We start from the raw sequence: 115343 nt of genomic DNA on the forward strand, positions 1-115343 counted from the left end.
ATGTGAAATTATCACCGGAGTGGATGAAAATCGACGATGGCTGGTATTATTTTGATGAAAATGGAAGAACCTTTACAGATGAGAGCGTACACGAAATTGACGGGAAACCGTACTGCTTTGATGCAAAAGGAGCGGTTGAAAAAGAGAATCGATGGGTAAAGGTCAACGGAAAGTGGAAATACTGGCTTGTAACAGGAGAATTTCAAAAAGACAGCTGGTTAAAGCTGAATGATGTCTCTTACTATTTAGATGAACAGGGAAATGTGGTAATCGGTTGGAAACAAATAGATGATAGCTGGTACTATTTTAATGAAGATGGAACTATGGCAACAGACAGTTGGATAGGAGAGGATTATGTAGATGTGTCCGGTGCATGGAAACCTGAAATATTAAAAGAAAAATGGATGTCCTCAGGAGGAAAGTGGTGGTATCGCCATAGTGACGGAAGCTATACAACATCAAATTGGGAATGGATTAACGGAAAATGGTATTACTTTGATGCTTCGGGCTGGATGATGACAGGCTGGCAGAAAGTAGGAAATGAGTGGTATTATCTGTACAGTAACGGAGTTATGGCAGCGGACAGTTGGATTGGGGAGAATTATGTAGATGCAACCGGTATATGGAGACCGGAAATATTAAAAGAAAAATGGATATCCTCAGGAGAAAAATGGTGGTATCGCCATAGTGACGGAAGCTATACAGCGTTAAATTGGAAAAAGATAGATGGGAAATGGTATTACTTTGATGCTTCAGGCTGGATGGTGACAGGCTGGCAGAAAGTAGGAGATAACTGGTATTATCTGTACGATGATGGCGTTATGGCATCTGACACTTGGGTTGGAAATTATTATTTAAAATCTGATGGAACAATGGCTGTGTCGGAATGGGTTCAGGACGGCAAATATTATGTAGATGAAAATGGGCTTTGGGTAGCTTAAAACAGAGCTCATGAAAATAGAAGAGGCTGTCGCTTTAAGCATTATCCTCAAATGTATAAATATTCGGGATGTGACTTAATGCGATAGCCCTTTTTATTTGTGTAAAGACTATGCTCTCAACTGTTCGAGAATTTCATAAGGAATTTTTAAATTACCTTTTCCGCATCCCAAATCAATGTGAGGTTTGTTGTTTCCATGAAAATCACTGCCTCCGGATTGCTTTAGTCCATAACGTTTTGCTAGCTGTTTTGTAAATAATTCATCCGCCGGAGTATAAGAAACATATAGAGTTTCTATGCCGTCTAAGCCATTTTGGGATAATTCATTTACCAGACTTTCCAATCGGTCTTTTGACAATCTGGTAAGGATAGGATGGGCAAAAATTGCCTTTCCTCCGCCTTCATGAATGAGATGAATTGCCTGAAAAGGGGTGACCTTTTCTCTTGGGACATAACATTTGGCATGATTTCCCAGATAACGGTCAAAAGCTTCCTTCATAGAACCTACATAGTTGTGATCAAAAAGAAAACGAGCGAAATGAGCACGTGTCCAAACACTGTTTGGAAAATCCTCTTCCATAAGCTTGACCGTTATAGGAATTCCTTCTTTTTGAAGACGTGCTATCATTTTTTCGTTACGCAGCTCTCTTGAAGCTTGAAATTCAGAAAGAGTTTTTCTAAAATATGTATTTTTCCAGTCAATATCCAGACCTACAATATGAACATCCGTAGAATTCCATGTAGTAGACAGCTCAATGCCGGGAATTATTTCTAAATTACTTCCGTAAGCAGCTTTAAAAGCTTCTTCTAAACCGTCTGTTGTATCATGGTCTGTGAGAGCAAAAGCAGATAAGTTTTTTTCTATGGCATAATGTACTAATTCAGAGGGGGTAAAAGTTCCGTCAGAGACAGTAGAATGAACATGTAAATCAATGTATTTTTTCATAAGGTTCTCCTTTTTTGCAAGAATAGCAGAGTTGTATCGGAATTATTTTACAAAACAGATTGTCTTATAAAAAATAAAAAAAGAAATACCACATAGTATTTCTTTTGCAAAGCAGTTCGTACGGGAATCGAACCCGTGTTTCCGCCGTGAGAGGGCGGCGTCTTAACCGCTTGACCAACGAACCGTACTTACACATAATACCCTGTTAAATGGGAAATGTCAATAGTTTTTTTGAAAAAATATTAAAATAAATACTATTGACAATAGAACTTATGTTCGATAAAATATAGAAAAAGAAAAATTATTTGAAAATATCTTTAAAATGGGATATGATATAGAAGATTTTGCGTTAAAATAAAACAAGAGAGGAAATGTGTATGGAGTGGGAATTTGCAATTTTAGACATGCTGCAAAACATTCAAAATCCGGTGCTTACCAAAATCATGGCATTTATTACCATGTTAGGCGAAGCCGGATGGTTTTGGATTGTATTAGGAATTGTTTTGCTATGTACGAAGAAATATCGAAAATGCGGAGTGGCGGTTCTTTTCGCATTGATTTTAGACCTTATATTGGCGAATATAATTTTGAAACCTTTGGTAGCCAGACCGAGGCCATGTTGGATACGGGAAGATATTGAGCTTTTGGTGCGTGTGCCAAAGGATTATTCTTTTCCTTCCGGTCATACGATGGCATCTTTTGCTTCTGCGGGAGCATTGCTGCTTACAGAGAAAAAGTTTGGAATAGCAGCTTGTGTACTGGCGGCACTTATGGGGATTTCCAGATTGTACTTTTATGTACATTTTCCCACAGATGTTTTGGCAGGGACTGTTTTAGGAATTTTATGCGGAATTGCCGGTGTTTATTTGATGAAACGTATGCAGAATACAAGATTGGGAAGATTTTATTCCGATGGAAAATAAAATGGAAAATTGATGTAAGTTTAGTTAAGAGAGGTTTGTAGAAATGGCAAAGAAAAATACGTATGATGCCAGTAGCATTACGGTACTGGAAGGTCTGGAGGCAGTTCGGAAGCGTCCGGGTATGTATATAGGAAGTGTTTCAAGAAAAGGTTTAAATCATCTCATATATGAAATTGTGGATAATGCAGTAGATGAACATTTAGCAGGATATTGTAAAAATATTCGGGTTACATTGGAAAAGGACGGTTCTGCTACCATCGAAGATGATGGGAGAGGAATACCGGTAGGAATGCACGAAAAGGGAATGTCAGCAGAGCGCCTTGTTTTTACTACTTTGCATGCCGGAGGTAAGTTTGATGACTCTGTATATAAGACTAGCGGTGGACTTCATGGAGTAGGTTCTTCTGTTGTAAATGCTCTATCAGCGTTTTTGGACATAAAAGTCAGCACAGGCGGATATATTCACCATGACCATTACGAAAGAGGTATTCCGACTATTCCGTTGGAGGATGGACTCTTGCCCAAGCTGGGACGTACAAAGACCACAGGAACTTGTATCAATTTTTTGCCGGATGATGAAATTTTTGAGAAAACCCGATTTTCTTCCACGGAAGTAAAAAGCCGTCTGCATGAAACAGCATACTTAAATCCGGAGCTGACTATTCTTTTTCAGGATAACAGGGGCACAGAACCGGAAGAAATTGTTTTTCATGAACCGGATGGAATTGTAGGATTTATTAAGGATTTGAATAAAAAAAGTGAGTGTATCCATGAGCCTGTTTATTTTAAAGGCGAGAGCGACGGAATTACGGTAGAAGTGGCATTTCAGTATGTAAATGAGTTTCGGGAAAATGTACTGGGATTTTGCAATAATATTTATAACTCAGAAGGCGGAACGCATCTTACAGGCTTTAAAACTACCTTTACATCTGTTATGAATACTTATGCCAGAGAGCTTGGTATTTTAAAAGAGAAAGACAGTAATTTTACCGGAGCAGACGTGCGCAACGGCATGACTGCCGTAGTGTCCATTAAGCATCCGGCGCCCAGATTTGAGGGACAGACGAAAACAAAACTAGATAATCAGGACGCATCAAAGGCAACGGGTAAAGTTACAGGCGAGGAAATTGTATTATACTTTGACAGAAATCTGGATGTGTTGAAAAGTGTTCTTGCCTGTGCAGAGAAATCAGCTAAAATTCGCAAAACAGAAGAAAAGGCAAAGACAAACTTATTAACAAAGCAGAAATATTCCTTTGACTCCAATGGAAAGCTGTCAAATTGTGAAAAAAGAGATCCTTCTTTATGTGAGATTTTTATTGTGGAAGGAGACTCTGCGGGAGGAAGTGCGAAGAGTGCCAGAGACAGAAGCTTTCAGGCAATTCTTCCAATCAGAGGAAAAATTTTAAATGTGGAGAAAGCCACCATTGATAAGGTTCTTGCCAATGCAGAAATCAAAACAATGATTAATGCTTTTGGCTGTGGCTTTTCAGAAGGCTACGGAAATGATTTTGATATTACAAAGCTTCGTTATAACAAGATTATTATTATGGCAGATGCGGACGTGGACGGGGCACATATCTCCACCTTGCTTCTTACTTTGTTTTATCGGTTTATGCCGGAGTTGATTTATGAGGGACATGTATATATTGCCATGCCTCCATTGTATAAAGCAATGCCGACAAAAGGAAAAGAAGAATATCTTTATGATGATAAGGCGCTGGAAAAATACAGAAGAACTCATAAAGGTTCGTTTACTCTGCAAAGATATAAAGGTCTGGGTGAAATGGATGCACAGCAGCTTTGGGAAACAACGTTAAACCCTGAGACAAGAATGCTGCGTCTGGTAGAAATTGAAGATGCGAGAATGGCGTCAGAGGTAACGGAAATTCTTATGGGTACAGAAGTTCCGCCAAGAAAAGCGTTTATTTATGAGCATGCCAGAGATGCCCAATTAGATATATAGGAGGTTACAAATGGCTGACATACAGGAAAATATTATCAGAACCGAATATTCAGAAATTATGCAGAAGTCATATATTGATTATGCCATGAGTGTTATCATTGCCAGAGCGCTTCCTGATGTACGTGACGGATTAAAACCGGTACAGAGAAGAACGCTGTATGATATGTATGAATTGGGTATTCGATATGACAGACCTTATCGAAAATGTGCCCGTATTGTGGGAGATACCATGGGTAAATACCATCCCCATGGAGATAGCTCGATATATGAGGCGCTTGTGGTAATGGCGCAGGAATTTAAAAAAGGACTTCCTTTGGTAGACGGTCACGGGAATTTTGGTTCTATTGAGGGGGATGGGGCAGCTGCTATGCGATATACAGAAGCCCGTCTTCAGAAAATTACACAGGAAGTTTACTTGAGCGACATGGATAAACAGGTGGTGGATTTTCTGCCTAATTTTGATGAGACAGAAAAAGAACCGGAAGTTTTACCGGTAAAAATCCCAAATCTTCTTGTTAATGGGGCAGACGGAATTGCCGTAGGTATGGCAACCAGTATTCCTCCCCATAATTTGGGAGAAGTCATTGATGCAGTAATTGCATATATGAAAAATAATGAGATTACTGTTCGGGAATTAATGGAATATATCAAAGGACCGGACTTTCCAACAGGCGGCATTGTTGTCAATAAAGACGATTTACTTTCTATTTATGAAACAGGAACAGGTAAAATTAAAATCCGTGGAAAAGTAGAAGTAGAAAAAGGAAAAAACGGGAAATCGTTGTTGGTTATTACAGAAATTCCTTATACTATGATAGGGGCGAATATCGGAAAGTTTTTAAATGACGTAGCAGCTTTAAGCGAAAGCAAGAAAACAACGGATATTGTAGATATTGCAAATCAGTCCTCAAAAGAAGGTATCCGTATTGTTATTGAATTGAAAAAGGGAGCTGATGTAGAAAATCTGAAAAATATGCTCTACAAAAAGACACGTTTGGAAGATACGTTCGGTGTAAATATGCTGGCAGTGGCAGACGGTAAGCCGGAGACATTGAGCTTAAAGCAGATTATTGAGCATCATGTAGATTTTCAGTTTGATATTGCTACAAGAAAATATACCAGTCTTTTAGCAAAAGAAAGGGAAAATCAGGAAGTACAGGAAGGTCTTATAAAAGCCTGTGATGTTATAGATTTGATTATTGAAATCTTACGGGGAAGTAAAAGCAGAGAACAGGTGAAAAAATGTCTGATTTACGGTGAGACAGAAGGTATTCATTTCAAGACAAAAACCAGTGAACGTCAGGCGAAAAAGCTTCATTTTACAGAACGTCAGGCAACAGCAATTTTAGATATGCGTCTTTATAAGCTGATTGGATTGGAAATTGAAACACTTATGGCAGAGCATGAAGAAACCATGAAAAAAATTGCTTTGTATGAAGATATTTTGAATAATTATTCTTCTATGTCTAAGGTAATTATAAAAGAACTGCAAAAGGTAAAAAAAGAATACAGCAGAGTACGTCGTACAGTAGTAGAAAATGCTGCGGAAGCTGTTTATGAAGAAAAGAAAATAGAGGAAATGGAAGTTGTCTTTTTGATGGACCGTTTTGGCTATGCCAGAACAATAGACAAATCCACTTATGAGAGAAATAAAGAAACTGCTGACAGTGAGAATAAATATGTTCTTACTTGTATGAATACAGGTAAAATCTGCTTGTTTACAGATGCGGGAAGAATGTATACCATTAAGGTGCAGGAGCTGCCATTTGGAAAGTTCAGAGATAAAGGAATACCGGTAGATAATGTCAGCAATTATGACAGTGCAGCAGAGCAGATTGTTTTTGTGGGAAGTATGGCAGATATTATTCATACAACCCTTTGCTTTGTTACGGCAAAAGGTATGGTAAAATTAGTAGAAGGTAAAGAATTTGATGTTGCCAAAAGAACCATTTCTTCCACAAAGCTTGCAGAGGAAGACAGTATTGTTATGGTGCAGAATGCGGAAGCCATGGAACATTTGGTTTTACAGACAAAAGAAGGATATTTCCTGAAATTTTTGAAGGCAGAAATTCCATATAAGAAGAAAACAGCGCTGGGTGTTCGGGGAATAAAAATGAATGAGAGTGACTGTGTAGAGCATGCTTATATGCTGGAAAACCGTACCGAATATCCGATTTCTTATAAAGAGAAAACCTTGGTATTAAATAAATTAAAACTTGGAAAGCGTGACACAAAGGGGACAAAGACACGGGTATAAAACAGGAAAGAGGTGAATTATTGAAGAAAACAAGAAAAGCAAGAGTCTTTTTTCTGATATGTTGTTTACTTCTAAGCTTGTCCGGATGCTTGCCAAAAGCTGAAAAAGAAAGCGGTATAACGCAAAAACTGCCGGAAAGGCAGATTGCGGTCTCAGAAGAAGCGCTTTACTATGGATATCAAAGTTTGTCAAAAGAGGAACAAGAAGTTTACAGACAGATTGCAGAGGGCTTGGAGCAGCAGGAAGCAGAAATTAAAATTACATCTCTTTCGCAGGACAGACTTATAACCGTTTTTAATATGGTGATGATTGACCATCCCGAATACTTTTGGATAGAAGGTGAATTCCAATATACCACGGTAGAGGATTTGACTGAAAATACGAAAACTGTCACGCAGATTATGCCGGTATACACAGTAGAAAAAGAGCAGACAGAAGAACTGAAACAGGAGATTGAAAAGCAGGCAGAGGAATGGATTGCTGCAATCGATGTTTCCGCAGATACATATGAAAAAATAAAAAGCGTGTACGAGCTTTTAATTCGAGAAGTAGAATATGATGAGTCCAGCTCTTATAATCAGACAATTCAAAGTGTGTTTCTGGAAAAGAAAACCGTGTGCATGGGATATGCAAAAGCAACTCAATATTTATTAAATAAAATGGGTATTTTTTGCACATTGGTAACAGGCAATATCTTAGATGAAACTTCTTCCAGTCACGCATGGAATTTAGTTCAAATTGGTGAAAACTACTATTATGTAGATACTACTTGGGGGTCTCCCGGATATAATGCCAAAGGAGACAGAGAAGATGCCATTTCTTACAGTTATTTATGTTGCAGTGATAAGACCATTAGCGCTACACATAAAGCAAATGAAGATATCTTACTGCCATCCTGTACAGATGAAAGCTATCATTATTATAAAAGAAAAGGCTGCTGGTATGAGATTTATGACAAGGAGCGTATCTGCGAAGTCTTAAAAAGAGATATTGAAGCAAACAGTCAGAAGACAGAATTGTGCTTTCAGGAAGAAGCGGGATATCAGCAGGCTGTACAGGACATTGTGGAAGGAGATTTAATACAGGAAGTTATTCAAACGACCACGGTATTTTCTCCGGGAGAGCAAATTTCATGGCAAATTTCCTATGGGGGAAAGGATAATCTTCTGGTAATCCTGTGGAATTGAAAAAAGAACTTGCAAGTTTCTGGGAATAGTGTTATCCTAATAAAGAACTAGATAGTTATCAAAGCATAAGAGTGGACCAACGGTCCACTCTTATCGTTTGTATACCTAAGGAACGCAGGGAGAAGGTGAGAACATGAGTAAAAAAGAAATTTATGAGCAGAAAGCAGAAGCATTATTAGAGCCTATTGTAGCAGAACATGATTTTGAACTGGTAGATGTGGAATATGTAAAGGAAGGCAGCAATTTTTACCTGAGAGCTTATATTGACAAGCCGGAAGGAATTACCGTGGATGACTGCGAAGTTGTCAGCCGGACATTTTCTCAGAAGCTGGATGAAGAAGACTTTATTGATGAAGCTTATATTATGGAAGTAAGCTCTCCCGGTCTTGGAAGACCTTTAAAGAAAGAAAAGGATTATAAAAGGAGCATGGGTAAGGAACTGGAAATCAGAACTTATCGTGCAATCAATAAAGAGAAGGAATTTTACGGTATTTTAAAGGAATATAATGAACGCAGTGTGACGATTGACTGCGAGGGGACAGAAATGACTTTTCAGAAATCAGACATCGCCCTTATTCGTCTTGCATTTGATTTTTAATTTTAGGAGGAAAGTAAAAAATGAACACAGAATTATTGGAGGCACTCAACATTCTGGAGAAAGAGAAATCTATCAGTAAAGATACTTTGTTAGAGGCTATTGAGCAGTCTTTAATTCAGGCATGTAAAAACCATTTCGGAAAAGCAGATAATATTAAAGTGAATATTAATCCCGAAACATGCGATTTTGGTGTGCTTGCAGAAAAAACTGTCGTAGAGGAAGTGTATGATCCGGTTACAGAGATTAGTCTGGCAGACGCAAAAATGATGAATTCTCAGTATGGACTGGGTGATATTGTAAATGTGGAAATTAAATCAAAGGAATTTGGACGTATTGCCACACAGAATGCTAAAAACGTTATTTTACAAAAAATCCGTGAAGAAGAAAGAAAAGTGATTTTTGACCAGTATTACGGAAAAGAAAAAGATGTAGTGACAGGTATTGTACAGCGCAGTCTGGGAAGAAATTACAGTATTAACTTAGGAAAAGCAGATGCGATTTTAACAGAAAATGAGCAGGTTAAGACAGAAGTATTTAAACCTACGGAAAGAATTAAAGTATATATTCTGGAAGTGAAGGATGCACCAAAAGGACCAAAGATTATGGTTTCCAGAACACATCCTGAATTAGTAAAACGCCTTTTTGAGGCAGAGGTTACAGAGATTAAAGACGGAACTGTGGAAGTAAAGAGTATTGCAAGAGAAGCAGGCTCCCGTACAAAGATTGCCGTTTGGAGCAATGACCCGGACGTAGATCCGGTAGGCGCATGTGTTGGTATTAACGGTGCAAGAGTAAATTCTGTTGTAGAAGAGTTAAGAGGAGAAAAGATTGACATTATTAACTGGAGTGACAATCCTGCTCTGTTGATTGAAAACGCATTAAGTCCTGCAAAGGTTATTTCTGTTACTGCTGATCCGGAAGAGAAAAGTGCAACAGTAATTGTTCCGGACTTCCAGCTTTCTCTGGCAATCGGTAAAGAAGGACAGAATGCAAGACTGGCAGCAAGACTGACAGGCTTTAAAATTGACATTAAGAGCGAAACACAGGCAAGAGAAGCCGGTGAACTGGGCGAATTAGAAATTTATGAGGAAGAATATGAGGAAACACCTGCTGAGGAAAGCGCAGAAGCTGCTTACGAAGAGGAAGTAAGCGCTGAAGAAACAGCAGAAGAATAAGGTGAGCGTATGAGTACAGAAAAGAAAGTCCCTATGCGAAAATGCGTGGGCTGCGGTGAAATGAAAAGCAAAAAGGAAATGATGCGTGTATTAAAAACAGCAGAAAACGAAATTGTTTTGGATACTACCGGACGTAAAAACGGAAGAGGCGCTTATTTATGCTTTTGTAAAGAATGTTTGCAAAATGCCGCAAAAAACAGGGGACTGGAACGTTCTTTAAAAATGGCTATACCAAAAGAGGTTTACGAAAGCCTTGAAAGGGAGTTTGAGAATATTGAGCAGAAATAAAGAACTGGCTTTTTTAGGTCTGGCGGCAAAGGCGGGAAGAATTGTAAGCGGCGAGTTTGCTACTGAAAAAGGAGTAAAATCCGGTCAGGTTTTTTTAGTCCTTACAGCGCAGGACGCATCAGAAAATACGAAGAAAAAGTTTAAAGATATGTGCACATATTATGAAGTGCCTTTATATAACGTGGGAACAAAGGAGGAATTGGGAAGCGCCATCGGAAAAGATTATCGTGCATCTCTTGGAGTGACAGATGAAAATTTTGCTGTGGCAATGATTAAAAAATTGGAAAAAATGGGTTATTAACATGAGAAGGAGGGCAATATATGTCAACAATAAGAGTTTACGAACTAGCAAAGGAAGTAAACAAAACAAATAAAGAGGTTTTAGATTTTTTAAAATCAAAAAATATAGAATTAACCAGTCACATGAGCAATGTAGACGAAACACATGCCAACATGGTGAGAGATACTTATAAAAAAGGAAACAAAACTGCTCAAGAAGGAATTTCTCCTGCAAAACAGGAAGATGGTGAAAAACCTAAGAAAAAGATTATTCAGGTATTCCGCCCTCAGAATGCCAGCCATACATCGGAGAAGAAACAAAAACCGCAGGAGCATAGAAGCGAAGAAAACAGAGGTACACAGGATTTGAAACAGGAAAATAGAAATAACAACCGACCAAATAACAATCGTTATAAAGAAAACGGAGAGAACCGTCAGGGTAATCGCAATAACAACGGAGGGGAAAACCGACCAAACAACCGTTTTAATAAAAATAACGGGGAAAGCCGTCCAAACAACAGGGGCGGAAACGGAGAGAACCGCCAGAACCGACCAAATAACCGTTTTAACGGAAATGGGGAAGGCCGTCCAAACAATCGCAGCAATGGAGAAGGCCGACCAAATAATAATCGCTATAATGGAAATAATAATCAGGAAGGCCGCTCAAATAACCGTTTTAACGGAAACGGAGAAAATCGTCAGGGCAATCGTTTCAATAATAACAATGGAAACGGAGAACGCTCCGGAAACCGTTTTGGAAATAATCAGGGAGAACGTGGAAACGGACGTTTTGGCGGCAGAAACGATGGAAGAGGAAATGACAGCAGACGTGAACAGTCCTCTAAATTTGATGCTCCAAAGCTGGAGTTTGTAGAAAAAGACAGCCGTAAGGCAAACAGAGAAAACAAGAAAAAAGACAACCGCAGAGATGAATATCAAAATCAGGGAAAACGTCCAAATCAGGGCGGACGCCGTCAGGCACAGAAAATTCCGAAAGCAATGCAGCTTCAGAAGCCGGTATCTCATCCTAAGGAAGAAAAGAAGGAAGAAGTGAAGGAAATTACACTTCCGGAAAAAATGACAATCCGTGAGCTGGCTGAAAAAATGAAAATGCAGCCGTCTGTAATTGTGAAAAAGCTTTTCTTAGAAGGTGTTATGGTTACGGTAAACCATGAAATTGATTTTGAAAAGGCACAAGAAATTGCTTTAGATTACGATATTATTGCAGAACAGGAAGAAAAAGTCGATGTAATCGAGGAGCTTTTAAAAGAAGAAGAAGAGGATGCGGCTACTTTGGTTTCCAGACCGCCGGTTGTATGTGTTATGGGACACGTTGACCATGGTAAAACTTCTCTTTTGGACTGCATCAGAAAAACTCATGTGACTGACCGTGAAGCAGGCGGTATTACACAGCATATCGGCGCTTATATGGTAAGCGTAGACGGCGAAAAGATTACCTTCTTAGATACACCGGGACATGAGGCGTTTACTGCAATGCGTATGCGTGGTGCAAATGCGACAGATATTGCAATCTTGGTAGTAGCAGCCGATGACGGTGTTATGCCACAGACAGTAGAAGCAATTAACCATGCAAAAGCTGCGGGCGTAGAAATCATTGTTGCAATCAACAAAATTGATAAACCAAGTGCAAATATCGAAAGAGTAAAACAGGAGTTATCCGAATATGAGTTAATTCCGGAGGATTGGGGCGGAAGTACAATCTTTGTGCCTGTTTCTGCTCACACAGGAGAAGGAATTGACAATCTGTTGGAAATGATACTTTTAACTGCCGAAGTTGCAGAGCTGAAAGCAAACCCGAACAGAAGAGCAAGAGGTCTTGTAATCGAAGCGGAGCTGGATAAAGGAAAAGGTCCTGTGGCAACTATTTTAGTACAGAAGGGAACACTGCGTGTAGGCGACTTTATTGCGGCAGGAGCATGCTCAGGTAAAGTTCGTGCAATGATTGACGATAAGGGAAGAAAAGTAAAAGAAGCAGGTCCTTCCACACCGGTTGAAATTTTGGGATTAAGCGATGTACCAAATGCAGGAGAAATTCTGGTTGTTACAGAAAACGATAAAGAAGCAAAGAACTTTGCGGCGACCTTTGTCTCTGAAAATAAAAACCGTCTTCTGGAAGAAACAAAGGCAAAAATGTCTCTGGATGACTTATTCAGTCAAATTCAGGCAGGTAATCTGAAAGAATTGCCATTGATTGTCAAAGCTGATGTACAGGGCTCGGTAGAAGCGGTAAAACAGAGTCTTGTAAAACTTTCCAATGAAGAAGTTGTTGTAAAAGTAATCCACGGCGGTGTTGGTGCAATCAACGAGTCTGACGTTACACTGGCAAGCGCTTCCAATGCAATTATTATCGGATTTAACGTAAGACCGGATGCAACTGCAAAATCTGTTGCAGAGCAGGAAGGCGTTGACTTACGTCTTTATCGTGTTATTTATCAGGCAATCGAAGATGTGGAAGCTGCTATGAAAGGTATGCTGGATCCTGTATTCGAAGAAAAAGTTATCGGTCATGCAGAAGTACGTCAGATTTTCAAGGCATCAGGTGTTGGAAATATTGCCGGTTCTTACGTTCTGGACGGTATTTTCCAGAGAAATTGTAAAGTACGTATCAGCAGAGAAGGCGAGCAGATTTTTGAAGGCGAGCTGGCTTCTCTGAAACGTTTTAAAGATGACGTAAAAGAAGTAAAAGCAGGATATGAATGTGGTCTTGTATTTGAAGATTTCAACGACATCAAGGAAGAAGACAGAGTAGAAGCATATATTATGGTGGAAGTTCCAAGATAGAGCTTTTAGAAAGCGGAAAGGAAATCATGAGAAAAAACAGTATTAAAAATACCCGTGTAAATGTAGAAGTTCAGCATGAACTGGCGAATTTAATTCGGGAAGGGATTAAAGACCCGAGAATTCATCCCATGACATCAGTAACAGCGGTGGAAGTTGCTCCGGATTTAAAAACATGCAGAGCCTATATCAGTGTTATGGGAAATGAAGAGGCAAAAAATAATACCATTGTAGGCTTGAAAAGTGCAGAAGGCTATATTCGCAGACAGCTTGCAAAAAATATCAATCTTAGAAATACTCCGGAAATTCGTTTTATTTTAGACGAGTCTATTGAGTACGGTGTTGCCATGTCAAAATTGATTGATGAAGTCACCGGAAAAGAGGAGGTGCAGGAAGATGGAGAAAATAACCAGTGAATTAGCAGGAGTGAAAACAGCGGCCATTGCCGGTCACGTAAGACCGGATGGTGACTGTGTAGGCTCTTGTATGGGCTTATATCTGTATCTGAAGGAAAATTATCCGGAAATTGAAGCGGATGTATATCTGGAGGAAGTGAAGGAGGGATTTTCCTTCCTGAACTCCATCCATGAGGTAAAAAAAGAGCTGGATGAGAATAAGATATATGATGTGCTGTTTATTCTGGACACCAGTGTGAAAGATAGAGTCGGTGTAGTGGGAGCTGCTTTGGATACTGCCAAGAAGACCATTTGTGTTGACCATCATGTGAGCAACAAAGGCTTTGCAGATATTGACCTAATCCGTCCGACTGCAAGCTCTGCATCAGAGCTTTTGTATACACTTTTGGAAGAGGAAAAAGTAACGAAAAGCTGTGCGGAAGCTATTTATACAGGAATTGTCAATGATACCGGCGTGTTCCAATATTCCTGTACAACACCTCAGACCATGCAAATTGCAGCAAAGCTTATGGAGACAGGGATTAATTTCTCAAAAATTGTAGATCAGGCTTTTTACGAAAAGACTTATGTGCAAAATCAGATTTTGGGAAGATGTCTGATGGAAAGCATTCTGGTTCTTGACGGAAAGTGTATTATCGGAAGTCTTCGCCAAAAAGACATGGAATTTTACCATGTCACACCAAAAGATTTAGACGGAATTGTGCAGCAGTTACGGGTAACAAAAGGAGTGGAGGTTGCTATTTTCCTCTATGAGATAAAGTCACAGGAGTTTAAAGTAAGTCTGCGCTCAAACGGCAGGATAGATGTAAATGAGGTGGCGTCTTATTTTGGTGGCGGCGGACACGTTCTTGCAGCCGGATGTACCTTGTGCGGTTCTGTTTATGATGCCATGAATAATCTGCTGCGTGCTATTGAAAAACAATTGTTGAAAGATGCGAATTAGAAATGAAAAACGGAATTATTAATGTTTATAAAGAAAAGGGCTATACCTCTCATGATGTGGTTGCAAAGCTTCGTGGAATTTTGAAACAGAAAAAAATCGGACATACAGGGACGTTAGACCCTGATGCGGAAGGTGTTCTTCCGGTCTGTCTGGGAAAAGGTACAAAGCTATGTTCTTTATTGACAGATAAGCGAAAAACTTATGAAGCGGTTCTTCATTTAGGAATAGAGACGGATACACAGGATATTTCCGGCAAGATTTTAAAAGAATGTCCGGTAGAAGTTACTCCATCTGAAGTGGAAGCCTGTATGGCAGGTTTTTTAGGTGAGCAGCAGCAAATTCCTCCCATGTATTCTGCTTTAAAGGTACAGGGAAAGAAGCTGTATGAGCTTGCCAGAGAGGGCATTGAAATTGAGCGTCAGCCGAGACCGGTTACTTTTTATGAGATAAAAATTTTGTCAATGGAGCTGCCTTTTGTGCGCTTTTCCGTAACCTGCTCAAAAGGCACTTATATTCGTACGCTTTGTCACGACATCGGAGAAAAATTGGGCTGTATGGGCTGTATGGAGAGCTTGTTAAGAACACAGGTGGAGCGTTTTTCCATTGAAGACAGTTTAAAATTATCTCAAATAGAAGCGCTTGTACAGGAAGAGAAAATAGATGAAAAAATTGTTTCCGTGGAAGAAATGTTTTCTTCCTATCCGGCTTATTTGGCACAGCCGCAGTTTGATAAAATGCTGCAAAACGGAAATCCTGTTCCTTGTAAGCAAAATACTCTCCAAGAAAGAGTGCGTATGTATACCAGCAGCGGTATTTTTATCGGAATTTATGAATGGAACGCTTCCAAACAGCAGTACAAGCCGCTGACAATATTTTGTACCCCTCAGGATTTTCAATGAGGCAAAGGAGAAGCTATGATTTATACAACAGAAGTCCCTCATTTGAATTCCGGTATACGGAGTGCGGTTACGTTGGGAAAGTTTGATGGATTTCACAGAGGACATCAAAAGCTGGTGGAATGTATCAAACAAAAATCCGGCGAAAACTGTCGTACCATAATTTTTACTTTTGATTTGCCCTACAAGGCTTATCAGCAGAAATGTATGCCAAAGCTGCTTTTAACTTATGAAGAAAAACGAGAGGTGGCGGAGGCGCTTCATGCAGATATTTTGGCAGAATGTCCCTTTACAGAAGAGCTGATGAATATGGAGCCGGAAGTTTTTGTCAAAGAGTATCTGGTAGACAGGCTTCATGCAGAATATGTGGCAATCGGTTCTGATTTTCATTTTGGACATAACCGCAGCGGAAATCCCGAAGTTCTTTCTGCATTGGGAGAGAAATATGGATTTACAGTAGAAATTATTGAAAAAGAGAGAGACGGCGAAAGGGAAATCAGCAGCACGTACATTCGGGAAGAATTAGAACAGGGACGAATGGAAAAGGTGCAAAAGCTGCTGGGTTATCCTTATTTTATCAAAGGGGAAATTGTTCATGGCAGGCAGCTTGGAAGAACCATAGGTGTGCCTACTGCAAATTTAATTCCCCCGCCAATGAAAAAACTGCCTCCAAACGGCGTGTATGTGACACAGTCTTCTGTGGGAGGAAAAGTTTATTCCGGAATTACAAATGTAGGCTATAAACCTACGGTGAAGGAAAATTTTATCGGAGTGGAAACCTATCTTTTTCACTGCAATGAAGATTTGTATGGGCAGGAGGCAGAAGTGCGGTTCTACAAATATTTGCGTCCTGAGAAAAAGTTCGACTCTTTGTCAGAATTAAAGACACAATTAGATATAGATGTAGAAACAGCTCGAGCTTTTTTTGAAAAAGAATATGGACAAGCATTAGAACTTCGATTATCATAAAATAAAGGTTTTGAAAAGAAATCTTTTTTACGAAGGAGAGAAAAATGAATATAGAAAACCTATTGTCGCTGATTGGCGGTCTTGGTCTGTTTTTATACGGCATGACCGTAATGGGGGAAAGCATTGAAAAAGCGGCAGGAGCAAAGATGAGAAGCTTCCTTGACTTCTTTACCAAAAATCGTTTTATCGGTATGCTGTTTGGTATGCTTTTTTGTGCAATTGTACAGTCATCAAGCGCAACAACGGTTATGGTAGTCAGCTTTGTCAATGCAGGACTGATGAATTTGGTGCAGGCAGCAGGGGTGATTATGGGTGCCAATGTAGGTACTACCATTACTTCACAGTTGGTCGCATTTAATCTGTCTCAGGCAGCACCGGTATTTTTAATGCTGGGTGTGATTGCTACCATGTTCTGCAAAAATAACAAGGTGAAGCAGATTGGCGAAGTGATATTGGGATTTGGCGTTTTATTTATGGGCTTATCTCTGATGTCAGGCAGCATGGAGGGAATGAAAGAGTCTTCGTTTGTTGTGGAGCTTCTTCATGGTATTAACAATCCGTTTTTGGGAATTCTCATCGGATTTGTTATTACAGCAATTATTCAGAGCTCCTCTGTTACAGTCAGTATTGTGCTTTTAATGGCGCAGCAGGGACTTCTGCCTCTGTGGATATGCTTTTACATTATTTTAGGCTGTAATATCGGCTCTTGTACCACAGCGCTGTTGGCAAGTATCAGCGGCAACAAAGATGCAAAGCGTGCGGCAATGATACATTTTCTGTTTAACGTAATGGGAACGATTGTAATCGCAGCTATTCTGCTTCTGGGAGAAAGCTGGGTAGAAGCCGGAATACGCAGAATTTCCGGTGACAATATCGGAAGATGTGTGGCGAATGCCCATACCTTCTTTAAAGTTTTTCAGGTAATTATCCTGTTCCCGTTTGCAAAATGGATTGTAAAACTTACATACCTGTTTGTGCCGGATAAGGCAGTCAGGGAAAAACAAGAAGGTTTTCAGCTGGAATATATAGGTCCGGCCAGTGTATTTTCACCGAATACCGCAGTGGTAGAGGTGACAAAGGAGCTGGAGCGTATGGGACATATTGCAGTAGAGAACTTGACAGATGCCGTAAATGTTTTGATGAAGCCGGAGGATAAGGGAATACAGAAGGTTTATGAAACAGAGAAACAGATTAATTACATGAACCATGCCATTACCGACTATCTGGTGAAAATCAGTCAAAGCACGCTTCCTATGGATGATATGAAAAATATAGGCGGTCTGTTCCATGTGGTAAATGATATTGAACGAATTGGTGACCACGCAGAAAATGCTGCTGACTCAGCAGTGCTGCGAAAAGAAAAAAACATTTCCTTCAGCAAAGAAGCAGAAGCAGAGCTTTTGGAAATGCTTCATCGGGTTATTAAAATCACCAATTATTCCATTGATATGTTTTCTAATAACAGTAAGGAGCATTTGCAGGAAATTCTGGATTTGGAAAACGGTATCGACCAAATGGAACGGGATTTGCAGGAAGCCCATGTAGAAAGACTGAAAAAAGGAAAATGTAAGCAGGAAGCGGGAATGATTTTCTCGGATATTATTTCCGGCTTGGAAAGAGTGGCAGACCATGCGACCAATATTGCATTTTCTATTTTAGACGAAGAACCGGAAGAATAAAAAACGTATAATATACAAAAGATAAGCCTGAGGGAACGTACCCTTGGGCTTTTATCATTTCATATTTGGCGAAAAGCCTCGGGAAAGGGATATATTATGCGAAATAAACAGAAATTTAAACTTTGGATGACGGTAACGGGAATTGTTTTGACAGGAATGTTTTTGGGAGAAGGAGATGTATGGGCAGCGCCTGAAAAACAAACGGAAAGAAACGGCGCTTATGCAGATGTAAATACATGCTTAAATATCCGAGAAGGAGCAGGAACTCAGCATCCGGTTTTGGCACAGCTTCCTAAGAACGGATATTGCGAGGTTGAACGCCGGGAGGGAGACTGGTGTTACATTACTTCAGACGAAATTTCAGGATATGTTTTTTGCGATTATTTGGAAACAGGATTTACAAAAGAAGAATATTTAACGGTTACAAATCAAAAAGAAATGAAATATGCTTATTCCTTGCAGCAAAAGGAAAATGTAGCCGCAGTTGCATCCATAGGAGGAAAACGGCAGGAAATAGTAGACTTTGCTCTGCAATTTGTGGGAAATCCTTACGTATGGGGAGGAACAAGCCTGACAAACGGAGCAGATTGCTCCGGATTTGTGCAGAGCATTTATAAGCAGTTTGGTATTTCTCTGCCAAGAGTTGCAGCAGATCAGGCAAACGCAGGAACCAGAATTTCTGTGGAGGAGGCTTTGCCCGGTGATTTGATTTTTTATGCGGAAAACGGTTCTGTTTATCATGTGGTGATGTATATCGGAAACGGAAAAGTAGTACATGCCAGCAGCTCGGCTTCGGGAATTAAAGTTTCTGATTTGTACAGAGCCCATGCTGTAAGCGGAGCAAGATTTTTTATTTCATAAAATCTCTTTACAAGCAATGTGCGATATGCTATACTCAAAACGTTGAAATTAGCCGTAATTCAGAAATTGGACTCTCCAACCATTCCTTAATTACCGGCGATTAGATTAAAATAATGGAGGAAAACAAAATGATTTCTAAAGAAAAGAAACAGGCAATCATGGCAGAATATGCAAGAACACCAGGTGATACAGGTTCACCGGAAGTACAGGTAGCTGTATTAACAGCAAGAATTCAGGAGCTTACAGAGCACTTGAAAGTAAACCACAAAGATCATCATTCAAGACGTGGTCTTCTGAAAATGGTAGGTCAGAGACGTGGATTACTTGCATATCTGAAAAAAACTGATATTGAAAGATACCGTTCTTTAATTGAGCGTTTAGGTCTTAGAAAATAATCAGAACCAGAGAACGGGGCGGAAGGTTTTCCGCCCTTTTTTTCACGCAAGGCACTGCGTATAAAATGTGCCGCAGATAGAACAGCAGCAAAGAAATTCTGATACCGAGACCACTGAAAAGAACATTTGAAAAAGTGTGTTTTTCAGTTGTTTCGGACAGGTTTTGCTGTAAAAAGAAAAAGGAGATGAAAGTATGTACAAAAGTTTTTCAATGGAACTGGCAGGAAGAATACTGACAGTTGATATAGGACGTGTGGCAAAGCAGGCAAACGGCGCTGCATTGATGCGTTATGGCGATACAACCGTATTGTCTACGGCTACTGCTTCTGACAAACCAAGAGAAGGAATTGATTTCTTCCCATTAAGCGTAGAATATGAAGAAAAAATGTATGCAGTAGGTAAAATTCCGGGTGGATTTAACAAAAGAGAGGGAAAAGCAAGCGAGCATGCTATTTTAACCTCCCGTGTGATTGACAGACCAATGCGTCCTCTGTTCCCAAAGGATTACAGAAATGACGTAACCTTAAACAACATGGTTATGGCAGTGGACTCTGAGTGCAATCCGGAAGTTGTTGCAATGCTGGGTTCTTCTATTGCAACTTGTATTTCTGATATTCCGTTTGACGGTCCTTGTGCGGCAACACAGATTGGTATGGTAAACGGAGAACTGGTTGTAAACCCTTCTCTGGCACAGAAAGAAATTTCTGACCTTCAGCTTACCGTTGCTTCTACAAGAGAAAAGGTTATTATGATTGAAGCAGGAGCAAATGAAATTCCTGAAGCAAAAATGATTGAGGCAATTTTCAAAGCACATGAAGTAAATCAGGAAATTATTGCATTTATTGATAAAATCGTTGCAGAGTGCGGAAAAGAAAAACATAGCTATGAAAGCTGTGCAGTTCCGGAGGAATTATTTGCTGCAATCAAAGAAATCGTAACACCGGAAGAAATGGAAGAAGCTGTATTTACAGATGAAAAACAGGTTCGTGAAGAAAATATCCGTGTGATTACAGAAAAATTAGAAGAAGCTTTTGCTGAAAACGAAGAATGGCTGGCTGTATTAGGAGAGGCTGTTTACCAGTATCAGAAGAAGACAGTTCGTAAAATGATTTTAAAAGACCACAAACGTCCGGATGGAAGAGCCATTACAGAAATCCGTCCGCTGGCAGCAGAAACAGATATTATTCCGAGAGTACACGGTTCTGCTATGTTTACAAGAGGTCAGACACAGATTTGTACCATTACAACTCTGGCTCCGTTATCCGAAGCACAGAGATTAGACGGACTGGATGAATTTGAAGTAAGCAAACGCTATATGCACCATTATAACTTCCCATCTTACTCTGTCGGTGAAACAAAACCGTCAAGAGGACCGGGACGCCGTGAAATCGGACACGGTGCGCTGGCTGAGAGAGCTTTAGTACCGGTTATTCCGGGAGTAGAAGAATTCCCTTATGCAATCCGTACGGTTTCTGAAACCTTTGAGTCCAATGGTTCTACATCTCAGGCAAGTATCTGTGCATCTACCATGTCCTTAATGGCAGCAGGTGTGCCGATTAAGAAGCCGGTAGCAGGTATTTCCTGTGGTCTGGTTACAGGAGAGACAGATGATGATTACCTTGTACTGACGGATATTCAGGGACTGGAAGATTTCTTCGGCGATATGGACTTTAAGGTAGCAGGTACACATGATGGTATTACTGCAATCCAGATGGATATTAAAATCCACGGTCTGACAAGACAGATTATTGAAGAAGCAATCGCAAGAACAAAAGAAGCAAGAGAATACATCTTAACAGAGGTTATGGAAAAATGTATTCCTGCTCCGAGAAAAACAGTAAGCAAATATGCACCAAAGATTGTTCAAATTCAGATTGACCCTGAAAAAATCGGCGATGTGGTAGGTCAGAGAGGAAAGACCATTAACGCAATTATCGACGAAACAGGTGTAAAAATTGATATTGATGACAATGGCGGCGTATCTATCTGCGGAACAGACCAGCACATGATGGACAAAGCAGTGGAATATATCAAGACCATTACAACCGACTATCAGGAAGGTCAGATTTTCACAGGAAAAGTTATCAGCATCAAAGAATTCGGAGCATTTTTAGAGTTTGCACCGGGAAAAGAAGGCATGGTACACATTTCTAAAATTTCAAAAGAAAGAATTGAAAAGGTAGAAGACGTACTTTCTATCGGTGATGTTGTAAAAGTTGTTTGTCTTGGAAAAGACAAAATGGGACGTATCAGCTTCAGCATGAAGGATGTTCCGGAAGAAGCATAAAGAAATATAGAGATTAAGAAGGGGAGCATGACAAAATGTGCCCCCTTTTTCTCCTTAAACAGAAAAGTACAGAGGTGAAGAATATGCGTTATCATAATATTACAAAGGACGATATGTTAAATGGTGATGGGCTTCGGACTGTTTTGTGGGTAGCAGGCTGCGACCACGGCTGCAAGGGCTGTCAAAATCCCGTGACATGGGACCCGAACAGCGGGCTGGAATTTGATGAGGCTGCAAAGGAAGAAATTTTTGAGCAGTTAAATCAAAGCTATATTGCAGGAGTTACCTTTTCCGGCGGCGACCCTTTATACTGGGGGAACGTGGCGGATATAACAGAGCTGGCAAAGGAGATTAAAGAAAAATATCCTAAGAAAACCATCTGGCTGTACACCGGTTCTTTGTGGGAAAGCATTGTAGAAATGGATATTCTGCAATATGTTGATGTACTGGTAGACGGAGAATTTATAGAAGAGAAAAAAGACGTTTCTTTGAAATGGAAGGGCAGCTCCAATCAAAGAGTTATTGATGTGCAGCAGTCCTTGAAAACAGGAACAGTGGTATTACACACCTAGGAGGAAAAATGAGAAGAATTGCAAAATTTCATAAAGTAAGCGAAGAGCAGTTTGCAGAGGGATTTCTGGATTGCTTTGCAGACAGAAGCGAAGCAGAAGCAAAGGAAGTTTATAACACATTAAAGCTGCCCAGAAGAGCAACAGCAGGAAGTGCAGGATACGACTTTTTCAGTCCTGTGGATTTTGAATTAAAACCGGGAGAAAGCATAAAAATTCCTACGGGTATTCGTGCGGAAATGGAAAATGACTGGGTATTAAAGTTATATCCAAGAAGCGGACTAGGCTTTAAATTCCGTTTGCAGTTAAACAACACAGTGGGAATTATTGACAGTGATTATTTCTACTCAGATAACGAGGGGCATATTTTTATTAAAATTACAAATGACTCAAATGAAGGCAAGACTGTTCAGGTGCAGGCAGGAACCGGCTTTGCACAGGGGATTTTCTTAGAATATGGAATTACTGTGGATGATGACGCAACTGCTGTAAGAAATGGCGGTTTTGGAAGTACAACGGGAAAATAAAAGAAAAGGATAGCATGTGAGAAAGGAAGCACTTGCATGTTATCTTTTTTTATGATAATATATTTTGAGAGTCAAAATAATTGGAAATCATAATAGTTTTCGCTCCGGGAGGATAAAAGCATGATAATAGAACCAAAGGTAAGAGAATTTATTTGTACTACGGCACATCCGGAAGGGTGCAGAGAAAATGTAAAACAGCAGATTGCCTATGTAAAAGCACAGAATATAAAGAAAGGGCCGAAAAAGGTGCTGGTTATCGGGGCTTCCACAGGCTATGGTCTGGCAAGCAGAATTACGGCAGGCTTTGGCTGCGAGGCAGCGACCATAGGAATTTTCTTTGAAAAGCCGTCAAACGGAAAACGCACAGCTACACCGGGCTGGTATAATACGGCAGCTTTTGAGGAAGAAGCACATAAAGCGGGGATTTACGCAAAATCAATAAACGGAGACGCCTTTTCTTGCGAAATAAAGGAAAAGACCATTGATTTAATTAAGAAAGACTGGGGAAAAGCAGATATGGTGATTTACAGTCTTGCAGCTCCCAGACGTACAGACAAAAACGGAAATTTATGGGTGTCTTCCTTAAAAACAACAAAAGAAGCCTTTACAGAAAAAAGTCTGGATTTAAGAAATAATACTATTGTAGAGAAAACAGTTGAACCTGCCAAGCCGGAAGAAATACAGGGAACGAAAAAGGTTATGGGCGGCGAGGACTGGATGGAATGGATAGAGGCATTAAAGGATGCAGACGTCATAGAAGAAAATGCACTGACTGTGGCATATTCTTATATTGGGCCGGAGCTTACTTATCCTATCTACTTTGACGGGACAATCGGACAGGCAAAACGCCATTTGGAAAATACGGCAAAGGTTATGAGAGAGAAATTTCCAAAACTTCAGGCGTATGTTTCCGTAAATAAAGCATTGGTAACACAGGCAAGTGCAGCTATTCCCATTGTACCGCTGTATTTTGCCATTTTATATAAGGTTATGAAAGAAGTGGGAAACCACGAAGGATGTATAGAGCAGATTTCACGTCTTTTTAAAGAAAAGCTTTTTAAAGAAAGCGTGCCGACAGATGCAGAAGGTAGAATTCGTATGGATGACTGGGAGCTGTCAGAAGAAGTACAGCGGAAGGTCGTAGAGGCATGGAAACAGGTGACAACAGAAAATGTGACAGAAATTTCTGATATTGAAGGATATTGGGAAGACTTTTATCAGATGTTTGGTTTTCATTTGGCAGGAGTGGATTACACAAAAGACGTAGATATGGAAGTGAAAATTCCAAGTATAGACTTATAATTATTATAGAATATCAGGGTCAAGAGGTCATGAAGAAAACCTTTACGACCCTGATATCATGATGTAGAAATGTATTTTCAGAAATTAATTTTCGCCTTCTTCTTCCAGCTCTGCTTCTGATTTTAAATTGGCAATGAAATCATGGAATGCTTCTGCCGCAGCCATGTATTCATCTTCTCTTTCGATATTAGTAACAATCGGTGCGTCATTTTCTTCTGCGTAGCGGAATAAGTATGTTTCGCCGTCTGTATTTTTTCCATTTTCATTTAACGGCACAAGTGCAATATATTCTCCAAAGCCTTCCACCGGAAAAGTAGTCAGTACCGCGCATTCTAAAACTGTGTCGTCTTCCAGAGTTAATTTAATTGTAGGATTTGGAACTTTTGGGATGGTTCCCTGATTATTTCCCCCTGCGCTGGAGCAGTTTGCAGTACAGGAAGCGCAATCGCTTGGGTTACAGCTTTCAATATCTGTTGTATATGTTTTTTCGCTCATTTTCTAACCTCTTTCTCATTTAAGTTTTAAAAATATTTTACCAGATACAGAAAGGGAATGCAATACAGAAAGGATTTGCATTTTCATTTGCAGACACGTATAATGGAAAATGAATAGTTTTTGCGCATTTGCATGAGAGGGGGAAGCAGCTTGGAGAAAGATACAACACATTTGATGAAAAGAGCAGAGCGTTTTAAGACAATTCTGACAGCAGAGGGATTTTTAGTGGGCGCTGTTGCAGGGCTTGTGGTGCTTTTATACCGTGTTATTTTGGAATATGCCGGTAAAGGTATGAATAAAGTATTAGAATATGCCAGACAAGAACCTTTTGCAGCGGTTTTATGGTTTGTGGCATTGTTTGTTATCGCCTGTATTGTAGGAAAACTGGTGAAATACGAACCCATGATTTCAGGAAGCGGTATTCCTCAGGTAGAGGGAGAAATGATGGGGAAATTAAATCAGGTGTGGCAGCGTGTGCTGCCTGCAAAATTTCTGGGTGGTTTTCTTTCTTTGTTTGCAGGACTTTCCCTTGGGCGAGAGGGCCCGTCTATACAAATTGGCGCTATGACGGGAAAAGCAGTTTCTCAAACTCTGGACAGAGGAAAAACAGAAGAAAAATATTTAATTACCTGTGGAGCAAGTGCGGGACTTGCGGCAGCTTTTCATGCGCCGCTAGCAGGAGTGATGTTTTCTCTGGAAGAAATACATAAAAACTTTTCCGTATCGGTTTTAATTTCTGTTATGACTGCATCGATTACGGCAGATTATATTTCCAGCCAGTTTATGGGATTTCAGCCGGTTTTCCAGTTTGATGTGGGAACAGAAATGCCCCCTCAGTATTACTGGCATATTGTGATTTTAGGTGTAATCTTAGGTATTATGGGCGCTTTTTATAATAAGATGACCATGTGGGTACAGGGATTGTATTTGAAATCAAAAAAATTAAATGAGACAACACGGCTTTTTATTCCTTTTTTTCTTGCAGGCGTATTAGGGCTTGTTATGCCTCAGATTTTGGGAAGCGGACATGCTCTTATTGATATGGCGGCAGAAGGAAATCTGATGCTTACCTCTCTTTTGATTTTATTTGCGGCGAAATTTCTGTTTTCGCTGATTTGCTTTGGTTCAGGAGCGCCGGGAGGAATTTTCTTTCCGCTTTTAGTGTTGGGAGCGCTTTTAGGAGGAGCTTACAGTACCTTTGCAGTGCAGTATATGGGACTGGACGCTTCTTATATCAGCAACATGGTTCTTCTTGCCATGGCAGGATATTTTACAGCCATTGTAAGAGCGCCCATTACAGGAATTATTTTGATTTTTGAGATGACAGGGCAGGTAAGCCAGATGCTTTCCATGTCTTTGGTGTCCATTGTGGCATATCTGGTGGCTTCCGCATTGAAGTCAGAACCGATTTATGAGAGTCTTTTAAGCGGATTGTTAAAGAGACGTGGAGAAAAGCTTCCAGAAGGTACGGGAGAGAAGATTTTGCAGGAATTTGTGATTTGCCATAACAGCTTATTGCAGGACAAAATGATACAGCAGATTGAATGGCCGAAAAATTGCCTTCTGGTATCCATAAAACGAGGTGGAAATGAATTGATACCGAAAGGAAGAACCATACTGTTTCCGGGAGACGTTCTGGTGACTTTGACAGATGAAAAGGATGCCCCGGCAGTATATGATTATATGGAGGAAGTATGCGCGGAGAAAAAAGAATAGAAACAGCACCGGGAAATATGTGGACAAAGGGTGTGGAAAAACAAAAAGACGGATTTATATTTACATTAGAGGCAGAAAAGGACGCAGAAGCTTCTCTGTTGCTTTATACGAAAGAGGGAGTTTTGGAAATTCCCTTTTTACAGGAGGGAAGAAAGGGAAATCTTCTTTCTATGGCAGTGAAGGGGATTTGTGAACATCCTCTGAAATATAATTATAAAATAAACGGAGAAGTGGTACAGGATGATTATGCAAAAATCTTATATCACACAGCTTCTTTTGGAGAGAAAGACGAAAATATCTGTTGCGGGTATCTGGAAAATAAATTTTCATGGAGCGACGGAGCATTTACTCCCATAGAGCTTTGTAATTCTGTTTTGTATAAATTGCAGGTGAGAAGCTTTACAAAAAGCAAAACCTCTAAAGTCAGACACAAGGGGACTTTTCAGGGAGTTCAGGAAAAGCTTGAATATTTAAAAGATTTGGGCATTACCGGTGTTCTGCTGATGCCGGCTTATGAATACAGAGAAATTCAAAAGCCCCGCATAAGAGGAAAAGCAGGGGAGCATCCGGCAGAAGAAGCCGCAGCAGATAAGAGAGTAAACTGTTGGGGGTATACGGAAGATGCCTGTTACTTTGCACCTAAGGCAGCTTTTTGCGCAACACAAAATCCGGCAAAAGAATTTGCGGACATGGTAAATGCTTTCCATGAGGCAGGCTTGGAATGTATGATGGAATTTTACTTCGGAAAACACACAGCTCTTACAAAAATGCTGGACGTTCTCCGATATTGGAAAATCACCTATCACATTGATGGATTTCATATTATGGGAGAAGGGATATCGCAGGAGCTTTTTATGAAAGATCCGCTGCTTGCAGACTGTAAGCTGTTTTTCCATGACATAGACGGCAGCTGTGTTTTTCATGGGAAAGTGCCGAAATTCAAAAATGCGGCAGAATATAACGAAGGTTTTTTATATTCCATGCGCCACGTACTAAAAGGCGATGAAAATATGACGGAGGAATTTATGTTCCGTCAGAAAAGAAATCCTCTGTGTAATGGCGTTATCAATTACATGGCAGATCAGGATGGCTTTACGGTCATGGACATGGTTTCTTATGAAGAACGTCACAATGAGGCAAATGGGGAAGGCAATCAGGATGGAATTTCTTATAATTGCAGTTGGAATTGCGGCGCAGAAGGTTCAACCAGAAAAACATCCATTAAAGAGCTCCGTTTAAAACAGATGAAAAATGCCTTTTCTCTTTTATTGTTCAGTCAAGGAACGCCTTTAATTTTCCAAGGGGACGAATGGGGAAATACACAAAAAGGAAATAACAATGTGTGGTGTCAGGACAATGAATTGTCATGGATTGACTGGAATGGAAGAAAAAATCAGGAAAAACTCTGGGAATTTGTAAAAAGAGCCATTCAAATCAGAAAGGAAAATCCTATTTTACATTGGGAAAAAGAACTGAAGGGCAGTGATTATCAGGCGCTCGGTTATCCGGATATGTCCTATCACGGAAAACAGGCATGGTATGTAGAAAAGGATAAGGATACCCGTTCTTTAGGCATTATGTATTGCAATGAATATGCGGGAAAGGCTTCTGAATTTCTGTTTTTAGCATTTAATTTCCACTGGATTGAGCACGAAATTGCACTTCCGGGAGCAGAAAATGAGATAAAATGGCAGGTACTTCTCAGCACAGAAACAGAGAAAGAAGAAAAAATTTCGGAGGGAACAGAGGTTACAGGAAAAACCATAGAAGTACCTCCGAGGACAGTTATGATTTTAGCAGGAAAGCAGGAACAGGACGTATGCGGATTTGGAAGCATTTTAAAACGATTACAAGGCACAAGCTTTTAGTGATGAAATATTGCTTTAAAATAGGACTTTATAAGCAAGGGCTGCTTCATGATTTATCAAAGTATTCCTGGACAGAATTTTCTGTGGGATGCAAATATTATCAGGGAACAAGAAGCCCCAATAATGCAGAGCGGGAAGCCACAGGTTTATCGACTGCGTGGATCCATCACTACGGAAGGAACAAGCATCATTTTGAGCATTGGGTGGATTACGGAATTGACTGCGATACAGTTATTCAGGGAGTACCTATGCCCAGAAAGTATATTGCGGAAATGGTCATGGACAGAATTAGCGCATCGAGAAATTATCATCCGGACACTTATACAGACGCAGCGCCTTTGGAGTATTTCCTGAAAAGCAAAGAAAAGCTGTGGTTTGTCCATGAAAAGACCAATGAGGACTTGGAATTTTTGCTCAGAATGTTGGCAGACAGAGGGGAGAAAGAAACACTGAAGTATATTAAGCACGTATATCTGAAAGGAATGTAAAGGATTTATGAATATACAGGGAGACCAGATCTTAGAATTGATTAAGGGGTTATGGAGCTTTGTACCAAAAGAATATATGATACTGATTTATCTCGTTGGAACGGTATTTGCTTTTTTAAACTGTTTTATGGGATATCGTTTACGAAAGGTATGGGGATGTATTTTAGGTATCTTTATGGGAGGAGGAGTCGGCTTCGGAGCAGGTTTGTATTTTTTGCAGGATAAAATGATGGCAGGAGTTGCGGCGGCAGCAGGCGCTTTGATTTTCGGCCTTCTGGCATGGCTTTTATATAAGTTTGGTGTATTTGTTATGTGTACTGCACTGGGATACAGTATTGTTGTTTCCTTTTTTCAGGATGCAGGGCTTACACAGCATTTTATTGCTCTGATTATCGGACTCTTTGCAGGAACCTTTGCGCTGGGTTACGAGAAGCAAATGGTGATTGGCATTACAGCTCTTTGCGGAGGTCTGGGAGGTATTCACCTGATGATGGAAATGCTGGAGAAGGATGCGGGAGCAGGAGAACTGCTGTTAGGACTTATTATGGCGGCTATTGGTATAGCAGTGCAGGCAGCACCTTTTATGAAGGGTAAGGACTGGGAATCAAAGCTGTTTCGCCTGCCAAGCGGAAGAAAGAAGAAAAAAGTGGTGAAAAAGACAAAGGTCAAGGAAGTAAGCCACAGTACAAGGAATAAGAACAGCAGCGATAATAATAAAAAATCAGCGGTAAAAAAGAAAAAATATCAGCAGGATGTTTTTGACGAAGAGGATTATGACGATGACGAATTGAATGTGACAGAGCATGAGGATTTTGATGAAACGCAGGAATACGAAATCGGAAAAAAACAATACGATAAGCAGAGCCAGATGCCTTATATGGGACCCGGAATTGGTATTGATTTAGATGATTTAAACAGAGAATTGTCACAGGAGATTAAGAAGATTTATAAAGATGACGGTCAATAGGGCTGTCATCTTTTTTCGTTTTTATTGACAAACGTATGAAAGCTATGTATACTTTAAGAAAATAGTTTGATATACAAAATATTTGAAATATTAAATATAAATAAGGAGAAATTATGACAGCGAAGATTATCGGGACAGGAAGCGCTATTCCTGCGTATTGCATGAAAAATAATGATTTTACAAAATTTATTGATACCAGTGATGAATGGATTGTGACCAGAACGGGAATAAAGGAAAGAAGAATTGCCAAAGAAGAAACAACGGCAGGTCTGGCTTGTGAAGCAGCGAGGAAAGCGTTACAGTCTGCAAAGATAAAGGCAGAAGAAATTGATTTAATTCTTGTGGCAACCTGTTCTCCGGATACATTTTTTCCAAGTACGGCGTGTCAGGTACAGGCTGCTTTAGGCGCAGAAAATGCAGCGGCTTTTGATATGAGTGCGGCTTGTGCAGGTTTTTTGTTTGGATTAAATACAGCTTATGCTTATATTAACAGCGGGGTTTATAAAAAGGTATTGGTAATCGGGGCAGATATCATGACACGCTTTGTAGACTGGAAGGATAGGGGAACCTGTGTCTTATTTGGAGACGGAGCAGGCGCAGTGGTTTTGGAAGCATCGGAAACGGGACTTTTTTCTTCTGTGCAGTATGCAGACGGCAGCAGAGGCAAGGTTTTAAGCTGTTCTGTGGGGTATGAGAAAAGAAGCTCTTATCTTCAGATGGATGGGCAGGAGGTATTCAAGTTTGCTTTGAAAACTGTTCCGGACTGTATTGAAGAGGTTCTGGAAAAAGGAAACATAGAAAAGGAAAAGGTAAAATATTATGTGCTTCATCAGGCAAACAGCAGAATTCTCTCCGGCGTTGCCAAAAAGCTGAGGGAAAAAGAAGAAAAATTTCCTATGAACATACAGAAATACGGAAATACTTCCGCTGCCAGTATTCCTATTTTACTGGACGAAATGAACAGGGAGGGAAAGCTGGAGAAAGGAGATATTCTTGTCCTTGCCGGATTTGGAGCAGGACTTACATGGGGAAGCACGCTGCTTCAGTGGTAACGGAATAAAACCGAGAAAGTCGGGAAATCCTTAGATACAGGATAAATTTTAAAAAATCTAGGGAGAGACTTATGAAAGTGTTTATGGATGAGGATTTTTTGCTGTCTACCGACACGGCAAAGGAGCTGTATCATAGCTTTGCAGAAAAAATGCCGATTATAGATTATCATTGTCATATTCAGCCAAGGGAAATTGCAGAAGACAGAAGATTTGAAAATATTACGCAGCTATGGCTGGGAGGCGACCATTATAAATGGCGTCAGATGCGTGCAAATGGAGTGGAGGAATATTATATTACAGGAGATGCTCCGGACAGGGAGAAATTTCAAAAATGGGCGGAAACGCTGGAAATGGCAATCGGAAATCCCCTGTATCATTGGAGTCATTTGGAGCTTCGGAGATATTTTGGCTATGGGGGTATCTTAAATGGAGATACGGCGCAGGAGGTTTGGGAGCTTTGTAATCACAAATTAAAAGAAGCAGATATGAGCGCCAGAAGCCTGATAAAACAGTCAAATGTGAAGCTGCTCTGTACCACCGATGACCCTGTGGATGCTTTAAAGTGGCATAAAAGAATAAAAGAAGAGGAGAGCTTTGACATACAGGTACTGCCTACATGGAGACCGGACAAAATTTTAAATATAGAAAAACCGGATTATCTAAAGTATTTGAAAGAGCTTTCAAGGGCGGCACATATAGAAATTCAAAGCTTTCAGGATTTGAAAAAAGCAATGGGAAAAAGGCTTCAATACTTTAAGCGTATGGGGTGCCGGATTTCTGACCACGGTTTGGATTTTATGGTTTATGCCCCTGCCAAAGAGGAGGAAATTGAGAAGATTTTTTCTGCCCGTCTGCATAAGAAGGACATTTCCGCAAAAGACGCTACAAGCTTTAAAACAGCATGTATGCTTTTTCTGGCAGAAAAATATGAAGAACTGAATTGGGTAATGCAAATTCACTATGGATGCAAGAGAAATAATAACGGAAAGATGTATGAAAAAATCGGAGCAGATACGGGCTTTGACTGTATGGGAGACGTTGCTTCGGGAACACAGTTGGCAGATTTTTTAAATGCAGTAAATGAGAGAAAAAATCTGCCGAAAACAATTTTATATAGTTTAAATCCAAAGGATGATGAGCTTATTGGAACGATAATCGGATGTTTTCAAAACAGCGATGCAGTGGGGAAAATACAGCATGGTTCTGCGTGGTGGTTTAATGACAATAAAACCGGTATGAGAAAGCAGATGATTTCTCTGGCAAATCTGGGGCTTTTGGGGAATTTCATCGGTATGCTTACAGACTCCAGAAGCTTTCTTTCATATCCCCGCCATGAATATTTTCGCAGAATTCTCTGCGATTTGATTGGAGGCTGGGTGGAAAATGGAGAATATCCAAATGATAGGAAGACTTTAGAGAAAATTGTAAAGGGCATTTCTTATAAGAATGCGGTACGATATTTTGAATTTCAGGTATAAATGAAATTGTTGTAGTATTTTGACACAATTCATGCTAATATAGTACGGATAAAAAGAAAAAGGAGAAAAAGTGTGGAAAATCGTAAAATTATCCAAGTGGAAGAAAAAGTGCCGCCAAAGCTTTTAATTCCGCTAAGTATTCAGCACATGTTTGCCATGTTTGGCGCATCTGTGTTGGTTCCGTCTTTATTTGGCATGAACCCTGCAATTGTTCTTTTTATGAACGGTATCGGAACCTTATTGTTTATCTTGATAACAAAAGGAAAGGCGCCTGCATATTTGGGCTCCAGCTTTGCATTTATTGCCCCGTCTTTGGTGGTTATGGGCAAGTTTGGTTATGAATATGCACTGGGGGGATTTGTTGTTGTTGGTCTTTGCGGCTGCATTTTATCACTGATTATCTATAAGTTTGGTTCAGATTGGATTGATGTGGTGCTTCCGCCGGCAGCAATGGGACCGGTAGTAGCGCTTATCGGTCTGGAGCTTTCCGGCACTGCTGCAAAAAATGCAGGCCTGCTAGATGAAAAAATTCAGACAGAAAGTGTAATTGTATTTTTAGTGACCCTTGGTGTTGCGGTATTTGGCTCCGTAGTATTCCGAAAATTTTTGTCGGTTATTCCGATTTTGATTGCAATTTTGGCAGGATATGTTGCAGCAATCCTCTGCGGAATTGTGGATTTTACACCGGTAGCGGAAGCAGCCTTCTTTTCACTGCCGAATTTTACAACACCGAAATTTAATGTGGAAGCAATTTTAATTATTTTGCCGGTTATTCTGGTAGTGGCTTCCGAGCACATCGGACATCAGATTGTAACCGGAAAAATTATCGGAAGAGACTTAATCAAAAATCCGGGACTGCACCGCTCTATGTTTGCGGATAATTTTTCAACAATGCTTTCCGGTCTTATCGGTTCTGTGCCAACTACCACTTACGGGGAAAACATTGGCGTTATGGCAATGACAAAGGTATACAGTGTATATGTCATCGGAGGAGCCGCAGTGCTCTCTATCATTTGCTCTTTCATTGGAAAGCTGACAGCGCTTATTCAGACAATTCCAAGTCCGATTATCGGCGGAATTTCTTTCCTGCTTTACGGTATGATTGGAACATCCGGTATTCGTATTCTGGTAGACGGAAAAGTGGATTACAGCCGTTCCAGAAATATGGCGCTGACTTCTGTTATTTTCGTTACAGGCTTGTCCGGCATTAAAATCAGCATTGGCGAGATTGAGCTGACAGGAATGGTTCTAGCATGTATTGTGGGAATGATTTTAAGCTTGATTTTCTATATTCTGGATAAATTGAAGCTGACAAATGACAGAGAAGAGGAAATAGAATAGAGAAATAGTAACACAAAGAAGCTGTTGAATTAAGCACAAAGAAAAAGCTTAATTTAATGGCTTCTTCTTTTATCTAAAATGATTATTGACATATACTAATAATAGTGCAATAATAAGTATATGCCAACAATAAAAAGAGAGGAAAGCCTATGCCAAGACCAAACAAACCAAAACGAGTAAAGAGAGAGCCTGTCTGTGACAGTTTTTTTCCAAAGGGAAGAGCAGAACAGTGCCATGAAATTGAAATGTCTGTGGAGGAATACGAAACCCTTCGTCTTCTGGATTATGAAGGGATGACGCAGGCAGAGTGTGCACAGGAGATGGGAATTGCCAGAGCAACGGTGCAGAGCCTTTATACGGAGGCAAGAAAAAAAACAGCCAGATTTTTGGTGGAAGCAGCCGGACTTCGTATTCGTGGAGGAAATTTTTTAATAGAAGAAACAAAAGGAAAGGGCAGAGGCAAGAAAGGAGCTTATACTATGAAAATTGCAGTTACTTATGAAAATGGAGAAGTTTTTCAGCATTTCGGTCATACAGAACAGTTTAAAATTTACCATGTAGAAGAAGGAAAGATTGTTTCCTCAGAAGTGGTAAATACAAATGGCAGCGGACATGGCGCATTGGCAGGATTTTTAAAAGAATTAGGAGCAGAGGTTTTAATCTGCGGAGGTATTGGCGGAGGCGCAAGAAATGCACTGGCAGAAGCGGGAATTCGCCTGTTCCCGGGAGCATGCGGAAACGCAGACGCACAGGTGGAAGCATATTTGGGAGGAACATTAAATTATAATCCGGATACCATGTGCAATCATCACCATCATGAAGGAGAATGTGGAGAACACAAAGGAGAAAATCATCACTGTGGCGGACATTGCGGTAAATAAAGTTCTTGACAATAAGATGCAAGTCGATTAAAATTAGTATTTGTAAGACTGCTGGAATAGCTCAGTTGGTAGAGCACTTCACTCGTAATGAAGGGGTCGTGGGTTCGAGTCCCATTTTCAGCTCTTATAAATGGGAAAGGGACGTCATAAGTGGCGTCCTTTTTTGCGGAATATAGAAGGGAGGAAAAAATGGGGAAACTATATTTTCGCTACGGAGCTATGGGAAGCAGCAAGACTGCCAATTTACTGATGGTTCATTATAATTATTTAGAGAGAGGAAAACGCCCTGTTATTTTGAAACCTCGCATTGATGTAAGAGACGGCATTAATATTGTAAAATCAAGGATTGGTTTACAGGCAGAATGTATTTTAGTCGAGGATTTTCACATAGAAAGTAATCAATATGATGCAATTTTAGTGGATGAGGCAAATTTTTTATCGGCGGAGCAAATCGATTGGCTGGCAGAAATTTGTGATGTGTACAATATACCGGTGCTTTGCTATGGGCTGAAAACAGATTTTCAGGGTAAGCTGTTTGAAGGCGCAAAACGCCTATTTGAATTAGCGGATGTGATTGAGGAAATCCCCACTATTTGCTGGTGCGGGAAAAAAGCGCATTTTAATGCCAGAGTTGTGGATGGAAAAATCGTACGGGACGGAGAACAAATCGCTTTGGGAGCTAATGATTTGTATGTTCCGCTTTGCAGGAAGCATTTTATGCGTGGCGAAGTGAAAGAATATTGTGATATTCATCAATAAGAAGAAAAGTGAAAATTATTACAGAAGTTCCTAAAAATGAATTGGAAATTTTTGATGTAGGAGAAACCTTTCAAATGGAAGGCTCAGGGGAGAATGAAGCAGGGGAATATATTTCCACAGATGACATTTCTGTGAAGGTTTATTCTGTTCAGACAGCAGATGATTTAAGTCTTTTAGATGAGAAATTGGTGGAAAATACACTTTCTTATATAAAAAGAGGAGATGGCATAGAAACACTGGATGAGGTGGTAAAGACAGAAAAGTTGAAGCAGAAGCTTGTATATGTAACAGTAACTTATCAGAATAACAGTGATTTTATAATAAATCACATGATGTATAACGGAAATATTATGTTATTACAGGATAAAGATGAAAAATATTCTATCTATAATCTTTGTAGTAATTCAGAAAAAGAATGTGATTATGTAGAAGGAAGCAGTGTTGCCCGTGCAGCAGAGATGCGGTACGGAAGCGTAAGAGAAAATTACGGAGGAAGCAATTATATACTGTCTTTACGGCCGGGAGAGAGTATAGATGTATCTATGGCATGGATTGTAAATGAAAATGATTTAGATAAGATGTATTTGAATTTGTCTACTTATGGCGGAAATCTGGAATTTACAGAAGGCGCACTGGAAACAGGAGTGGTTGATATTCGCCGATAAATAAAGGAGAAAGCAGAGAGCTGTCGTTTTGTTTTTAAACGGCAGCTCCTTTTGCGCAGATACATCTTTTTTGATTTGGGCAGGGTAATTCATAGTGGGAAAAGGAATTGAGAAGCAGAGCTTTTGATGATATAATCGTATTTTAAAGAAACATTGAAAAATTTGAAAAGCTATGGAGATGGAAGGATGCAAGCATATACATATATTTCAGAAGGAAAATTCGAACTTGTGGAAAAAGAAAAACCGATTATTATACATGAGAGAGATGCGATTGTCAAAGTGACACTTGCAAGTATTTGTTCCAGTGATATCCATATTAAACACGGAAGCGTTCCTCGTGCCGTACCGGGTATTACTGTGGGACATGAAATGGTAGGTATTGTAGAGTCAGTTGGAGCTAAAGTGACGCATGTAAAACCGGGAGATCGAGTAACGGTAAATGTAGAGACCTTTTGTGGAGAATGTTTTTTCTGTAAGAAAGGGTTTGTAAATAATTGTACAGACGAAAATGGAGGCTGGGCGCTTGGCTGCCGCATTGATGGAGGACAGGCAGAATACGTTCGTGTACCCTTTGCAGATCAGGGATTAAATAAAATTCCGGATAGGGTTACAGATAGACAGGCTTTACTGGCAGGCGATGTACTGGCTACCGGATTTTGGGCTGCAAAAATTTCAGAAATTAAAGAGGAAGATACAGTTTTAATTATCGGAGCAGGTCCAACAGGTATTTGCACATTGCTGTGTGTTATGCTGAAAAAACCGAAACGAATTATTGTATGTGAAAAAGATGAAAATCGAGTACGTTTTATTAAGGAGCATTATTCAGATGTATGGACAGTTACACCAAATGTTTGCGAAGAATTTGTCCGCAAGCACAGTGAGCATGGGGGAGCTGATGTGGTGATTGAAGCAGCAGGGGCAGACTCTACTTTCCGCCTTGCTTGGGAATGTGCCAGACCAAATGCAGTTGTGACAGTTGTTGCCCTGTATAATCAGGCACAGACATTGCCTCTGCCTGATATGTATGGGAAAAATCTTACTTTTAAAACCGGAGGTGTAGATGGCTGCGACTGTGAAGAAATTTTATGTCTGATTGCAGAAGGTAAGCTAAATACAGAACCGCTGATTACCCATACATATCCGCTGGAAAAAATCGAGGAAGCCTATGAGTTATTCGAAAATAAGAGAGATGGCGTGATGAAGGTGGCAGTGGAATGTGAGAAAAGACATGACTAATCAACTTGAAGATTTACAAATCAATATTATTTACAGCAAACGTAAAACTATTTCCATAGAATTGCGCATGGACGAGTTAATTGTGCGTGCTCCAAAGGGAATGAGCCGATATGAAATTAATAAATTTCTTAGTGAAAAGCAAAGCTGGATTGAAAAACATTTGGCAAAACTTCAGGAACAAAGAAGTGCATTAGAACAGCTTCCGCCATTCACAATGGATGAAATACGGAAACTGGCGGCTCAAGCACTGATAAGTATTCCTGAAAAAGTCAAAAAGTATGCGCCTATTGTGGGTGTTAGCTATGGAAGAATTACTATCCGTAATCAGCGTTCACGATGGGGCAGTTGTTCAGGCAAAGGAAATCTGAATTTTAATTGCCTTTTGATGTTATTTCCAGATGATGTGATTGATTATGTCGTGGTTCATGAATTATGCCATAGAAAATATATGAACCATTCTGCGGATTTTTATGCAGAAGTTGAACGTGTTTTTCCGGAATACCGCAGATGTCAAAAGTGGCTTAAAGAGAATGGGTGGGTATATATTAGTCGACTTCCATAGAAAGAAAAAATAAAAAAGAAAAGCAGATGTAATTTATTTTTATAATTAGGTATTGTAATTCATAATTGAATTTAAGATAAGAAGGTGTTATATTTCAAATATAGAAAATAAAGAAGGGGTAGCAATATGCAGCAAAGAATAGAAGAAATCTGGAGAGAGTTGAAAAGAAAAGTACCTTTGGAGCAAATATTTTATTTATCACTGGTTCTTGCATTTTGTCAAAACCAAAGGAAAGAGAAGGGGAAAATTACACAGGCTGGGGTAAAAGAAGTTTTAGAAAGAATACAGGGATATAATTTGCGTGTTGCTTTTACAAGGATTTTTCAGTTTATTCGCTGGGAAATTCTTGATGATAAAGATATAGAGGAAATGTTTCAAATAGAAGTTTCTCTCTTTCGTGAGTATCTGGAAAAAGGAGGAAAGTTATCTGAATTATTTCAGATGATTTTTGCACAGGCAGGAAAATGGGATGTTTATGCTCCTACACCGACGGAAGTTCGGAAACTTATTGTAGATATTCTTGGTTTTCATAAAGCTCATAGAATTGCAGATTTTTGCTGCGGAGGAGCAGGACTTGGATTGGAGCTTTGGAAGAGATTGACAATTCGAAATAAAGAGGTGAGTTTTCACGGAGAGGAATTAAATCGAAATTTGTGTGATGCAGCACAACTTTATTTTTCTGCTTATGAAGTGCCGGATGGAGAAATTGAAGAAAGGGATATTTTGACAATTCCGGATACAGCAGAGAGCCAATCTTATGACATCATTGTTTTAGACATTCCCAGAGGACAAAATGTAACAGAAGTATACGATGAAAAAGACCCAAGGCTGCTTTGCTTTAATAAAAAGAATATATATTCTGACTGGATTTTTATTCAGGATGTGTTGTATCGTCTGAAAAAAACAGGTACAGCGGCAGTGTTGGTAACACCAGGAGCATTAACCAGAGTGAATGAGGAAATTTTGAGAGAGCAGATTGTAGTAAATGATTGGCTGGAAGCAGTTATTACATTGCCGGAAAATCTATATTCCAAATATTATGCAGGAACAGAATTACTGATTTTTAATAAAGATAAAGAAAGCTCAAGAAAAGGAAAGGTTATTTTTATTGATATCAGCAAAGAATTTAAACGGCAGGGAAGGAGAACCGTTGAGATTACAGAGGCGGGATTGTTACAGGTACGGGAAATCTTTGTTCATAGTTGGGAAGTAAAGGGAGTCAGTGCAGTTTGCAGCAGAGAACAGATACAGAAAAATCAGTACTCTTTTAAGCCATCTCAATATATTCAGCAGGAAGATGAATGGGAGTTTGTGTCCGAGCTTGTATTAGAAGATATCGCACAAATTACAAGAGGAGCACAAGTTCCGAAAAGGGCGGATGTTGTAGAAGATGGCGATGTATATTTTTTAAATATTAAAGATATTCAGGAAAAAAGAATTCAGTATGAGGGGGCGGACAAGGTTAGAAGCACAAATTCTGTTTGTAAAGGAAAATATAGAATACAGAAGGATGATATTTTAATTACTTCAAAAGGAACAGCTCTGAAACTGGCGATAGTGGAAGATTATTCCCCGGAAGCATACATTAGCGGAAATCTGACGCTTATTCGGGTTAATCCGGAAAAATATCATCCCTATGTGCTTTTTGAATACTTAAATTCCAGGCAGGGGCAAATTTCTCTGGAGCGAATACAATCAGGAACAACCATCCGAATTTTAAGTAATGCCAGTCTCCAAAAACTAAAAATACCGGAATATCATTTAGAAAAAATGAGAGAAATAGGGAAGGAATTAAAAGAAAACCAGACTGTATTTTACAGAGAAAAATATATGCTGGAAAAACAATATGAAAACAAAAGAAAACATCTTTTAAAAGAACTGGAGGTATTGTAAAATGAAGAAAATATTTATCAGTTACTGTACAAAAAATAAAGAACTGGCAGAAGCTTTTATAGAATTTTTGCAGCTTGGCATGGGTATTGCAAAACAGGATATTTTTTGCACGGCATATTTGGAAATGCTGGAAACAGGGGGCAATTTTAGTGAGAAAATACGACAGCAGCTTCAAAATTGTGAGGCTTTTGTATCTTTGATTACAGAAGAATATTTAAAAAGTGCTTTTTGCCTTGTGGAAATGGGGGCTGCATGGGGACAGAATAAAAGATTTTTCCCTCTCGTAACAGTTCCTTTTGAAAGATTAAATCATACACCTTTTCAGGGGATGCAGATGCGCCTATTGGACAGCATAGAAGCTTTAAGCGCTGTCTATGATGAATTTCATACACATGGAATTTTGGAGTCTTATCAGACAGCAGAATTTCATAAACGTGCGGTGGAATTTCAGAGGAAACTGAGAAATTTGGAAAGCGGAGAAGGTATTCTTGAAAAAGACCATGAAGGTTACTATAAGGCAGTGATTGAAGGTGTTCGGAATTTACAGAATGATCAGTATCGATGTTATAAAATCAAAGGACATATTGCAGAGCCACCGGATCGAATGGGAGCGGAAAGCGATTGGCTGTTTTATTGGACAGGAGCTTTTGCAGATCTTCAGGTGGGAGATTATGTGAAATTTAAGACTACTAAAAGTAAGGTGAATACATTTTCGGATATTGGGAGAGCAAGGAATATTTATCCGGATGAATTGTGGAAGGTGGATTAGGAATTTAGTAATGTATGTATACATAATATATTTAGCTGATATGATAGGAGGAATATTATGAATTTTCAATTTGCACATTATAATTACAACGTAAAAAATCTGGAGACATCTATTCAGTTTTATGAAAAAGCACTTGGATTAAAGGAAGTAAGACGTAAGCAAGCAGAAGATGGAAGTTTTACTCTTGTTTATCTGGGAGATGGAAAAACGGGATTTCAATTGGAACTGACCTGGCTGCGTGATTGGGAGAAAGACCATTATGATTTAGGGGATAATGAAATACACTTGGCATTTATTACTGATAATATGAAAGAAGCTCATAGGAAACATGAGGAGATGAAGTGTATCTGTTATGAAAATCCGAAAATGGGAATTTATTTTATCAGTGATCCAGATGGATATTGGATTGAGATTGTACCGGAGAAATAGAAGAATCGTTGAATATTGTCTAAAAACAAGTTTTGTACGCAAGGAGAGAACGAAGATATGGCGAACTATTTTGAGGGGTTACAATTTAATATAATTTATAGTTCCCGCAAGTCAATCGCCATCGAATTACGTATGGATGGTATTCTTGTGCGTGCTCCCAAGGGCATGAGCTGTGGTGAAATTAACGCTTTCATTCATGAGAAACGGGGCTGGATTGAGAAGCAGTTAGTAAAAATGCAAGACAGAAAGAAGGACTTAGAACAGATTCCTCTATTTACTAGGGATGAGATTAGGGAGCTGGCAAAGAAGGCGTTGGTTGTAATTCCAGAAAAAGTAAAGAAATATGCTCCACTTGTGGGTGTCACTTATGGCAGAATTACAATTCGTAATCAGCGTTCACGTTGGGGAAGTTGTTCTAGTAAGGGTAATCTGAATTTTAATTGTCTTTTGATGTTATTTCCAGAAGATGTGATAGATTATGTTGTTATTCATGAACTCTGTCATAGAAAACAAATGAATCATTCAGCAGAGTTTTATGCAGAAGTTGAGCGTGTATTTCCAGAATACCGCAAATGTCAGAAATGGCTTAAGGAAAATGGTGGATTGTATCTTGCTCGTCTTCCATAGAAAGAGAGGATACTACACTATTTGCGTTCTGACAATAAGAGATGGTAGGTGAAAGAAAAGGTGAAAGATATGAAAATAATTGTTAATAAAATAAAGTGCAAGAAATGCGGAGATGTAATTGAAAGTAAATCTGTACATGATTTTAAGTTTTGCAAGTGTGGTGCAGTTGCTGTAGATGGCGGTCAAGATTATCTAAAAAGATGTGGCAATAGAGAAGACTGGGAAGAGTTATCTGAGGTAGAGAGATAATGTGAATTTAGGAGAATATTAAAATGGGCGCATGGAATTATGGTGTGTTTGATGACGATATAGCTTATGATGCGTTGGACGACTTGAGAGAGTCATTAGAAATTATTACGGATATGGAAAAATATTTTGACGTTGTGATTGAGGCAAAGTATGTTGAATATGACGAGGGATGTTATGCACTGGTATCGGCGGCAGTCATTGATAGTGTGTTTAACGAAAAGCAATATAGATGTGATGATGAAGATTACTTTGAATGGGTAAAAGCATTAAAGTCTTTTGATTTTACTCCACTCAAACAGAAGGCTATAGTGGCTATTGACGCTGTGCTTTCCGATAGTTCTGAAATAAAAGAGCTATGGGAGGAAAACAAGGAATTATATAGTGAATGGAGAGAAGATAAGATTTCTATACGAGAAAGACTTAGATAATAAGCAACTTGAATCATTTTTCAGAGTTTTCAGTAGAAGTTAAATGTGTATTTTCAGAATGTCGCAGATAATTGATACTAAAAAGTTTTTCTTTTATGAAGTTTAGAGGTTTGTGCTATAATTTATGACATAAATGAGACAACTGGTTTACTTGTTAAATTATAGAAATCGGATTGTAAATGGAGGATAGCAGTATGAAAATAGTAATTATAAATGGAAGCGCAAGAAAAGGGAACACCTTGACAGCGATAGAGGCATTTGTGAAAGGTGCGTTGGAAAAGAATGAAATTGAAGTTATTGAGCCAGATAGGCTTCATATAGCACCTTGTAAGGGGTGTGAAACTTGTCAATGTTATAAAGGATGTGTAGACAGCGATGATACAAATCCAACAATTGATAAAATAGCCGCAGCAGATATGATTCTTTTTGCTACACCAGTGTATTGGTGGGGAATGTCAGCACAATTAAAGCTTATCATTGATAAATGCTATTGTCGTGGATTGCAATTGAAAAATAAAAAAGTAGGTGTTATTATCGTTGGAGGTTCTCCAATTGATAGTATACAGTATGAGTTGATTTGCAAGCAATTTGATTGTATGGCTAGCTACCTGTCATGGGATATGCTTTTCCAGAAATCCTATTATGCTAATGCCAGAGATGAACTTGCAAAAAATGTCAATGCAATGAAAGAACTTGAGGAGATTGGTAAAAAATTATAATAGAAGAAACATTTATGAAAAATATTATTTAACGTGTATGTTGATGAGCCAGATAAATTCCCAGTCTCTCGGAGAGATTGGATACATTTGAAGATGTTGTAATAGGTTTTAATGCAAAGGTTCAAGAAATGCTGAAACCAATGACAGCTGTTTATAAGAGTGGTGTAGTAGATGCTTTGAGCTCTGTCGGAAAAGCTTATGCAAATATGAATTTGGGAATAACTCAATCAGAAATGATAAAAAGTATGAATGCAATGGCAGAAAGTTTTTTGGTATCAAAAGTTGTTGCCAATAGTTTTGCAACAACGCAGATATTAGCAGAGAGTGTGAAGACGGCTGAAATGATACAGAAACAATTGAAGATTTTGATGAAAAAACGGTTGAGAGCGATGAAGATGAGTGATGCATCCTCTAAACAGAGACTAACAATTGCCCCTTCAAAATTATTATACTTGGTCTTGAATTGACATGTTATTCCATTTTTGCTATTTTTTTGAAAAATAGTATATCTTGAAAAAATAAAAAAAGTGCGTAAAATAGGGAAAAAAGAGAGAGTTCAGGAGGAAAATATAATGATTAAAGTATTATTCATCTGCCACGGCAATATTTAATGTACGCTGTGAAAGCCTTGATTTTATTGGATTTCTTGAGGATTAACCAATAATTTACACCTTATTTATACCTTTGGAAGACCGGATCGGAATAATTAAAAAAGTTGTCATAATTCAGTTGGTCAAAAAATAATACTACACTCAAAATTGATTAAAAAATCAATCGTAAAAAAATACGATTGATTTTTTGCACGTTTTTGCATATAATATAATCATTATGGTTGGAAAGGGAACGATTACTATGCGTGAAACAAGAATATTAGAATTCAAGGAAACGATTACGAATACTTTTTTGAAAACAGTTAGTGCCTTTTCGAATTACAATGGTGGAACAATTCTTTTTGGGGTTGATGATAATGGAAATGTGAAAGGATTGCCAGATGTAAAACAGGCCTGTCAGGATATCGAAAATAAAATCAATGACAGTATATCACCTCAACCAAACTATACACTTGAAATACAGAATAATGACCAGACGATAAAACTTACTGTAAAAAGTGGTCTTCAAAAACCGTATTTATATAAATCAAAAGCATACAAACGAAATGATACAGCAACGATAGAGGTAGATACATTGGAATTTTCAAGGCTTATATTAGAAGGAAAAAATATTAGTTTCGAAGAATTACCTTGTAAAGATCAGGAGCTATCTTTTAAAATTTTACAGTGTAAACTGAAAGAAAATATTTACATTGAAACTTTCAATCAAGATACTTTAAAGACATTGAACCTGTATGACAATATAAATGGTTATAATAATGCAGCGGGACTTTTGGCAGATAAAAATCATTTTTCAGGAATTGATATTGTTAAGTTCGGTGAGAATATCAGTATTATTCAAAAAAGAGTAACGTTTGAACATATATCGGTTTTAGAAATATATGAAAAAGCACTTGCTGTATTTAGAGATTATTACCAATATGAAGTAATACAGGGGGCTGACAGAAAGATGGTAGAGAAAATACCGGAAGCAGCTTTCAGAGAAGCAATTGCAAATGCTTTGATTCATAGGGTATGGGATATTAATTCACACATCAGAGTTTCTATGTTTGATGATAGAATAGAAGTAGTGTCTCCTGGTGGATTGCCGGCTGGAATAACGGCAGAAGAATATTTATCAGGTAAACTATCTATTTTAAGAAATAGAAATCTTGCAAATGTATTTTACAGACTGGGACTAGTAGAGATATTTGGAACAGGAATTACACGAATCAAACAACTGTATGCAGAGAGTTTGATAAAACCAGAATTTGAAGTGTCAGAAAATGCTATAAAAATTGTACTACCGATATTTGAAACGAATGTCAATTTAACCGAAGACGAAAAAGTGATTTACAAATTTTTAAGTAAGACGATGCTGAAACCAATAAGTGAAATTGCACCATATGTCCCATTTGGCAAATCAAAAACAACACAATTACTGAAAGCTATGGAGAAAAAGGGTGTGATTGCAGTTGAAGGAAAAGGCAGAGGAACAAAATATATCATTAAGTGATTGAGAACAGATCACCGTCAGCATCGGACGGACCATTGCCCCAATGGCCGTCACAAAGCGTCCGAAGCATAAGACATAGTTTTCTTTTCTAAGATCTTTGTATTGTGAAATTAGATTCATGATACGTTTTCCCCTTTGCATATTCCCCAGTTTCAAACTACTAATAATATACAATGCGGGCACTTTTTTGTCTATCTTATTCCGTCGGGTTTCAGCAAAAAATGGTGGTTGATTGAAGCCGGAAAATGATGTATCTTAGTACTTAGAAAATAGCAGTTGTAAGGGGATTATGACTGAGCGAAAAGGAGAATATGATGAAATCAGAAGAGGTTATGAGAATACTGGAAAATGCCATCCGTATCGGAAAAGGTGTGATCCGGTATGGAAGTGTTGCATCGTATATTCCGGAGCTTGCCAAGGCAGATAAGAATAAACTGGGGATCTGCCTTTATACAATAGACGGCAATCAATTTGAGACCGGAAATACAGAAGACAGATTTACGATACAGTCCATTTCCAAAGTAATGGCACTGTGTCTGGCACTGGAAACATTTGGAGCAGAGTTTGTGTTTGAACATGTTGGTGTGGAGCCGTCAGGGGAGGCTTTTAACTCACTGGTAGAACTGGATAACCGAAGTAACCGGCCCTTTAATCCGATGATCAATTCTGGAGCAATCACGGTTGCGAGCCTGCTTGTAAACCACTATTCCATCGAAGATATGCAGAAGTATATGCAGGACGTATGTGAAGATCCGGAGATTGCAGTAGACGAAGCTGTATTTCAGTCTGAGATGGCGACTTGCGCAAGAAATAAGGCGATTGCCTATCTTTTAAAAAGTAAGGAGATCATTGATACCGATGTAGAAGATAGTGTTACCTTTTATACAAAGATGTGTTCCATGTCGGTAAATGCAAGAGATTTGGCAATGTTCGGTCTTTTGCTTGCAAATGACGGAGTGCAATTATCTACCGGAAAACGTCTGATCTCATCTCAGACTGTACGGATGGTACAGACCATTATGCTCACCTGCGGGATGTATGACGGATCAGGTGAATTTGCGTTAAGAACAGGAATTCCGACTAAGAGCGGAGTCGGCGGCGGCCTGCTTAGTGTATCGAAAAAGAAAATGGGAATCGGGATCTACGGACCGTCTCTTGATAAAAAAGGAAACTGTATCGCAGGCTGCGAATTGTTGGGATATATTTCAGAAGCACTACATCTTCACATCTTTGATACCAGAGAGTGGAAGGTAGAAGAATAAAAAAAGACGATACTGCAGATCTCCCTTAGCATGTGGTTTTGCATTTTTATCTGCACTTTCCAGATAAATAAGTACTTGTCTTGCAACTCGCCGGCTGGATGTATTGACCTCGGTCTGATCTTTGGTATTCCTTTGAAGAGCATACAATGACATTTACCGAGTACAGATGCCAAATATTACACCTTATGTATGTCGGCATACCTATTGCTCAAATATGGCAAAATCAGGAATGAATCCAAAAGCATTGCAATATTTGATGGGCCACTCAGATATCAGCGTAACGCTGAATACATATACGCATGTAAATCTTGAGGATGCCAGGGAAGAAGTTGCCCGGATTCAGGTTGTGTAATTACGATTTTTAATTGAAAATAGCAAGGTGTAAAATAGAAAAACATACACCTTATTTTACACCTTTTGCGGACGATATTATGCGAAAATAAACCAGGTTATGCCAGAAAGCAAAAATTTACAAAGGCTCACAAAGCCCGAAATACCAAGAAAAACTAAGAAATGCGAGGTTATGCAACAATGATAAAAGTACTCTTTATTTGCCACGGCAATATACTGGCAAATCTCTGAAAAGCTTGATTTTACAAGGGTTAGACGGACTAAGGATGTACTTTTACACAGGTTTTACACGGTTTGAAAAGACTGGATTTTAAGTGAAAAATGAGCTGAAAAGATAAATATAGATAAGCCAAAAGGTGTGTTAGCATTAAGAAACCCGGCGATGTGATTTTAATAAAATTGCATCAGCCGGATTTTTTAATTTCTCGTTATTCTGTTTGTCACGAGCCATTGCTTCATCGATGGCACGGTTGATAAAGGCAGTAGCGCTTTCACCCATGGAGGCGGCGTGTTCCTGAATGATGGTTCTTTTTTCAGGAGTCATACGGACCTTCACTTCACAGAAGCGTTCATTGTATTTTTTGTTGGCTCTTCGGCGGGCTTCCGTGAGCCCACGATAAGAGCTGCGTTTTTCGTCACTCATGGCGACTTCTTTCTGAAATGTTTTGGAGTTACATCAAGGTAAGTATAGCACATTTTGGCACATAAGACTATGTAAAAATTAAAGAATTTGAAAAAAAGGAGACAAGCTTATGGCAAAACAGAGAAAAGAGTTTAGAGAACTCACTGTAAGTGAGACTTGTGGATATAACTACAGTCGTGTACCGGGGATTCGTATTCAGGGAAAATGGTTGGCTGAGTTAGGGTTTGAACCGGGAGACTCTGTGTTGGTTCGGTGTGAGGATGGCAAGATTGTGATTACAAAGGATGAAGCGTTGGCTGCACGGAAGGCTGCCGAAAAGGCTTTTATGGAAACGGAGTTGCGGAAGTTAGAAAAGCGATATGAAGAAGAAAAGGAACGCTTGCTGAAATCGTATGTAGCGGAGCAGAAAGGAAGGTACAACGCATGATGGGAAAGATTATTGTTTGTGGTTCGCAAAAGGGCGGTGTAGGCAAGACTGTTACAACATTCAATTTGGCATATGCACTTACATCCTTAGGAAAAAAGGTTCTGGCTGTCGATTTTGACAGTCAGGGCAACCTGTCTACTTGTATGGGGATTGAGGATCTAAGAAATGAAGAAAAAACTATTGGGCATCTGATGATGGCAGAGATTGAAGATGAACCGATAGTGGCAGATGATTTCATACAGAATAATGCAGGTATTGATTTTATTTCTGCTAATGTTTACCTCTCAGCTGTGGATACGAAGCTTCGATTGGAAATGGGGGCAGAAAAAATGCTTAGTAATATTCTGGAGTCGTTAAGAGACAGATACGACTATATTTTGGTAGATACGGCTCCGACTTTAGGCAGTCTTACCATCAATGCATTGGTGGCTGCAGATAGTGTCATTATTCCGGTAAATCCTCAGTTGCTGGCAATGATGGGTTTGCAGGATTTTATAAAGACGGTTTCGAAGATTAAGCACAGAATTAACCCAAGGTTAGAGATAGCAGGGATATTACTCACGATGTGTGATTCCAGAACAAATCTGTGTAAGGTTTTGATGGAAGAAGTAAATGAAACCTTCAAGGGGCAGATAAGAGTATTCCATACTTGCATTCCAACTACGATAAAGGTTGGAGAAGCTGTTTATTACAATATGGCAGTGGAACAGTACAGTCCGAAGTCTACGGCGGGTATCGCATATAGAAATTTTGCAAAGGAGTTGATTGGATATGAAAGCTAATGCACCAAAAAGAAAGGTATTTGACGCAGTTGACGTATTAGTGGGAGAAGAAGAGGTACGTAATAACAATGATATTCGAGAACTTTCGATTGAAAGTATCAAGCCGTTCCATAACCATCCATTTCGCCTGTACGAAGGCGAGCGATTGGAAGATATGGTGGAGAGCATTAAGGAACATGGTGTTTTGAATCCGGTGATTGTATTGAAAACAGGGGATGGGTATGAAATGCTTTCCGGTCATAACAGACAGAATGCAGCAAGGATTGCGGGGCTTAAAACTGTTCCGGCTATTGTTAAAGCGGAACTGACGGAAGAAGAGGCTTATGTTTACGTGATTGAAACCAATCTGATGCAGAGGTCTTTTACAGATATGGAGATTTCCGAAAAGGCAGCTGTGTTGCAGGAGAGATATGATAAGGTAATGTCTCAGGGAAAGAGAAATGATATTCTAAGGGAAATTGCAAAGTTGGAAGGAAAAGAGTCAACTTCTGGTCACCGTGACCAGAAGTTATGGTCCAGAGATGCAGTGGGTGCAGAATATGGCCTTTCCGGTAGCTCTGTGGCGAGATTACTTCGAGTGAATCATCTGATAGAACCTTTGAAGGATAAAGTAGACAAAGGAAGCCTGGGAATGAAGATTGCGATTCAGTTATCCTATCTGACAAAGGAAGAACAGGAAATGATTCATGATGCGATGAAGGAAATGCATGTGAAGCTTAGCCAGCACCAGGTTATTAAACTTCGTGAGCATGCCGGGGAACTTACTCCGGGGAGAGTGAGACAGTATATTAAAATGGCTGATCCGAATAAGAAGCTTCCGGTTGTAAAGGTCCCGGCACGATTGATTCAGCAGTATTTTGCCAAGATGGAACCGGATAGGGTGGATCAGATACTGGAAGAGGCGATTCGGGAGTACTTTGAAAAGCGGGAGGGTTAAATGTTTAGTGAGAAGTATTTACAGGAAATAGATTCCGAATATTTCAATGTTCTGGTGCAAGATGCCTATGATGTCACTATACAGAGTAGAAATACCGGTCATTATTGGTACTTACATTGTTGTGAATTCCCAACAGAGGAAAATTGTATTATCTTTCATAAGCACCAATTCCAGCATCCATATCATCAGCATGGCAGAGCGAGAACATTGAAGCAGGCGGTAAAAAGCATTATTCAGCATGATAGATATCAGTTGAATGTGAGAAAATGTGTGTAATATATGCTCAAATGAAAGCAAAAGAAGCCAGTGGGGAAATGACCTCACTGGCTTTCGTGCTGCTTAACGGTAGTTCTGCAGGAACTCTTTTACGATAGGGTAGAGCTTGTCCAAATCGGAATCGACGGTGCTTTTGCCACAACCGATTTTTTCTGCTGTTTCTACAATGGTATGCTCGTCCACTCTGTGCTTAATGACTGCTATAAGGCGGTCGAGATTCTTCAGACCTGTGAGAGTGTGCAGATGGTCGATAAGTGCTTCCAAAATCTTTTCGTAAGTATCAGCTGTGTTGTAATCGTTCGGCGCAGCTGGGTCAAATTCTGTCACTTCATCAGTGTCATTGACCATTGCAAGCTCGCTGAAGGTCTTGGTTCTACCGGATTCCTTGTTCCAAGAAAGGTTGTAAGCACATTCGCTGCAGCGGTTACATTCCGGGCATTTAATAAGATGTCCTTTTCCATCTGAAACGAAGCAACGGGCGTCACGGTCTTCCTTCTTAAATTCATCCGTTACCATGCGAAGATATTCATGTCTTTCAGTTTCTGTTGCAGGAACTAACACTACATCACAGTAACGATTGCCGACACGCCAGTTGTGGCGGATATCAGCAGCAGTTACACCTGCGATGAAGCCGTTTTCCTTGAATGCTTCCATATCTATAACCATAGGGATGTAAACTGTGGAAGGTGCTGGGTTAGTAGTTACGTTGTTTGTCTGTACATTTTCTTTGAATTCCATATGATGTGGCCTCCAACCGCTGAATGCGGAACGAAGGCTCTGATATGAAATTCAAGAATGCATCGATTGACTTATTCATGGTTACGTCTCCGTTCCGTAAAATAAGTAATCAGGCTTCTTAGCCCCTGATGCAGTTAATGGGTTCATCACATTGCAACTCTAAGAAGATGCCGCGTCCGGCAGTTGAGATGCGATGGAGCAGTTTATGGTCATGCTCTGGACGAAATAGATTTTCTGTGTAAAGGCGTAGATTTATCTTGAGAAAAAAGTTCTTTTGATGTACAATTAAACGTGAATAAGTGGGATTGAGTTTGATTGAATTAATATAGTAATGAGTTCAAATCACCTCATTTGTACCTTAGAGGTATTGCCTTTACATTGAATATTTTAGAATAGGCGGGGGAAAAGTTCCCTGACAGGAACACGGACATTTCACGATAGTTCGCAGACATTTCACGGACAATACAGACAGAGAAAAGAGGGATTGATTATTGAGACTGAAATTCGATGAGTTTTTCTTGAATTTTTATATGTCAAGATCCTCTGGCGGATTAACTAACCACAGAGCAAAAAAGAAGATAGTAGAGTTTTTGATAATGGCAGCAATTCCGGAAGAAAGCTGGGGAATACTTCCTACATCAGATAGTAGCTATGAAAAATGGTTGAATGGTACTAGAACTTTTGACCCTGCAGTGTGGCAAGAAATCGCAGAGAAATACAAGGAAGATAGATTTTTGGAAATTGTTATCAAGGAACTAAATGATGGTGTTTTGGTAACGGTTATGGACAGATTCGGAATAAAAGTTGCGACTGTCAATGAAATTGATAAGGAACTTTTTATAGTAGCTATCGGACATCAATTTTGTGAAATAGCAAAAGGATCTGGAAGCGCAGAGAACATTGTTAAAAATATTTATGAAAATACAAAGAGTAAAGAATTATTTCCAGTGTATGAGCAGAAAGCTCTGGCGGAGTATTCAAAGGTAAAGACAAATTTTTCAGATGAGTTATGTGATATGGAAAAAGTGTTCATCTGCAATACACTTAGTACTGTTGATAGTGCGTATTCGCGAAGAGGCTTGCCTGCCAGAGGAACGGTAATACAAGATGCGACTCTTGATAAAATTGCGGAACAATCCAATATGGTAGCACTCATAGCTAATGGTGGTATGGGCAAATCGATGATGTTGAGGCACTTGTTTGTAGAATCAATGAAAAAATATTCTGAGTCGGGTGTGATGCCTATATTGGTTGAATTAAGAGATTACAGATTTGCAGGATGTGATCTGTTTAACAGTATTGTGAAATCCGTTAATGTGTTTGATGCTTCATTTGATGAGAGGGCTGCAGAAAAGGTATTAAGGGCAGGTAAATGTCAAATATTACTGGATGGATTAGATGAGATAGATCCTTCGGATGTTGCAGGATTTCAACATAAGTTGAGAGACATGATAAAAACTTATCCATTAAATCAATATGTCATAACATCCAGGGAATGTGATGTGGCAAAGTCGATTGGGTTTAGAAGCAGACTATATCTGATGCCATTTGACGAAAAACAGACAGGAGATTTAATAGATAAACTTGTTAGCGATGATAGTGTAAAGGCAGAAATTACCAGAAATCTTAACGAGGGATATCTGAATAAGCACGGCGAATTTGCTTCTAATCCTATGCTGCTCACTTTCTGCATTATGAATTATCCGTCATATCAGTCTTTTTACGATAGACCGCATGAGTTTTATCGCTCTGCATATGATACCATCCTAGCGGATCATGATTTGGAAAAAAGTCCTTTAGATAGAGTATTCCGGAGTGCAGACAGTCGGGATGATTTCACGGATGTGTTCAGGGAGTTCTGTGCGGTATCATACGTAGAAAGAAAGTTTCAGTTTAATAAAATGACTTTCGAAGCTATCTTCAAAAAATTGAAATCAACAAAGCAAGTGGCCAATCCCAGAATCATGAATAAGACAAATTTCCTTCATGATGCATGTGCTACTGCGTGTATGATGTATGAGGCGAAGTCTGATATTTTATATATTGATCCGGGATTTCAACAATTTTTGTTTGCTGAATACAATTATTTTGCGGAGCCGGAAGAAGTAGAAGCTATGGGGAAAAAACTGTGGACTGTGCCAGAATCAGAATTTAACGGTGGTATAGCTTTCGAAATGCTGTATGAGCTTTCAGATGAAAAGGTCGAGGTGTGTTTGGATCTCCCTTATCTCGATATGATATTCAAAGACAAGACAGAAGAGGAATCCTTCAATGCATTTCTAGTACATGGATTCCGGGAGATAAAGAGTGCATTGATTGACAGAACCGCTATTGCAGAATGTGAGCAGAAAAGTGGAATTATAGGAAAATATGCTATTGCAAGCAAGAGCGAACCGAAGTCGGTGATTTTGTCCATGATGTTAAAGCGTTTGAATATGGATATGGATGAACCATCGGCTATGATTGCACCTTTGATAGATATGGAGTCTTTGTATCCGGAGGCTGAAAGCAAGGCAATTATCGGAGAGAGAATCTTTGATCAAAGTACCCAGAAGTATTTTCTGAATTTTAGAAAAGTGGAAAAAGAGAAGGTGGAAAAACTGGAAGGCAGAGATTTTGTACTTACGGATGATTCCGGAAAGGTTATTACTTTTGGATATGAATATAAAGCCGATATGAGACAGCTGGAAAAGAGACTGGAAAGATATGTGGCGTTGTTTACCCTTGTCAAGAGTGATGAGGTTATCAAGAAAAAATTTGAACGACTCAAAACATATTATGATGAGCTGGTAGAGAAACATAGAAACAGTGAATTTTAATGGAGGGTAAGTTGTTGGACACTAATATGAGTAATATTAATGATGTGGAAAGATGGCTTAGTTTGGAAGAAATCGCTAAGCATGTAGGATGCAGCAAAGATACAATTCGTGCTTGGATAAAGAAGGGAACAATTCCATATTACAAAGTGGGAAGAATGTATAAATTCAAAATATCAGAAGTGGATGCATGGATTGAAAGCGGACAGAGTGCCGATGCAGACAAATAATTAGAGAAAATGGAGGACAATCAAAATGATTGATACTAAAAAAGAGCAGGAAAGAGAAGAACTGCATCGTGCGATTTGGGCGATTGCCGATGAACTTCGTGGAGCGGTAGATGGATGGGATTTCAAGAACTATGTTCTTGGCACCATGTTTTATAGATATATTTCTGAGAATATTACTGCGTATATAAATAGTGGTGAGATTGAGGCTGGAAATATAGATTTTGATTATGCAAAAATGATTGATGAAGAAGCAGAAGAAGCACGTGAAGGTTTGGTTCAGGAAAAAGGGTTCTTTATCCTTCCAAGTGAACTGTTCTGCAATGTAAGGGCGAGAGCAAGTTTGGATGAAAATCTTAATGAAACTTTGGAACAAGTATTTTGTCATATCGAGGAATCAGCTCAGGGAAGCCAATCGGAAAATAGCTTTGCAGGTTTATTCGATGATTTTGATGTAAACAGCAATAAGCTAGGAAGTACTGTAGCCAAGCGAAACGAGAGACTTGTAAAATTGTTGGATGGTGTTGCTGCAATGAATCTTGGTTCGGTAAAGGATCATGATATCGATGCTTTCGGAGATGCATATGAGTATCTTATGACAATGTATGCTTCCAATGCTGGTAAATCTGGTGGTGAATTCTTTACACCGGCGGATGTGTCTGTACTTCTTACAAAGCTTGGAACTGTAGGAAAGACTACTATCAATAAAGTGTATGATCCAGCCTGTGGTTCCGGTTCATTGCTGTTGAAGGCAGAAAAACTTCTTGGAAAAGAGGCTGTTACGAGCGGCTTCTATGGACAGGAAATCAACATTACTACCTACAACCTTTGCCGTATCAATATGTTTTTGCATGACATTGGTTTTGATAAATTTGATATTGAGTGTGAGGATACATTAACAAATCCCCAGCATTGGGACGATGAACCTTTTGAATTGATTGTTTCAAATCCGCCGTATTCCATCAAATGGGCGGGGGACGATAACCCGCTTTTGATTAACGATCCAAGATTTGCACCTGCAGGAGTTTTGGCACCTAAGAGTAAGGCAGACATGGCATTTATCATGCATTCGCTTTCATGGTTGGCACCGAATGGAACGGCAGCAATTGTATGTTTCCCAGGTATTATGTATCGTGGCGGAGCTGAGAAGAAAATTCGCCAGTATATGGTAGATAATAACTATATCGATTGTATTATACAACTTCCAAATAATCTATTTTTTGGTACTTCTATTGCGACATGTATCATGGTAATGAAAAAAGGAAAGAAGGATAATAATATTCTTTTTATTGATGCTACAAATGAATGTATCAAGGTTACCAATAACAATAAGCTTACAGATGATAATATTGAAAATATTATTAAGTGGTTTGTTGAGCGGAGAGAGATTGAGCATACTGTCCACTTGGCAACCTATGATGAGGTGTCTCAAAATGATTATAATTTGTCTGTAAGTACATATATTGAAGCGGCTGATATTCGTAAAAAGATTGATATTGCTAAACTTAATTCAGAAATTGTAGATATTGTGTCAAGAGAGCAGGTTCTTAGAGATGAAATCGATAGAATTATTGCGGAGATTGAGGGGGGATATTAATGAGCAAATTAGAAGAGCTATTAATGGAACTCTGTCCAGAAGGTGTTGCTTATATGCCGATTTGGTCTATTACTGCATGGGATAAGAAGTTTAATACAGTAGCCAAAGAAAAACAGAAAACCATTGTGAAATATAATTATTTTCTCGCAGCGGATTTAAAAAAACTTGAGTCCGAAAATGGTACTGTAAAAATATTAACTACAAGTATATCGGATTTATGGGCTGATGAAGAGAAAACAGCGGATGTATTATCGGAAGGTGAAATTGTGTGCATTCCTTGGGGTGGAAACCCAGTAGTACAGTATTATAAAGGGAAATTTATAACGGGTGATAATAGAATTGCAACCTCATTGGATGTAAAAAGATTGAGTAATAAATATCTATATTATTGTATGCAAAATAGATTGGTAGATATATCGTCATATTATAGAGGATCAGGAATAAAGCATCCCGACATGTCCAAGGTGTTAGACTTAGTTATTCCTGTGCCTCCAATTGAGGTGCAGAGTGAAATTGTCCGAATTTTGGACAATTTCACAGAGCTTACAGCAGAGCTTACAGCAGAGCTTACAGCAGAGCTTACAGCGAGAAATAAACAGTTTGAGTATTACAGAACACAATTGCTGACTTTTTCAGATGAAGTAGAAATGTTAACTCTTGAAGATGTATGTCAGATTGTTGATTGCCCCCATACTTCGCCAAAATGGAAGGAAAATGGAGTACCAGTTATTAGAAACTACAATCTTGTGAATGGCCAGATAGATACCAGTAATCTTTCATATGTGGATGAGGATGAATATTTGACCAGAATAAAAAGAATTGAGCCACAGGAAAATGATATTTTATTTTCTCGAGAGGCACCTATAGGAAATGTTGGAATTATTCCAGCTAATTTCAAATGTTGCCAGGGGCAAAGAGTTGTTCTTCTTAGACCTGATCAAGATATTATTTATCCAAGATATTTGATGCATATTTTACAAGGTGAAATCGTAAGAAATCAGATATCTTCTGTTGAAGGTAAAGGAGCTACCGTGAGCAATTTCAATATTTCAGATTTGAGAAAGTTGAAATTCCAGGTACCTGACAAAAAGGTGCAACTATATTTAATTGATAAATTAGATATTTTTGCCAAATTAAATGGAGATATTAAAGAAGGACTGCCTGCAGAAATCAAACTTAGGAAAATGCAGTATGAATATTACAGAGAGAAATTGCTTTGCTTTCCGGAGAGGAGTCAGATGTAATGAAAATTGCAAAAGATACCAATATGCTTCTTTTTCGATTCAGAAGCTATGGGAAGAATAATTTTATTGAATCTCATAAGCAAATACTTGAAGACAAGAAATATGTTTGGATGTTGAAGCTTGGAAAACGCACAAGCACAGAGAAACTTCGCAATATATTGGATGAAGGTGGATGGGTGGTTTTAAGAGCACCTAAATCAGAAGGCAGTAAATCTTTTGTAGCGAGATATGTTGCTTTTTCAGAAGAAGAACCTGAGGATATGGGATATCCGGATTACTACCAAGAGATTATTGATGATGACGAGAGTGAGTATTTTGAAGGAAATGCAATATCCCAGTGGTTTAAGTTGGATTTGATTACTGAGATTGATGAAGCTACAGCGGAAGAGTTGGTAATGGCAAAGTCAGAAAAGAAGGTTAATGAAGTGATTGGAAGCACAAGGACAGCTGTTATGTTTGTAAGAAATACTAAAGAAATTGAAATTACGGAGGTGTAGGACATGCCATATTTTAATATAGTTGCAGCAACGAATGAAAATACTGTTGTAACAGAGTATGAGCCTGTGAAGTCACGTTCTGATTCTTATCAGTCAGAAGTTGAATTGGAAAAGGAATTCATACGCCTCCTTTGTGAGCAGGGATACACATATTTACCTATACACACAGAAAAAGATCTTATCGCGAATCTGCGTGAACGACTGGAAGAATTGAATAATTATAAGTTTTCAGATTCTGAATGGGACAGGTTTTTCAATGAGGCAATTGCGAATCCGAATGATAAGATAGAAGACAAAACTAGAAAAATACAAGAAGATTTTGTTCAAGTATTAAAGCGTGACGATGCACTTACTAAGAATATTCTGTTGATTGATAGAAAGAATATTCATAATAACAGACTGCAGGTTATTAATCAGTATGTTATAGGAACAGAGCAAGGGGCAAAGCATGATAACAGATATGATGTGACAATTTTGGTAAATGGTCTTCCTTTGGTTCATGTGGAACTAAAACGCAGAGGTGTTGCTATCCGTGAGGCATTTAATCAGATTAACAGATATCAGAGGGATTCTTTTTGGGCTGGAAGTGGTCTTTTTGAGTATGCTCAGATATTTGTAATATCTAACGGAACAAACACAAAGTATTATTCCAACAGCACTCGTTTCAATGCGATAAAAGATGCCAATTCTGGAAAAACAAAAAAGGAAAAAACAAGTAATAGCTTTGAATTTACATCCTTTTGGGCTGATGCAAATAACAAAGTGATTCCGGATCTTATTGACTTTACAAAGACATTCTTTGCAAAGCATACTATCTTGAATATTCTCACAAAGTATTGCGTATTCACATCTGAGAATATGTTAATGGTTATGAGACCATATCAGATTACAGCTACGGAGAGAATTCTTAATCGAATTGAGATTGCTCATAACTATAAGAAGTATGGTGATATTGCTGGCGGTGGATACATCTGGCATACGACTGGATCGGGTAAAACCTTAACTTCATTTAAAACAGCAAGGCTTGCATCAAATCTAAAATTTGTTGATAAGGTTTTATTTGTTGTAGACCGTAAGGATTTGGATTACCAGACGATGAAGGAATATGACAGATTTGAAAAGGGTGCGGCTAATAGTAACTCTTCTACGGTGATTTTAGAGAGGCAGCTAAGAGACAGTAAATCCCATATTATTATCACAACCATTCAAAAGCTATCATCATTCATAAAGAAATATAAAGAACATGCAGTTTATAACAAGCAGGTTGTTATTATTTTCGATGAATGTCATCGTAGCCAGTTTGGTGATATGCATGCGGCAATTGTTCGTAATTTTAAAAAGTATTATATGTTTGGATTTACCGGTACTCCGATATTTCCGGCGAATTCCGGAACGGTCAGAAATCCTAAGTTTTTCACAACTGAGCAAACTTTTGGCGATCAGTTACATACCTATACGATTGTAGATGCAATCAATGATAAGAATGTACTACCTTTCCGTGTTGATTATATAAAGACTATGGATACGGATGCAGATATTGACGATGAGCAGGTATGGGATATTGATCGTAAAAAAGCATTTGAGGCACCTGAGCGTATAACATTGGTTGCTAAGTATATATTGGAACATTTTGACCAGAAGACATATCGCGGAGACAAGACCTATGTTTATAATGCACTGACTAATATTGCAGAGGTGGCATCTGCAGACAGAGGAAAAGTTGAAGAGATAAAGCAGAAACAGAGAATAAGTGGATTTAATTCTATCTTTGCTGTTTCATCGGTGCCGATGGCAAAACTTTATTACGATGAGTTCAGACGACAAATAAAAGCAGATCCAACAAAGAATCTAAAAATTGCTGTTATTTACAGTTACGGAGCAAATGAGAAAGAAGCTGATGGAATTCTGGATGAAGAGAATCCAGAAGATACATCTGCACTTGATCAAACTGCAAGAGATTTCCTTGAATCTGCAATTCTGGATTATAATCAAATGTTCCATACTAACTATGATACTTCCAGTGATAAGTTCCAGAACTATTACAAGGATGTGTCACTTCGTATGAAGAATAAGGAATTGGATCTTTTAATTGTAGTAAATATGTTCCTTACCGGTTTTGATGCTACCACTCTGAATACATTGTGGGTGGACAAGAACCTAAAAATGCATGGCCTAATCCAGGCGTTCTCGCGTACAAATCGTATTCTGAACAGTATTAAGACATTCGGTAATATTGTTTGCTTTAGAAATTTGCAGAAACGAGTGGATGCAGCTATTTCATTATTTGGAGATAAGAATGCTGGCGGCATCGTTCTTATAAAGAGTTTCAAAGATTATTACTATGGATGCGAGTCTATAGACGGTAAGTCAATGCCGGGATATGTGGACATGATTGAAGAATTAAGTGATAAATTTCCACTTACAGAACCGCAGATAATCGGAGAACAGAACCAGAAGGACTTTATTGCGTTATTTGGTGCAATACTTAGAATGAGAAATCTTCTTTTGTCATTCGATGAATTTGCGGGTAAAGAAGGTATTACAGAAAGAGATCTGCAGGATTATCTTGGAAGATATCAGGACCTGAGGGATGAGTGGAAACGCAAGAGAGAAAATGGAGAAAGCGTTGATATAATCGATGATATTGTCTTTGAGGTGGAATTGATTAAGCAGATTGAGATTAATATCGATTATATATTAATGCTGGTGAAAAAGTATCATGACACGCATGGGGAAGACAAGGAAGTTTTGATTACAATAAGAAAAGCTATTGATGCCAGTCCTGAGTTGAGAAGTAAAAAGGCACTTATTGAAAACTTTATTTCCGGTATTAACGATATGGATGATGTAATGCTTGAATGGAAGGAATATGTTGTCGTTCAACGAGAGCGTGATTTGGAGAACATTATTGAACAGGAGAAGCTAAAACCGAATGAGGCTCGAAAATTTTTAGAGAATTGTTTCCGCGAAGGAGAGGTAAAGACCACAGGTACGGATATTGATAAACTGATGCCACCAGTGAGTAGGTTTGGTGGCAGTGGCGCCAGAGCAAAGAAGAAAAAGAAAGTTATTGATTTGCTGAGGGCATTTTTTGAGAAATATTCTGGACTTGGGATGGCTACATTTAAAGCAAAACAGGAAGAGGATAAAGTTGTTACATATGACTTTACGCAACAGCCTATGTCTATGGTTGCAGAGAACCCTGTAAAATATGGGAAGAAAGACTGAGGGGTGAAGATATAGCTTTTATGCTAAGAATTGAGCAAAAAATATATGATATTGATAGGGTGATATGTGGAAACTTAGATATGATGGATTGGCCCATGGCTACCAGAGCTCTTATATCTCAAAATTTACTAAGCCAATCCAGAAATTTGGTGGAACATATTGCTGTAAGAGCCTATGGTAAAGGGGAAGAAATTGCACTGAATCGGGAGACAGTACCAAATGCATTGGCATATCTCAAAGAAGATAATAAGTACCTTTTCTTGAGAAAATTTCATTCTTTCCTGCAGGAATCAAAATCGCATTATACACCGGATAATGAGGGTGCAGAGAGATTGATGATAAAGTATTATCAGTTTTTTGTGATGATTAGAAATTTTGCAAAACAGGAATATGGAATGAATTTGCTAGCTAATTTGGAAAAGTTTCCGGTTAACACTGATAGAACAGTTGCAGAGTTCCATGAAAAGATTGCTGAGAGATTAATGGAAAATAGACCTTCGGTTGAATACAGCAGAAATGAGAGAATGTATGTGCATAAGGTAATTCCATTTATTGTTGATGGCGTTTCGTATTATGAAATGGTACTTACACCTGCTTATGATGCTACCAGTAAATTCGATAGATTCATTGTTTATTCAAAATATATGATACCGGCGCATTATGCAATAAAGGCGGCAATATTCTATGATGATATTGAAGTGGAATGCAAAAAGATGCCCGTGAATATTATGACTGAATATTCTGTCTCTATTAGGCCTTGTGAATTTAATAATTTTGCAAGATTGTTTGGTGTGAAAATAAAAATGCAGGCAGGTAGTGCCGAGTATATTGGAATGATGAACTATTTGTCAAATTCGGGTTCGAGTTTACTGGATGTAGTTTTATCATCAGATCACAATTATGCAAGATATAAGCAGATGATTTTTGGACGTAGTCAGGCAAAACATTTCGAGCCTGTATTAGATAGAGCACGTCAATTGATTTTATCAGGTGCGCCTGGAAGTAATACTATCAGATATCTGCTTCATACTATGAATAATAAAGTACTTAAGTTGCAGAGAGGCGACGATGACAATAGGTTGCTATCAGGACTTAGGATGAAATGGGGATGTATTCCGTTTGATACAATGCCATTTGCAACATCACTGATTCAGCATAATCCCGAAGCAGTGGACTTATTTGAGAGTATTGATTCTACAGGAAGAGAACATGAGTTGATGACTAGGTATATTCAAAGCAATATGAGTACTAATGCAAGACTTTATACTCCTATAAAAGAACTGGAAGAATTTATAGATGATGTAGATTCCAATATGGCTGCATTCAATAACAATATTTATTTTAAGCATGAAGGTCGTAAATTAGCAAAGTTTGGACAGAATATTTATGTGAAAGAGGCTTTTGATAATACTAAGTTCATTATGGATAGGTTGATTGCAGAACCTGGTTCAGGACTACAGGGATATGCAGATGCTATTTCAGCGTGGATGGATGAAAAGAAGAATGTTGATAGTAATGAAAAAAGGGAAATTCTTCAGAAGTTGTTTGAAAAAACACACGCAGCAATAATTTATGGAGCAGCAGGAACTGGAAAAACATATTTGATTAATCATGTGTCACAGTTTCTTGATTCGCATTCTAAATTATTTCTTGCCAACACAAATCCAGCAGTTGAAAATCTTCGTCGTAAGGTCAAATCGCAGAATTGTGATTTCATGACTATTCGTAAGTACGTTATGACTAGGAATGCGCCTATTAATGTCGATGTTTTGATAATGGATGAGTGCAGTATGGTCAGCAATTCTGATATGGCTGCAGTATTGAGTAAGGTAAAGTGCAAAATCATGCTTTTAGTTGGAGATACATATCAGATAGAATCTATTAGCTTTGGAAATTGGTTTTCAATGACAAAGTACTTTATTCCGAGATATGCGTGGCATGAGCTTGAAATGCCTTACAGAACTAAGGATGAAGCTTTACTTACTTTCTGGAAAAAGGTGAGAGAGTTGGCTGATGATATGACAGAGCATATTGTTGCAAATAGATATGCATCAAATCTTGGACCATCAGTTTTTGATAGAAAATCAGAAGATGAAATTATTCTTTGTCTGAACTATGATGGGTTATATGGAATAAATAATATTAACAAATTTCTTCAAGAAAATAATCCGAATCCGGCAATCAGATGGGGTTTATGGACATATAAAGTTGGGGATCCAATTCTTTTTAATGAATCAGAAAGGTTTGCACCGTTACTCTACAACAATTTAAAAGGAACTATTGTAGGGATAGAAAAAGAATCGGAAGAAAAAATATGGTTTACATTGGAAATAGATAAGGCAATTACAGAACTTGATGTTATGGATTGGGAAATTGAGCTGTTGGATTCAATTACGCCAGGGAAATCTGTGATTAAGTTTTATGCATTGAAGAAAAAAGATTCTGATAATGATGAGACGGATTTTGCTGATGAAACAGATGTACCTTTTCAGATTGCATATGCAGTGTCTATCCATAAAGCACAAGGCTTGGAGTATGATTCTGTAAAGATAATCATTACGGAGGAAGTGGATCATATGATTACCCATAATATTTTCTATACTGCTATTACTCGATCTAAAAAAGATTTAACGATTTACTGGAGTCCTGAAACGCAGGAAAAGGTTATTAATAACTTTGAAATTGCAGATTCAAAGGGCGATGCAACAGTGTTTGCCGCACAGACCCATATGAAAATGAGAAAAATCAGAGACTAAAAGGAGAAATTATATTGTCACAAACGCTTTATATATTTGGGAATGGTTTTGACATAGCTCATGGAATTAAAACTCCATATTCTGCTTTTAGAGAATTTCTAAAAGAGAATTATGAGATCTTTTTAACGACTTTCGAAAGTATGTATAATATTTTACCGTTAGATGATACGGAACCATGGTACACAAAAGAAGCCCAAGAAAAATGGGATAAGACAGTTATAGATGATTTATGGTGGAGTTTTGAAGAGAAGATTGGACATCCTGATGTTGAGGGAATGTATGATTCTGCTTATTCAATGGTAGATACAATGCCAACAGATGGCATAATCGATACTATGAATGTATATTGGAGAGAACAATATGGATTTGTTGACAAACTTCAAAAGTACGTTTTAGAATGGCTGCAAACCATCGATACTTCCAAAGCTATGTGTAAAAAGGATAGTCTTATTAATAACAGAAATGATTTGTTTATGAGTTTTAATTACACAGATACTCTCGAAAAAGTGTATGGTATCAATTATGTATTTCACCCGCATGGAGGAGTTCCATCATGTTGTGAGAAAATGCCTATTATGGGACATGGAAATAAATACATAATTGATTCATACCGTAGGAAAGCAAAAGAGGCACAAGAGGAATATGTTGAATGGTATGAAAGCATATGTAATGCAACTGCCGATTTTTGTGAGTCGTTGTATAAAGACACGGATGCGATAATAAGTGAGAATGATGAGTTTTTTTCAGCTTTGTGGGACGTTAACCAGGTTATATGTTTAGGAATATCATTTGGAGATGTCGATGTCCCTTACCTTGATAGAATTCAGTATAAAGTTCGTCCGGAAACAACATGGATAGTTCATTATCATAGTGAAGAAGATTTTAAGCGTTTGAAAAGTGTTTTCGGGATCACAGGTATTTCAAGGAAGTATAAAGTATATTTCTTTAAAAGCGATACCTTTTGGGATAGGTGAAAGTAGGTGTTTTCTTTGGAATTAATAGATGAAATAGAAGCGCTAGTTGGTATGCATCAGGAGGGCTCATACTGGGATTTTAAAAGAGAATGGTATGGTAATAATAAAGACGGTGATATGTTAATTGATATAATTTGTATGGCCAATAATCTAGTAAATAGAGATGCCTATATCATAATAGGTGTCGATGAAGAGAGCAATTATGCTATTCGTGATGTTTCGCAGGATACAAATCGTAGAAATACGCAGATGCTTACGGATTTTATTCGAGGTAAGAAATTTGCTGGTGATTTTCGGCCAGTGGTGACTGTAGAACCGATGTATTTAGATGGAGGCTTAGTAGATGTTATTGTGATTCATAATAGTACAAATACACCGTATTATTTAAAAGAGAAGTATAAGGGAATATTTGCTAATAATATTTATATAAGACTATCAGATAGTAATACCCCATCAGATAAATCGGCAGATTTTCATCATGTTGAGTATCTTTGGAAGAAGAGATTTGGAATGCTGCTTTCGCCAATAGAAAAAGTAAAGCTGTATTTAAAGCATCCTGAACATTGGGAAAACAGCCCATCCAACGAAGATAAGAAATATCATAAGTATGCTCCAGAATTTACGATTGATCATACTTATGAACCGGAGGATGGTAGGGACGGCTATGAGTATTACCTGTTTGCACAGACTGATTCAAGACCACATTGGAGTGAAATCAGAATATGTTATCACCAAACCGTTTTGGCAGAACTTGGGGGCGTGATTCTTGATGGGGGTAGGTATTTTACGGCAACCCCAGATAGGGATGGAATATCACTTACAGAATATCATAACTGGGATGTATCGTATCGATATATGGTAAAAGGAAATTTAAATCATTTGATTCATGAATTTTATTATGTTGATGATGGTGATGAAGCACGGCATGCACACAATGAGTATGAAGGATGCATTTTAATTTTTGAAGATGAAAAAGAACATCAGAAATTCAGAATTTATGTACAAAAAAACTGGGATAGAAAAGATGAATTTGCAAATAATATTTGGATTCCTTATATGGAACAACTACCCGGTTATAATATGGATGCGTTTCGTGAAGAGTATAAAAACATGCAGATTCTTAGGAGAATGTTGGAAGAGTTTAGGAGAAATGGTAATAAATGATTTAAATACATTGCGGTCTCTGGCGATGAACCGGAAGCCGCTATATTTTTAATCTTTTTTATAAAATTTAGTCTCGTATCGTAAACGCAAAATAGCGAGTACCTGTTCAAAATCATCCGATGTGAGATAATAGACTCATCACTACAAAGTCCAAATAGTTTAGTACTCAACTTTTTTGACTTTGCTACAGGAGGTGAGTTATGATGAAGTAAAATGCTTGCATTCTCTATTGATTATTATGAGATGATTTTTAGGGTAACACAATCCGTCGAATTATTTTGCGCTTACGTTACAAATTTAGTTTACCACTACAAATTCTGTGGATTGACATTGGCAGATATCGATATGAAAGAGCGAATCATTCATGTGGATCATCAGTTGCTTCGATTATCGGATATGGAATATGTAATCACACAAACAAAGACGGATTGTGGCGTCAGAGACCTTCCGATGACACAGGGGGTGTATGAATGCTTCCAGCGTATATTGAAGGCGAGAAGACGTCCAAAAGTCGAGCCGATGATTGATAACAAAATTGGATTTTTGTTTTTAGATAAGAATGGAATGCCGAAAGTGGCAGGACATTGGGAGAAGTATTTTAATCATATGGTAGGGAAATACAATCGGACACATTCGGTACAGATACCGGGGATTACGCCGCATGTGTGCAGACATACCTATTGTACCAATATGGCTAGAGCAGGAATGAATCCGAAGTCGCTACAGTACCTGATGGGGCACTCGGAAGTGGCGACGACAATGGATGTGTATACGCACTTTGGGTATGAAGAAGCGAAAATAGAGGTAGAGAAGGTGAAAGGTATTGGACAATAGAGGCCATAATGATTGTAAATGCTCATCTATACAGAAGTTTGGTGATAAATGTAAAATTCTATGAGGAATAGTATGAAGACTAATGTTATAATTAAAAGAGTAAAGGTTGCTTGAATTATTGTATTTTATAAAAGGAGAATTGTATGTCTACACCAGGAATTGGCGATCCATATTGGTATGAATGGTATGTGGGTTTAGAAAATATTATTGAAATGTTAAATGAAGATAGCGGCATTAAATATGTGATATTTCAAGCTGAATTATATGATACGATTGATGATGTTGTAGTTGGCTATGAGAATCATGAAGAATATTGTTATCAAGTAAAACATGAGGTTGGATTGGAACAAAAATATAATCTCACTTTTGGGAAATTATTAGAAAACAAGGTAACAAGAAGAAAAGACGGTGAATATATGAAACCTAATCTTCTTCAAGCACTTGCCGAAGGATGGAAAAAAGCTAATGAGTCGGGAACAAATATGCTTATTCCGGTACTATATACCAATAGGAAGCTCGGAATAAATAAGACCAATCGTGAATATAAAGGACAGACATATTCTGCATTACCGTTGGGAGAATTTATTACCGACATACAAAATAGAATAGAATGTATAGCAGAATTAAAGGCTATTGAATTTAAAACCGAAGAGACAGATATAAGGTTACAGTATCTTGAGTTTTATGATGCTTTTGAAATGGAAGATAGTGAGATTTTAGATTTTTTGAAGGCTATAAAGATAAAATCAGAAATGCATACTTTGGCAGAAATGGAAAAATCGATGCTTTCAAAAATGCAAGAATATTTTCATTGTTCTGATGAATTGGCAGGAGTCCTTTTTAGAAATCTTACTAGTCAACTCAGAATTTGGACAACAACCCGAAGAAGTAAGGAAAAAATTACAATAGAAGATGTATATAACGCATTGGCATTAAAACAGGAATATACAAATGATCTTCAACATCAGTTAGTTGCACCGTCTCCTTTTTTTGAAAGTAGAAAAGAATTTGTAAATCGGATTATTGAAGAAATTTATAAAACAGACAAAAAAGTGGTTTTTCTTTCAGGTGAACCAGGGTGTGGAAAAACAAGTGTTATAAGTTATCTGCAGAATAATTATAATTGTTTTGCGGCAAGATATCATACATTTAAGCCAATTTCTCCAGAACAACGATTCTATAATTCAGATGAAGGATTGTGTTTACAAGAAACGTTATGGGGAGAATTATTAAATCAATTAAGAAGAAGATTAAAAGGACAGATAGCAAAATATAAAATTCCTGTTAGTAATGCATTATGCACTATTGAGGAACTTAGAAGAGAAGTATTAAGAATTCTTGAGATATTGTACAAATCGGAAGGGAAAAAGGCTTGTCTTTGTATAGATGGTCTTGATCATGCTGCACGTTCAAAAGCAACAGTAACATTTATGTCTTCATTATTTCAGCCAGATGAGATTCCTGAAGGTGTTTGTTTTATAATTGTTGGACAGCCAGAAGAGATGTATGAAAACTATCCTATATGGTTAACTAAAAATAATCCGGATGTTTTGTATATGAATATGCCACGTCTTGTGTTTGAGGACGTTAAACAGTTTTTATATGTAAAAGGTATTTCAGCAGAACTGCAGAATGATGGACTTGCACGAGCAATTTATGAAAAAACACAAGGTAATAACTTATCGGTAGTTTTTGCAATTGAGGAGCTTAAAAGAATTGTTAATATTGAAGATGCATTAAACTTATTGGATTCAGGTCATGTGAGTGGAGATGTTGAGCAATATTATGCGCATATATGGAATCATTTGAAAGGTAAAATACAAGAGTTAGGATTACAGGTCAATTTTCCGGATATCGTAGTAGCGTCTGTTATACTATTACTTAATGGAAGAATAAAGACGGATATATTGGCCGATGCATTTAAAGATATAGATTTATCTAAAAATGATTGGGATTATGTTTTTGATAGTTTATATCCTGTGATAAAAAGAAGTGAAAAAGATAATTCATATTATGTATTTCATAATGATTTTCGTGTGTTTTTAATGGGAATCATAAAGCGTAATAAAGCAAAATTCAAAGATATGTCATACAAGATGGCGATGTATTTTGTAAATGACTCTGATGAGGTTTTAGACAGATATGTTAATATTGTACCTTTATTATGTTGTGCGGAACGAGAGGATATAATTCCTCAGATTTTCACAGCAGAATTTGTTATTGGCGCTTTAGCTACAGGAATATCAAGAAAATTACTCGAAAGATATGCACAACAAGCATATCAGAATGTCTGTCGAAATAAAAATTGGGATGAATTTCATGATGTATATCTTGCAATTTGCACAATTAAACAACATTATTCATATTTTGAATATTACGATATGAATTATGAGGTTAACGATGTGTCAGCAATGCAGCAGATATATCCTTTTGAAATTGTAAGCAAAAAATTAAGTCTTGGAACATTAGGCGAGTTTCTTGACGTGTTGACATTTATTAATCGTTTAATCAAGGATGGTGGTGATAAACACAGTAGTCGTATATCAACGGTATATGATTTATGGTTTAGTAACCTACTTCCGGAACAAGCAATTACGATTTTGTTAAAAGATGAAGAAATATCAGAAAATGTATGGGATACTAATGGAATCTTTAATTTTATGAAGGTTTGGGGAAAAACGGCTGCATTCTTAGAAAAGTATGAGTGTTTAATTAAAAATGTTCAGGAGGGAGAAGGAGAGCAAGAACTATTAGCATTTAATGATGCGTTTTTTGACTATTATTTTTATGCTAAAAAATATAGTCAAGCAATTGAAATTGTGCAGACTGCTAGCATTACATATGATTGTATAGAAAGTAAAATATTCCAAATGATGGAAGAGGGTTCTGTAAAGGACTACAAGGAAGTGATACAGGTGTTGGCAAAATCAAATAGAAATAATTCTTTAAATAAACTTGCACATGTATTATATGTTTTAAACGAAAAAGATAACGATGACTTAACCAATATTTTATTGGACTACAATATTAAATATTTGTCAGATGACGAAACTTTTAGAATTGTTGTTGAATCAATTTTAGAAGCTGCACGAGATTGGAAAAATGATATAAATATCATATGTGGGCATTTGCTAAGAAGAATTCAAGTAGAGAAAAAGGATTATAATGAAAGAGAAAATGAATATTTGAAAATGCTCCTTAGAGTATGTGCGGTTATTGGACGACACATAATTAATGATTTTAATCTTGAGGAAAGTGAAAAGAGAATAATTCAAACTTTTTTTCAGACATATATTTTTCGTACTTTCGATTTTAGTAAAGCGTATAGAACAATCGCATATTGTTTGTGTAATATGAAATGTATATCTATATCTTTGGGCGAAAAAGTATATGCAGATATGATTAAAGAAGCTTTGTTTAATTACTCGAATTTAGGTCAGTATTGTAAAACAATTTATCTTAGGTATTTGAAGAAAACAGGATATTTTGAAATAATAAAGGAATATTTCTCGGAATTGTATGGACAAGATGGAAGCAGACTGGTTACACACGATCAATATAAGGATATGTTCTTTCATTTTTATGATTTTGCTGTTGATGTTTTTCCTGAATTGTGCAGGGATATACGAGATAAGATGAAATGGAATGTGGTTGGTTATACAGGACATAAAGAATATGCTCTTGATGGTCCCAAAACTGTACTGGAAAAATTATTAAAAGAGAAACCGCAGTTATGGGAAACAGAAGGAGTAAAATTATACGCGTTGTCTAATGTTGCAGATATTGCATCGGGAAATAGAGTTGCCGGTGAAATTGAAAATATAATAAGCAGAGCAGCAATTAAAAGTGGTGTTGCGGATTATTGGAAATGGCACCATTATGATTCGGATATTACATATTCATTACATACTTTATATACTCAAATTTTTGATATAATATCAACAGTAAAGAGTGCAGGCGAATTGCTGGATGTTTGGCTATATTCATGTGGAATACAATCTTGGTATCGTCAAGATGATAGAATTGGAATAGAAAGCATATATTTTAAGTGTATCAAAAAGGCAAAAGAAATAGGGTATGATTCGTTCGAAGAAGATTGTTATCGATATACGCCGTCATACGTTGATATCTGCCTGCATAGAGGCGTAGTTGCTAATTATACGACCAAAGAGAGTGAATTTGATAGGCGGTGGAAAAAAGAAATTGAAGAATCTATTGAAATGATTGATTTGCTTCCGGCATCAGAGTTGTTAGAATGTATCTTATATCAGAAGAATGATTCTCATGTCTGGAAGAAGATAAATAGAGCTCTGGCGCGTTTGGATGAAGAAGGATTACTTACTGTCGAAACAGCAGACACTATTTTGGAGTCGGTAATTAATAAGATGTTTCAATATACTTGGGAGCATTATGGATGTACTGAAGTATTGGAACGGTTGTTAGCAATCTTAGGGGAGAATGCGTCATGGAGATTAGCTGAGAGTATTGTGTTGTATCTTAATGAAGACCATTATTATGCATCGACATCAAACATGTTCTTTATTTTAAAAAGGAATTATGACAAATTTGATTTACAAGATATGTTTTGTAAAGAAGTTGCATCTGAGTATGCATGGGTTAGTGGAAATGGACACATCAAGTTGCAATGTGAAAATAATGCAATTAATGAGTTTAATATGATACCAGATAATCTTCAAGAAGCACTATTTACGATTCTTCTTGAAAATCTTAGTTTTGGAAATATTCATCGAATGGAAATTGCGTTACCTGCAATATATAATATGTGTCAAAAATCTAAAGAGTTATTTTTAACTATTTTAAAAACATGGGATAGCTTGTCTGAACATGCAAAAGAGTCACTCATGCTGTGTGGTGTAAGATGGGCGAGAGAACAAACAGAAGGATTTGAAATTATTGTGCCGATGTTAGAAAAAATATATGAAAATAGCAATGTGCTTTCGATTAAATATATATTGCATACTGTGCTTAATCTTCATTATAAAAGCATAGGAAAAGAAGGGATAAATCTTTCTTTTGCTACGGAATCTGCAAATGATACTGGATATCAAAATATTCTTTCGTATTTGCATAAAGGAGAAGTAGATAGTAGTACAAAGTTCTTTTTGCAATTATTGAATAATTTTGAAGATGTTGAAGATTTATACCGAAAAATGCCGTTATATAAAGAAGATTCTGAATGTAAATTTCCAGGTTATAATCGGGATGGAGACAGTATATGTTTTGCTGTTAATAAACGTAATATAAGCCATCAAATTCTTTATGGAGAAGAGCGCGGAAGGCGATGGGACTATATACCCGTGCATATAAAAAAACAATGGTTACTACAAATGGATGATGCATATTTAATGACGTCTATACCACAGATTTCGTATAATGCTTGTTGGGATGTGGAAGCTTCTTTGAAAAAATATAACAACGAACATAACAATAAAGAGATTGAAAAAATATGTGGTCATATATGCATGCATGAAATTCATTCAGACGAAGTTGTTATTGGAGCTGTTTTATGGTATCCGTTCAATCAGCGTGATGGTTTAATATATACCATGGTAAGTAAAGTTTTGACAAAAACGGAGATGTTTATAGATAAGCATATATTACCAGCTTTTATTAACTATTCGATGTTATATGATGAAGAATTCTATTTTGAATTATATGATGAATCTATATCGAAAGGCGGAATTTCCTTATTAAGAGAATGTGTAGGCACTGCATTATGGTATTATAATAATCCGATGTTGTGTCCGACAAATATATTGCGTAATGAATTAGAATTAATATCTGATCCTAAAAACCCGTTCAAATGGTACGATAATAAGGGAGATGTTGCGTTACGTTATGAAAGAATTGTAAATCCAACAAGAGAATTGATTCAGCAGTATTATATAAGACAACCTATTTTGAGTAGATGGATTTGCAAAAAAGAAATTTTAAACGATTGGTTAGAGGGCAATAAGTTGCACTTGAAATATGCAACTGAATTAAAACAGATGTAATAAAGGAGAAGTCAAAAATGTTTTGAAATATATGGATTTTCCATAGAAACCAAGCCTCTTTCATGGTATATTAACAGTATGCTATGGCAGAGGCTTCTCCGTTTTTAGGAGGAAATTTCTATGAAAACAGAAAGAAGAGATCACAGGAACCGACTTTTAGTAAACGCAAAATAGCGAGTACCTTGACATTTTTAGGCGGCTGCTTTGCAGCCACCGATATTTAAGCTTTGCGAATCCCTGCCGGAAGTTTTTCTGACCAGGGCAGAAGATCTTCCAGAAAAGAACAGTCCTTATCATTCATGTGTTTCGGAATCTCTTCCAAGAGATGCTGCACATAATCAAAAGGTTTCAGATTATTGGCTTTTGCAGTTTCTACAATACTGTAAATAATTGCGGAAGATTTGGCTCCATGAATCGTATCGATCATCTGCCAATTCTTCTTTCCAATACAAAAACCTCGGATTGCCCTTTCGGATGCATTATTATCAATCGGAACATCTCCGTCTGTAAGAAATACCCGGAGATATTTTTCCTGATTTCGTGCATATCTAACGGCATCACCAAATTTGTCCTTTTTGGACACATTTATGGTTTTCAGGTACGCAAAAAAAGCATCCACAAGAGGTTTGATAACCGCCTGTCGCTGTTTCAGTCGTTCATCAGAAGAAAGGTCATTCAATTTCCCTTCTTCCCGATAGATTGCCTGAATCTGTTTCATCAGCAGAAATGCATTGGATTCCTTTTGGGATGGTTTGGGAATCAGCTTCAAAGCTTCATCAAATCTGCGGCGACAGTGCACCCAGCATCCAGCAATGGTCAGTTCTTCCAATTCTTTTTCTAAAGTATGGTAGACCTGATAACCATCTGTTACACAGATGCCATCGTATCCTTTCAGGAATTCCCGTGGATGGGATGCATTTCTTGTCTGCTGGTATTCATACAGGACAATCTGCCGGTCTTGATACAGATGACCAGAACGGTATACCCACATCCAGCTTTTGCTTCCGGCTTTGCGTCCGTCATGGTTTACAAGCAACGGCGTCTCGTCTGCCTGGATCACATGATAGAAATACAATTCTTCATGAAGATGATCATAAAGGATCGAGAGATATTCCTCTGCCAAACGTATGCACCAGTTTGCCATGTTCTGCCTTGTGATCTGCAGGCCATAACGCTGGAATTCCTGCTCTAACCGATAGAGAGGAACTGCATTCACATACTTTCCATTGATGATCGCAGCTCCAAGAGATGGTGATACCAAACTTCCATGCAGTAATGCTTTTGGATGGTCTGCTTTGACCATGTGCTCATCTGTTTTGCTGGCATACACACCGATGTGATGTTCTTCTACCTCTACCCTCGCAGGTACAAAATGATATTTTTTGGAAATGGCATCCGGTAACTGTTTCCACCCATTGACACCGAATTCTATTTCCAATTCCTCCTCTGACAGATAATGGTCAATCCGTCTGACCGTAAGTCCGGAAAGATCTGATTCTTTCTTTCCCTTACGCTTTGGCTGTTTTGGAGATTTGAGTTCCAGCTCATCAGGTTCTTTTTCATTGAGATCGTAGACAGCTTCCGCTTCATTGAAAAAAACAATAGTGCCGTCTACTTCTTGAAAACAGATCTGGCTGGTATCTTCCATTTTTTCAGATGACCTTCCAAAACGGTTCTGCTTACCAAGGATTACCTGTTCCATCAGAAGCTGCATTTTTTCATTCGATGCGTGAAGCTCCTTTGTTATGGCTTCCAATTGTTCCTGCTGTTGTAAAAGAAGCTGGATAAGAAACGACTTATCAACACTATTTAATTGTTCCTCCGTATACTTAACTGCCATAACCAAACCTCACTTTCCTGAGTGCTATTATAGCAGAACCAACGGTTTTTGGCTATTTTTGAATTCTGTCACCTTCGTCATTTTGACAGTGGATAACAGTCATGAATACCTGAAAATAAAAGCCTGAATTTCAGATATTTATGACTGTTATCCACAATCTGAAAAGTTTTGGAATCAGGAGTATATAGAAACTCACAGAAAACTTTCAGGATGTGAATAACTTTAAATTTTATATTGCACAGGGTGATTTATCATGGATGAAAGCAATTTTATTTTCTACGTTTTGCACAAATCACAAGGAGAATTCTGGACAGGAGATTTCTTCTATGGGATGTCTGGCAACGATTTCCAGACCTTGCATTAACATTTGATACTGGTCTGCACTAATTTCCAGTGCTTCTTCTTGTGTACGGGGCCAGCGGAAGTTTCCGTTTTCAATCCGCTTGTACAGAAGTAGAAATCCATCGCCCTCCCAGATAAGCCCTTTTATCCGATCTGTACGTTTGCCGCAAAATAAAAATAATGTATTCTTATCGTAAGGATCAAGCTGGAACTGAAAACGTATGATTCTGGCCAAGCCATCGATCCCTCTGCGCAGATCCGTAAATCCAGTCGCCAGATATACTTTTTTGAACCCGGAGCCATCATTGAGCATTGCCGAGCACTCCCAAAAGTGTTTTTAAAAATGAATCAGATGCCTGTTCGGTAATTTCCAGAGTGAGGTTGTTTCTGCCTCTAATCAAGGCAATGATTTTATACTCCGCTGCCATATTTACCGGCTGGATTGCAGAAGAGGGAACTTCTACAAATGTTTGTGTATGATCCGCTGTTTTCAGATAAGCCTCACGAACTTTCCGGAGTCTCCAGTAATAACTTGCTTTTGTAATGTCGTGTAGTTGACACCATTCATCGATTTTCATTCCTTGCGGACGGTTTTGGCAGTCCCTGACCATGTCAGCCCATTCGCTCAGACGGGTTTGCTGTGCAACTAAACTTGTATGAGATTTCATAACTCACCTCCTGTAGCAAAGTCAAAAAAGTTGAGTACTAAACTATTTGGACTTTGTAGTGATGAGTCTATTATCTCACATCGGATGATTTTGAACAGGTACTCGCTATTTTGCGTTTACGACTTTTAAGAGAAGGGGAGAGCCAATGCAAAGATGGTAGATATCGTTACACATACTACGAAAACGGAAAGCAGAAAGCAATCTACAGCTGGAAACTGGAAGCAAAGGACAAACTTCCGGTAGGTAAAAAGGATTGTGTCGCGCTGCGAATACAGATTGAAAATCTGCAAAAAAAACAGTTACTGTACGGAAGATATTCCGAAAGCAGTTATACGGTCCTGGATTTAGTAGAACGTTATATCAGATATTTGCTGTAGATAAAGATGCTAAGATTGCAATTGTCAGTGCAGATAAGGATTATCGGTCAGTACTAGATTATTGGACTCCAAGATTATCCGTGCCGAATCAGCTGGTTCGTTGCAAGACACTTGCTAAGGCAATTAGCCATGTGAATGGAGAAGGTGCAAGAAAGACCCTTGTAAATGAGAGAATGAAGATTCTTGACCTGCAGACAGAGTATGGTAGGTATGAGGAACGTAAGAGGATTGTAAACGAGATTACAGTGTTGTTCGCCGGGACAGATTATGAAGCATTGATTTCACAAATAGTCGACATGGTTATTTCAACTGACAAACCTAAAATCTTATATCTTACTTCTTTGAAGTCTTTTGGTAAAAAGGATGGCACAGAAGTGTATAGAAAAATAAAAAATTCCGCTATAAGTGTTTAGGAGGTCAGATGATGAGAAACTATGTAAAGATTGAGAAGAAATCATTATTGTATAATTACTATGCTTACATTGATATCGAGGATCTTCTTGCAGACAGTATCTTTATTCAAGAGAAACTTAGAGTGTTCTTTGGTAAAACCGGAAGGAAGCAGGACAGCCAATATGTAGTTGTACTGTGTAAGGTTTGGAAGTGGGACGCAGAGAAGTTTGTTCGTGCAATGGAGATATTTTATAATAAACTGTTGCTGCTTGGACATGGAGAGTGTGTGAATTTCTTTGAAGAACTTGGTATGAGAGAGTAGCATGTTGTATGGAATGCCCCGGCTTCGGCTGGGGCAGTTCTAAGTAGAAGAATAAAGAAGACGATATAATATATTACAAGTAGAAAAAGCAACCAACAGTTGCTTGCAGGGCAAGTGCTAGTTGGTAGATTTTTCTTCACGATTTATTATACTTAAATTAATAAATCAAGGAGGTATTGAAAATGGTATTTTCAGAGCAATTAAGTAAACTAAGAAAAGAAGCGAATTTAACACAGGAAGATTTGGCTGAAAAATGTGATGTTTCAAGGCAGGCGGTTGCAAAGTGGGAAGGTGGAGAAAGTCTTCCGGATGTTTATAAAATATCACAAATAGCCAAGACATTTGAAGTGTCGTTGGAGGAGCTTATTTGGGGAAAGGACCGACAAGATAGTCAGATGAGTATTGCCAGAGATATTTATATGCAATTTATTGATAATATGGAAAGCTTTCAATATGATGCGTATTCATCTAGTATAGGATTGTTAAAAAAGTTGAAGACATCAATTAGGAAATCTAGAATTGTATTCAAGAAAGAAATAGTCGATGGATTGTTAGCACAATTGGATGATTTCGGGATATATTATGGTGATGTTTGGTGTAAAGATGAATATCAAAGCATTTTTGCAGATGTGGAAAGTAATGGCCATGAAGTGAAAAAGAAGATATACATGGATAAGATAATGCCACATAAAGTTGAGGCTGTGGAGAACTTGTTAGCCGACTATTTAGAATTGCCATAAGAAGTTTGAGTGTTATTATTCGTTGGTTATTGGTATAATCAAAGGGATGGACAAAACCCTTAGTAGTAGGAATTTCCGTTTTACTACTATTTCTACTACTAACAGGTAGTCACAACTTGCTAAATTATGCTATAATTTGCCTATCTAACAACCAAATAACAATTTAACCATAACCCCGGAATATCCTGCAAAACAGGGCATTTCCGGGCAAAAAGGAGCAAACAATTACTATGATAAAAGTACTTTTCATCTGCCACGGCACTCTTTGAAGAACTCTTTAAAAAGTCAGTAAAATCAATGTTCGGAAGGTATTTGTGGGAGAGAAATAACCCGAAAATAACCCACAGATTTAAAATAATTATAAAATTTTGGGATGTGACATGATGAGAATGAAAGCTGTAAGATTTCTAATAGTGGAATCTTACAGCTTTTTCTATAAATGAAGTTGAAAGCAAAATATTTATAACATAATATAGAGTGTTGTAAATGTATAAAAAAGTAGATAGTTCATTGCATATGGATGTAACAAAAGATGTTTTTATTAAAATCCTAATACAGTGCTATAAGAATTAAGGAAACGTTTTGTGCAGGCTTTCCAAGGAAATTTTTTGTTATAGATAAATATTAGATACACAGCATAGAAACGGTGACTATTAATCATTATATATTTGTTGAAAATATTCCTATAAGGGAATATAATATAAGTGACGTTTTGTGCAAATATAGGAGGTTGGTTATGCAGTATTTAACGACTACAGAAATGGCAGAAAAATGGAACATCTCAAGACGGCGTGTAGCGGAATTATGCAGAAATGAACGAATAAATGGCGCCATACTCAAAGGGAAAACTTGGTTGATTCCAAGTGATGCAACAAAACCAGAGGATCCAAGAAGAAATCACAATTAAAGGAGTTTATTCCTAGAATGAATATTAAATTTGATGAAATGTTTAAGTTTAAAAAAGAATTATATTCGAAAACGGCATTGTTAAAGGCTGCGTATAATTTTTCTGACAGCAGTTACATTCATTTAGATGCAGATGAAGAATATTATTATGTGTCTATATCTCCTAAAACGGATAAGCAGATACTGTTAGAGAAAGATTTCATTAACGAAATGTTAGCTCAAAGCATTCGTCACGAAGTTTACAGACAAACTAAAAATATACGTGAATTAATGTTGGCAAGAGCTATGGCATCTAGTGTAATGGTTGAAAATGATTATGAGACGTTAGAGGAGCAAGAGTTGTTTTCAGAAGATGAAATATTAAAGGATTGGTTTGAAGAAAAATGATCTTATATCTACATTCTGAAATATATACAAAAGAAAAAATAGAATATACAAAATTTATATATAAGGACTATGCCCATATTGAAATAGAAAAAGAAAACGATTATTGGATAGTTATTCTAACAGAATGCAGATATGATGCTGTTTTAACTGGAAAAGCATTTGAAAATTATCTGATTGGATTGGAGAATTCATGATGAAGATGTTAGAAGGTATCATGATTATACTCATGCTTATTTTGTGTGTGCAGGCTGGTAAGACAGATATACGAGATGGAAAAGTATACAATAAAACATTATTGTTTTTTGGATTTATTGGAATAGCGTTAGATGTACTTTATTATTCGGCTTTCAACAAAACTATGTTTGTTCCATTCATGATCAATTTGGCAGTAATGATAGTAGCAAGTTTGGTGCTGTTTTATTCTCATTCTTTTGCGGGAGGAGACTGCAAGCTGTTAATGGTTCTTACTTTATTTTATCCTGCTAATTACTATATAAGTTATTCAGGAAGTCTTATTACAGTTGTGTTTACTGTAGGAATTGCATTGTTTTTTGGATATATCTATTTACTAGCTACATCTATATATGAATTGATAATTAAGAAAAATAACATGTCGGTATCATATGTAAAGGGATATTTCATGGCTTTCTTTAAGTCATTTGGAACGGCGATAGTGTATATAAGTGTTGTAACTTTAAGTGTATCCGTTTTAGCCTTTTGGGGAATAACTCTTCCAATTTGGCTTGTTCGTATACTATGCATATTAACATCATTAATTATAGGGAAATATCCATTTTTTAAGAAAAAAATTGTCATCGGTATGATGGTAGGTTTAGATCTCATTTTGTCTATTTTATTAAAGACCATACCATTTTCAATTCATCCAGAAAACTATGTTTTAGTCATTGTATTACTAGTATGCCAAATGACAATTAAAACGAGTCTATATCAGGAAGTCAAAATTTCAGATTTGAAAAAAGGAATGATTCTAACAATGGGTTCTTCTTTGCTTATGCAGAATTCCAGAGTAAGAGGATTACCTAAAATTTCATCAGAAGATTTACGAGATAGACTTACGGAAGATGAAATTGTTAGTATCAATAGATGGGCAAAATCACGTAAAATTGAATCGCTGTCTATTGTTAAAAAGATACCATTTGCCACATTTATAGCATGTGGATACATTTGTTATTTGATATTCTGGAGGATATTGAAATGGTGCTAAGAATTGATCAGTATAATGCTGGATTTAAGATTGTGTCTCTTGCAAAAGATGAAGAGACCTGTTGTGATTTATTGGGAGATCAATTGGATTTTGTATTTATAGAAAATGATATATTAGTATTATATCCAGAAAAAATAGTGTTGGTAGCATCTATTGATATAATATCTGAATTAAAAAAATATTCTAACTATGATGTTTTTGAAATATGGCCAGACGGCAGAATGTTTATGCGTTTTGATACCATGTCTTTAGATAATTTTTTCTTTGTGACGGGAAAATGTAATTCTAACTGTGTCATGTGTCCATCTCCTGAAATTATGAGAAAACAGGGTGAGGAAACAGACATCATAAAATTGATTGAACTTGCAAAACATATTCCTGCAAATGTGCGTCATTTAACGATTACTGGTGGTGAACCATTCCTAAGTGGGGAGAAAATATTTGAATTTATCTCTTTTCTTAGAGATAAATTTACCGATACAGAATGTTTGTTTTTGACAAATGGGAGAATATTTTCATTGGATAAATATGTTAGATTATTGCAAGAAAATATGCCATCAAGATCAATTTTTGCAATACCGTTACATGCAGCTGATGAAAACTTGCATGATAAAATAACGCAAGCAAGAGGCAGTTTCGCTCAAACAACATTGGGAATTAAACGAATGTTAAGATATGGGATGCATATTGAACTTAGAATTGTTGTTTCTAAATTAAATTGTCACAATCTAACGAAATTGGCACAATTTATTGTTCAAGAAATTTCTCAGATTGAATATGTTAGCGTGATAGCGATGGAAATGACAGGAAGTGCATACAAAAATAAGGACTTAGTATGGATATCCTATAGAGATGCGTTTGAATGTGCAAAAGATGCCATAAAATTATTGATTAGCAATGGGATAAATGTTAGATTGTATAATTTCCCTTTGTGTACTGTAAATTCTTCGTACTGGATGATATGTGAAAAGAGTATTTCTCCTAACAAAGTGCGTTATGGAGAAGTGTGCGAGGCATGTAATTATAAAAGTGCCTGTGGAGGAGTTTTTGCAGGAACGATTCAAATGGAGAAAGAAGAGTTGAAAGCTATATTATGAAGTTAAATTATTTTAATTTTAAATCGTTTGAAGATGAGATTCTGCTGACGAATGATTTGGGAGAACATATCTTTTTGAAAAATGAAGAATTTCATCAACTTATCAGTAAGTCAGTACAACAAGAATCTGATCTCGAAAAAAAGTTACTTGAGAAATATATGATTTATGATGAAACAAATTTGGAATTTACAAATAAAAATCGTTATGAGATGCAATATTTAAAAGGGCATTTGAATATGTCTGCTTCATTGCATATTTTTGTTGTAACAACAGCTTGTAATATGGGATGTGTTTATTGTCAAGCGAATAATGGGACTAAATGTTCTAATATTTTTATGGATGAGGAGACAGCGGAAAAGGCAGTAGACATTGCATTACAGTCTCCGACCCGTTGCTTGAGTTTTGAATTTCAAGGCGGAGAGCCACTGTTAAATTTTAAAATCATAAAACATATTGTTGAATATACAGAGGAGCATAATACAAATCATGAAATCAATTACAATGTAGTCACGAATCTCACATTGTTAGATGATGAAAAAATAGAGTTTTTTAAAACGTATAAATTTGGTGTATCCACGTCTATAGATGGTCATGAGTATCTTCATAACAGCAATAGACCTTTCAAAGACGGAACACCAACATTTACAAAAGTCATTGATTCTCTTGATAAATTAAAAAATTCAGGAATATATGTGGGAGCAATACAAACAACTACAAGAGAATCCTTAAAGTATCCGGTTGAGATTGTAAAAACATATTATGATTTGGGATTCGACAGTATTTTTATCCGTCCGTTAACACCTTTGGGAAAAGCGACTATAAATTGGAAAGATATTGGATATACAGCAGAAGAATATTTAGAATTTTATTTAAAGGCATTGGAAGCTACGATATCATTGAATAAAGAAGGTAGATTTTTTAAAGAAGAGCATGCAACAATATTGTTGAAACGTATATCAGGATTTTTTGTAAACTATATGGAGCTAAGATCTCCATGTGGTGCCGGTATAGGGCAATTAGCATATTATGCAGACGGCAATATATTTACCTGTGATGAAGGACGAATGTTGTATGAAATGGGAAATGAAGCCTTCAAATTAGGAAATGTAAATTCAAGTACATATAGCACTCTTATAGGTAATAGTGCTTGTAAGGCAATTTGTGCTTCAACTATTTTGGAATCTATTCCTACATGTTGTGATTGCGTATACCAACCGTATTGTGGAACATGTCCTGTCGTGAGTTATGCTGCAACAGGAGATATTATAGAAAAGTCACCGAGAGGATATAGATGCAAGATATATGCTGGTATGTTAGATAAATTATTCTTACTTTTAAAAGAGAATGATACTCAAATAGTACATATATTACAGACATGGAGTAATTAAAATGGGCAAAAAGAAACAAGACGAAATAATAGTTCAAGAGACGGAAAAGCCTTTGGAAGACAATAGTATTATAGAAAAGGCACTTCCAGAACAAGAATACAACAAAAGCAAAAAAAATATGAGGAAAAAAATTGCTTTAGGAATGATTGCGTTACTAGCTATCGAAGTAGCATCAGCAGCTTTTTATGTGAATACAATCATGCAAGATAATATTCATCATCGTGTTGTACGAGAGGTTCGTTATCAAATAGATGATAAATTGGTCCTCAAAACAGGAACATTTACCGGTGATTTAGATTTCGGTGTATTTAGTGGAAACGGAGAATTTATCTTCGACACTGGTTCTGTATACGAAGGTGAGTGGGCTGATAATTATTTTGATGGATTAGGAAAACTACAAGTACCATCCGAGGGAGTATATGAAGGAAAATTTATAAATGGACTCAAATCTGGTAAAGGAACATTTACTTGGGATGATGGAGACATTTATGAGGGTGAATGGAAAAATGATCAAATGAATGGTCAGGGAATATATACTACTTCTGATGCAGTAGTTTATAGTGGCACATTTGAAAATAATTCCTTTAAAGAAGGTTCGTGTGAGTTTAGTAATGATGAAGGCACTTATTCCTTAACATTTGCTAATAATGCAATTTCTAATGCGGAGATTAAATATGCAGATGGTACCAAATATTCTGGAGTTTGTTCTAAATCTGATATCACAGGATCAGGCACAATGGTCTTTATTAATGAGGACAAGTATGTAGGAGAGTTTGAAGGCAACAAACGGTCCGGTAAAGGTGTATACACATGGAAATCAGGTGCATCTTATGATGGAGATTGGTTAAATGATAACATGAATGGAACCGGAACATATACATATTCAAAAAATAATTACGCTACTGGAAAGTTTGAAGAAAATATTTTTATAGAAGGCTCTTATCATATATTAAATGATTTTGGTGAGTATACATTTACAATTAAAAATGGAGAACCAACAGCTGTAGAAATGACTTTAGCAAATGGAACGACATATTCAGGAGGCATGTCAAAAGGGAAACTGAATGGCACTGCACAGATAAAGTATAGTAATGGTGATAAGTACAGCGGAAATGTAACGGATAATCAAAAATCAGGTCAAGGCACATATGTATGGACAAGCGGTGCTACCTATGAAGGAAATTGGTCAAAAGACAGAATGCATGGAAGTGGAACATATAGCTACCCTAAGAATCAAACAGGGTATCAATTAACTGGTGAATTCAAAGAAGGCCGTCCTAATGGTGAATGTACGTATTATGTAAGTGCTTCTGAATATTACAAAACTGATTGGTCAAATGGAAAATGTGTAAAGGTGTATGAATAGTTATGGATAATTTATTTCCCGAATTTAAAAAAAGTATTGAAAATTTAATAGAAGATGAGGAAGGTAATATCCCAGGGGGGAAATTACTAGCCTTAGGTACAATGATTATAATCCTAGGAAGTTTGATGTCGGTTGATGCGTTTGCAGGACATAGATCGCATAGTTCACATAGATCGCATAGTTCACATAGATCTCATTCTTCGGGATCGCATGGTAATAGTCATAGTAATCATGGAAGTCATGAAAGTCATCAGAGTCATCAGAGCCATACTTCTCATTCAAATACAGGTTCTCATTCGAATTCTCGTTATAGTGCTGAGGGTGACGTTACATATTCTGCACCTGCGGCTTCTAGTGTACCGACAATTTCAACACCAGCAGTTGAGATGACAGCCGATACATTTAAATTGCCAGATGTGAATCAAAATATTCAGTTGCCGAATGGAACCCCAATTTCAAGTATTTTGCCGGCATTTGCAGTGCCAGCATCTACAGTTGCTCCTAAAATGGAATCAATAGATCCTAATACACCATCGGCAACAGAAACTGTTGAATAAGAGGGAGGGATAAGATGTCTATTTTTAAAAAGAAATTTGCAAAGGAACAAAAAGAATCTATAGTTGTAGAGCAAGAAGATAACGGATTACCTGAAATATCTAGTTATGAGCAAGAACCGGAGAAAGTGGCAGAAATTGTTAATAATAGTTTGAAAAAAGGATATTTTTCAGAAATAAGTCAAAAGATAGAATCTCTTCCCAGTACAGGATATAAACGTACACAGTATGTATTTGAGGGACCAAAAACAGGAGGATTTCTCTGGTTTATTACAATGTGCACTATTGTTTCAGCATGTTTCTTATATTTTGCTGCTATGGGGTTAGGAATGCATCTGTATTCCAATGATTATGAGCAATATAGTTTATTGTTTATGTGTGGCTCAGGTGTATTTATATGTATAAACATCTTTTTGATTGTGTTATCGATAAAAGTAATTCAATTTGCCAAGCGTTACGAAAAATATTATGAATTGTTACAGTATAAAAATGTTGAAATCATCGATGATATCAGTAATTGTGCTAAGATACCGTATAATAGAGTTGTTGCGGATTTGATGTTATCTGTTAAGAAAAAGATGATACCGCAAGGTCATTTTACTACGGATAATTTAGTGTTTATTGCTTCAGATGAGCTATATTCTAAATATGAATCTGATAGACCTACGTATGATCGATATTATAAACAGTTGATTGAAGAACGTATTCGAATGGAAGAACGTTCCGCTGAAATACAGAAAATAATTGATATTGGTCAGGAATATGTCGAAAAAATTCATAATAGCAATCATCTTATTAAAGATAAAGAAATTACTTTAAAGTTAAATAAGATGGAAAAATTGGTATCAGCTATTTTTAGAGAAGTAGATTTGAATCCACACCAATCTAATAAGCTGGGTATGTTTATCAATTACTATTTACCGACTACAGAGAAGCTATTGAATGCATATATAGACATAAATGAGAAAAAGATAGAAGGAAACAATATCGCTAAGGCAAAGAAAGATATTGAGCAGGCAATAGATATGCTGATCGTGTCGTTTGAAGGAATTTTAAATCAATTCTATGAATCTATAGAAATGGATATTTCTGGAGAAATTGCCGTAATGGAAAAAATGAAAAATAAAAAGTAGATGGTGATTACGGAATGAATGAATCAATGGATGATATCTTGAAATATGTAGAAAAACTCACCTCATATGTACAAGGCGAGGTAAAAGTAGGTGACTATGAATCATTATCTATTTTGGGTAGCAAGGAACAGCAACATCTTTCTGAAATATCACAAGATATATCGCAGCTTTTTTTGAATCAGAGTGATGAAATCGGAAGCACAATCAGTTTATTGTTAGATAAATTAACTTCTATCAGACTTCCACAAAGTAGAGAAAAGAGATGTTTTTTTGTAAAAAAAAAGAAAAAGTTACCAGAATCTGTAATTTGGGGTCAGTATACAGATGCTAATAGATATATTGAAAAATTAACCTGTGAATTAGAATTACAAAAAGTACAATTGCTTAAGGAAGAGCATCTGCTAACCAGATTGGAAAGTCAATTAAAAGATTGTGAACAAGATTTGTTGATGTGTGAGAAAAAAGGAACGCATATATTAAAAACGAAATCAGCTTTAGATGATGATGTATGGTGGGAACGACTGGAACAAAGAATCAATGATATTTCAGTATCGAAAATAGTTACCAAACAATCATTATTACAGATACAATTATTAAGTAAAAACAATACTGCAATCATCAATAAAATAGAGTCTTTATTGGAAAATGTTGTACCAATATGGAAAAAGCAGATAGAAATATTTGTTTCAGTAATGAAGAAAACAGATGATGCTCAAATCTGCCAATTGATGGAAGAAGAAATGATGCTTTTATCTAAATTTGAAATCGCAGATGGAACAATAAGAAAAGAATTAGAAAGTGTTTCACTATGAAAGGAGCATTTACAATGAGTAACAAAACGATTCTAACACTAAATCCAGAGGAGAAAACAGAAGACGTACATATGTTGAATATACCAACAATGACGGCTGTTGACGCAGGAATCAATAAAGGTGGTTATAATGCAGGAACTATCGATGAGTCTATGTTATCAGAAGAAGAAAAAGAACAAGTCGAACAATTTGCAGCTGAAATAGATATTTCAAATGTGGATCAGGTTGTACAGTATGGTATGTCAGCTCAGCAAAATATTTCAAATTTTTCTGTTTCGATTCTCAAGAAAGTTAAAACTTATGATTTGGGCGAAGTTGGAACTTCGTTGAAAGAATTGACCGTTGCCATTGATGCCACAACAGAGCCAGAGAAAAAAGGAATATTTGGATTATTTCAAAAAGCAAAAAGGGGAGTTGGCTCAATTAGGGCAAATTACGCAAAAGCGGAAAGTAATGTGGACCGTATTGAAAAAGATTTAAGATTACATCAAAATACACTGATACAGGATGTATCAATGTATCAACAAATGTATGAACTGAATGTGCAATATTACAAAGAATTGACAATGTATATCATTGCAGGTAAAAAGGCTCTGGATATTGCAAAAGCAGGAAAGCTACAAGAGCTAAAGAATAAAGCTGACAGCACAAATATGCAGGAAGATGTTCAGGCCTTTAAAGATTTTGAAGATTTATGTTATCGATTTGAAAAGAAAATCAATGATTTGGAATTTACAAGAGTGATTGCGATTCAGTCTGCTCCACAGGTTAGAATGCTTCAAAATAATGATCGTGAATTATTGGATAAATTGCAGTCTTCATTGTCAAATACAATACCTCTTTGGAGAAATCAGTTGGTTCTTTCATTGGGAATAGAACGTTCAAAACGAGCACTTGACGCACAATCTACTCTTACAGAAAAGACGAATGAACTGTTAAGAAGAAATTCAGAAACATTAAAAATGGCAACAATTGAAACAGCGGAAGAGGTTGAAAAGCCTATTGTAGATATTGAAACATTGCGCTTATGTAGCAAAAACTTGATTACTTCGGTGAATGAGGTTATGAAAATTCATGAAGCAGGATCTGTTCAAAGAGTAAAAGCACAGGAAGAACTTATCAAAATTGAAGAGGATTTGAAACAGGCAATGCTGGAATCTAAATTTAGAAAATAGATGATTTCAAAAAGAGGTAAATTGAAGTTCTTTTTGAAAATGGAGGGTGCTTGTGAAAAAATTTAAAGTAACAATTAATGCTCCTATAGTTTTAGGGTTTGTATTTGTTTGCGCTATTTCATTGATTATCGGTACTTTAACACAAGGGATGAGCACAGAAGCTTTGTTCATGACATATCATTCATCTTTGAAAAATCCAATGACCTATTTACGTTTTTTTACGCATGTTTTTGGACATGAAGGTATGTCTCATTTCATAGGAAACACGATATATATTTTGCTATTGGGTCCATTACTTGAAGAGAAATATGGATCAAGCTGTTTGATAAAAGTGATACTAGTTACAGCTTTTGTAACAGGGATTGTAAATTATATATTTTTTCCACAAATAGCATTGTGTGGAGCTAGTGGTGTGGTATTTGCATTTATTGTTTTATCATCATTTACTGGCTTCAAAAATGGAGAAATACCCCTTACATTTATATTGGTTGTAGTATTATTCTTGGGACAGCAGATATATGAAGGAATTGCACTGCATGATAATGTTTCTCAAATTACACATATCATTGGTGGAGCGATTGGTGGATTTGTTGGATATTTTTTTAATAGAAAATGAAATTGCAGATTTAGTAAAAAATAAATATAGTATAATCTAAAGAGAGTTGAAGTAACTGTACTCCTATGATTTCAATTTTGAAGTCATAGGGGTATTTTTTGTGCAGAAAAATAAAAAATTTCCTTTTTCACCCTGTATTTTCCCCGCTGAACATTTCGTTATATGAGAGCAAAAAAATAAAATTCCTTTTTTATTTGTAAAAAGCCCTCTCTACGTTCTGATATATGAGGAACAAATTACATTTGCCTTAAAAGAATCGGGCCTGATTCAAGAACAAAGAAAAAACGAAAAGAGAAAGGAGAAACTACATGAACAAAACAATCTTAATGGGAAGACTGACAAAAGATCCGGAGGTGAAATATCTCCAGGATGAAAACAGTACTGCAATGGCAAGATACACGCTGGCAGTAGACAGGCGATATCGAAAGGATGGAAAGGCAGAAACAGATTTTATTTCTTGTGTTACCTTTGGGAAGAATGCTGAGTTTGTAGAAAAATATCTGCAAAAAGGGTTGAAGATTTTAGTAAGCGGACGGATCCAGACAGGAAGCTATGTGAATCAGGAGGGGAATAAAGTTTATACCATCAATGTGATCGTAGAAGAACATTATTTCGCAGAAGGGAAGAAACTGTCAGGATCAGAAAAGAAAGAAGATACCGATCCGGATGGATTTATGCATCTTCCAGACGGAGAAGAACTTCCGTTTGAGTAAGAAAAACTCGGATGCTGAAAGCAGAAGAGCGCACTTATATACCTTACAAGGTATGTACGTCCTACGGAGTTTGCATCTTTCTGAAGGGGAATTCCGAAAGTGTTTGCGGATGATCCATCCGAAGAAGGGTTCCCCTTCCGGCAGAAATGCCTATCCCGTAACAGAGAAAATGGAAGAGTTGAAAAAGGAGAAAAAGAACGATATGGCGAAGAAGAAAACATTTCAGGAATATACCCAAGAAGCACTTCTTGAGATTGAAAAAACAGAAGCTGCATTGAAACAGGTAAAGCTTGAGAAGGAGCAGGCAGAGCACAGGATCCAGAGATCCTTGAATTATCTGGATACACAGAAAAAGAAAAAGCGAAAGGCACGAACCCATCTGTTGATCCAGAAGGGAGCAGCCATAGAAGCAATCTGTAAAGATACCAAATATCTGACAGAGGCAGAATTTTATCAGCTGATGGATGAACTTCTTCATGATCCCGCTTGTAAGTTTTGTGATTGTCGTTCATGAAATGGTTCGTGGACGGGCGGAAACTGCAGAAGCGAAGGAACGAGAATTCGCAGAAGAGGAAGCACTATTAAAGGCGATGCAGCGAGGTGAACTGCCACAGGGAGATGCGTAAGATGGGATGTTATCACTTTCATCTAAATCAATTATCCAGAGGAAAAGGGCAGTCTGCCATTGCTAGTGCTGCTTACCGAGCCGGTACAAAACTGGAATGTACGTATTATGGAGAAGTGAGTGATTATACGAGAAAAGGCGGTGTGGTATTAGCGGAGATCCATCTTCCCCAACAGGCTCCGGAGAGATTCAAAGACAGAGAGACCCTTTGGAATGAGGTGGAATGGATCGAAGGGAATAAGAAAGCACAGCTGGCACACAGCTTTGATATTGCCTTGATGAATGAGTTTTCCATGGGAGAAAATATTGAGCTTGCAAGAAGATTCGTAGAAGAACAGTTAGTCGCAAGAGGGATGATCGCAGATCTAGCGATCCATGATCCGAAGAAAGCAAAGGATAAAATACCCAATCCCCATATGCACATCATGGTTCCCATCCGCCCTTTACAGGAAGATGGTACCTGGGGACAAAAACAAAAAAAGGTTCCAGTATTAACACCGGATGGACAGACGGTTTTGAATCAGAAAGGACAACCGGTATTTCGGGCGGTACATACAACGGATTGGAGCAGGAAAGAAACCTTGGAAGAATTGAGAAGTGCCTGGGCGAAGATGTGTAACGAACTGTATGAAGAAAAAGGACTTACAGAAAGAGTCGATGCCAGGTCTTATGAGGAACGGGGGATTGATAAGATCCCGATGGTGCATGAAGGACCGAATGTACAGGCAATGGAAGCAAGAGGGATTTCAACCGCACTGGGAAGTTTAAACCGACTCATCCGAGCCTTAAATGATATGAAAGAACGGGCAAAGAATCTTCTTCAATGGTCCTTGTTTCGAGAAAGCCAACTGATGGAACGGATGGTGTTCTTACATCAGCCAACCTTAGCGGATTATCTGAGAAACTATTGTGATAAGAGAAATGCAGTTGCAGAATCCTACGCTTATGGAACACAAAAGGCGAAGAATACAAATCTGAAACAATTTGCAGAGACGATCCGCTTTCTGGAAGAGCAGGATGTGAGAACCCCAGAACAGCTGACAGAGAAAATCCAGGAATTAGATACTCAGCTAAAAGAGGTAAGTCAGCGATTGAATCAACAACTGTCTGCTTTGCGAAGTGTCAACAGCAATCTTTATGCAATGAAAGAGTATTTTGAAACAAGACCTGTTTATCTGGAATTAAAGAACAAATATTTTGGCAGGGAAAAATTCAAAGAGGAACATAAGAAGGAACTTAGCGGATATTATCGTTCGGAAAGAATCTTAAAAGAAAATCTAGATCCAAGTGGGAAGATTCCGGAAGGACAATGGAAACGAGAAGCCGCCCGTTTATCAGAAGAGATAGCTGCTTTACGAAAAGAAGATAAACGGATCTATGCCATGTTACGAAAGTATGAGGAAGTCAAAAATCATGTGGAAGCTTTGATGGCAGAGGAAGGAGAAGGTGTCTCTCTTCCAGAAACAAACAAACGGGAGCAATCCACAGAAACAAAAGAAGCAGTGAGAACCATGAAACGAAAGAAGAAACATCATGGAATGGAGTTATAGGAGGAATTTTAGAAGATGGAAGAATATACAAGAGAACAGATTCAAAGAGCAGATGATACTGATTTATATGTTTTTCTTTCTGGGAGAGGAGAACAGTTCAAACGATGTGGGAAGGAATACCGATGGTTGCGACATGACAGTGTGATGATCAACAAGAACGAATGGTATCGTTTTAGTCAGAATAAAGGTGGTCATGCCATCGATTTTATGAAAGAATTTTACGGTCTTTCTTTTGCAGAGGCAGTTAAAGAATTATTAGGAGAAGAGGGAGTTGGAGAAACCAACAGAAGAACGGACAAGGAAGATGCAGGCAGACAGAAGGTCTGCCCCATCCCCTTGCCTGGATTGGAATTGCCAGAAAGAAATGAAAGCTGTGAGATTGCAAGGAAGTATCTCATTGAGCAGAGGAAACTATCGGAATGGCTGATAGATCAGATGATTGCAAAGGGGGATATTTATGAAAGTAAAAACTATCACAATGTGGTATTCGTCGGAAGAGACAAAGAACAGAATCCTAGATATGCAGCTATGCGGGGAACCGATGAGAACCGATATCGTGGGGAGGCAAGAGGTTCGGAAAAAGCCTATGGATTTGGCCATATAGGAACGGATGAAAAACTGTTTGTGTTTGAATCCCCCATTGATCTTTTGTCTTATATCACTGCAGTTCCGGAAGACTGGGGAAAGCATAGTTATATTTCTCTGGGCGGATTGAGTGAAAAAGCAATGAAACGGATGTATACAGAATATCCTCATATTCATTCCATCTACTTGTGTCTGGATAATGATGAGCCTGGAAATGAGAGATGCACGCAGTTTGTTTCTCTTATTCCGAAGGAACTGAGTGTGTACCGATTAGAACCGGTGAAGAAAGACTGGAATGAATGTCTGGTAGCAGAAGTTCCAGTAGAAAATATGGCAAAGCAGATGTGTTGGAGAGATGCCAGGGAAAAACCAGTTCCGGTCATGAAAATGTCGGAGGTTGAGGAAACGGTGGTCCAGTGGTTATGGTATCCCTTCATTCCCTTTGGAAAGGTTACTTTGATCCAAGGGAATCCGGGAAAAGGAAAAACATGGCTTGCAATGGCAATTGCCGCATACTGTACCAACGGAAAGGAACTTCCCAATGCACTTCCGATAGAACCCTTTAATGTGTTGTATCAAACAGCAGAGGATGGGATTGCAGATACCATTAAACCCAGATTAGCAAAATGTGGTGCAGATATGACAAGGGTACGATTCATCAATGAAGAAGAAAAACAGCTTTCTATGACGGACGATCGGATTGAAAAAGCCATCCGACAGAATAATGTACGACTCATGATCATGGATCCCATACAGGCTTATCTGGGAGCCAATGTGGATATGAACCGGGCAAATGAGATCCGTCCCTTATTTCGACATCTCAGTACGATTGCAGAGAGAACTGGATGTGCCATTGTTCTCATTGGACATTTGAATAAGTCGTCGGGAAGTCAGAGTGATTACCGTTCCCTGGGATCCATTGATATCGCAGCGGCAGTACGAAGCATCTTATTTGTAGAAAAGGTGGAAAAAGAGAAGGAACAGGATATCCGAGTGGTATATCAGCAAAAGGATTCTCTTGCTAAAAAAGAAAATCCGGTAGCGTTTTCTTTAGGAGAAAAAGGCTTAAAATGGTTAGGAGAATACGATATATCCATTGAAGATCTGCTAATGGGAAAAGCAGGAACGAAAAAGGAAACGAAACTGGAAAAGGCACAGAAATTGATCCTGGAGTTATTAACCAAACGAAAAGTGATGTGTTTAGAAGAATTAGAGGCGGAACTACTTGCCTATGGGATTTCTTCCAGAACAGGAAGAGATGCAAGAAAGCAGCTGGAAAACAGATTGAGCTACGACTGGTGTCAGGGAAGAAAAACAGTTGCGTTAATCACAGAATAAAAGATGACATTGGCAAAAAAATACTTTGGCATTGGCAGTCTTTATAGATACCTTTGCCAGCCGCCAATGTCAAAAACAAAGATAATAGAAGGAGGCATACAAATGACAAGTTATGATATACCTTATTGGAAGAAGTATACATTATCCATTGAAGAGGCAGCATCCTATTTTCGTATTGGAGAAGGAAAGCTTCGTAAGTTAGTCAGTGACAATCCAAATGCAGAGTATTTGCTTTGGAATGGGAATCGTGTATAGATAAAACGAACAAGATTTGAAAAATTTATTGATACACTCAGTGCGATATAAAATGAAATTTAAAAGAAGGAGGTGTTCGAATTAGGGGTTACATGATATACTAACAATATCATGTTGCGTCCCCTTGGAGGTAGGATATGATTTCAAAGAGACGTGATGATAAAGGCAGAGTTCTCCAGCAAGGAGAATGGCAGGAACCAAGTGGACGTTACCGCTATAAATATACAGATTCACTTGGTAAGCGTAAAATATTATATAGTTGGAGATTGACAGAAGCAGATAAGATGCCGGAAGGTAAACGGGCAGATCTTTCTCTCAGGGAAAAAGAAAGAAAAGTTCAGTCCTTACAGATGCAAGGGATTACAGGAAGTAACATTACAGTGCTTGAACTTGTGGAACGATATCTTTCCCTGAAAACAGGAGTAAAGCATAATACTTTAGCGAATTACAAATTTGTGGTGAATGTATTGAAAAAGGAAGAATTCGCTTATAAGAAAGTGGATGATGTGAAACTTTCTGACGCAAAGATTTTTCTGATAAAACTACAAAGAGATGGTAGAGGATATAGTTCCATTCATTCCATCAGAGGTGTTTTAAGACCTGCTTTTCAAATGGCTGTGGATGATGACTTGATTCTAAAAAATCCATTTGGATTTGAATTAGGTACAGTACTTGTTAATGACAGTCAGAAAAGACACGCTGTTTCTCCGGAAGATGAAACTAAATTTCTTGATTTTGTAAAGAATGGAAGTATATCATCGTATCTACAAAGACAACAAGTGGTACGCGGTTACTTCCAATGGAAGCGGATGTAAAAGAAGCATTTCTTCGAATCTTGAAGAATAGAAGGAAACCAAAACGTGAGCCGATGGTGGATGGATATGGAGGATTTCTGTTTCTGGACAAGAATGGAAGGCCAATGGTTGCACTTCATTGGGAAAAGTACATGCAGCATGCAAGAGAAAAATATAATCGTGAGAATTTGTTGCAATTGCCGCCAGTTACTCCACATATATGCAGGCATACTTATTGTACAAATATGGCCAATTCAGGGATGAACCCAAAGACACTGCAATATCTGATGGGGCATTCAGATGTATCTGTAACACTTAATATTTATACGCATACCGGCTATGATGATGCAAAGAAAGAACTTGCCAGATTAAAAGAAGCAAGGGATGAACTGGAAAAGAAAAAGTTTATAACCCAAAAACATGCACAAACAACTCATGTAAGCCTTATCTCATAAGGAATTAGGGACTTTAAAAATAACCCATTTGTACCACAAATGCCCGAAAAAACATGAGAAAATACAAGAATTTATAAGAAAAAGAACCTTTCAAGTAAAAAATGCACAAAGGCTGAAAAGCCAGTATTTATAAGGCTTTGAGAGGATATGAGGAGATAAAATGGAGAAAATAAAGGTACTATTCATTTGCCACGGCAACATCTGCCGCAGCCCCATGGCTGAATTTGTTTTTAAAGACTTAGTCGCAAAATCCGGCTATGCATCTGACTTTTACATTTCTTCCGCTGCCACCAGCACAGAGGAAATTGGCAACCCGGTTCACCACGGAACAAGAAACAAGCTGGCTCAGTTTCACATTTCCACAGCAGGCAAATATGCTGTTCAAATGAAAAGGTCAGATTACGAAAAATATGATTATCTTATTGGAATGGATGATTGGAATATTAAAAATATAAATAGGATAATCGGACAAGATTCTGAGAATAAAGTATATAAGCTTTTAGATTTTACTAATCATTCAAGAGCCATTGCAGATCCATGGTATACGGGAGATTTTGATAAAACTTATGAGGATATCAAAGAGGGTTGCGAAGCATTTTTGGAATATTTAAAGCATCAAGGTGAAATTTTCTAAAGACAGGTAGGGATAAAAATGAATGAAACAATAGAAAGCGTATTAAAACAACAGGAGTTTTGGGAGAAGCTTACAGAGGAACAGCAAAAGTTGATTCTTAAGGAATCCAGAGTAATAAGTTATGAAACAGGCGAGATTGTTTATTCAGGAGCCAGAGAATGTCTTGGTGGACTTTTGGTTTTAAATGGAAGTCTTAGGACGTATTTATTATCTGATGAAGGGAAAGAAGTCACTATTTATCGTTTACGGGAAGGAGATGTTTGCTTTTTGGCAGCCTCCTGTATTCTTTCTGCAATTACTTTTGATGTGGAAATCGAGGCTCAAGGGTTCACACAGGTACTTCTCATTCCTGCCCGAATTCTTTCTACATTGACAAAGGAAAATATTTATTTGGAAAATTTCATGTATAAAGAAACCGCAAGACGTTTTTCAGACGTAGTAGAAGCTTTACAGCAGCTGATGTTTTTGAGCCTTACACAGAGAATTGCTTCTTTTTTATTAGATGAGGCAGCCAAAAATAAGACATCCAGTATCACCATGACACATGAAGAAATTGCGAAAATTATTGGAAGTGCCAGAGAAGCAGTCAGTCGTATTTTAAAACAGCTTGCAAAACAGGGATATATATCTTTAAACAGAGGCGAAATAAAAATCGAGAAAAGAGAAGAGCTTTATAAACTTCTATAAAAACTTACAGAAAATGATAAAAAGATGAGAGAAAAATGAGAGCTGCGGTGGGAAGAATTTTACATCGCAGCTCTTGCGTTATTAAATTTATAAGCATAATAAGTTAAATTATTTTAACAAAGTTTCCAGCTGTTTTTTAGGAACAGCCCCTACGGATTTGTCAGCGACCTGCCCATTTTTAAACACCAGTACAGTAGGGATATTCATAATACCGTATTGTGCTGCAAGAGAAGGTTCTGCGTCTACATCGATTTTTCCTACTTTGTAGTTTCCATTTGCCTCTTCTGCTAATTCTTCAATAACCGGCGCCAACATTTTACACGGCATGCACCAGCTTGCCCAAAAGTCAACCAGTACCGGTACGTCAGATTGTAATACTTCTTTTGCAAAGTTTTCAGATGTAAATTCCATAGCCATAATAATAGCCTCCTTTAAATATATAATTTTTATTTTTTTGACTTTAAATAATCAACAGCACGTGTTCCTGCAAGTGCACCTTCGTACACAGCTTTTGCAATTTGCAACATGCCTCCGGTACAGTCTCCGGCTGCAAAGAGACCGGGCAGGGGAGTGCTGGTATCTGCTTCAATTAAAATATGATTGTCTTCCATAAAAAGTCCCAATTTTCTGGCGATGTCTGTACTGTCGGCTGTTCCCAGTGCAACGAAGAGACCATCAAGAGGAAAAAGAGTATGATCTTCTAATTGAAGCTGAGAAAGAGAATTTTCTCCTTTTGCAGAGATAATCTTTCTTTTTTCTAATTGAATAGAACCCAGTTCTTCCAAAGAAAAATCCGGTTCTTTTCCATTGGTTAGTATAGTTACCTTTGCTGCGAGAGGTTCTAAAACCTTTGCCTCATGGAGGGCATAAGAGCCATTGCCAAGTACGGCAACCTCCTTTTGCCGATAGAAGAAGCCATCGCATACTGCGCAGTAGCTGATGCCGTTTCCTTCATATTTTTTCAACTCTTTTAGAGAAAGAGTATTTCTTTTTGTTCCCGTTGCCAGAATAAGCGCTTGGGTGTGATAGGAACCTTCAGAGGCTTGTATGGTATATTCTCCATCGTATGTAATTGAAAGCAGTTCATCCTTTAAAACAGGAACGTTCAGAGTCGCTAATTGAGAAAGACCGTTCTCATACAGTTCTTTTCCGGAAACAGGAGACGGAAGCCCGTAGTAATTTTCTATTTTTTCTGCCTTTTCTAAAGCGCCGTATCCGTTATGGATAACCAGCGGCGGAAAGCCCATGCGTACTGCATATAAAGCGGCAGATACCCCTGCCGGACCGGCGCCGGCTATGACAAGTTGTTGCATTTCCACTATCAGATACCTCCTTTTTTAGTTTATTATAGCAAGCTGTGACGGATATAGGCAATCCTCATAAGTATATGCGTGTATATTTTATCATATCTTACAAAAATATGAGAGGGTAAATGGATAATATTTGTGCATTTTTAAACTGGTAGAACCAGTATATACCGAATGGTATAAAAAACCATGGAAATTCTTACAAAAACAAAGAAAAACATCAAAAATCTACAAGAAAAATTGACGAAAACTTTCTCTTTTTTATGAAAAAACCAAAGATTGACAAATGAAATGATTAGCAGTAATGTGTTAAAAGCAATTTAATAAGAAGACACAAAAACACGTGCCGATTTCTGTTTTATTGCTCACAGCGACAATAGAAAAGAGAAAGGGAGGAATGTCTTACGAACAATATTGCGGAAAGAATTACGGAAGAACTTCAATGCGAAACCGTGTTCAATATTCCGATTTTTGGTGGAATTCCGGTAGGTGAGTCCGTGGTAGTTACATGGATTATTATGGCAGCATTAACCATCCTGTCGATTATACTTGTTCGGAATTTGAAAGTGGAAAATCCGGGAAGAAAGCAGTTGGCATTAGAAGCATCTATTGGTTTTCTGAACGACTTTTTCACAGACATTCTGGGGGAGGAAGGAAAGCGGTACATACCGTATCTGATTTCTACGGCGCTCTATATCGGGGTAGCCAATTTAATCGGACTTTTAGGCTTTAAACCTCCGACCAAGGATTTGAATGTGACAGCAGCATTGGCGCTTATGAGCGTATTTCTCATCTACTATTCCGGCTTCCATAAGAAGGGTGGAAAGGGATTTTTGAAAAGCTTTGCAGAGCCTATGCCTTTAGTAGCTCCAATCAACATCATGGAAATTGCAATCCGTCCTGTTTCATTATGTATGCGTTTATTCGGTAATGTAATTGGTTCGTTTGTAATTATGGAGCTGTTAAAAACGGTTATGCCGGTACTTTTACCCATTCCGTTTAGTTTGTACTTTGATGTGTTTGATGGTTTAATTCAGACATACGTATTTGTGTTTTTAACATCGCTCTTTGTAAAAGAGCAAATAGAAGATTAAATTTTATTTGAAAAGGAGAAATGAATTATGACAGCAGCAATTGGTGCAAGTATTGCAGTATTAACAGGTATCGGAGCAGGTTTAGGAATTGGTCATGCAACAGCAAAAGCAGTAGAAGCAATCGCAAGACAGCCGGAAGCAGAAAGCAAAATCAGCAAAGCATTACTTCTTGGTTGTGCGCTTGCAGAGGCAACAGCTATTTACGGTTTCGTTATCGGATTGTTAATCTTATTCTTATAATCAGCAGGGAAAGGCAGGTGCATGAAAGATGATGAGTCTTGGCTGGAACCTTGTCTGGACGATTATAAATCTGATTGTGCTTTATCTCTTAATGAAAAAATTCCTTATCGGTCCGGTACTGGGTATCATGGAAAAGAGAAAAGCGTGTATAGCAAAAGAGATGGAAGAAGCTCGTGTAAGCCGTGAAAAAGCCGAAGAACTGAAAGTACAGTATGAAAAATCTCTGGCAATGGCAAAAGAAGAGTCTTCTCAGATTTTGGAAAATGCAAAAACAGATGCAAGACAGGCAAGAGAAAGTATTGTAAAAAATGCCAACGATGAAGCGGCGAAGATTATCGAAGCTGCTCAAAATACTGCCCGTCAGGAACAGGAAAATGCCATGCAGGGAGCGAAAAAAGAGATTGCACAGCTCGCTATGCAGGCAGCAAAAAAATTACTTTTGGAAAAAAGTAATGAGAACAGCAATGATATGCTCTACGATAAATTTTTAGCAAAAGCAGGTGATGCAGATGACACAGACAGCTATTAATTATGGTAAGGTGCTTTATCAGTTAAATGTTCCAAAAGAAAGTATTTTGGAAACACAAAGGCTTTTAAAAGAAGTGCCTGAGCTTTCAAAAGCATTGGAAAATCCAACGATATCCTTTGAACAAAAACAGAGAGTTATCAGTAGAGTTTTTCCAAAGGAACTTCACAATTTCCTGAGTGTAGTTTGTAAATACAAGCATGCAGAGCTTTTAAACGAAATTTTTCAGGCATATCAGGAACATTACAATGAACAAAAGAACATATTATCTGCCACATTGTATTATGTAACGCCTCCAAAGGCAGAACAGTTGGAAGGAATTAAAAAATTCCTGAAAAAACAGTATCATACACAGGCAGTTGCTCTTAAACTGAAAGAGGATAAAAGCCTTGTAGGTGGATTTATTATTCGGACAAAAGACCACGAATATGATAACAGCTTAAAGGGCAGTATTCATGAATTACAACAAAAATTAATCTGGAGGTGAACGGTTTGAGTTCAATCAACTCAGAAGAAATTATTTCAATTTTGAAGGAAGAAATTGATAATTTCCACAGCACAGAAGGCGCAAAAGAAGTTGGAAACGTCATCTGGGTGGGGGATGGAATTGCAACTGTTTACGGAATAGACCATGCCATGTACGGCGAAATCGTAACCTTTGAAAATGGTGTAAAAGGAATGGTACAGGATATCAAGCGAAATGAAATCGGTGTCATTATCTTTGGCAAAGATACAGGGATTAAAGAAGGTACAAAGGTTGCACGTACAAAGAAAAGAGCAGGTGTTCCCGTAGGCGGAAATTTCATCGGAAGAATTGTGGATGCCTTAGGTGCGCCCATTGACGGAAAAGGCGAAATTCAAGCAGACGATTATCGCCCAATCGAGCAGGAAGCGCCGGGAATTATTGACAGAAAATCCGTATCCGTACCAATGGAAACAGGTATTCTGGCAATCGACTCCATGTTCCCAATCGGACGTGGACAGCGAGAATTGATTATCGGTGACCGTCAGACAGGTAAAACTTCCATTGCCATTGATACCATCTTGAACCAGAAGGGAAAAGACGTAATGTGTATCTATGTGGCAATCGGACAGAAAGCCTCTACGGTAGCAAAATTAGTAGGAACACTGGAAAAATACGGAGCAATGGAATATACTACGGTATTTTCTGCAACAGCCAGCGACTGTGCGCCTTTGCAGTACATTGTGCCATATTCTGGAACAGCTCTTGCAGAGTATTTTATGTATAAAGGAAAAGATGTACTGATTGTTTATGATGATTTATCAAAACACGCAGTAGCATATCGTGCGTTATCTCTGTTGTTAGAGCGTTCACCGGGACGTGAAGCATATCCGGGTGACGTATTCTATCTTCATTCCAGACTGCTGGAACGCTCCAGCCGACTGAGTGAAGAAGCGGGAGGCGGTTCTATTACAGCCCTTCCAATCATCGAAACACAGGCAGGTGACGTATCTGCGTACATCCCGACAAACGTTATTTCCATTACAGACGGACAGATTTTCCTTGAAAGTGATTTGTTCTTCGAAGGCGTTCGTCCGGCGGTAAACGTAGGTCTTTCTGTATCCCGTGTAGGTGGTGCGGCACAGACAAAAGCTATGAAAAAAGCATCCGGAAGTATGCGAATTGATTTGGCGCAGTATCGAGAAATGCAGGTATTTACACAGTTTTCTTCCGACCTTGACGAGACGACAAAAGCACAGCTGGACTATGGAAAATGTCTGATGGAACTGTTAAAGCAGCCGTTATGCAGACCACTGGCTTCCCACGAACAGGTAATCACTCTGTGGGTAGCTACACATAAGCTTTTGACAGACATTCCGGTAAAAGAACTGAAAGCATTCCAGATGGATATGTTAGAATATTTTGATCAGAAGCATCCGGAAATCAAAGAAGAAATTCTTAAGACAAAGGTTCTTTCTGATGAACTGGGAGAAAAGATTTTAGAGGCAGCAAAGGAATTTAAGAACAGGAACAGGTGATAAAATGGCAAGTGCAAAAGAAATACAAAGTCGTATGAAAAGCATCCGGGATACCATGAAAATTACCAATGCCATGTATATGATTTCTTCTTCAAAGCTGAAAAGAGCAAAGAAGGTTCTTACAGATACAGAGCCGTACTTTTACTCTTTGCAGGCTGCCATTGGACGTATTTTAAGACATACATCAGAGATCGAACACCGGTATTTTGACGAACGTACAGAGATTTTACCGGAAGACAAGAAAATCGGTTATATCGTAGTTTCTGCGGACAAAGGACTGGCGGGTGCGTATAACCACAATGTCTTTAAACTGGCAGAAGAGGGTATGGAGAAGAAACAGCATACACAACTGTTTGTACTGGGAGAGGTAGGAAGACAGTATTTTTATAAAAAAGATGTGTCTGTGGATACAAATTTCCGCTTTACAGTTCAGAAGCCTACCATGCACAGGGCCAGAGTCATTTCTGAAAAGATGATAGATATGTACTTAAACGGCGAGCTCGACGAGGTACATATTATTTATACCCGTATGGCAAATGCAGCGTCAATGGTGGCGGAAAAGCAGCAGCTTCTGCCTTTGAAAAAGGCTACCTTCGGTGCATCGGCACAGTTTCTGGTAGACACTCATCAGGAAGAAATTGAGATGGTTCCGTCAGCGGAAGAACTGTTGAACACCATTGTTCCCAACTATTTAAGAGGTATGATTTACGGCTGTCTGGTAGAGTCCTATGCCAGCGAGCATAATTCCCGTATGCAGGCAATGGATGCGGCAACCACCAGTGCCAAAGAGATGTTAAAAGATTTATCTATTAAATATAATCGTGTCAGACAGGCTGCCATTACACAGGAAATTACCGAAGTAATCAGCGGTGCAAAGGCACAGAAAAAGAAACAATAAAGGAAGGAGGTTTTTATACAATGAATAAAGGAAAAATTGTACAGGTTATGGGCCCCGTTGTAGACGTGGAATTCCAAGAGCAAGACCTTCCAAGCATTAAAGATGCGCTTATCGTAGAGCTGAACGGAAAAAAAGTCGTTATGGAGGTTGCCCAGCACATAGGAAACCACACAGTGCGCTGTATTATGCTGGCATCCAGCGACGGACTTTGCAAGGATATGGAAGTTACAGCAACAGGACAGGGGATTTCCGTACCGGTAGGAAAAGAAACATTGGGACGTTTATTCAATGTTTTAGGAGAAACCATTGATAAAGGAGAACAGCTTGATGATGCAGAACACTGGGTTATTCACAGAGATCCACCAGCATTTGACGAGCAGAGTCCGGTTGTAGAAATATTGGAAACAGGTATTAAAGTTATTGACTTATTAGCTCCTTATGCAAAGGGAGGTAAAATCGGTCTTTTCGGAGGCGCCGGAGTAGGAAAAACAGTTCTTATTCAGGAGCTTATCAGTAATATTGCAACAGAACACGGCGGTTATTCTATTTTTACAGGAGTAGGAGAGCGTTCCAGAGAGGGAAATGACCTTTGGAGCGAAATGAAGGAGTCCGGTGTTCTGGAGAAAACTGCGCTGGTATTCGGACAGATGAATGAGCCGCCGGGAGCACGTATGCGTGTTGCCGAAACAGGGCTTACCATGGCAGAATATTTCCGTGACAAAGAACATCAGAACGTACTTTTATTTATTGATAATATTTTCCGTTTTACACAGGCAGGTTCCGAGGTATCCGCTCTTTTAGGACGTATGCCTTCTGCTGTTGGATATCAGCCTACGCTGGCTACGGAAATGGGTGAATTACAGGAAAGAATTGCTTCTACAAAGAATGGTTCTGTTACATCTGTACAGGCTGTTTATGTGCCTGCGGATGACTTGACGGATCCGGCTCCTGCTACAACCTTTGCCCATTTGGATGCTACGACTGTATTGTCCAGAAAGATTGTAGAACAGGGTATTTATCCTGCGGTTGATCCGTTGGAGTCCAGTTCTCGTATTCTGGAAGCTGATGTGGTAGGACAGGAACATTATGAAGTTGCCAGAAAGGTACAGGAGTATCTTCAGAAATATAAAGAATTGCAGGATATTATTGCAATTCTGGGTATGGAGGAGCTTTCTGACGAAGATAAGAAAGTCGTTGCCAGAGCCAGAAAATTGCAGAAATTCCTTTCCCAGCCATTCCATGTGGCAGAAGTATTCACCGGTATTCCGGGAAAATATGTGCCGTTAAAAGAAACCATTCGTGGTTTTAAAATGATTGTGGAAGGTGAAATGGATGATTATCCGGAAAACGCTTTCTTCAATGTAGGTACTATTGATGAAGTAATCGAAAAGGCAAAGCAGAACGCCTAGTCTAAAGGAGTGAGAAAAGATGGGAACATTTGGTTTAAATGTAATTGCCAGCGATAAAGATTTTTATCATGGCAGAGGCACAAGCATTTCACTCCCGGCAAAGGACGGAAGTATTACCATTTTAGCCCACCATGCAGATATGATGATAGCGATTGTTCCCGGAGAAATGCGTATTCGAACAGAGGACGGAACAGAACATGTGGCTATTGTGGGAGGCGGTTTTGCCCAGATTATCAATAACCGTGTGACGGTTTTGGCAGACAGTATTGAAAAGCCGGAAGATATCGATGTAAAACGTGCAAAAGAAGCGAAGGAAAGAGCGGAAGAGCAGCTTCGTCAGCAGCAGAGTATGCAGGAATACTATGTTTCCAAAGCATCTCTGGCAAGAGCGATGGCACGTATGAAAGCGGCGAGAGACAGAGGAATTTAAAAGATGAGACTGTTGCATTAAGTGATATCGAGAATATTTATACATTATGTGGACAATAAATTTGCTAAAATGTATAAATATTCTGATTTTTGGAGTGTGTGAAAAATTTTCTGTAATTTCAGATCTTCTATGATAATTGATGGGGCTTGGCGGCAGATTTTGCTGTCAAGCCCTTGGTTAATACATATCAAAAATAAGCTGGCATGTCAAGAGCACCCGGAAAAACCGGGTGTTTATTCACTCTTGATATTCCAGCGTTTTTTGTTATTCCGGCATACGATCCGGATACATGATAGCAAGCTCGCCACGTACTTTTCCCCAATTTCGGATTGGCATAGTCCATTTCTTGGCTATTTCAAAAGTTGCCAGATAAAGAGCTTTCAATAATGCCTGTGAACTAGGAAATACGCTTCTCTGTCGATTCAAACGGCGATATGACGAATTCAACGACTCTATTGCATTTGTTGTGTAAAAGGCGGTTCTAGTTTCTTTAGAAAACTTAAAAATCGGTGTTATTGCATCCCAGTTATCATACCAACGTTTCATGGCATTGGGGCATTGCCCCTCCCATTTTTGTTTTACGTTCTCCAACTGGGTATAGGCACTATTTTCATCAGCCGCTGTGTAGATGGTCTTCAAATCTTTGGCAAACGCCTTCATGTCTTTATTGGCAACGTATTTTAAAGTATTTCTTACCATGTGAACGATACATCTTTGTTGCTCTGTTGCTGGGAATGCTGCTGTGATGGCTTCTTTGATGCCTGTAAGACCATCTGAACATAAAATCAGAATATCCTTGACCCCACGATTTTTAAGGCTGTTTAAAACACTCAACCAATATTTACTGCTTTCGTTTTCTCCAATAACAATTGTAAGAACTTCTTTTTTTCCATCTTCATTTATCCCAAGAACAACATATGCTGCTAACTTTCGAATAATCCCATCGTCCCTGACAGAAAAATGCACCGCATCTATAAATACAATTGGATAAACGGAGGATAATGGTCTGTTTTGCCATTCCTCAATCTTGGGAAGCAGTTTATCTGTTATGTCTGAAACCATTCCTTCGCTGACTTCGAATCCGTAGATATCCTCTATGATTTCTGATATTTGACGAGTAGTCATTCCTTTTGCATACATGGAGATAATTTTGTCATCAATCGCTGAAATGTCCTTTTTTCTTTTAGGTACAACCTGTGGTTCAAAGGAACTCTGCCTATCTTGAGGTACATCAACGGTAAACTCCCCGTATTTACTACGAACACCTTTTGATTTTGTACCATTGCGGTAATTAGGCTCACTGGAGCGTCCGTATTTGTCATATCCAAGATGATCATCCATCTCTGCTTCCAGCATTTCCTGGATTGTGCCTGAAAGCAAGTCTTTAAGTGCATCCTGGATATCATCAGCAGTTTCAATGTCGTACTCTTGGAGCAGACCCTGAATAATATTTCTTTTTCCTTCTGTCATTGGTTTTGGTTTGTAGATTTCTTTTTTTCTGTTTGCCATAATTTAAGGCCTCCTATGATATAAAATTTTACCATAGAAGACCTTACTTCACATCTTCATTTTAGAATTTACAGAGAAAATTTCATAGTCTCGATTTTTGCTTAATGTGATAGCCTCATCTTTTTTCATTTCATAGGAAATTGCGTCCTAACATCATTATTTAGAGTTATGTATTACATTCTAATTAGTTATAGCGTTCAGATTGCATTGACAAAGCTTTTGATAGTTGGTAGAATGACAGAAAAGTTAGCCAAAAGGCAGAGGAGAAGATGCTGTATGAACAAGAGAATATTGTCTATTCTGGTTGAAAATACAGCCGGCGTACTGAGTAGAGTTTCGGGATTGTTCAGCCGCCGGGGTTATAACATTGACAGCTTATCGGCAGGAATTACCACAGATCCCAATTATACCCGTATGACAGTCGTATGTAAGGGTGATGAGTTAATTCTGGAGCAGATAACACGACAGGTAGAGAAACTGGAAGACGTTCTTTCTGTAAAAGTATTAAAAGACGATCAAAGTGTTACCAGAGAGCTGATGCTGGTAAAAGTCAGAGTTTCACCGGAGCAGCGGGCGGGGATTACAGCGATTGTAGATATTTTCAGAGCCAATATCATAGATGTAGGAAAAGAGTCCATGATTGTAGAGCTCACCGGAAATAAATCAAAGCTGGAAGCTTTTATAGACTTGCTTGACGGTTATGAAATTCTGGAAATAGCCAGAACCGGTATTGCCGGACTTTCAAGAGGTTCTGATGACATTTTCTATCTTTCAGAGGATGAGGAAGAGTTTTAATTTTATTACATAAACAGGAGGAATATACAAATGGCAGTAAAAATTTATTATCAGGAAGATTGTAATTTAGCTCTTTTAGAGGGAAAAACCATTGCGATTATCGGATACGGCAGTCAGGGACATGCTCACGCATTGAACTTAAAGGAGTCCGGCTGTAATGTAATCGTAGGCTTATATGAAGGCTCTAAATCTTGGGACAAGGCAGTAAAACAGGGATTTGAAGTTTATACAGCGGCAGAAGCAGCAAAAAAAGCCGATATTATCATGATTTTAATCAATGATGAAAAACAGGCAAAATTATATAAAGAAGACATCGAGCCAAATCTGGAAGAAGGCAATATGCTGATGTTTGCTCATGGCTTTGCAATTCATTTCGGACAGATTAAGCCGCCGGCTTACGTGGACGTAACTATGATTGCACCAAAAGCGCCGGGACACACAGTAAGAAGCGAATATCAGATCGGCAGAGGAACTCCATGTCTGGTAGCTGTTCAGCAGGACTACACAGGAAAGGCAAAAGAAAAAGCATTGGCTTACGCAGCAGCGCTTGGTGGTGCAAGAGCCGGAGTTTTGGAAACAACCTTTAAAGTAGAGACAGAAACAGACCTTTTCGGAGAGCAGGCAGTGCTTTGCGGCGGTGTTACAGCTCTTATGAAAGCAGGATTTGAAACTTTAGTAGAAGCAGGATATGCACCGGAAAACGCATATTTTGAATGTATTCACGAAATGAAGCTGATTGTAGATTTGATTTACGAAAGCGGATTTAAAGGAATGCGTTATTCTATTTCTAATACAGCAGAATTTGGTGATTATATTACAGGACCAAAGATTGTTACAGACGAGACAAAAAAAGCAATGAAACAGATTTTAGCAGATATTCAGGACGGAACATTTGCAAAGAACTGGATTTTGGAAAATCAGTCCGGATGTATGCACTTTGGCGCAATGAGAAGAAGAGAAGCAGAACACCAGTTAGAAGAAGTCGGTGCAGAGCTTCGTAAGCTGTATAGCTGGAACGGAAAAGAAAAATTGATTGATAACTAATAAAAGGAGCACTTCTGAGCTTAATCAGAAGTGCTTTTTCTGTAAAAATGTATAAATTCTTTTACTGCTTTGTTTTGGCTGATATTTTCAGGTAATGCAAAACCAATTTCTCGTTTGTTTATGGATATAGGAAGGGGAACTTCTATCAGAGAACCTTCTGCCAATTCTTTTTCTACAAATTGTCGTATGACACAGGCAATCCCCATGCCTATTTTGGCAAATTCAATGAGTAAGTCCATAGTAGAAACTTCCAAAAGATTATCCGCTTCCATACGGCAGGAGGCAAGATAGTCGTCAATATACTGTCGTGTCATATTTCCTTTATTTAATAGCATTAAGGTAGCAGACTGAAAAGGATTTTCTGAGTAATCGCTGCGTTTGGAAAGATGCTCCATATAGGATTTTGTGCATACGAAAATGTCTTCGATTTCTCCCAATGAGTCAAAATGCGTATGGTAGAGACGCTCCGGTTTTCCAATAAGTCCTAAGTCAACTTTGTTTTCTTTTAAAAGCTGCAAGGTATGATTAGTGGACTGACACTCAATGGAAATACGAATATGGGGATGGGTTTCAATAAATTCCTTTAAGTACGGCAAAAGAACGTATTTGCACAATGTGGTGGATACGCCGATATGTATATGTCCGATGCCCAGCTCGTGAATTTTTTTGATTTGTGTTTCGCCTTTTTCCAGAGAATAAAAAGCGTTTTGAACGTAATGGTAGAGAAGTTCTCCTTCTTCCGTTAGTTGAACGCCTCTGGAATTACGGGAAAAAAGAGAAACTTCTAAATTTTCCTCCAATTTGCGAATGGATTTGCTGATTGCAGGCTGGCTGATGTAAAGTCTGGCAGCGGCTTTTGAAATATTTCCGGTATTTGCCACTGTATAAAATACCCGATATAGGGAAAGGTTTTGATCCATATTTTTGCTCCTTTGAAACTCATAAGTTTAAGTTATAGCTCTTATAGTCAATATGTATTTCTAGTATAACAAAGCCCATGCTAAAATGGCAATAGCAGAAATAAATCGGAGGTGGATTTTGTGGGAATGACAATGACACAAAAAATATTAGCAGCCCATGCAGGGCTTGAAAAAGTGGAAGCAGGACAGTTGATTGAGGCAGAATTGGATTTGGTGCTGGGCAATGATATCACTTCTCCTGTGGCAATTCACGAAATGGAAAAAATGAAAGCGGAAGGTGTCTTTCATAAAGATAAAATAGCATTGGTTATGGACCATTTTATTCCAAATAAAGATATTAAATCAGCAGAAAACTGTAAATGCGTAAGAGAATTTGCAGCCCGTCATGAGATTACGAACTATTTTGACGTAGGAGAAATGGGAATTGAGCATGCTCTTTTACCGGAAAGCGGTTTGACCGTGGCAGGAGATGCGATTATCGGAGCAGACTCTCATACCTGTACTTATGGAGCATTGGGAGCATTTTCTACCGGTGTGGGAAGTACGGATATGGCAGCGGCAATGGTAACAGGAAAAGCATGGTTTAAGGTTCCGTCTGCCATTCGTATCAATTTAATCGGAAAACCTTCCAAATGGGTAAGTGGAAAAGATGTTATTCTGCACCTGATTGGAAAAATCGGTGTTGACGGAGCATTGTATAAATCTCTGGAATTTACAGGAGAAGGTGTGAAAAATCTTTCCATGGATGACCGCTTTACCATTGCGAATATGGCGATTGAAGCAGGGGCAAAAAACGGTATTTTTCCGGTAGATGAAAAGACTGAGGAATATATGAAGGAACATTCCAAACGACCATATAAACGTTATGAGCCTGATGAAGATGCAGTTTATGATGAGGAATATACCATTGATTTAAGCAAGTTAAGACCTACGGTGGCATTTCCGCATTTACCTTCCAATACAAAGACCATAGATGAAATACAGGATGATGTTATCATCCAGCAATCGGTTATCGGTTCTTGTACCAACGGAAGAATTGACGATTTAAGATGCGCTGCTCAGATATTAAAAAATCGCAAGGTAAAAAAAGGCGTGCGCTGCATTATTATTCCGGCAACGCAGAAAATCTATCTTCAGGCATTGGAAGAAGGATTGCTGAAAATCTTTATTGAAGCCGGCGCTGTGGTAAGTACGCCAACATGTGGTCCGTGCTTGGGCGGTTATATGGGCATTTTGGCAGAGGGAGAACGCTGCATTTCTACAACAAACAGAAACTTTGTAGGAAGAATGGGACATGTAAAATCAGAAGTTTATCTTGCAAGTCCGGCAGTGGCAGCAGCCAGCGCCATAACAGGAAAAATTTCAAGTCCGGAAGAATTGGGGGAATAGAAAATGAAAGTAAAAGGAAATGCTTTTAAATATGGAGACAACGTAGACACTGACGTAATTATTCCTGCCAGATACTTAAATTCATCAAAGGCAGAAGAATTGGCAGCTCATTGTATGGAAGATATTGATAAAAATTTTGTGAATGAAGTAAAAAAAGGTGATATTTTGGCGGCAAACAAAAATTTTGGCTGCGGTTCTTCAAGGGAACATGCTCCTATGGCAATTAAAGCCGCCGGCATCAGTTGTGTAATTGCGGAAACCTTTGCCCGTATTTTTTACAGAAATGCCATCAATATCGGACTCCCTATTGTAGAATGTCCGGAGGCTGCCAGAGATATTGAAAAAGGCGATGAGGTGGAAGTGGATTTTGATAACGGTATTATCCGTAATCTTTCCAAAGAGAAGGAATATCCAATTCAGCCGTTCCCTGAATTTATGCAGAGAATTATTGAAGCAGAAGGTCTTGTGAATTATATTATAAAGAATAAATGAAAAATCTTATATTTCTATAACCTGTGTCAGGATTCTTGATTTCTGTATATAAAGTAATTATACTTACCCTTTGAATAAAGGAAACAGTCAGGAGATTGTTGGAATAGGAGTGAGTACGATTAAACACATAGGAAAAATTATTACAGTATTTCTGGTTGCTTACGTAGGAGCTTTGACGTTGCCTTATGTGGGACATAAAAAAGTTTCCAGTAATTACAAAAAAGAGTTTCAGGCAGAAGACTGTTATGGAGATACAAATGGCAAAGAGAGAGTAGCTTATGTAGACGATAATGTAGAAGCCTTAAAATATCGTTTAAAAATGATCAGCGAGGCGCAGAAGGAAGTCATATTGTCTACCTTTGATTTTAATGCAGACAGCAGTGGCAAAGATGTGATGTGTTCTCTTTTAGAAGCTGCAGAGCGTGGAGTTAAGGTAAAAGTTATTGTAGATGGTGGAAATGGGTTTATAGATATGAAAATGAAATCCAGCCAGTGGTTTCAGGCATTAGCATCTCACGAAAATGTTGAAGTACAGATTTATAATCCTGTGAACTTATTAAAGCCGTGGAAACTACAGGCAAGACTTCACGACAAATATGTAATTGTAGATAATAAAATGTATCTTCTGGGAGGAAGAAATACAACAAATCTATTTCTGGGAGATTATTCAGAAAGTCAAAATTTAGACAGAGAACTGTTTGTTTATAAAGAGGATGAAAATATACAGGGTTCTATAGACCAGTTAAAACAGTATTTTGAAAGTATTTGGAACTTAAAGGACAGTAAACCTTATGAGTGTAAAAAGCAAACAGAAGAAATTGAACAATGTTTGACGGATTTAAAAAAACGTAGTCTAAAATTGCGAGAATTATATCCGGATGCTTACGAAGAGTGGAACTGGCAGGAATTGACAGTAGATACAAATAAAGTTACTCTTTTACAAAATCCCATAAAGGCAGAAAATAAAGAACCTTTGATGTGGCATTCTGTTACGGAGCTAATGAAAACAGGAGAAAATATTACCGTTTACACTCCATATATTATCTGTGGAAAAGAAATGTATGAGGATTTAACACAGATATGCGAAGAAACGGAAACTGTGGAGATTATTACCAATGATGTTTCCAGTGGGGCGAACCCATGGGGATGCACAGATTATCTTAATCAGAAAGAGAAAATCTGGGCAACCGGTGTACAGGTGTATGAGTTTATGGGCGAGCACTCCAGTCATACAAAGGCGGTTTTGATTGATGAAAGAATGAGTTTAGTGGGATCTTATAATATGGATATGCGCAGTACATATCAGGATACAGAATTAATGCTGGCAGTAGACTCTGTAGCTCTTAATGAACAAATCAGACAAGAGGCAGAGAGGGATAAACTTGCCAGTCGTACTATGACAGAGAGTGGTGAATACGAGTATGGACCGGAGTATCAGGCTAAGGAAATGAGTACGGGAAAGAAAATTTTCTATGGTGTGCTGAGAGTGATTACGGTTCCGATAAGGAGATTTTTGTAATAAGATTGATAAAAAAATAGTAAAGTTAAAATCGCTTGGATTATAGGTCTGAGCGATTTTTTGCGTAGACGAAAAAGAAACGACAGAAATATTAAAATTACAGTAGGCAAGAATTGTAAAATGCTGTAAAATTAAGATAAAATAAAAAAGTGCTGTATAAAGAGGTTAAATAAAGAATAAAAATGAGAATAAAAAAAGTAAATGTAACAGAGCAAGTCGTAGAATATTTAAAAGAAAATATAGAAGCAGGAAACTGGAAAGTAGGTGAGAAAATACCATCGGAAAATCAGATGACATCTACTTTGGGTGTCAGCCGCTCCAGTGTCAGAGCAGCTCTTCAATATATGATTGGCATCGGCGTATTAGAAAGTGTGCATGGAAAGGGAACATATCTTATCAACAGCCAAGTAGAAAATTGGGAGGAAGCAGACAATAAAATTACTTCTGAAGACTGTAAGGATATTGAAAAAGTATTGGAATTTCGCAGGATTTTAGAGCCGGATGCGTGCAGATTGGCAGTAGAGAGGGGAGACAGTCAGGTTGTATCAGAATTAGAGAAGTATTTAAAGCAAATGAAAAAATATGAGGGGGAAAGGGATGCTTTTGTAAATGCGGATTTGAAATTTCATGAAGTTATTTGTAAAGCATCAGGAAATCAACTTTTGGAGAAGTCTCTTCACAAGGTTTTTTTAGAGACAAGAAAAAATCACAACCAGATGAATGCTCTTTTTGGCTTCCAATCGGGAATTGATTGCCATACGGAAATCTTAGAAGCATTTAAGGAGAAGAATTCACAAAAAGCTTATCGTGCAATGTGGAACCACATGAACCAAGCAATGAAGAAAATATAGGAGATTATATAAAAAGCGGACACATAAAAGTGCCTGCTTTTTTCGTTTATAAGAAACTGCGCTGTTGCACAATCTTTTTTGATTTTAATTCTATTGATTGAAAAAATTAACAAAAAAGAACAACAAGAATTAGTAAATAAGCTGAAAAATAACGTATATTAAAAGAAAATATTATTATATATTGACATGTATGACAAGTTAAAATATAATCAACTTATCACTCGTCATACAAGTATAGAGGGAGGGAAATATGGGAGTAAAAATTAAAGACATTAGAACGATTTGCACAGCTCCGGAAGGGATTAATTTAGTAACAGTAAAAGTAGAAACTAGCCAGCCGGGACTTTATGGACTTGGATGTGCAACTTTTGCATATCGTCATCTTACCGTTCAGCACTTGATTGAAAATTATTTAAAACCACTTTTGGTTGGTCGTGATGCAGAGAATATTAGCGAGTTATGGCAATTAATGCACCAAAACGGATATTGGCGAAACGGTCCGATTGAAAATAATGCTATATCAGGTATTGATATGGCTCTGTGGGATATTAAAGGAAAGCTGGCCGGAATGCCGTTATATCAACTTTTTGGCGGAAAAGTCAGGGAGGGTATTCCTGTTTATCGTCATGTAGATGGAAAAGACATTGAGGAAATTTGCGAAAACATTCAAAGATTTCAAGAAATGGGAATAACACATCTGCGTTGTCAATGTGGAGGATATGGAGGCGAGACATATGGATGTACTCCTAAGTCAGCTCCTATGGGTGCGCATCCGGGTGTTTATTTAGACTCTAGGAAATATATGAGAGATACGGTAAAACTATTTGAGCAGATAAGAAATAGAATTGGGTATGATATGGGTGCGACACGTTCCTTGATAACTGCATAAGCAGGAAACAAGGCATATACAAAACTTTTGTATAGAGAACTGATATTCCAAAGAGTGGAATGAGGGGGTAACGCCCCAAAACGCTCTCCTTAATACTCCTACATGCTGTGCAACTGCTGAAATGCACAGTATGAAGCTAGGTGAAGTCGGCAGAGAGATACCGTAAGGCATGAAAATGCCACGAAAGCTGTCCAGCGGTGGGCGGTGTATCCTATATGCCGGAGGTCTATAAAATATCTATGGTGAGAATAACTTAGAGATAAGTTTGACGAACTTGCGAAAGTAAGGGTCTAAACGTAGCTTATGTAGAAATGCATAAACCGTGGTCACGGGGTATGTGGGGTAAAGTAAGAATCCATGTTATGAAATACCCTATTGTGTTACAGGCACAATCAAGCATACAGGCTCATAGCAAGCACCTACGGATATATGGACAGATAGGAATATCGGAACGTGGGAAGCTGTGAATACAAATGGTAAGGATTCAGCAGTCCGATGTTGTAGTGATAGAAAAAATCGAAAGCCAGTAGCAAATACTGGCAAGCCAACAGGCTTTCCGCTATCGGGATAATCTATCTTTATCACAGTGAAATCAGGGGCACGAGCATTGATATTTCCTGTAATGGGAAAAGGAGCAACAGCCCCAAGACAGGATTTAGTTTCATTATTATTTCTAAATCTTTCAAGGTTCTTGTATGACTAATAGAAACCAAGTCCGAAAGGAGGCGGTTGACTTGACTGTCGATACGAACTTAGAGAGGCAACCAAAGCAACAAAAACTGCGAAATGCCGAATATTACGATATGCAAGATGTTATGGATAAGCTATATGAAGAATCCTGCAAAGGAAAATCATTCCATAATCTAATGCACATTATTACCAGTGAAAACAACATACTTTTAGCGTTCAGAAATATCAAAAACAACAAAGGCTCAATGACTAAGGGAACAGACGGCAAAACAATTACACAGTATAAAGGGTGGTCGGAAGAACAGTTTGTCAAATATTTTCAAAGTAAATTTGCAAACTATCACCCCAAAAGTGTACGCAGAACAGAAATTCCAAAGGTCGGGCAGCCTGATAAAATGCGTCCGTTAGGTATTCCCTGTATGGACGACAGGATTATACAGCAATGTATTATCCAAGTATTAGAACCGATATGTGAAGCAAGGTTCCATGCTCATAGTTATGGCTTTAGACCCAACAGGTCGGCAAGCCATGCCATTGCAAGGGCACAATCCCTGATGAATGTCAGCAAGCTGCACTATGTTGTAGATGTTGATATAAAGGGATTCTTTGACAATGTAAATCATGGCAAGCTGCTCAAGCAAATGTGGACAATGGGCATACGGGACAAAAGTCTAATCTGTATAATCGGCAAAATACTGAAATCTGAGATTGAGGGAATTGGCAGACCAGATAAAGGGACGCCACAGGGCGGTATCATCAGCCCGCTACTCTCAAACATTGTTCTGAACGAACTCGATTGGTGGTTGAGTGACCAATGGGAAACCAAAAGCACAAGATACCCCTATACGCACAGTCACAAATATGAAGCCTTAAAGAAGTCCAACCTCAAAGAATTTTTCTTCGTGCGTTATGCAGATGATTTTAAGATTCTATGTAGGGATTACAAAACAGCAAAAAAGATATTCATTGCTGTAAAGGAGTGGCTTTGGGAAAGACTGGGGCTTAAAATCAGCCCTGAAAAATCCAAAATCACAAATGTCCGTAAAAAGAAAACGGATTTTCTTGGCTTTGCATTGTATGTGACGAAAAAGAGTAAGAAGTATGTATCAAAAAGTAATATTTCGGAAAAAGCGAAAAAGGCAATGAAAACCAAACTCAAAGAGCAAATCAAAGTAATACAGCACGACACATCACCCCATCAGGTAAGTCAGTTGAATGCCATGATTCTTGGTATGCACAATTATTATAATACTGCCACAGGGTGCAGTCGTGATTTCTGAGAAATCAATTTCGTTGTCAGCAAGAGCCTAAAGCATAGGCTTAGAGTAAAAACCAAAAAGGCAAAGCGAAACAAAAATAGCAAATCGCCATTGCCTGAAAAAGTGCTAAAGTCCAGAACGTATCAGAAATTTTACGGCAGCTATGGCGGAAAGCCTAAAGTTGTGGCAGGTGTACAAATCTTCCCGATTTACGGTTGTAAGTTTGTTACTCCGAGAATGTTCACACGAGAGGTTAATAAATATACTCCACAAGGCAGACAGCTTATACACAAAAATCTGTCAACCGTTCACTCCCTTATCCAGTATCTATTGGAAACAAAGGAGTATGGAAAATCTGTGGAATATAACGATAACCGTATTTCACTTATGGCAGGACAAAACGGTAAATGTGCGGTAACAGGTGAACCACTCTGCATATTTGACATGGAATGCCATCATAAGAAGCCTAAAAAGCTGGGTGGTACGGACGAATATAGAAATCTTGTGTGGTTAAAATCCGACGTACATAAACTTATCCATGCTACCGAAGAAGATACGATTACAAAATATCTTGATATTCTCAAACTTGATGACAAAGCACTGAAAAAGGTCAATTCTCTAAGGCTATCAGCAGAGAATTTAGAAATAGTAGTTAAAGCAAACTAAATTTTGTTGGAGCGCCGTGTGCGGGGAAACTCGCACGCACGGTGCGGAGTGGGGGAAAATTCGGAGATAACTTCAAAGAATTACCTATCACTATCAGAGGGACTCATGGAATGTGGATGTGAGGTAGTAATTGTGGGTACGTCTGATAAAGTGTTTGAGACAGCGGATGAATTTAAAAAAAGGGGTTTTTCCTGTCATGGTGTGAAAGCTGATTTTTCTGTGAGAGAGCAAGTATACAGAGGCTTTGAACAGTGTATAGAAAAACTGGGAGGAGATGTAGATATTTTAGTAAATGCCCATGGAATTCAAAGACGTCATAGCGCAGAAGAATTTCCGATAGCGGAGTGGGATGAAGTAATGAATGTAAATTTGAATTCTGTATTTATTTTGTGCCAAGAAGCAGCAAAAATTATGTTAAAAAAAGGATATGGAAAAATTATCAATATTGCATCTATGGTTTCGTGGTTTGGAGGTCAGACAGTGCCGGCATATTCAGCAGCAAAAGGCGGGGTGACTCAGATGACGAAAGAAATGAGTAATGACTGGATTGCCAGAGGAATTAATGTAAACGCTATTGCACCGGGATATATGGCAACAAAAATGAATGAGGCGTTGTTAGATGAAAAAAATCCAAGATATCAACAGATTACAGAGAGAATTCCGGCTAATCGCTGGGGAACAGGAGACGATATGAAGGGATGTTGTATATTCTTAGCTTCACATGCAAGTGATTATCTG

At 38.0% G+C, this 115343-nt stretch carries 109 protein-coding genes, 2 tRNA genes and 3 pseudogenes (2 of these 114 cut by a window edge); 102 read left to right on the plus strand and 12 right to left on the minus strand.

The genetic code is table 11. The annotated features are described in order from the left end of the window. Positions 1-941, plus strand: the final stretch of a protein-coding gene (locus CGC63_RS05680) for an MBL fold metallo-hydrolase (protein WP_004222711.1). 1174 nt of this gene lie to the left of the window's left edge; 941 of the gene's 2115 nt are visible here — the last part of the coding sequence; the start codon falls outside the window, past its left edge; it ends in the stop codon at positions 939-941. Positions 942-1049: 108 nt separating this feature from the next. Here the strand turns inward: CGC63_RS05680 and CGC63_RS05685 are convergent, their stop codons facing one another. After that, positions 1050-1886, minus strand: coding sequence for a PHP domain-containing protein (locus CGC63_RS05685; RefSeq protein ID WP_004222709.1), 837 nt, complete (start codon positions 1884-1886; stop codon positions 1050-1052). Positions 1887-1998: 112 nt separating this feature from the next. After that, a tRNA-Glu gene (locus CGC63_RS05690) sits at positions 1999-2070 on the minus strand. Between the two features lie 193 nt (positions 2071-2263). Between CGC63_RS05690 and CGC63_RS05695 the strand changes: the two genes are divergently transcribed. From CGC63_RS05695 to fabV, 20 genes are all read left to right on the plus strand, one after another. After that, entirely contained in the window at positions 2264-2809 is a 546-nt protein-coding gene (locus CGC63_RS05695; RefSeq protein WP_004222707.1) for a phosphatase PAP2 family protein, read from the plus strand. Positions 2810-2852: 43 nt separating this feature from the next. Then, complete coding sequence (locus CGC63_RS05700) at positions 2853-4775, plus strand: DNA gyrase/topoisomerase IV subunit B (protein WP_004222705.1); 1923 nt, start codon at positions 2853-2855, stop codon at positions 4773-4775. A 10-nt stretch (positions 4776-4785) separates the two neighbouring features. Then, positions 4786-7032, plus strand: coding sequence for a DNA gyrase/topoisomerase IV subunit A (locus CGC63_RS05705; protein WP_004222703.1), 2247 nt, complete (start codon positions 4786-4788; stop codon positions 7030-7032). 20 nt (positions 7033-7052) lie between these two features. Beyond that, a complete protein-coding gene (locus tag CGC63_RS05710) occupies positions 7053-8219 on the plus strand; it encodes a transglutaminase domain-containing protein (RefSeq protein WP_040351264.1) in 1167 nt (388 codons plus the stop codon). Positions 8220-8352: 133 nt separating this feature from the next. Continuing rightward, the gene (locus CGC63_RS05715) at positions 8353-8817 is read left to right on the plus strand and encodes a ribosome maturation factor RimP (protein ID WP_004222698.1); all 465 of its coding nucleotides are present in this window, start codon (positions 8353-8355) and stop codon (positions 8815-8817) included. 20 nt (positions 8818-8837) lie between these two features. Beyond that, positions 8838-9992, plus strand: coding sequence for a transcription termination factor NusA (gene nusA / locus CGC63_RS05720; protein WP_004222695.1), 1155 nt, complete (start codon positions 8838-8840; stop codon positions 9990-9992). A gap of 9 nt (positions 9993-10001) precedes the next feature. Beyond that, positions 10002-10280: an RNase P modulator RnpM gene (gene rnpM, locus CGC63_RS05725; RefSeq protein ID WP_004222693.1), complete on the plus strand. Its 279-nt coding sequence runs from the start codon at positions 10002-10004 to the stop codon at positions 10278-10280. Continuing rightward, a complete protein-coding gene (locus tag CGC63_RS05730) occupies positions 10267-10581 on the plus strand; it encodes a L7Ae/L30e/S12e/Gadd45 family ribosomal protein (protein ID WP_004222688.1) in 315 nt (104 codons plus the stop codon). The genes rnpM and CGC63_RS05730 overlap by 14 nt, the downstream gene beginning before the upstream one ends. Before the next feature lie 20 nt (positions 10582-10601). Continuing rightward, positions 10602-13361 carry a translation initiation factor IF-2 gene (gene infB / locus CGC63_RS05735; protein ID WP_004222685.1) on the plus strand — a complete coding sequence of 920 codons (2760 nt, stop codon included), beginning with the start codon at positions 10602-10604 and terminating at the stop codon, positions 13359-13361. Between the two features lie 26 nt (positions 13362-13387). Continuing rightward, positions 13388-13774: a 30S ribosome-binding factor RbfA gene (gene rbfA / locus CGC63_RS05740; protein WP_004222683.1), complete on the plus strand. Its 387-nt coding sequence runs from the start codon at positions 13388-13390 to the stop codon at positions 13772-13774. Further along, positions 13755-14717, plus strand: a complete 963-nt coding sequence (locus CGC63_RS05745; RefSeq protein WP_004222682.1) for a DHH family phosphoesterase — start codon at positions 13755-13757, stop codon at positions 14715-14717. The genes rbfA and CGC63_RS05745 overlap by 20 nt, the downstream gene beginning before the upstream one ends. Before the next feature lie 2 nt (positions 14718-14719). Further along, on the plus strand, positions 14720-15616 hold the full coding sequence (truB, locus tag CGC63_RS05750; RefSeq protein WP_004222680.1) for a tRNA pseudouridine(55) synthase TruB: 897 nt from the start codon (positions 14720-14722) through the stop codon (positions 15614-15616). 15 nt (positions 15617-15631) lie between these two features. Beyond that, positions 15632-16582: a bifunctional riboflavin kinase/FAD synthetase gene (locus tag CGC63_RS05755; protein WP_004222678.1), complete on the plus strand. Its 951-nt coding sequence runs from the start codon at positions 15632-15634 to the stop codon at positions 16580-16582. 44 nt (positions 16583-16626) lie between these two features. Next, positions 16627-18261 (plus strand): Na/Pi cotransporter family protein, encoded by a 1635-nt coding sequence (locus CGC63_RS05760; RefSeq protein WP_004222676.1) that lies wholly within the window; start codon positions 16627-16629, stop codon positions 18259-18261. A gap of 96 nt (positions 18262-18357) precedes the next feature. Further along, the gene (locus CGC63_RS05765; RefSeq protein WP_004222674.1) at positions 18358-19122 is read left to right on the plus strand and encodes a C40 family peptidase; all 765 of its coding nucleotides are present in this window, start codon (positions 18358-18360) and stop codon (positions 19120-19122) included. Between the two features lie 128 nt (positions 19123-19250). Beyond that, on the plus strand, positions 19251-19517 hold the full coding sequence (gene rpsO / locus CGC63_RS05770; RefSeq protein ID WP_009246686.1) for a 30S ribosomal protein S15: 267 nt from the start codon (positions 19251-19253) through the stop codon (positions 19515-19517). Between the two features lie 193 nt (positions 19518-19710). Further along, positions 19711-21804, plus strand: coding sequence for a polyribonucleotide nucleotidyltransferase (locus CGC63_RS05775; protein ID WP_040351263.1), 2094 nt, complete (start codon positions 19711-19713; stop codon positions 21802-21804). An 83-nt stretch (positions 21805-21887) separates the two neighbouring features. Then, the gene (gene nrdG, locus CGC63_RS05780) at positions 21888-22376 is read left to right on the plus strand and encodes an anaerobic ribonucleoside-triphosphate reductase activating protein (RefSeq protein WP_039925090.1); all 489 of its coding nucleotides are present in this window, start codon (positions 21888-21890) and stop codon (positions 22374-22376) included. Between the two features lie 8 nt (positions 22377-22384). Further along, on the plus strand, positions 22385-22900 hold the full coding sequence (locus CGC63_RS05785) for a dCTP deaminase/dUTPase family protein (protein ID WP_004222667.1): 516 nt from the start codon (positions 22385-22387) through the stop codon (positions 22898-22900). Between the two features lie 120 nt (positions 22901-23020). Next, positions 23021-24202: an enoyl-ACP reductase FabV gene (gene fabV, locus CGC63_RS05790; RefSeq protein ID WP_004222666.1), complete on the plus strand. Its 1182-nt coding sequence runs from the start codon at positions 23021-23023 to the stop codon at positions 24200-24202. Between the two features lie 84 nt (positions 24203-24286). On the opposite strand, the gene CGC63_RS05795 is transcribed toward fabV, so the two are convergent. Continuing rightward, on the minus strand, positions 24287-24697 hold the full coding sequence (locus CGC63_RS05795; protein ID WP_004222664.1) for a DUF1292 domain-containing protein: 411 nt from the start codon (positions 24695-24697) through the stop codon (positions 24287-24289). A gap of 150 nt (positions 24698-24847) precedes the next feature. Between CGC63_RS05795 and CGC63_RS05800 the strand changes: the two genes are divergently transcribed. The 24 genes and pseudogenes from CGC63_RS05800 to CGC63_RS05915 form a co-directional block, all read left to right on the plus strand. Then, positions 24848-26413 (plus strand): ClC family H(+)/Cl(-) exchange transporter, encoded by a 1566-nt coding sequence (locus CGC63_RS05800; RefSeq protein ID WP_040351262.1) that lies wholly within the window; start codon positions 24848-24850, stop codon positions 26411-26413. Continuing rightward, positions 26392-28281: an alpha-amylase family glycosyl hydrolase gene (locus tag CGC63_RS05805; protein WP_004222660.1), complete on the plus strand. Its 1890-nt coding sequence runs from the start codon at positions 26392-26394 to the stop codon at positions 28279-28281. The genes CGC63_RS05800 and CGC63_RS05805 overlap by 22 nt, the downstream gene beginning before the upstream one ends. Beyond that, positions 28233-28769 (plus strand): DUF5662 family protein, encoded by a 537-nt coding sequence (locus CGC63_RS05810; protein ID WP_009246682.1) that lies wholly within the window; start codon positions 28233-28235, stop codon positions 28767-28769. The genes CGC63_RS05805 and CGC63_RS05810 overlap by 49 nt, the downstream gene beginning before the upstream one ends. 7 nt (positions 28770-28776) lie before the next feature. Further along, a complete protein-coding gene (locus CGC63_RS05815; protein ID WP_004222657.1) occupies positions 28777-29736 on the plus strand; it encodes a transmembrane protein in 960 nt (319 codons plus the stop codon). A gap of 113 nt (positions 29737-29849) precedes the next feature. Then, entirely contained in the window at positions 29850-30788 is a 939-nt protein-coding gene (locus CGC63_RS05820; protein WP_004222655.1) for a beta-ketoacyl-ACP synthase III, read from the plus strand. Between the two features lie 71 nt (positions 30789-30859). Next, the gene (gene uxaC / locus CGC63_RS05825) at positions 30860-32266 is read left to right on the plus strand and encodes a glucuronate isomerase (protein ID WP_004222653.1); all 1407 of its coding nucleotides are present in this window, start codon (positions 30860-30862) and stop codon (positions 32264-32266) included. 72 nt (positions 32267-32338) lie between these two features. Further along, entirely contained in the window at positions 32339-33607 is a 1269-nt protein-coding gene (gene uraA, locus CGC63_RS05830) for a uracil permease (protein WP_004222651.1), read from the plus strand. 149 nt (positions 33608-33756) lie between these two features. Continuing rightward, positions 33757-34488, plus strand: a complete 732-nt coding sequence (locus CGC63_RS05835; RefSeq protein WP_009246677.1) for a DUF134 domain-containing protein — start codon at positions 33757-33759, stop codon at positions 34486-34488. A 50-nt stretch (positions 34489-34538) separates the two neighbouring features. Further along, positions 34539-34611 (plus strand) — tRNA-Thr (locus CGC63_RS05840). A gap of 66 nt (positions 34612-34677) precedes the next feature. Next, positions 34678-35247 carry a thymidine kinase gene (locus CGC63_RS05845; RefSeq protein WP_022239785.1) on the plus strand — a complete coding sequence of 190 codons (570 nt, stop codon included), beginning with the start codon at positions 34678-34680 and terminating at the stop codon, positions 35245-35247. 8 nt (positions 35248-35255) lie between these two features. Further along, positions 35256-35912, plus strand: coding sequence for a hypothetical protein (locus CGC63_RS05850; protein WP_004222644.1), 657 nt, complete (start codon positions 35256-35258; stop codon positions 35910-35912). A 186-nt stretch (positions 35913-36098) separates the two neighbouring features. Further along, positions 36099-37148, plus strand: a complete 1050-nt coding sequence (locus CGC63_RS05855; protein WP_004222642.1) for an alcohol dehydrogenase — start codon at positions 36099-36101, stop codon at positions 37146-37148. After that, the gene (locus CGC63_RS05860) at positions 37141-37710 is read left to right on the plus strand and encodes a M48 family metallopeptidase (RefSeq protein ID WP_004222640.1); all 570 of its coding nucleotides are present in this window, start codon (positions 37141-37143) and stop codon (positions 37708-37710) included. Before CGC63_RS05855 ends, CGC63_RS05860 begins: the two co-directional genes overlap by 8 nt. A gap of 126 nt (positions 37711-37836) precedes the next feature. After that, a complete protein-coding gene (locus CGC63_RS05865) occupies positions 37837-39603 on the plus strand; it encodes an N-6 DNA methylase (RefSeq protein ID WP_004222637.1) in 1767 nt (588 codons plus the stop codon). Between the two features lies 1 nt (position 39604). Then, positions 39605-40372: a toll/interleukin-1 receptor domain-containing protein gene (locus CGC63_RS05870; RefSeq protein WP_004222634.1), complete on the plus strand. Its 768-nt coding sequence runs from the start codon at positions 39605-39607 to the stop codon at positions 40370-40372. Between the two features lie 57 nt (positions 40373-40429). Beyond that, complete coding sequence (locus tag CGC63_RS05875) at positions 40430-40801, plus strand: VOC family protein (RefSeq protein ID WP_004222630.1); 372 nt, start codon at positions 40430-40432, stop codon at positions 40799-40801. Between the two features lie 57 nt (positions 40802-40858). Next, on the plus strand, positions 40859-41428 hold the full coding sequence (locus CGC63_RS05880) for a M48 family metallopeptidase (RefSeq protein ID WP_004222623.1): 570 nt from the start codon (positions 40859-40861) through the stop codon (positions 41426-41428). A gap of 48 nt (positions 41429-41476) precedes the next feature. Beyond that, complete coding sequence (locus tag CGC63_RS05885; protein WP_004222621.1) at positions 41477-41677, plus strand: DUF7695 domain-containing protein; 201 nt, start codon at positions 41477-41479, stop codon at positions 41675-41677. 23 nt (positions 41678-41700) lie between these two features. Continuing rightward, positions 41701-42105 carry a DUF4259 domain-containing protein gene (locus tag CGC63_RS05890; RefSeq protein ID WP_004222619.1) on the plus strand — a complete coding sequence of 135 codons (405 nt, stop codon included), beginning with the start codon at positions 41701-41703 and terminating at the stop codon, positions 42103-42105. A gap of 194 nt (positions 42106-42299) precedes the next feature. Then, on the plus strand, positions 42300-42824 hold the full coding sequence (locus tag CGC63_RS05895; RefSeq protein WP_009246669.1) for a flavodoxin family protein: 525 nt from the start codon (positions 42300-42302) through the stop codon (positions 42822-42824). Positions 42825-42901: 77 nt separating this feature from the next. Further along, entirely contained in the window at positions 42902-43291 is a 390-nt protein-coding gene (locus CGC63_RS05900) for a hypothetical protein (RefSeq protein WP_004222614.1), read from the plus strand. Between the two features lie 361 nt (positions 43292-43652). Continuing rightward, positions 43653-44930 (plus strand): RNA-binding domain-containing protein, encoded by a 1278-nt coding sequence (locus CGC63_RS05905; RefSeq protein WP_004222611.1) that lies wholly within the window; start codon positions 43653-43655, stop codon positions 44928-44930. 311 nt (positions 44931-45241) lie between these two features. Continuing rightward, positions 45242-46192 (plus strand): glutaminase A, encoded by a 951-nt coding sequence (gene glsA, locus CGC63_RS05910; protein ID WP_004222609.1) that lies wholly within the window; start codon positions 45242-45244, stop codon positions 46190-46192. A gap of 142 nt (positions 46193-46334) precedes the next feature. Then, a pseudogene (locus tag CGC63_RS05915) lies at positions 46335-46544 on the plus strand (tyrosine-type recombinase/integrase); the annotation flags it as partial. A 366-nt stretch (positions 46545-46910) separates the two neighbouring features. On the opposite strand, the gene CGC63_RS05920 reads toward CGC63_RS05915, so the two are convergent. Beyond that, positions 46911-47186: a hypothetical protein gene (locus CGC63_RS05920; protein ID WP_004222603.1), complete on the minus strand. Its 276-nt coding sequence runs from the start codon at positions 47184-47186 to the stop codon at positions 46911-46913. A 109-nt stretch (positions 47187-47295) separates the two neighbouring features. On the opposite strand from CGC63_RS05920, the gene CGC63_RS05925 reads away from it, so the two are divergent. From CGC63_RS05925 to CGC63_RS05940, 4 genes are read left to right on the plus strand one after another with little or no spacing between them, the layout of a single operon-like run. Next, complete coding sequence (locus CGC63_RS05925) at positions 47296-47613, plus strand: SymE family type I addiction module toxin (protein WP_004222600.1); 318 nt, start codon at positions 47296-47298, stop codon at positions 47611-47613. Then, positions 47610-48395: a ParA family protein gene (locus CGC63_RS05930; protein ID WP_004222598.1), complete on the plus strand. Its 786-nt coding sequence runs from the start codon at positions 47610-47612 to the stop codon at positions 48393-48395. The genes CGC63_RS05925 and CGC63_RS05930 overlap by 4 nt, the downstream gene beginning before the upstream one ends. Then, complete coding sequence (locus CGC63_RS05935) at positions 48385-49332, plus strand: ParB N-terminal domain-containing protein (protein WP_004222596.1); 948 nt, start codon at positions 48385-48387, stop codon at positions 49330-49332. Before CGC63_RS05930 ends, CGC63_RS05935 begins: the two co-directional genes overlap by 11 nt. Continuing rightward, a complete protein-coding gene (locus CGC63_RS05940; protein WP_004222593.1) occupies positions 49333-49608 on the plus strand; it encodes a hypothetical protein in 276 nt (91 codons plus the stop codon). Positions 49609-49671: 63 nt separating this feature from the next. Here the strand turns inward: CGC63_RS05940 and CGC63_RS05945 are convergent, their stop codons facing one another. Beyond that, the gene (locus tag CGC63_RS05945; protein ID WP_089438671.1) at positions 49672-50346 is read right to left on the minus strand and encodes a hypothetical protein; all 675 of its coding nucleotides are present in this window, start codon (positions 50344-50346) and stop codon (positions 49672-49674) included. Positions 50347-50876: 530 nt separating this feature from the next. On the opposite strand from CGC63_RS05945, the gene CGC63_RS05950 reads away from it, so the two are divergent. From CGC63_RS05950 to CGC63_RS06000, 11 genes are all read left to right on the plus strand, one after another. Further along, entirely contained in the window at positions 50877-53165 is a 2289-nt protein-coding gene (locus CGC63_RS05950; RefSeq protein WP_004222588.1) for an NACHT domain-containing protein, read from the plus strand. A gap of 26 nt (positions 53166-53191) precedes the next feature. Further along, positions 53192-53392: a helix-turn-helix domain-containing protein gene (locus CGC63_RS05955; protein ID WP_040351258.1), complete on the plus strand. Its 201-nt coding sequence runs from the start codon at positions 53192-53194 to the stop codon at positions 53390-53392. A 25-nt stretch (positions 53393-53417) separates the two neighbouring features. Beyond that, entirely contained in the window at positions 53418-54986 is a 1569-nt protein-coding gene (locus tag CGC63_RS05960) for a type I restriction-modification system subunit M (RefSeq protein ID WP_004222582.1), read from the plus strand. Beyond that, on the plus strand, positions 54986-56230 hold the full coding sequence (locus CGC63_RS05965; RefSeq protein ID WP_004222580.1) for a restriction endonuclease subunit S: 1245 nt from the start codon (positions 54986-54988) through the stop codon (positions 56228-56230). Before CGC63_RS05960 ends, CGC63_RS05965 begins: the two co-directional genes overlap by 1 nt. Further along, positions 56230-56727: a hypothetical protein gene (locus CGC63_RS05970; protein ID WP_004222576.1), complete on the plus strand. Its 498-nt coding sequence runs from the start codon at positions 56230-56232 to the stop codon at positions 56725-56727. The genes CGC63_RS05965 and CGC63_RS05970 overlap by 1 nt, the downstream gene beginning before the upstream one ends. Before the next feature lie 3 nt (positions 56728-56730). Continuing rightward, entirely contained in the window at positions 56731-59955 is a 3225-nt protein-coding gene (locus CGC63_RS05975; protein WP_004222573.1) for a type I restriction endonuclease subunit R, read from the plus strand. Positions 59956-59975: 20 nt separating this feature from the next. Continuing rightward, a complete protein-coding gene (locus CGC63_RS15645; RefSeq protein WP_004222570.1) occupies positions 59976-62711 on the plus strand; it encodes an ATP-dependent DNA helicase in 2736 nt (911 codons plus the stop codon). 14 nt (positions 62712-62725) lie between these two features. Next, the gene (locus CGC63_RS05985; RefSeq protein WP_004222567.1) at positions 62726-63685 is read left to right on the plus strand and encodes a bacteriophage abortive infection AbiH family protein; all 960 of its coding nucleotides are present in this window, start codon (positions 62726-62728) and stop codon (positions 63683-63685) included. A 6-nt stretch (positions 63686-63691) separates the two neighbouring features. Next, on the plus strand, positions 63692-64849 hold the full coding sequence (locus tag CGC63_RS05990) for an AlbA family DNA-binding domain-containing protein (RefSeq protein ID WP_004222564.1): 1158 nt from the start codon (positions 63692-63694) through the stop codon (positions 64847-64849). Positions 64850-65092: 243 nt separating this feature from the next. Next, entirely contained in the window at positions 65093-65683 is a 591-nt protein-coding gene (locus CGC63_RS05995) for a site-specific integrase (RefSeq protein ID WP_259805464.1), read from the plus strand. A 143-nt stretch (positions 65684-65826) separates the two neighbouring features. Beyond that, positions 65827-71700 (plus strand): ATP-binding protein, encoded by a 5874-nt coding sequence (locus CGC63_RS06000; RefSeq protein ID WP_089438672.1) that lies wholly within the window; start codon positions 65827-65829, stop codon positions 71698-71700. A 220-nt stretch (positions 71701-71920) separates the two neighbouring features. Here the strand turns inward: CGC63_RS06000 and tnpC are convergent, their stop codons facing one another. From tnpC to CGC63_RS06015, 3 genes are all read right to left on the minus strand, one after another. After that, positions 71921-73540: an IS66 family transposase gene (gene tnpC, locus CGC63_RS06005; protein ID WP_089438656.1), complete on the minus strand. Its 1620-nt coding sequence runs from the start codon at positions 73538-73540 to the stop codon at positions 71921-71923. 292 nt (positions 73541-73832) lie between these two features. Continuing rightward, positions 73833-74195, minus strand: coding sequence for an IS66 family insertion sequence element accessory protein TnpB (gene tnpB / locus CGC63_RS06010; protein ID WP_009247574.1), 363 nt, complete (start codon positions 74193-74195; stop codon positions 73833-73835). Next, the gene (locus CGC63_RS06015; RefSeq protein WP_003023175.1) at positions 74185-74550 is read right to left on the minus strand and encodes a hypothetical protein; all 366 of its coding nucleotides are present in this window, start codon (positions 74548-74550) and stop codon (positions 74185-74187) included. Before CGC63_RS06015 ends, tnpB begins: the two co-directional genes overlap by 11 nt. 110 nt (positions 74551-74660) lie before the next feature. Between CGC63_RS06015 and CGC63_RS06020 the strand changes: the two genes are divergently transcribed. The 24 genes and pseudogenes from CGC63_RS06020 to CGC63_RS06135 all read left to right on the plus strand — a co-directional run bounded on the left by CGC63_RS06020 (position 74661) and on the right by CGC63_RS06135 (position 94677). Next, positions 74661-74927 carry an integrase DNA-binding domain-containing protein gene (locus CGC63_RS06020; RefSeq protein ID WP_003019304.1) on the plus strand — a complete coding sequence of 89 codons (267 nt, stop codon included), beginning with the start codon at positions 74661-74663 and terminating at the stop codon, positions 74925-74927. A gap of 131 nt (positions 74928-75058) precedes the next feature. Continuing rightward, positions 75059-75340, plus strand: coding sequence for a hypothetical protein (locus CGC63_RS06025; RefSeq protein ID WP_096637044.1), 282 nt, complete (start codon positions 75059-75061; stop codon positions 75338-75340). Positions 75341-75348: 8 nt separating this feature from the next. Further along, complete coding sequence (locus CGC63_RS06030) at positions 75349-75642, plus strand: hypothetical protein (protein WP_003019302.1); 294 nt, start codon at positions 75349-75351, stop codon at positions 75640-75642. 182 nt (positions 75643-75824) lie between these two features. Continuing rightward, on the plus strand, positions 75825-76382 hold the full coding sequence (locus tag CGC63_RS06035) for a helix-turn-helix transcriptional regulator (protein ID WP_003019301.1): 558 nt from the start codon (positions 75825-75827) through the stop codon (positions 76380-76382). A gap of 736 nt (positions 76383-77118) precedes the next feature. Next, positions 77119-77289: a helix-turn-helix domain-containing protein gene (locus CGC63_RS06040; RefSeq protein WP_003019300.1), complete on the plus strand. Its 171-nt coding sequence runs from the start codon at positions 77119-77121 to the stop codon at positions 77287-77289. A gap of 17 nt (positions 77290-77306) precedes the next feature. Further along, positions 77307-77675, plus strand: a complete 369-nt coding sequence (hxsD, locus tag CGC63_RS06045; protein ID WP_003019299.1) for a His-Xaa-Ser system protein HxsD — start codon at positions 77307-77309, stop codon at positions 77673-77675. Continuing rightward, complete coding sequence (locus CGC63_RS06050) at positions 77672-77869, plus strand: HxsD-like protein (protein ID WP_003019298.1); 198 nt, start codon at positions 77672-77674, stop codon at positions 77867-77869. The genes hxsD and CGC63_RS06050 overlap by 4 nt, the downstream gene beginning before the upstream one ends. Next, positions 77866-78900, plus strand: a complete 1035-nt coding sequence (locus CGC63_RS06055) for a hypothetical protein (RefSeq protein WP_003019296.1) — start codon at positions 77866-77868, stop codon at positions 78898-78900. Before CGC63_RS06050 ends, CGC63_RS06055 begins: the two co-directional genes overlap by 4 nt. Next, on the plus strand, positions 78891-79997 hold the full coding sequence (hxsC, locus tag CGC63_RS06060) for a His-Xaa-Ser system radical SAM maturase HxsC (protein ID WP_117501341.1): 1107 nt from the start codon (positions 78891-78893) through the stop codon (positions 79995-79997). The genes CGC63_RS06055 and hxsC overlap by 10 nt, the downstream gene beginning before the upstream one ends. Next, a complete protein-coding gene (hxsB, locus tag CGC63_RS06065; RefSeq protein WP_003019292.1) occupies positions 79994-81385 on the plus strand; it encodes a His-Xaa-Ser system radical SAM maturase HxsB in 1392 nt (463 codons plus the stop codon). The genes hxsC and hxsB overlap by 4 nt, the downstream gene beginning before the upstream one ends. A 1-nt stretch (position 81386) precedes the next feature. Continuing rightward, complete coding sequence (locus CGC63_RS06070) at positions 81387-82751, plus strand: MORN repeat-containing protein (protein ID WP_003019290.1); 1365 nt, start codon at positions 81387-81389, stop codon at positions 82749-82751. A gap of 2 nt (positions 82752-82753) precedes the next feature. Continuing rightward, entirely contained in the window at positions 82754-83308 is a 555-nt protein-coding gene (gene hxsA3, locus CGC63_RS06075) for a His-Xaa-Ser repeat protein HxsA3 (RefSeq protein ID WP_003019288.1), read from the plus strand. A gap of 14 nt (positions 83309-83322) precedes the next feature. Beyond that, positions 83323-84438, plus strand: coding sequence for a 5-bromo-4-chloroindolyl phosphate hydrolysis family protein (locus tag CGC63_RS06080; protein ID WP_003019286.1), 1116 nt, complete (start codon positions 83323-83325; stop codon positions 84436-84438). 14 nt (positions 84439-84452) lie between these two features. Further along, positions 84453-85250 (plus strand): toxic anion resistance protein, encoded by a 798-nt coding sequence (locus CGC63_RS06085; RefSeq protein WP_089438673.1) that lies wholly within the window; start codon positions 84453-84455, stop codon positions 85248-85250. A 14-nt stretch (positions 85251-85264) separates the two neighbouring features. Beyond that, positions 85265-86425 carry a toxic anion resistance protein gene (locus tag CGC63_RS06090; RefSeq protein WP_117501350.1) on the plus strand — a complete coding sequence of 387 codons (1161 nt, stop codon included), beginning with the start codon at positions 85265-85267 and terminating at the stop codon, positions 86423-86425. A 46-nt stretch (positions 86426-86471) separates the two neighbouring features. After that, entirely contained in the window at positions 86472-87041 is a 570-nt protein-coding gene (locus CGC63_RS06095) for a rhomboid family intramembrane serine protease (protein WP_003019278.1), read from the plus strand. 308 nt (positions 87042-87349) lie between these two features. Then, a complete protein-coding gene (locus CGC63_RS06100; protein ID WP_003019276.1) occupies positions 87350-87754 on the plus strand; it encodes a single-stranded DNA-binding protein in 405 nt (134 codons plus the stop codon). Between the two features lie 169 nt (positions 87755-87923). After that, complete coding sequence (locus tag CGC63_RS06105; RefSeq protein ID WP_242970508.1) at positions 87924-88268, plus strand: DUF3847 domain-containing protein; 345 nt, start codon at positions 87924-87926, stop codon at positions 88266-88268. 113 nt (positions 88269-88381) lie between these two features. After that, positions 88382-89929, plus strand: coding sequence for a MobQ family relaxase (gene mobQ / locus CGC63_RS06110; RefSeq protein ID WP_040351001.1), 1548 nt, complete (start codon positions 88382-88384; stop codon positions 89927-89929). Positions 89930-89944: 15 nt separating this feature from the next. Beyond that, positions 89945-91852: an AAA family ATPase gene (locus CGC63_RS06115; protein ID WP_003019270.1), complete on the plus strand. Its 1908-nt coding sequence runs from the start codon at positions 89945-89947 to the stop codon at positions 91850-91852. 102 nt (positions 91853-91954) lie between these two features. After that, a complete protein-coding gene (locus tag CGC63_RS06120; protein ID WP_052530416.1) occupies positions 91955-92107 on the plus strand; it encodes an excisionase in 153 nt (50 codons plus the stop codon). Between the two features lie 137 nt (positions 92108-92244). After that, positions 92245-93356, plus strand: a pseudogene (locus CGC63_RS15960) (integrase DNA-binding domain-containing protein). A 160-nt stretch (positions 93357-93516) separates the two neighbouring features. Next, positions 93517-93990 carry a low molecular weight protein-tyrosine-phosphatase gene (locus CGC63_RS06130; RefSeq protein ID WP_040351000.1) on the plus strand — a complete coding sequence of 158 codons (474 nt, stop codon included), beginning with the start codon at positions 93517-93519 and terminating at the stop codon, positions 93988-93990. 18 nt (positions 93991-94008) lie between these two features. Then, complete coding sequence (locus CGC63_RS06135) at positions 94009-94677, plus strand: Crp/Fnr family transcriptional regulator (RefSeq protein ID WP_003019260.1); 669 nt, start codon at positions 94009-94011, stop codon at positions 94675-94677. A 108-nt stretch (positions 94678-94785) separates the two neighbouring features. Here the strand turns inward: CGC63_RS06135 and trxA are convergent, their stop codons facing one another. After that, the gene (gene trxA / locus CGC63_RS06140; RefSeq protein WP_003019259.1) at positions 94786-95094 is read right to left on the minus strand and encodes a thioredoxin; all 309 of its coding nucleotides are present in this window, start codon (positions 95092-95094) and stop codon (positions 94786-94788) included. Positions 95095-95123: 29 nt separating this feature from the next. After that, positions 95124-95990, minus strand: coding sequence for an NAD(P)/FAD-dependent oxidoreductase (locus CGC63_RS06145; protein ID WP_003019258.1), 867 nt, complete (start codon positions 95988-95990; stop codon positions 95124-95126). Between the two features lie 407 nt (positions 95991-96397). On the opposite strand from CGC63_RS06145, the gene CGC63_RS06150 reads away from it, so the two are divergent. Genes CGC63_RS06150 through atpC form a run of 8 tightly spaced genes read left to right on the plus strand, consistent with a single transcriptional unit; the run spans position 96398 to position 102582 of the window. After that, positions 96398-97078, plus strand: a complete 681-nt coding sequence (locus tag CGC63_RS06150) for a F0F1 ATP synthase subunit A (protein ID WP_072449499.1) — start codon at positions 96398-96400, stop codon at positions 97076-97078. A gap of 27 nt (positions 97079-97105) precedes the next feature. Continuing rightward, a complete protein-coding gene (gene atpE / locus CGC63_RS06155) occupies positions 97106-97318 on the plus strand; it encodes an ATP synthase F0 subunit C (RefSeq protein ID WP_003019255.1) in 213 nt (70 codons plus the stop codon). Positions 97319-97346: 28 nt separating this feature from the next. Beyond that, positions 97347-97847, plus strand: a complete 501-nt coding sequence (gene atpF, locus CGC63_RS06160; RefSeq protein WP_003019254.1) for a F0F1 ATP synthase subunit B — start codon at positions 97347-97349, stop codon at positions 97845-97847. Next, positions 97828-98331, plus strand: a complete 504-nt coding sequence (atpH, locus tag CGC63_RS06165; RefSeq protein WP_003019253.1) for an ATP synthase F1 subunit delta — start codon at positions 97828-97830, stop codon at positions 98329-98331. The genes atpF and atpH overlap by 20 nt, the downstream gene beginning before the upstream one ends. A gap of 5 nt (positions 98332-98336) precedes the next feature. After that, a complete protein-coding gene (gene atpA / locus CGC63_RS06170; protein ID WP_040350999.1) occupies positions 98337-99845 on the plus strand; it encodes a F0F1 ATP synthase subunit alpha in 1509 nt (502 codons plus the stop codon). Positions 99846-99849: 4 nt separating this feature from the next. Then, a complete protein-coding gene (gene atpG, locus CGC63_RS06175; RefSeq protein ID WP_003019251.1) occupies positions 99850-100743 on the plus strand; it encodes an ATP synthase F1 subunit gamma in 894 nt (297 codons plus the stop codon). A 20-nt stretch (positions 100744-100763) separates the two neighbouring features. Continuing rightward, complete coding sequence (gene atpD, locus CGC63_RS06180; RefSeq protein WP_003019250.1) at positions 100764-102152, plus strand: F0F1 ATP synthase subunit beta; 1389 nt, start codon at positions 100764-100766, stop codon at positions 102150-102152. A 19-nt stretch (positions 102153-102171) separates the two neighbouring features. Beyond that, positions 102172-102582, plus strand: coding sequence for an ATP synthase F1 subunit epsilon (gene atpC / locus CGC63_RS06185; RefSeq protein WP_003019249.1), 411 nt, complete (start codon positions 102172-102174; stop codon positions 102580-102582). A gap of 264 nt (positions 102583-102846) precedes the next feature. On the opposite strand, the gene CGC63_RS06190 is transcribed toward atpC, so the two are convergent. Then, positions 102847-104052 (minus strand): IS256 family transposase, encoded by a 1206-nt coding sequence (locus CGC63_RS06190; protein ID WP_422666781.1) that lies wholly within the window; start codon positions 104050-104052, stop codon positions 102847-102849. A gap of 315 nt (positions 104053-104367) precedes the next feature. Between CGC63_RS06190 and ilvN the strand changes: the two genes are divergently transcribed. Both ilvN and ilvC read left to right on the plus strand, forming a co-directional pair. Continuing rightward, entirely contained in the window at positions 104368-104886 is a 519-nt protein-coding gene (gene ilvN / locus CGC63_RS06195; RefSeq protein WP_009247284.1) for an acetolactate synthase small subunit, read from the plus strand. A 30-nt stretch (positions 104887-104916) separates the two neighbouring features. Continuing rightward, positions 104917-105930 carry a ketol-acid reductoisomerase gene (gene ilvC, locus CGC63_RS06200; protein WP_004222468.1) on the plus strand — a complete coding sequence of 338 codons (1014 nt, stop codon included), beginning with the start codon at positions 104917-104919 and terminating at the stop codon, positions 105928-105930. 20 nt (positions 105931-105950) lie between these two features. Here ilvC and CGC63_RS06205 read toward each other — a convergent pair whose 3' ends face one another. Beyond that, complete coding sequence (locus CGC63_RS06205; RefSeq protein ID WP_004222465.1) at positions 105951-106850, minus strand: LysR family transcriptional regulator; 900 nt, start codon at positions 106848-106850, stop codon at positions 105951-105953. 120 nt (positions 106851-106970) lie between these two features. Here CGC63_RS06205 and leuC point away from each other — a divergent pair, with 120 nt between their 5' ends. From leuC to CGC63_RS06240, 8 genes and pseudogenes are all read left to right on the plus strand, one after another. Further along, positions 106971-108239 (plus strand): 3-isopropylmalate dehydratase large subunit, encoded by a 1269-nt coding sequence (gene leuC / locus CGC63_RS06210; protein ID WP_040351053.1) that lies wholly within the window; start codon positions 106971-106973, stop codon positions 108237-108239. Positions 108240-108242: 3 nt separating this feature from the next. Further along, positions 108243-108731 carry a 3-isopropylmalate dehydratase small subunit gene (leuD, locus tag CGC63_RS06215; protein WP_004222459.1) on the plus strand — a complete coding sequence of 163 codons (489 nt, stop codon included), beginning with the start codon at positions 108243-108245 and terminating at the stop codon, positions 108729-108731. A gap of 70 nt (positions 108732-108801) precedes the next feature. Further along, positions 108802-110250 carry a phospholipase D-like domain-containing protein gene (locus CGC63_RS06220; RefSeq protein WP_004222456.1) on the plus strand — a complete coding sequence of 483 codons (1449 nt, stop codon included), beginning with the start codon at positions 108802-108804 and terminating at the stop codon, positions 110248-110250. Positions 110251-110432: 182 nt separating this feature from the next. Then, positions 110433-111101, plus strand: coding sequence for a FadR/GntR family transcriptional regulator (locus tag CGC63_RS06225; protein WP_004222454.1), 669 nt, complete (start codon positions 110433-110435; stop codon positions 111099-111101). 250 nt (positions 111102-111351) lie between these two features. Further along, positions 111352-111960, plus strand: a pseudogene (locus CGC63_RS06230) (enolase-like domain-containing protein); the annotation flags it as partial. Between the two features lie 764 nt (positions 111961-112724). Next, positions 112725-113960, plus strand: a complete 1236-nt coding sequence (gene ltrA, locus CGC63_RS16100; RefSeq protein ID WP_326929160.1) for a group II intron reverse transcriptase/maturase — start codon at positions 112725-112727, stop codon at positions 113958-113960. A 102-nt stretch (positions 113961-114062) separates the two neighbouring features. Further along, entirely contained in the window at positions 114063-114605 is a 543-nt protein-coding gene (locus tag CGC63_RS16105; RefSeq protein WP_330399131.1) for an HNH endonuclease signature motif containing protein, read from the plus strand. Between the two features lie 48 nt (positions 114606-114653). Further along, positions 114654-115343, plus strand: partial view of an SDR family oxidoreductase gene (locus CGC63_RS06240; RefSeq protein ID WP_052530439.1) — the 5' portion only. 45 nt of this gene lie beyond the right edge of the window; only the first 690 of its 735 coding nucleotides appear in the window; it begins with the start codon at positions 114654-114656; its stop codon lies beyond the right edge, outside the window.

The sequence above is a fragment of the Blautia hansenii DSM 20583 genome (assembly GCF_002222595.2).
GTDB lineage: Bacteria > Bacillota > Clostridia > Lachnospirales > Lachnospiraceae > Blautia > Blautia hansenii.

Coding starts and splice junctions, on each gene's coding strand:
- CGC63_RS05685 (WP_004222709.1), bottom strand. CDS start 1,886: ATGAAAAAATACATTGATTTACATGTTCATTCTACTGTCTCTGACGGA.
- CGC63_RS05695 (WP_004222707.1), top strand. CDS start 2,264: ATGGAGTGGGAATTTGCAATTTTAGACATGCTGCAAAACATTCAAAAT.
- CGC63_RS05700 (WP_004222705.1), top strand. CDS start 2,853: ATGGCAAAGAAAAATACGTATGATGCCAGTAGCATTACGGTACTGGAA.
- CGC63_RS05705 (WP_004222703.1), top strand. CDS start 4,786: ATGGCTGACATACAGGAAAATATTATCAGAACCGAATATTCAGAAATT.
- CGC63_RS05715 (WP_004222698.1), top strand. CDS start 8,353: ATGAGTAAAAAAGAAATTTATGAGCAGAAAGCAGAAGCATTATTAGAG.
- nusA (WP_004222695.1), top strand. CDS start 8,838: ATGAACACAGAATTATTGGAGGCACTCAACATTCTGGAGAAAGAGAAA.
- rnpM (WP_004222693.1), top strand. CDS start 10,002: ATGAGTACAGAAAAGAAAGTCCCTATGCGAAAATGCGTGGGCTGCGGT.
- infB (WP_004222685.1), top strand. CDS start 10,602: ATGTCAACAATAAGAGTTTACGAACTAGCAAAGGAAGTAAACAAAACA.
- rbfA (WP_004222683.1), top strand. CDS start 13,388: ATGAGAAAAAACAGTATTAAAAATACCCGTGTAAATGTAGAAGTTCAG.
- CGC63_RS05745 (WP_004222682.1), top strand. CDS start 13,755: ATGGAGAAAATAACCAGTGAATTAGCAGGAGTGAAAACAGCGGCCATT.
- truB (WP_004222680.1), top strand. CDS start 14,720: ATGAAAAACGGAATTATTAATGTTTATAAAGAAAAGGGCTATACCTCT.
- CGC63_RS05755 (WP_004222678.1), top strand. CDS start 15,632: ATGATTTATACAACAGAAGTCCCTCATTTGAATTCCGGTATACGGAGT.
- CGC63_RS05760 (WP_004222676.1), top strand. CDS start 16,627: ATGAATATAGAAAACCTATTGTCGCTGATTGGCGGTCTTGGTCTGTTT.
- CGC63_RS05765 (WP_004222674.1), top strand. CDS start 18,358: ATGCGAAATAAACAGAAATTTAAACTTTGGATGACGGTAACGGGAATT.
- rpsO (WP_009246686.1), top strand. CDS start 19,251: ATGATTTCTAAAGAAAAGAAACAGGCAATCATGGCAGAATATGCAAGA.
- CGC63_RS05775 (WP_040351263.1), top strand. CDS start 19,711: ATGTACAAAAGTTTTTCAATGGAACTGGCAGGAAGAATACTGACAGTT.
- nrdG (WP_039925090.1), top strand. CDS start 21,888: ATGCGTTATCATAATATTACAAAGGACGATATGTTAAATGGTGATGGG.
- CGC63_RS05785 (WP_004222667.1), top strand. CDS start 22,385: ATGAGAAGAATTGCAAAATTTCATAAAGTAAGCGAAGAGCAGTTTGCA.
- fabV (WP_004222666.1), top strand. CDS start 23,021: ATGATAATAGAACCAAAGGTAAGAGAATTTATTTGTACTACGGCACAT.
- CGC63_RS05795 (WP_004222664.1), bottom strand. CDS start 24,697: ATGAGCGAAAAAACATATACAACAGATATTGAAAGCTGTAACCCAAGC.
- CGC63_RS05805 (WP_004222660.1), top strand. CDS start 26,392: ATGCGCGGAGAAAAAAGAATAGAAACAGCACCGGGAAATATGTGGACA.
- CGC63_RS05810 (WP_009246682.1), top strand. CDS start 28,233: ATGCGGATTTGGAAGCATTTTAAAACGATTACAAGGCACAAGCTTTTA.
- CGC63_RS05815 (WP_004222657.1), top strand. CDS start 28,777: ATGAATATACAGGGAGACCAGATCTTAGAATTGATTAAGGGGTTATGG.
- CGC63_RS05820 (WP_004222655.1), top strand. CDS start 29,850: ATGACAGCGAAGATTATCGGGACAGGAAGCGCTATTCCTGCGTATTGC.
- uxaC (WP_004222653.1), top strand. CDS start 30,860: ATGAAAGTGTTTATGGATGAGGATTTTTTGCTGTCTACCGACACGGCA.
- CGC63_RS05835 (WP_009246677.1), top strand. CDS start 33,757: ATGCCAAGACCAAACAAACCAAAACGAGTAAAGAGAGAGCCTGTCTGT.
- CGC63_RS05845 (WP_022239785.1), top strand. CDS start 34,678: ATGGGGAAACTATATTTTCGCTACGGAGCTATGGGAAGCAGCAAGACT.
- CGC63_RS05855 (WP_004222642.1), top strand. CDS start 36,099: ATGCAAGCATATACATATATTTCAGAAGGAAAATTCGAACTTGTGGAA.
- CGC63_RS05860 (WP_004222640.1), top strand. CDS start 37,141: ATGACTAATCAACTTGAAGATTTACAAATCAATATTATTTACAGCAAA.
- CGC63_RS05865 (WP_004222637.1), top strand. CDS start 37,837: ATGCAGCAAAGAATAGAAGAAATCTGGAGAGAGTTGAAAAGAAAAGTA.
- CGC63_RS05870 (WP_004222634.1), top strand. CDS start 39,605: ATGAAGAAAATATTTATCAGTTACTGTACAAAAAATAAAGAACTGGCA.
- CGC63_RS05875 (WP_004222630.1), top strand. CDS start 40,430: ATGAATTTTCAATTTGCACATTATAATTACAACGTAAAAAATCTGGAG.
- CGC63_RS05880 (WP_004222623.1), top strand. CDS start 40,859: ATGGCGAACTATTTTGAGGGGTTACAATTTAATATAATTTATAGTTCC.
- CGC63_RS05890 (WP_004222619.1), top strand. CDS start 41,701: ATGGGCGCATGGAATTATGGTGTGTTTGATGACGATATAGCTTATGAT.
- CGC63_RS05895 (WP_009246669.1), top strand. CDS start 42,300: ATGAAAATAGTAATTATAAATGGAAGCGCAAGAAAAGGGAACACCTTG.
- CGC63_RS05905 (WP_004222611.1), top strand. CDS start 43,653: ATGGTTGGAAAGGGAACGATTACTATGCGTGAAACAAGAATATTAGAA.
- glsA (WP_004222609.1), top strand. CDS start 45,242: ATGATGAAATCAGAAGAGGTTATGAGAATACTGGAAAATGCCATCCGT.
- CGC63_RS05920 (WP_004222603.1), bottom strand. CDS start 47,186: ATGAGTGACGAAAAACGCAGCTCTTATCGTGGGCTCACGGAAGCCCGC.
- CGC63_RS05925 (WP_004222600.1), top strand. CDS start 47,296: ATGGCAAAACAGAGAAAAGAGTTTAGAGAACTCACTGTAAGTGAGACT.
- CGC63_RS05930 (WP_004222598.1), top strand. CDS start 47,610: ATGATGGGAAAGATTATTGTTTGTGGTTCGCAAAAGGGCGGTGTAGGC.
- CGC63_RS05935 (WP_004222596.1), top strand. CDS start 48,385: ATGAAAGCTAATGCACCAAAAAGAAAGGTATTTGACGCAGTTGACGTA.
- CGC63_RS05940 (WP_004222593.1), top strand. CDS start 49,333: ATGTTTAGTGAGAAGTATTTACAGGAAATAGATTCCGAATATTTCAAT.
- CGC63_RS05945 (WP_089438671.1), bottom strand. CDS start 50,346: ATGGAATTCAAAGAAAATGTACAGACAAACAACGTAACTACTAACCCA.
- CGC63_RS05950 (WP_004222588.1), top strand. CDS start 50,877: ATGTCAAGATCCTCTGGCGGATTAACTAACCACAGAGCAAAAAAGAAG.
- CGC63_RS05955 (WP_040351258.1), top strand. CDS start 53,192: ATGAGTAATATTAATGATGTGGAAAGATGGCTTAGTTTGGAAGAAATC.
- CGC63_RS05960 (WP_004222582.1), top strand. CDS start 53,418: ATGATTGATACTAAAAAAGAGCAGGAAAGAGAAGAACTGCATCGTGCG.
- CGC63_RS05965 (WP_004222580.1), top strand. CDS start 54,986: ATGAGCAAATTAGAAGAGCTATTAATGGAACTCTGTCCAGAAGGTGTT.
- CGC63_RS05970 (WP_004222576.1), top strand. CDS start 56,230: ATGAAAATTGCAAAAGATACCAATATGCTTCTTTTTCGATTCAGAAGC.
- CGC63_RS05975 (WP_004222573.1), top strand. CDS start 56,731: ATGCCATATTTTAATATAGTTGCAGCAACGAATGAAAATACTGTTGTA.
- CGC63_RS15645 (WP_004222570.1), top strand. CDS start 59,976: ATGCTAAGAATTGAGCAAAAAATATATGATATTGATAGGGTGATATGT.
- CGC63_RS05995 (WP_259805464.1), top strand. CDS start 65,093: ATGATTTTTAGGGTAACACAATCCGTCGAATTATTTTGCGCTTACGTT.
- CGC63_RS06000 (WP_089438672.1), top strand. CDS start 65,827: ATGTCTACACCAGGAATTGGCGATCCATATTGGTATGAATGGTATGTG.
- tnpC (WP_089438656.1), bottom strand. CDS start 73,540: ATGGCAGTTAAGTATACGGAGGAACAATTAAATAGTGTTGATAAGTCG.
- tnpB (WP_009247574.1), bottom strand. CDS start 74,195: ATGCTCAATGATGGCTCCGGGTTCAAAAAAGTATATCTGGCGACTGGA.
- CGC63_RS06015 (WP_003023175.1), bottom strand. CDS start 74,550: ATGAAATCTCATACAAGTTTAGTTGCACAGCAAACCCGTCTGAGCGAA.
- CGC63_RS06030 (WP_003019302.1), top strand. CDS start 75,349: ATGATGAGAAACTATGTAAAGATTGAGAAGAAATCATTATTGTATAAT.
- CGC63_RS06035 (WP_003019301.1), top strand. CDS start 75,825: ATGGTATTTTCAGAGCAATTAAGTAAACTAAGAAAAGAAGCGAATTTA.
- CGC63_RS06040 (WP_003019300.1), top strand. CDS start 77,119: ATGCAGTATTTAACGACTACAGAAATGGCAGAAAAATGGAACATCTCA.
- hxsD (WP_003019299.1), top strand. CDS start 77,307: ATGAATATTAAATTTGATGAAATGTTTAAGTTTAAAAAAGAATTATAT.
- CGC63_RS06050 (WP_003019298.1), top strand. CDS start 77,672: ATGATCTTATATCTACATTCTGAAATATATACAAAAGAAAAAATAGAA.
- CGC63_RS06055 (WP_003019296.1), top strand. CDS start 77,866: ATGATGAAGATGTTAGAAGGTATCATGATTATACTCATGCTTATTTTG.
- hxsC (WP_117501341.1), top strand. CDS start 78,891: ATGGTGCTAAGAATTGATCAGTATAATGCTGGATTTAAGATTGTGTCT.
- hxsB (WP_003019292.1), top strand. CDS start 79,994: ATGAAGTTAAATTATTTTAATTTTAAATCGTTTGAAGATGAGATTCTG.
- CGC63_RS06070 (WP_003019290.1), top strand. CDS start 81,387: ATGGGCAAAAAGAAACAAGACGAAATAATAGTTCAAGAGACGGAAAAG.
- hxsA3 (WP_003019288.1), top strand. CDS start 82,754: ATGGATAATTTATTTCCCGAATTTAAAAAAAGTATTGAAAATTTAATA.
- CGC63_RS06080 (WP_003019286.1), top strand. CDS start 83,323: ATGTCTATTTTTAAAAAGAAATTTGCAAAGGAACAAAAAGAATCTATA.
- CGC63_RS06085 (WP_089438673.1), top strand. CDS start 84,453: ATGAATGAATCAATGGATGATATCTTGAAATATGTAGAAAAACTCACC.
- CGC63_RS06090 (WP_117501350.1), top strand. CDS start 85,265: ATGAGTAACAAAACGATTCTAACACTAAATCCAGAGGAGAAAACAGAA.
- CGC63_RS06100 (WP_003019276.1), top strand. CDS start 87,350: ATGAACAAAACAATCTTAATGGGAAGACTGACAAAAGATCCGGAGGTG.
- CGC63_RS06105 (WP_242970508.1), top strand. CDS start 87,924: ATGGAAGAGTTGAAAAAGGAGAAAAAGAACGATATGGCGAAGAAGAAA.
- mobQ (WP_040351001.1), top strand. CDS start 88,382: ATGGGATGTTATCACTTTCATCTAAATCAATTATCCAGAGGAAAAGGG.
- CGC63_RS06115 (WP_003019270.1), top strand. CDS start 89,945: ATGGAAGAATATACAAGAGAACAGATTCAAAGAGCAGATGATACTGAT.
- CGC63_RS06120 (WP_052530416.1), top strand. CDS start 91,955: ATGACAAGTTATGATATACCTTATTGGAAGAAGTATACATTATCCATT.
- CGC63_RS06130 (WP_040351000.1), top strand. CDS start 93,517: ATGGAGAAAATAAAGGTACTATTCATTTGCCACGGCAACATCTGCCGC.
- CGC63_RS06135 (WP_003019260.1), top strand. CDS start 94,009: ATGAATGAAACAATAGAAAGCGTATTAAAACAACAGGAGTTTTGGGAG.
- trxA (WP_003019259.1), bottom strand. CDS start 95,094: ATGGCTATGGAATTTACATCTGAAAACTTTGCAAAAGAAGTATTACAA.
- CGC63_RS06145 (WP_003019258.1), bottom strand. CDS start 95,990: ATGCAACAACTTGTCATAGCCGGCGCCGGTCCGGCAGGGGTATCTGCC.
- atpE (WP_003019255.1), top strand. CDS start 97,106: ATGACAGCAGCAATTGGTGCAAGTATTGCAGTATTAACAGGTATCGGA.
- atpF (WP_003019254.1), top strand. CDS start 97,347: ATGATGAGTCTTGGCTGGAACCTTGTCTGGACGATTATAAATCTGATT.
- atpH (WP_003019253.1), top strand. CDS start 97,828: ATGACACAGACAGCTATTAATTATGGTAAGGTGCTTTATCAGTTAAAT.
- atpG (WP_003019251.1), top strand. CDS start 99,850: ATGGCAAGTGCAAAAGAAATACAAAGTCGTATGAAAAGCATCCGGGAT.
- atpD (WP_003019250.1), top strand. CDS start 100,764: ATGAATAAAGGAAAAATTGTACAGGTTATGGGCCCCGTTGTAGACGTG.
- atpC (WP_003019249.1), top strand. CDS start 102,172: ATGGGAACATTTGGTTTAAATGTAATTGCCAGCGATAAAGATTTTTAT.
- CGC63_RS06190 (WP_422666781.1), bottom strand. CDS start 104,052: ATGACAGAAGGAAAAAGAAATATTATTCAGGGTCTGCTCCAAGAGTAC.
- ilvN (WP_009247284.1), top strand. CDS start 104,368: ATGAACAAGAGAATATTGTCTATTCTGGTTGAAAATACAGCCGGCGTA.
- ilvC (WP_004222468.1), top strand. CDS start 104,917: ATGGCAGTAAAAATTTATTATCAGGAAGATTGTAATTTAGCTCTTTTA.
- CGC63_RS06205 (WP_004222465.1), bottom strand. CDS start 106,850: ATGGATCAAAACCTTTCCCTATATCGGGTATTTTATACAGTGGCAAAT.
- leuD (WP_004222459.1), top strand. CDS start 108,243: ATGAAAGTAAAAGGAAATGCTTTTAAATATGGAGACAACGTAGACACT.
- CGC63_RS06225 (WP_004222454.1), top strand. CDS start 110,433: ATGAGAATAAAAAAAGTAAATGTAACAGAGCAAGTCGTAGAATATTTA.